At 35.0% G+C, this 84,568-nt stretch carries 77 protein-coding genes and 1 riboswitch (1 of these 78 only partly in view); of the genes, 66 read left to right on the top strand and 11 right to left on the bottom strand.

Features of this window, described 5'->3' with window-relative positions; translation table 11 throughout:
* The 8 genes from lepA to RSC39_RS07415 all read left to right on the top strand — a co-directional run.
* Window positions 1-77 carry the 3' end of a translation elongation factor 4 gene (gene lepA, locus RSC39_RS07380; RefSeq protein ID WP_332536225.1) on the top strand. The gene continues 1,747 nt to the left of window position 1, outside the view, so 77 of the gene's 1,824 nt are visible here — the last part of the coding sequence; its start codon lies off the left edge, out of view; the stop codon is at window positions 75-77.
* A gap of 66 nt (window positions 78-143) precedes the next feature.
* Window positions 144-779, top strand: a complete 636-nt coding sequence (locus RSC39_RS07385) for an SDR family oxidoreductase (protein ID WP_332536227.1) — start codon at window positions 144-146, stop codon at window positions 777-779.
* 172 nt (window positions 780-951) lie between these two features.
* Entirely contained in the window at window positions 952-2,421 is a 1,470-nt protein-coding gene (locus RSC39_RS07390; protein ID WP_021037160.1) for an APC family permease, read from the top strand.
* Window positions 2,422-2,664: 243 nt separating this feature from the next.
* The gene (gyrA, locus tag RSC39_RS07395) at window positions 2,665-5,154 is read left to right on the top strand and encodes a DNA gyrase subunit A (RefSeq protein WP_332536336.1); all 2,490 of its coding nucleotides are present in this window, start codon (window positions 2,665-2,667) and stop codon (window positions 5,152-5,154) included.
* Window positions 5,155-5,234: 80 nt separating this feature from the next.
* On the top strand, window positions 5,235-6,320 hold the full coding sequence (locus tag RSC39_RS07400; protein WP_332536230.1) for an FAD:protein FMN transferase: 1,086 nt from the start codon (window positions 5,235-5,237) through the stop codon (window positions 6,318-6,320).
* Window positions 6,321-6,439: 119 nt separating this feature from the next.
* Window positions 6,440-7,186, top strand: a complete 747-nt coding sequence (locus RSC39_RS07405; protein WP_063281781.1) for a sortase — start codon at window positions 6,440-6,442, stop codon at window positions 7,184-7,186.
* 225 nt (window positions 7,187-7,411) lie between these two features.
* Window positions 7,412-10,165 (top strand): phosphatidylglycerol lysyltransferase domain-containing protein, encoded by a 2,754-nt coding sequence (locus tag RSC39_RS07410; RefSeq protein WP_332536233.1) that lies wholly within the window; start codon window positions 7,412-7,414, stop codon window positions 10,163-10,165.
* On the top strand, window positions 10,152-10,781 hold the full coding sequence (locus RSC39_RS07415) for a DUF998 domain-containing protein (protein WP_332536235.1): 630 nt from the start codon (window positions 10,152-10,154) through the stop codon (window positions 10,779-10,781). Before RSC39_RS07410 ends, RSC39_RS07415 begins: the two co-directional genes overlap by 14 nt.
* On the opposite strand, the gene RSC39_RS07420 is transcribed toward RSC39_RS07415, so the two are convergent.
* Window positions 10,726-11,502, bottom strand: a complete 777-nt coding sequence (locus tag RSC39_RS07420; RefSeq protein WP_063281778.1) for a rhomboid-like protein — start codon at window positions 11,500-11,502, stop codon at window positions 10,726-10,728. The two genes, RSC39_RS07415 and RSC39_RS07420, sit on opposite strands and share 56 nt — an antisense overlap.
* A gap of 149 nt (window positions 11,503-11,651) precedes the next feature.
* Between RSC39_RS07420 and pcrA the strand changes: the two genes are divergently transcribed.
* From pcrA to RSC39_RS07450, 6 genes are all read left to right on the top strand, one after another.
* A complete protein-coding gene (gene pcrA / locus RSC39_RS07425; protein WP_332536238.1) occupies window positions 11,652-13,928 on the top strand; it encodes a DNA helicase PcrA in 2,277 nt (758 codons plus the stop codon).
* A gap of 24 nt (window positions 13,929-13,952) precedes the next feature.
* A complete protein-coding gene (locus tag RSC39_RS07430; RefSeq protein WP_332536240.1) occupies window positions 13,953-14,420 on the top strand; it encodes an 8-oxo-dGTP diphosphatase in 468 nt (155 codons plus the stop codon).
* A 47-nt stretch (window positions 14,421-14,467) separates the two neighbouring features.
* Window positions 14,468-15,040 (top strand): DNA-3-methyladenine glycosylase I, encoded by a 573-nt coding sequence (locus tag RSC39_RS07435; protein WP_332536242.1) that lies wholly within the window; start codon window positions 14,468-14,470, stop codon window positions 15,038-15,040.
* 80 nt (window positions 15,041-15,120) lie between these two features.
* Complete coding sequence (locus tag RSC39_RS07440) at window positions 15,121-15,570, top strand: glyoxalase/bleomycin resistance/extradiol dioxygenase family protein (protein ID WP_015082395.1); 450 nt, start codon at window positions 15,121-15,123, stop codon at window positions 15,568-15,570.
* Window positions 15,571-15,745: 175 nt separating this feature from the next.
* A complete protein-coding gene (locus RSC39_RS07445; RefSeq protein ID WP_063281775.1) occupies window positions 15,746-17,254 on the top strand; it encodes a flavocytochrome c in 1,509 nt (502 codons plus the stop codon).
* A 132-nt stretch (window positions 17,255-17,386) separates the two neighbouring features.
* Window positions 17,387-18,325 (top strand): phosphotransferase, encoded by a 939-nt coding sequence (locus RSC39_RS07450; protein ID WP_332536244.1) that lies wholly within the window; start codon window positions 17,387-17,389, stop codon window positions 18,323-18,325.
* A gap of 119 nt (window positions 18,326-18,444) precedes the next feature.
* Here the strand turns inward: RSC39_RS07450 and RSC39_RS07455 are convergent, their stop codons facing one another.
* The 3 genes from RSC39_RS07455 to RSC39_RS07465 all read right to left on the bottom strand — a co-directional run bounded on the left by RSC39_RS07455 (window position 18,445) and on the right by RSC39_RS07465 (window position 20,041).
* A complete protein-coding gene (locus RSC39_RS07455) occupies window positions 18,445-18,969 on the bottom strand; it encodes a DUF3324 domain-containing protein (protein ID WP_332536338.1) in 525 nt (174 codons plus the stop codon).
* Window positions 18,970-19,014: 45 nt separating this feature from the next.
* On the bottom strand, window positions 19,015-19,455 hold the full coding sequence (locus tag RSC39_RS07460) for a DUF916 domain-containing protein (RefSeq protein ID WP_332536246.1): 441 nt from the start codon (window positions 19,453-19,455) through the stop codon (window positions 19,015-19,017).
* Window positions 19,456-19,516: 61 nt separating this feature from the next.
* A complete protein-coding gene (locus RSC39_RS07465) occupies window positions 19,517-20,041 on the bottom strand; it encodes a WxL domain-containing protein (RefSeq protein WP_332536248.1) in 525 nt (174 codons plus the stop codon).
* Window positions 20,042-20,292: 251 nt separating this feature from the next.
* Between RSC39_RS07465 and RSC39_RS07470 the strand changes: the two genes are divergently transcribed.
* From RSC39_RS07470 to RSC39_RS07580, 23 genes are all read left to right on the top strand, one after another.
* The gene (locus tag RSC39_RS07470; RefSeq protein WP_332536250.1) at window positions 20,293-22,707 is read left to right on the top strand and encodes a hypothetical protein; all 2,415 of its coding nucleotides are present in this window, start codon (window positions 20,293-20,295) and stop codon (window positions 22,705-22,707) included.
* Between the two features lie 197 nt (window positions 22,708-22,904).
* The gene (locus tag RSC39_RS07475) at window positions 22,905-23,573 is read left to right on the top strand and encodes a hypothetical protein (protein WP_063281771.1); all 669 of its coding nucleotides are present in this window, start codon (window positions 22,905-22,907) and stop codon (window positions 23,571-23,573) included.
* A 151-nt stretch (window positions 23,574-23,724) separates the two neighbouring features.
* Complete coding sequence (gene truB / locus RSC39_RS07480; RefSeq protein WP_332536340.1) at window positions 23,725-24,705, top strand: tRNA pseudouridine(55) synthase TruB; 981 nt, start codon at window positions 23,725-23,727, stop codon at window positions 24,703-24,705.
* 31 nt (window positions 24,706-24,736) lie between these two features.
* A complete protein-coding gene (locus RSC39_RS07485; RefSeq protein WP_332536253.1) occupies window positions 24,737-25,639 on the top strand; it encodes a bifunctional riboflavin kinase/FAD synthetase in 903 nt (300 codons plus the stop codon).
* Between the two features lie 85 nt (window positions 25,640-25,724).
* The gene (locus tag RSC39_RS07490; protein WP_332536255.1) at window positions 25,725-26,696 is read left to right on the top strand and encodes an L-lactate dehydrogenase; all 972 of its coding nucleotides are present in this window, start codon (window positions 25,725-25,727) and stop codon (window positions 26,694-26,696) included.
* A 149-nt stretch (window positions 26,697-26,845) separates the two neighbouring features.
* Entirely contained in the window at window positions 26,846-27,907 is a 1,062-nt protein-coding gene (locus RSC39_RS07495) for a MupG family TIM beta-alpha barrel fold protein (protein WP_332536257.1), read from the top strand.
* Window positions 27,900-28,793, top strand: coding sequence for an N-acetylmuramic acid 6-phosphate etherase (murQ, locus tag RSC39_RS07500; RefSeq protein ID WP_332536259.1), 894 nt, complete (start codon window positions 27,900-27,902; stop codon window positions 28,791-28,793). Before RSC39_RS07495 ends, murQ begins: the two co-directional genes overlap by 8 nt.
* A 35-nt stretch (window positions 28,794-28,828) precedes the next feature.
* The gene (locus RSC39_RS07505) at window positions 28,829-30,781 is read left to right on the top strand and encodes a glucose PTS transporter subunit IIA (RefSeq protein WP_052206558.1); all 1,953 of its coding nucleotides are present in this window, start codon (window positions 28,829-28,831) and stop codon (window positions 30,779-30,781) included.
* 61 nt (window positions 30,782-30,842) lie between these two features.
* Window positions 30,843-31,694: a MurR/RpiR family transcriptional regulator gene (locus RSC39_RS07510; protein ID WP_011676245.1), complete on the top strand. Its 852-nt coding sequence runs from the start codon at window positions 30,843-30,845 to the stop codon at window positions 31,692-31,694.
* A gap of 132 nt (window positions 31,695-31,826) precedes the next feature.
* Complete coding sequence (gene tpiA / locus RSC39_RS07515; RefSeq protein ID WP_011676246.1) at window positions 31,827-32,585, top strand: triose-phosphate isomerase; 759 nt, start codon at window positions 31,827-31,829, stop codon at window positions 32,583-32,585.
* 165 nt (window positions 32,586-32,750) lie between these two features.
* Complete coding sequence (locus RSC39_RS07520; RefSeq protein WP_332536264.1) at window positions 32,751-33,668, top strand: linear amide C-N hydrolase; 918 nt, start codon at window positions 32,751-32,753, stop codon at window positions 33,666-33,668.
* A 45-nt stretch (window positions 33,669-33,713) separates the two neighbouring features.
* Window positions 33,714-34,301 (top strand): hypothetical protein, encoded by a 588-nt coding sequence (locus RSC39_RS07525; RefSeq protein ID WP_332536266.1) that lies wholly within the window; start codon window positions 33,714-33,716, stop codon window positions 34,299-34,301.
* A 339-nt stretch (window positions 34,302-34,640) separates the two neighbouring features.
* Window positions 34,641-35,960, top strand: coding sequence for a DUF3440 domain-containing protein (locus RSC39_RS07530; protein ID WP_332536268.1), 1,320 nt, complete (start codon window positions 34,641-34,643; stop codon window positions 35,958-35,960).
* Window positions 35,942-36,469: a ParB/RepB/Spo0J family partition protein gene (locus RSC39_RS07535; protein WP_011835278.1), complete on the top strand. Its 528-nt coding sequence runs from the start codon at window positions 35,942-35,944 to the stop codon at window positions 36,467-36,469. The genes RSC39_RS07530 and RSC39_RS07535 overlap by 19 nt, the downstream gene beginning before the upstream one ends.
* Window positions 36,470-36,658: 189 nt before the next feature.
* The gene (gene hemW / locus RSC39_RS07540) at window positions 36,659-37,798 is read left to right on the top strand and encodes a radical SAM family heme chaperone HemW (RefSeq protein WP_332536271.1); all 1,140 of its coding nucleotides are present in this window, start codon (window positions 36,659-36,661) and stop codon (window positions 37,796-37,798) included.
* A gap of 46 nt (window positions 37,799-37,844) precedes the next feature.
* The gene (locus tag RSC39_RS07545) at window positions 37,845-38,660 is read left to right on the top strand and encodes a glycoside hydrolase family 25 protein (protein WP_332536273.1); all 816 of its coding nucleotides are present in this window, start codon (window positions 37,845-37,847) and stop codon (window positions 38,658-38,660) included.
* Between the two features lie 102 nt (window positions 38,661-38,762).
* Window positions 38,763-39,203, top strand: a complete 441-nt coding sequence (locus tag RSC39_RS07550) for a dCMP deaminase family protein (RefSeq protein ID WP_063281761.1) — start codon at window positions 38,763-38,765, stop codon at window positions 39,201-39,203.
* A 101-nt stretch (window positions 39,204-39,304) separates the two neighbouring features.
* On the top strand, window positions 39,305-40,033 hold the full coding sequence (locus tag RSC39_RS07555) for an acyl-[acyl-carrier-protein] thioesterase (RefSeq protein WP_332536276.1): 729 nt from the start codon (window positions 39,305-39,307) through the stop codon (window positions 40,031-40,033).
* Window positions 40,034-40,084: 51 nt separating this feature from the next.
* Window positions 40,085-40,858 carry a TIGR01457 family HAD-type hydrolase gene (locus tag RSC39_RS07560; protein WP_332536278.1) on the top strand — a complete coding sequence of 258 codons (774 nt, stop codon included), beginning with the start codon at window positions 40,085-40,087 and terminating at the stop codon, window positions 40,856-40,858.
* 140 nt (window positions 40,859-40,998) lie between these two features.
* Window positions 40,999-41,616: a TIGR01906 family membrane protein gene (locus RSC39_RS07565; RefSeq protein ID WP_332536280.1), complete on the top strand. Its 618-nt coding sequence runs from the start codon at window positions 40,999-41,001 to the stop codon at window positions 41,614-41,616.
* Window positions 41,617-41,878: 262 nt separating this feature from the next.
* Window positions 41,879-42,868, top strand: a complete 990-nt coding sequence (guaC, locus tag RSC39_RS07570; RefSeq protein ID WP_011676256.1) for a GMP reductase — start codon at window positions 41,879-41,881, stop codon at window positions 42,866-42,868.
* A 62-nt stretch (window positions 42,869-42,930) separates the two neighbouring features.
* A riboswitch (purine riboswitch) is annotated at window positions 42,931-43,028 on the top strand.
* A 111-nt stretch (window positions 43,029-43,139) separates the two neighbouring features.
* On the top strand, window positions 43,140-43,733 hold the full coding sequence (locus tag RSC39_RS07575; protein ID WP_332536282.1) for a xanthine phosphoribosyltransferase: 594 nt from the start codon (window positions 43,140-43,142) through the stop codon (window positions 43,731-43,733).
* A 58-nt stretch (window positions 43,734-43,791) separates the two neighbouring features.
* Window positions 43,792-45,096, top strand: coding sequence for a nucleobase:cation symporter-2 family protein (locus tag RSC39_RS07580; RefSeq protein ID WP_014572577.1), 1,305 nt, complete (start codon window positions 43,792-43,794; stop codon window positions 45,094-45,096).
* A gap of 31 nt (window positions 45,097-45,127) precedes the next feature.
* Here RSC39_RS07580 and RSC39_RS07585 read toward each other — a convergent pair whose 3' ends face one another.
* The 3 genes from RSC39_RS07585 to RSC39_RS07595 all read right to left on the bottom strand — a co-directional run bounded on the left by RSC39_RS07585 (window position 45,128) and on the right by RSC39_RS07595 (window position 46,200).
* Window positions 45,128-45,319, bottom strand: coding sequence for a hypothetical protein (locus RSC39_RS07585; protein ID WP_332536285.1), 192 nt, complete (start codon window positions 45,317-45,319; stop codon window positions 45,128-45,130).
* An 89-nt stretch (window positions 45,320-45,408) separates the two neighbouring features.
* Complete coding sequence (locus tag RSC39_RS07590; protein ID WP_332536287.1) at window positions 45,409-45,537, bottom strand: hypothetical protein; 129 nt, start codon at window positions 45,535-45,537, stop codon at window positions 45,409-45,411.
* A gap of 153 nt (window positions 45,538-45,690) precedes the next feature.
* Entirely contained in the window at window positions 45,691-46,200 is a 510-nt protein-coding gene (locus RSC39_RS07595) for a tRNA (cytidine(34)-2'-O)-methyltransferase (protein WP_063281755.1), read from the bottom strand.
* Between the two features lie 430 nt (window positions 46,201-46,630).
* On the opposite strand from RSC39_RS07595, the gene RSC39_RS07600 reads away from it, so the two are divergent.
* The 18 genes from RSC39_RS07600 to RSC39_RS07685 all read left to right on the top strand — a co-directional run bounded on the left by RSC39_RS07600 (window position 46,631) and on the right by RSC39_RS07685 (window position 62,978).
* Window positions 46,631-47,137: a dihydrofolate reductase gene (locus RSC39_RS07600; RefSeq protein ID WP_332536290.1), complete on the top strand. Its 507-nt coding sequence runs from the start codon at window positions 46,631-46,633 to the stop codon at window positions 47,135-47,137.
* Window positions 47,134-47,304, top strand: coding sequence for a hypothetical protein (locus tag RSC39_RS07605; RefSeq protein WP_003132101.1), 171 nt, complete (start codon window positions 47,134-47,136; stop codon window positions 47,302-47,304). Before RSC39_RS07600 ends, RSC39_RS07605 begins: the two co-directional genes overlap by 4 nt.
* Window positions 47,305-47,385: 81 nt before the next feature.
* A complete protein-coding gene (gene clpX / locus RSC39_RS07610) occupies window positions 47,386-48,621 on the top strand; it encodes an ATP-dependent Clp protease ATP-binding subunit ClpX (RefSeq protein WP_332536292.1) in 1,236 nt (411 codons plus the stop codon).
* A complete protein-coding gene (gene yihA, locus RSC39_RS07615; protein WP_011676272.1) occupies window positions 48,618-49,205 on the top strand; it encodes a ribosome biogenesis GTP-binding protein YihA/YsxC in 588 nt (195 codons plus the stop codon). Before clpX ends, yihA begins: the two co-directional genes overlap by 4 nt.
* A gap of 53 nt (window positions 49,206-49,258) precedes the next feature.
* Window positions 49,259-49,609, top strand: a complete 351-nt coding sequence (gene folB / locus RSC39_RS07620) for a dihydroneopterin aldolase (RefSeq protein WP_011835211.1) — start codon at window positions 49,259-49,261, stop codon at window positions 49,607-49,609.
* A 79-nt stretch (window positions 49,610-49,688) separates the two neighbouring features.
* Window positions 49,689-50,738 carry a GTP cyclohydrolase I FolE gene (folE, locus tag RSC39_RS07625; RefSeq protein WP_021212585.1) on the top strand — a complete coding sequence of 350 codons (1,050 nt, stop codon included), beginning with the start codon at window positions 49,689-49,691 and terminating at the stop codon, window positions 50,736-50,738.
* The gene (gene folP / locus RSC39_RS07630; RefSeq protein ID WP_332536296.1) at window positions 50,735-51,808 is read left to right on the top strand and encodes a dihydropteroate synthase; all 1,074 of its coding nucleotides are present in this window, start codon (window positions 50,735-50,737) and stop codon (window positions 51,806-51,808) included. Before folE ends, folP begins: the two co-directional genes overlap by 4 nt.
* 2 nt (window positions 51,809-51,810) lie before the next feature.
* Window positions 51,811-52,311: an NUDIX domain-containing protein gene (locus RSC39_RS07635; protein WP_332536298.1), complete on the top strand. Its 501-nt coding sequence runs from the start codon at window positions 51,811-51,813 to the stop codon at window positions 52,309-52,311.
* A 15-nt stretch (window positions 52,312-52,326) separates the two neighbouring features.
* Window positions 52,327-53,610: a folylpolyglutamate synthase/dihydrofolate synthase family protein gene (locus RSC39_RS07640; protein WP_332536300.1), complete on the top strand. Its 1,284-nt coding sequence runs from the start codon at window positions 52,327-52,329 to the stop codon at window positions 53,608-53,610.
* 128 nt (window positions 53,611-53,738) lie between these two features.
* Complete coding sequence (locus tag RSC39_RS07645; RefSeq protein ID WP_011676278.1) at window positions 53,739-54,377, top strand: deoxynucleoside kinase; 639 nt, start codon at window positions 53,739-53,741, stop codon at window positions 54,375-54,377.
* 180 nt (window positions 54,378-54,557) lie between these two features.
* Entirely contained in the window at window positions 54,558-55,844 is a 1,287-nt protein-coding gene (locus tag RSC39_RS07650) for a homoserine dehydrogenase (protein ID WP_021037197.1), read from the top strand.
* A 4-nt stretch (window positions 55,845-55,848) separates the two neighbouring features.
* Window positions 55,849-56,739, top strand: a complete 891-nt coding sequence (thrB, locus tag RSC39_RS07655) for a homoserine kinase (protein WP_063281748.1) — start codon at window positions 55,849-55,851, stop codon at window positions 56,737-56,739.
* A gap of 253 nt (window positions 56,740-56,992) precedes the next feature.
* Window positions 56,993-57,592, top strand: a complete 600-nt coding sequence (niaX, locus tag RSC39_RS07660) for a niacin ECF transporter S component NiaX (RefSeq protein ID WP_332536304.1) — start codon at window positions 56,993-56,995, stop codon at window positions 57,590-57,592.
* A 42-nt stretch (window positions 57,593-57,634) separates the two neighbouring features.
* On the top strand, window positions 57,635-58,534 hold the full coding sequence (gene murB, locus RSC39_RS07665) for a UDP-N-acetylmuramate dehydrogenase (RefSeq protein WP_332536306.1): 900 nt from the start codon (window positions 57,635-57,637) through the stop codon (window positions 58,532-58,534).
* Between the two features lie 461 nt (window positions 58,535-58,995).
* Window positions 58,996-60,276, top strand: coding sequence for an ABC transporter ATP-binding protein (locus RSC39_RS07670; protein WP_011835201.1), 1,281 nt, complete (start codon window positions 58,996-58,998; stop codon window positions 60,274-60,276).
* Window positions 60,273-61,061: an ABC transporter permease gene (locus RSC39_RS07675; RefSeq protein ID WP_011835200.1), complete on the top strand. Its 789-nt coding sequence runs from the start codon at window positions 60,273-60,275 to the stop codon at window positions 61,059-61,061. The genes RSC39_RS07670 and RSC39_RS07675 overlap by 4 nt, the downstream gene beginning before the upstream one ends.
* A 1-nt stretch (window position 61,062) precedes the next feature.
* Window positions 61,063-61,863, top strand: a complete 801-nt coding sequence (locus RSC39_RS07680) for an ABC transporter permease (protein WP_046782020.1) — start codon at window positions 61,063-61,065, stop codon at window positions 61,861-61,863.
* Between the two features lie 47 nt (window positions 61,864-61,910).
* Entirely contained in the window at window positions 61,911-62,978 is a 1,068-nt protein-coding gene (locus tag RSC39_RS07685; RefSeq protein ID WP_011835198.1) for an ABC transporter substrate-binding protein, read from the top strand.
* Window positions 62,979-63,291: 313 nt separating this feature from the next.
* Here the strand turns inward: RSC39_RS07685 and RSC39_RS07690 are convergent, their stop codons facing one another.
* Entirely contained in the window at window positions 63,292-64,191 is a 900-nt protein-coding gene (locus RSC39_RS07690) for an AraC family transcriptional regulator (RefSeq protein WP_332536310.1), read from the bottom strand.
* Entirely contained in the window at window positions 64,191-65,387 is a 1,197-nt protein-coding gene (locus RSC39_RS07695; RefSeq protein WP_332536312.1) for an MFS transporter, read from the bottom strand. The genes RSC39_RS07690 and RSC39_RS07695 overlap by 1 nt, the downstream gene beginning before the upstream one ends.
* A 296-nt stretch (window positions 65,388-65,683) precedes the next feature.
* Here RSC39_RS07695 and RSC39_RS07700 point away from each other — a divergent pair, with 296 nt between their 5' ends.
* The 3 genes from RSC39_RS07700 (at window position 65,684) to RSC39_RS07710 (ending at window position 72,704) form a co-directional block, all read left to right on the top strand.
* Window positions 65,684-66,865: a cellulase family glycosylhydrolase gene (locus RSC39_RS07700; protein WP_332536314.1), complete on the top strand. Its 1,182-nt coding sequence runs from the start codon at window positions 65,684-65,686 to the stop codon at window positions 66,863-66,865.
* A gap of 32 nt (window positions 66,866-66,897) precedes the next feature.
* Entirely contained in the window at window positions 66,898-68,556 is a 1,659-nt protein-coding gene (locus RSC39_RS07705; protein WP_332536316.1) for a family 43 glycosylhydrolase, read from the top strand.
* A gap of 1,622 nt (window positions 68,557-70,178) precedes the next feature.
* On the top strand, window positions 70,179-72,704 hold the full coding sequence (locus RSC39_RS07710; protein WP_332536318.1) for an HAD-IC family P-type ATPase: 2,526 nt from the start codon (window positions 70,179-70,181) through the stop codon (window positions 72,702-72,704).
* A gap of 84 nt (window positions 72,705-72,788) precedes the next feature.
* On the opposite strand, the gene RSC39_RS07715 is transcribed toward RSC39_RS07710, so the two are convergent.
* A complete protein-coding gene (locus tag RSC39_RS07715) occupies window positions 72,789-73,493 on the bottom strand; it encodes an N-acetylmannosamine-6-phosphate 2-epimerase (protein ID WP_332536320.1) in 705 nt (234 codons plus the stop codon).
* 137 nt (window positions 73,494-73,630) lie between these two features.
* Between RSC39_RS07715 and RSC39_RS07720 the strand changes: the two genes are divergently transcribed.
* The 7 genes from RSC39_RS07720 to alsS all read left to right on the top strand — a co-directional run bounded on the left by RSC39_RS07720 (window position 73,631) and on the right by alsS (window position 82,500).
* Window positions 73,631-74,452 (top strand): MurR/RpiR family transcriptional regulator, encoded by an 822-nt coding sequence (locus RSC39_RS07720; RefSeq protein ID WP_332536322.1) that lies wholly within the window; start codon window positions 73,631-73,633, stop codon window positions 74,450-74,452.
* A gap of 62 nt (window positions 74,453-74,514) precedes the next feature.
* Window positions 74,515-75,885, top strand: coding sequence for a 23S rRNA (uracil(1939)-C(5))-methyltransferase RlmD (gene rlmD, locus RSC39_RS07725; protein ID WP_332536324.1), 1,371 nt, complete (start codon window positions 74,515-74,517; stop codon window positions 75,883-75,885).
* Between the two features lie 44 nt (window positions 75,886-75,929).
* Entirely contained in the window at window positions 75,930-77,537 is a 1,608-nt protein-coding gene (locus RSC39_RS07730) for an NAD(P)/FAD-dependent oxidoreductase (RefSeq protein WP_063281719.1), read from the top strand.
* A 1-nt stretch (window position 77,538) separates the two neighbouring features.
* Window positions 77,539-78,159: a class I SAM-dependent methyltransferase gene (locus RSC39_RS07735; RefSeq protein ID WP_332536327.1), complete on the top strand. Its 621-nt coding sequence runs from the start codon at window positions 77,539-77,541 to the stop codon at window positions 78,157-78,159.
* Between the two features lie 65 nt (window positions 78,160-78,224).
* A complete protein-coding gene (locus tag RSC39_RS07740; RefSeq protein WP_011676167.1) occupies window positions 78,225-79,397 on the top strand; it encodes an AI-2E family transporter in 1,173 nt (390 codons plus the stop codon).
* A gap of 27 nt (window positions 79,398-79,424) precedes the next feature.
* Entirely contained in the window at window positions 79,425-80,681 is a 1,257-nt protein-coding gene (locus RSC39_RS07745; RefSeq protein ID WP_332536329.1) for a tetratricopeptide repeat protein, read from the top strand.
* A gap of 154 nt (window positions 80,682-80,835) precedes the next feature.
* Window positions 80,836-82,500: an acetolactate synthase AlsS gene (gene alsS, locus RSC39_RS07750; RefSeq protein ID WP_011835185.1), complete on the top strand. Its 1,665-nt coding sequence runs from the start codon at window positions 80,836-80,838 to the stop codon at window positions 82,498-82,500.
* A 107-nt stretch (window positions 82,501-82,607) separates the two neighbouring features.
* Here alsS and RSC39_RS07755 read toward each other — a convergent pair whose 3' ends face one another.
* Entirely contained in the window at window positions 82,608-83,753 is a 1,146-nt protein-coding gene (locus tag RSC39_RS07755; RefSeq protein WP_332536332.1) for an MFS transporter, read from the bottom strand.
* 107 nt (window positions 83,754-83,860) lie between these two features.
* Here RSC39_RS07755 and RSC39_RS07760 point away from each other — a divergent pair, with 107 nt between their 5' ends.
* Window positions 83,861-84,259: a helix-turn-helix domain-containing protein gene (locus RSC39_RS07760; protein ID WP_332536334.1), complete on the top strand. Its 399-nt coding sequence runs from the start codon at window positions 83,861-83,863 to the stop codon at window positions 84,257-84,259.
* The last annotated feature ends 309 nt before the right edge of the window (window positions 84,260-84,568 follow it).

Raw genomic sequence — 84,568 nt, forward strand, 5'->3', positions numbered from 1 at the left:
AACGGATGAAAGCCATTGGTTCAGTAGAAGTCCCTCAAGAAGCCTTCCTCTCAGTTCTCTCAATGGACGAAGAATAAAACATCTTAAAATCACCTTCAAGGTGGTTTTTTGTTACAATAAAAGAAGTAGAAAAGAGGTAGAAAATGAAAATATTTATCGTTGGAAGTACAGGACGTGTAGGTAAAAGCTTGATTAAATCCCTCTCAACAACGGACCATCAAATCTATGCTGGGGCAAGAAAAATTGAGCAAGTTCCTGAATATGATAATGTAAATGCAGTTCATTTTGATGTTGACTGGACTCCAGAAGAAATGGCCAAGCAATTACAAGGAATGGACCTTGTAATTAATGTTTCAGGTTCAGGTGGAAAAAGTTTATTGAAGGTTGACTTATATGGGGCTGTAAAATTGATGCAGGCAACTGAAAAAGCAGGAGTCAAACGATTTATCTTATTGAGTACCATCTTCTCTCTTCAACCAGAAAAATGGATTGGTGCTGGTTTTGATGCTTTGAAAGATTACTATATTGCTAAACATTTTGCCGATTTATACCTTACTAAAGAAACGACTCTGGACTATACTATTATCCAACCTGGAGCTTTGACAGAAGAAGAAGGAACTGGCTTAATTGATATCAACGACGGTGTTTCTGCAAGCAATACGATCGAAGACGTGGCAGATACTATCAAGGAATTAGTAACGACCGATCGTTCAATTGGACAAGTAATTTCGATGCACAATGGGAAAACACCGATCAGAAAAGCACTTGATAGTCTTTAAAATTGAGCTAATATTCAAAAGATACTTAAATATTTAAGTATCTTTTTTGATTACAGTAAAAAATTGACAGAAGGGTCTGTAATATTTTATAATTTTAATGACGCTAAAAAGAAAGCGCTAAACAATAAATTGTCAATGTCCGCGATTTATTCAAAAAAATTTAAGGAGTTTTATGGACACAAAAAAAATTAGATGGTTTACCGTCGCATTTATTGCCTTCAACATGGTTTGGGGTATGGGAAATGTTGTCAACAACTTTGCCCAACAAGGAATTACGGTTGTTACTTCATGGCTTTTGATTTTAGCTTTGTATTTTATTCCCTATGCATTGATTGTTGGTCAACTGGGTTCAACTTTCAAAGATAGTAAGGGCGGCGTAAGTTCTTGGGTTGAAAATACCAGTACAAAACGCTTAGCTTACTATGCTGCGTGGACTTATTGGGTGGTTCATATTCCTTATTTGGCTCAAAAACCCCAAGCAATTTTGATTGCTTTTGGCTGGGTTGGTCAAGGAAATGGGAATCTGGTCAGTCAAATGTCGATGACCGCTGTTGCTCTTATTTCATTAGCAATTTTCTTAGCTTTCTTATGGCTATCGACAAAAGGGTTAAATACTCTGAAAGTTATTGGTGGACTTGCGGGAACAGCAATGTTTGTTATGAGTTTACTTTTCATTGTCATGGCGATTGGAGCACCTTTTATCGCGAAAGATTTCCATATTGCAACGCCTGACATGGGAAATATTAAAACTTATATTCCTAAATTTGACTTTAGTTATTTCACAACTATTTCAATGCTAGTCTTTGCTGTCGGTGGTGCTGAAAAAATTTCTCCCTATGTTAACCAAACCAAAAATCCAGCAAAAGAATTTCCAAGAGGAATGTTTTTACTTGCTGGAATGGTTGGTATCTGTGCCGTTTTAGGTTCAATTGCTATGGGAATGATTTTCTCAAGTGGTAATTTACCAAATGACTTGATGGCTAATGGGGCTTACGCTGCATTCCAAATCTTGGGTCAACACTTTGGTGTCGGAAACTTTTTAATGATTGTCTACGCTTTAACTAATGGTGTCGGACAAATCGCTGCCTTGGCTTTCTCTATTGATGCGCCATTACGTATTTTACTTGCAGATGCTGACCCAGAATATGTTCCAGCATGGTTGCGTAAAAAGACAAACAAAGGAACCCTTAAAAATGGTTATACATTAACAGGAATTCTTGTAAGTATCATTATTCTTTTACCATTACTTGGAATCGGTGATATGAATGAATTGGTTAAATGGTTGACTAACTTGAACTCAGTCGTGATGCCAATGCGCTATCTTTGGGTCTTCTTTGCCTTTATTATGTTAAATCGGGCAGTTAAACACTTCCAATCTGAATATAAATTTATCAAACAAAAACGTCTAGCTATGATTGCTGGCGCTTGGTGTTTCCTCTTTACACTCATTGCTTGTGTTCTAGGAATGGTTCCAAAATTAGACTATGCTGCTAATCCATCTGCATGGTGGTTCCAACTCGCATCAAATATTTTGACACCAATTGTTTTAATCTTACTTGGAATGCTCTTACCTTTCATTGCTCGTCGTGAACAAAGAAAAGCAACAAGTCTTGATTTGGATACAATAGTTACACCAGATTAATTAAAAAATTCCCTGATTTTCAGGGTCTTTTTTTAATTAATTTCAGATTAGAGATAAAGAAGATGTATTCTTAAAAATATCTCAGAATATATTTCAAAAACTGGATTCTATCTATGAGAAAAGCTGACTTTTTGTGCGAATTTTGGTATAATATAGATAATCTGTTTGTCAATTGGGGCAAACTCTTCCGAAAGCAAGAAAGGAAAGTAAAATTTCATTTTAATGAGATTTTACAAGGCAAACATGCAAGACAAAAATGTTATCAATGTCAATTTAGTTGAGGAGATGAAGACGTCATTTCGTGACTATGCAATGTCAGTTATCGTTGCACGGGCACTTCCTGATGTACGTGATGGATTAAAACCCGTTCACCGTCGTATTCTCTACGGAATGAATGAACTGGGGAATACTCCAGATAAACCTCATAAAAAATCGGCTCGTATTGTCGGTGAAGTTATGGGTAAATATCACCCACATGGAGACAGTTCAATCTATGAAGCAATGGTACGTATGGCTCAATGGTGGTCTTATCGTCATATGCTTGCTGACGGACACGGTAACTTTGGTTCAATGGACGGCGACGGTGCCGCAGCGATGCGTTATACCGAAGCTCGTTTAAGTAAAATTGCCATGGAAATGTTGCGTGATATCAATAAAAATACCGTTGATTTCATGGACAATTTCGATGGGACTGAACGTGAACCACTCGTTTTACCTGCTCGTTTCCCAAACCTTTTAGTTAATGGAACCACAGGGATTGCCGTTGGGATGGCAACAAACATTCCACCGCATAATCTGGGTGAAACGATTGATGCAGTAGATATGCTTATGGAAAACCCAGAAGCTTCCGTTACTGATTTGATGTCTGTCATTCCTGGTCCTGACTTCCCAACAGGGGCTTTGGTTATGGGGAAATCCGGCATTCGTCGTGCTTACGAAACTGGTAAAGGTTCAATTACATTACGTGCAAAAACCCACATTGAAGAAATGGCTGGTGGAAAAGAACGCATTGTTGTGACTGAATTACCATACATGGTTAACAAGGCGCGCTTGGTTGAACATATTGTTCGTTTGAACCATGAAAAACGTATTGAGGGCTTGACTGCGGTTCGTGATGAATCAAACCGTGAAGGAATTCGTGTGGTTATTGAAGTGCGTCGTGACTTATCAGCACACGTTATCCTAAATAATCTTTTCAAACTGACAAGTTTGCAAACTTCATTTGGTTTCAACATGTTGGCTATCGAAAAAGGAATTCCTAAAATTCTTTCTTTGAAAGAAATTTTAGTTGATTATATTGAACATCAAATAGAAGTTGTCGAACGTCGTACAGCCTTTGATAAAGCACGTGCAGAAGCACGGGCACATATCTTAGAAGGTTTACGTATCGCTCTTGATAATATTGACCGTATCATCACAATTATCCGTGAATCACAAACTGATGCTATTGCTCAAAAAACAATGATGGATGAATTCCTCTTGTCTGAGAAACAATCACAAGCCATTCTTGATATGCGTTTGCGTCGTTTGACAGGTTTGGAACGTGACAAAATTGAAGCTGAATATCAAGATTTAGTTGCTTTGATTGCTGACTTGACGGATATTTTAGCAAAACCTGAACGAGTTAAGAAAATTATTCGTGAAGAACTAGAAGAAGTTAAACGTAAATTTGCTGATAAACGTCGAACAGAATTGTTAGTTGGTGAAGTTCTTACTCTTGAAGATGAAGATTTGATTGAGGAAGAAGATGTATTGATTACTTTATCAAATAAAGGATATATCAAACGTTTGGCTAACGATGAATTCCGTGCTCAAAATCGCGGGGGACGTGGTGTTCAAGGAATGGGAATGTCTGATGATGACTTCGTTCAACATTTGGTATCTACATCAACACATGACCATTTACTCTTCTTTACAAATCTTGGACGTGTCTACCGAATGAAAGGATATGAAATTCCTGAATATGGTCGGACAGCTAAGGGCTTACCAATTGTCAATCTCTTAAAACTTGATGATGGTGAAAAAATTGCAACAATCATCAATGTTGATCGTGACCAAGCGGCGAAATATCTCTTCTTCACAACACGTAACGGGATTGTTAAGCGGACTTCAACGAGTCAATTTAGCAATATTCGGACAAATGGTTTGAAGGCTTTGAAACTTCGTGAAGGCGATGAATTAATCAATGTTCTTAGAACTTCAAGTGAAGATGAGGTGATTATCGGAACGCACTTAGGTTACTCTGTTCGTTTCAAAGGGGGAATCGTTCGTGATATGGGACGTGCCGCAGCTGGGGTTAAAGGGGTTAACCTCCGAGAAGGCGACTATGTTGTCGGAACTTCAAGAATTGATAATAGTCAAGAAGTCCTTGTTATCTCAGAAAATGGTCTTGGTAAACGAACTCAAGCTTCGGAATATCCAACAAAAGGTCGTGGTGGTAAAGGGATGAAAGTCATGAATGTCACAGAAAGAACTGGTAAATTAGCTGGTTTAACTGCTGTCAATGGTGACGAAGACTTGATGGTTATTACAGATACAGGGGTTATTATCCGTACAAATGTGGCTAATATTTCTCAAACTGGTCGTGCAGCCCAAGGGGTTAAAGTCATGCGACTTGATGATGAAGCACAAATTGTAACCTTTGCACTTGTAGATCCAGTAATCGAAGAGGAAGAAACTGACTCGCTAGAAGTTACTGACGAAGCTCTTTCTACTGACACAAATGAAGAATAAATAAATGAAAGTCTGCCAGTTACTGACAGACTTTCTGATTAAATAAATGGTGCTGACTAGTCTGTCAGTAAAAATTGAACATGAAAAAAATAATAATTTGGGTTGCAGCTGCATTGAGTTTACTAAGTCTAAGCGCTTGTAGCAATGGAAAATCGAGTCAAAAAGATAATCGTGATTTATTAAAAACACCAATCAATAAAGATGTGACAACCATGGGAACTTACATTAAAGTCACTGTTTATGACAAGGATAAAGAAGCAGCAGTTGATAAAACCTTAAAACTTCCTGTCGAATATAATAAATTAACTACTGTTAATCAATCGGGTTCACAAATTGATGATATTAATCAAAATGCGGGAATCAAACCTGTCAAAGTAGACGCAAGTGTCTATGAATTGGTTAAAGCTGGTTACAATTATTCAGCTAAAGATTTAGGTTATGATATTACCATTGGTTCACTGACAAGTCTGTGGAATATTGGGATGGATAATGCTAGAAAGCCTGCTCAATCAGAAATTAACCAAGTTTTGCCCTTGATTAATTATCATGATATAAAATTTAATGATAAAAATCAGACGATTTATCTGACCAAAAAAGGCGTTCGCTTAGACTTAGGTTCAATTGTCAAAGGATTTGTTGCCATGAAAATGGTAGATTCACTCAAAAAAGATGGGGTGACCACAGGAATCGTGAATCTTGGCTCTAGTTCAATTTATGTGATTGGTCATTCACCGCGTGGTGCTGACAGTCCTTGGACGATTGGTATCAAGAATCCAAATGACCCGACCGGAACGCAAATGGGGATTATTGAAGCTTCAAATGAACATGTCAATACTTCAGGTATCTATGAGCGTTATTTAGAAGTTGATGGTCATAAATATAGTCACATTTTAAATCCTAAAACAGGTTACCCATTTGAAAATGATATTGCAAGCATTACCTTATTAATTTCTGGCAAAGATAAGACAAATGGTGACGGTTTATCAACCATGATTTATGCTATGGGGACTAAAAAAGGCTATGAATATGTTGAAAAATTAAAAAATGTAGAGGCCGTATTTGTTGATAAAAACAACAAAGTCTATATCACTCCGGGATTAAAAGATAAATTTCAACTTTCAGAAAAGACTTCTTTTAAAATCGGAAATATTACAAACTTAAAATAATTGTTTAAATCTTGCTATATGAAAGATTTTTTTGTAAATTAATTAAAACTTTTGACTCAGAAGTTGAAGCATGGTACAATAAATAGAAAGTATACATAAAATATATAAAGGTGGTCGAAATGAAAGAGCGCACTAAAAATAAAAAAAGAAAATATAACTGGCTTTTGAATACATTCATTGTTCTTTTATTCATAATAGGATTGATACTAATCTTCAATAAGCCTATTCGTAATATGTTGATTGCAACAAATAGTAATCGCTATCAACTTCATAATGTTTCACAAGCAAAAATAGAAAAGAATAAAAAAGCCGATGTCAGTTTTGATTTTGCCGCCGTAAAGTCAGTAGATTTTCAATCAGTTCTTTCTAATCAATTTGACAGTCAGCCTTTACCTGTAATTGGTGGTATTGCTATTCCCGCATTGAATATTAATCTTCCTATCTTTAGAGGTGTCGGAAATGCTTCACTCTTATATGGAGCCGGAACAATGAAGGCTGACCAGGTGATGGGAGAGGGGAACTATAGTTTGGCTGGTCATAATATGACAGGTTTCACTTCAGATTTATCAATTTTATTTACTCCATTGGAGAAAGCCAAGGCAGGGATGATAATCTATGTTACTGATAAAGATAATATCTATCAGTACAAAATTGATAAGATTGATGTTGTTACTCCAGATCATATTGAAGTAATTAATGATACCCCAGGTAAAAAAGAAATTACTTTAGTGACTTGTGCGGATGCTGAAGCGACACATCGAATTATTGTTCACGGAACCTTTGTTGATAAGACGTCTTACAAAAAAGCGACTGATACCATGAAAAATGCTTTTGAGAAAAAATATAATCAAGTCAAGAATTTTTAATTTAAAAAATATATCAAAAATTTTGTGTAATTCACGAAATTTTTTTCTTTAGAAAGGATGTAACTTTTTAAAAATAAATAAAATTGAAACCTGAGAAACACTATATTATAGAGTATTACAACTCATATAGTTCAAAAAAAGAATGAGTGAAATTTTAATAAAAAAATGTTATGATAACGACATATATCAATTATAGTTAAAGGATAACTAAAGCAGAAAGAAGTTATGAAAAACAAAAAAATAAAAAGCTCGAGGAACAAAAAAACAAAAAAAGTTAAAGCCTGGCAAGAAACTGCCGCCAAGCTTTTGGCGATTCTATTACAATTCGCCTCAATTTATGCTCTAATTGTTGGATTAGTAGGCTGGCTAATGCCTCCTGTTCAAAAATTTATTTCAGGATTTTTATATCTCTTTGCGCTTCCGACTGATTTCAGTATTTTTAATGCCATTGTCCTTTTTATTCTTGCCAGTTCAATTCGCCATCGCAGAAGATTGGCTCTTTGGATAGAGGTAATTTATTTTCAGTTTGCCTTTGTTATTTTAGGAATAATTTTCTTGGCATCTTATTTTTTAGGACTAGTTAGCAAAGAGACTTTAGAGGCAGCTAATTTTTCAATCTTGTCCCTCTCATTGGTCATCCTAGGGGTTCTTGTTTCTTTAGGAACAGTAATAGTAATGATTCTTTCTAGAAATGCTTTTCCTACAAAAATTGTTAATGGAACATGGTGGAAAGCACTGATTATCGCAACGGGAGGATTTGTCAGCTCAATTATTGGTGGAGTAGTGGTTTCATACTTGACCTATCATGGTTCAGTCACACTAGGGCAAAGAATCTTTTATGTATTTAAAGAATCGGTCAGTGATTTTCGTTACCTACTTCCCTTTGGACAAAACATTTTTAATTACAGCTCAGGTAATAATATTTGGGTGAGTAGCACAATCTCAGTCATTATGTTACTTGGTTTCATAAGCGCTTTTTTGATGTTTACTCGCTCTACTCAAAGAGAACTTTCAGCAAATGCTAAACAAGAATTAGCAGTTCGTCAGTTAATCTTAGACTATGGAGATGAAGATTCTCTTGCTTATTTTGCGACTCGTAGAGATAAAAAAGCGATATTTTCTAAAAATAAAAAGGCAGCCATTACTTATCATCTTTTTGGAGATGTCTTGCTTGCAAGCGGTGACCCTATCGGAGATGAAAAATCTTGGAAGAGTGCAGGAGAAGCCTTCTTAAGTCTTGCACGGGCGCATGGATGGACTCCGGGTGTCGTTGGTTCATCGGAAAAAGGAAGCAAAATCTATTATCAGTTAGGCTTAAATGCAACAGTTTTTGGTGATGAGGCTGTGGTTCTTGTGCCAGAGTTTTCTATTGAAAATGCGGCGATGCACGATGTTGCGCAAGTCATGCGTCGGGCAGAACGTGAAAATTACCAAGTGAAGATTCGCCGTCAAGCTGACATCCCTTCTGATGAGTTAATTGAACTCACTAGATTGACAGAGGAATGGAGAAATGGTGATGAGCGGGGATACTCAATGACTTCAAGTCGATTTGGCGACCCAACTGACCAACAAATGATGATTGTGACCGCAAGTGATGCTGAGGGAAATTATCAAGGAATTCTCTCATTTGCTCCAGTTGGTTCAGACAAACTTTCACTGGATACCATGCGTCGCTCGCCGAATGCAATGAATGGTGTAGTAACTTTTATGATTACAAGCCTGATTGAGGCTGGAAAAGAAGAAGGACTGACTGAAATTAGTTTGAACTTTGCAGCTGCCCGCCAATTTTTCATAAATGGAGAGACTTTACAAGCTAATGCTTTGGATAAAGCTGCTCGAAAAGTAATGAAATTTTTCTCACGCTGGTATCAACTAGAGTCTCTTTATCGTTCAAATGATATCTATCTGCCAGAATGGCGTACACGATATATCTGTTATGATAATGGTGGTTCGTTAACCTCAGTTCTTTTTGCGATTGGACAAGCAGAAGGATTCGTTCCGACAAATATTTCATCAAAAATTAAAAGATTTTTCTTCCATGATTATGAGAATAGCATTGAAAATCATTGGTGGGAAAAGACATCTTTTATCAAAAATGTTCATCAGATTGAAGAGAAAAAACGGTTGGAATTGTCAAATGAAAATAATCATGATGATACTTATCTACAAAAACATAATGATTTAAAACAACTTGGGATTGCGCCATACAGCCTTCCAGATACAGATTTTGAGTCAGTTAAAAATCTCCGAATGAATTATGAAAACACTGACGAGTTTGATGAAGAGGAACATTCGATACAAGGAAGACTCGTCAGCTCGCGTGGACGTGGCGCAATATTCTTTGCTGATTTATCAGATAATCAATCAAAGATTCAATTGGTCATAAAACGTGACGTCATCAATGAATATTCTGAATCAGAAAATCGTTTGGAAAATTTTGCAACCTGGAAAAAAGATGTGACTGTCGGTGACAGAGTACTAGTTAAAGGAGTTCTCATGCGGACACAGACTGGAGAATTGAGTTTGCGGGTAAATTCATGGAAGATGCTTTCTAAAACTCTAGTAGAGCTGACAGAAGAGAGAAAAGTAAGTCAAACTACCTTTATTGAACAGACAGAGAAATTTTCTAAGATAAGAGAATCATTGATATTAAATGGTTTCATCGAAGTCGCAAAACAGGAGTATTTAGCTCTGTCAGTGGGCTATGATAAAGTTTTTTCTATACATGATTTGAAAATTAATCTTCTTTGGGCTTACCGATCAGCGGACGATGTCAGAGAATTTCTCAGTAAAGTGATAGATGAGGACTCCTCAGTAAACTTATCAGAGATTTTTCCAGATCCAGAAATGAATAAAGAAGGAACTCCAGAACTTAAAAGAGCACTCTCCTTTGGGTTACCTGCATTTACAATGGCAGAAATCTTTATAAGTGAAGAAACAAGTAACTTAGGAGTAAATAATAAAAATGAGAAAAAGTAATTATTTAGTAGCATTAGCAACCTGTGCAGCCTTACTATACAATGCTTGGATTCTTGCTTTTTGGTTAAATCCAAGTGTTGTCAATTCAAGCCTTTTAAGTGGGCTTTCAGCGCTTAATCAACCTTATCATCAACTTTTTACATTGACAGATATACTCTCAGGCAGTTTTTGTTTTTTACTTGCTTTGGGAATTTTTATGACAGATAAAAAAGAAGACAAGCGTCTTCTTATGATTCTTACTTCGATTGCTGGATTTGGTATAACAGCCGCCTTGGCAGCACTTTTTCCATACGCAGATCTTACTCACAGTGAAGGAATTCCTAACCCATTGAGGGAACCCAAATTATTTATCCATGATGGTTTGAGTGTCCTAGCCTTGCTTTTCATTCTTTTGGGGGTAGTAATCTCCCTTTTGGTTTATCGTAATTTCTTTTTATTAATTCTGGTCATTACTTTTGTAATAACCACTTTACTATCTTTCGTTGCAGGAGCTATTCCACAATTGGTTGGACCGCTTGGTCAGCAAATTAATGCTCTGCTTGGTGGGATTTGGCTTGTTTTTATAAGTTGGCGACTTCTGAACGACAGTTCTCAAGCAACTCATGTGGAGAACTGACCTTTCTAACAGGAGATAATTTAAGTAAAAGGCTTGCCGAAATAAAACCAATTAAAGTGGCAAATAAATGTCCCATGTCCCAAATACTATGTTCAATAAGGACAGGTAATAAGATAAATAAGCCCAAAGCAATAATACTAATCGTGAAAAACCATTTTTTCATTAAAAGGATTGCCGCAGTACAACCGGCAACCATTATATAAGAAACACCAACATCAGTTGCCTTGGCTAAGGAACTTGGAGCATGTCCACTATTGATAGCCCAAAGTTCAATAAAAATTGTTGCGATACTTGCCAAGATATGACCGGATAAAGTAATAACAATAATCCGAGGTGAACCATATTTACGCTCTGCCCAAGCAATAATTGTCCAAAAAATAGCGACATAGATGATAAGACCAGCACCATTATCAGCCACCCAAAAGGCACTGTCAAAAAATACAGAGATTGGACGGTCGGAGACTCGAGCAATACTTGTAGAAGCATGATTAGTTAAAATATTAATCAAATGTTGGGGTGTTGTCCCTTGTACGAGAGTAAAAGCACAAAAAATAGCAGTGTAGGTAAAAGTTGCAGGAGCTGATTGTAGCCATTTTGAAAGAAAAAGCGTGTAAGGAGATAATTTACGAACAAGGTCGTGGATTTTACGAGAAAAATGAGCAAAAAATTTCAAAAGATACCAAATGCAGCACAACATTAGTACAGCCGATAGAAATATCATTTATTTTTTTCCTTTTCCTTTTATTATATCACTAAAGCTTAGAGCTAGGGTACAAGCTTATTTGTGAAATAAAGGAGTGCCAAAAGAACTGCATGATGTGTTTGACTTATGCTATAATTAATAGTGATTGTGACAGCTAGGAGAATAAAATGAATCCATTATTACAGGGAATGAACGAAAAACAAGCACAAGCGGTCCAAACGACAGAAGGACCTTTATTAATTATGGCTGGAGCTGGTTCAGGGAAGACTCGTGTCTTAACTCACCGGATTGCTTATTTAATTGATGAAAAAATGGTTAATCCTTGGAACATACTAGCGATTACCTTTACAAATAAAGCAGCAAAAGAAATGCGGGAGCGTGCATTATCACTTACTCCTAGAGCACAAGATACATTAATTGCAACTTTTCACTCAATGTGTGTCCGAATTTTAAGGCGTGATGCTGACCATATTGGCTATAATCGTAATTTTACAATTATTGACCCAGGTGATCAAAAATCATTGATGAAACGGATTTTGAAAGAAGCTAATTTGGATCCTAAAAAATGGGAACCTAAAGGTCTTTTAAATGCAATTTCAAATGCTAAAAATGACTTACTAGATGAAACAGCTTATGAAGCACAAATTACTGCTAGACACCCTTATGAAATGGTTGTTGCGCGTGTTTATAAGATTTACCAAAAGGAATTGCGCAAAGCAGAATCAATGGATTTTGATGATTTAATCATGCAAACCTTACGTCTTTTTGATGAAAATCCTGATGTTTTAGCCTATTATCAAGGGAAATTTCAATATATCCATGTTGATGAATATCAAGATACCAACCATGCTCAATATCAATTAGTCAAACTATTGGCTAGTCGTTTTCAAAATATTTGTGTTGTTGGGGACGCTGACCAATCGATTTATGGTTGGCGTGGAGCTGATATGCAAAATATTTTAGATTTTGAGAAAGATTATCCAAAAGCTAAAGTCGTCCTATTGGAAGAAAACTATCGTTCGACTAAAACCATACTTGATGCAGCTAATAATGTTATCAAAAATAACTTGAAAAGACGTCCTAAAGAACTATGGACTCAGAATGATGAAGGAGATAAGATTATTTATTTCCGAGCAGGAAATGAGCAAGAAGAAGCAAATAAAGTTTCTGAAATCATTAGTTCAGGAGTTCGTTCAGGTCGTTCATATGCTGATTATGCGGTTCTCTATCGAACCAATGCTCAATCTCGGACGATTGAAGATTCGTTTGTGAAATCAAATATTCCTTATACGATGGTTGCAGGAACAAAATTTTATTCTCGTAAAGAAATTCGAGATGTGATTGCTTATTTAAATGTAGTAGCCAATCCAGCGGATAATATGAGTTTTGAACGGATTGTCAATGAACCTAAAAGAGGAGTTGGTCCAGGGGCTTTAGAAAAATTACGTCGCTTTGCAGAAAGTCGTAATCTTTCTTTAGCAGATTCAAGCTTTGATATTATGCTTTCTGATATTCGAGGAAAAGCGGCTGGCGAGATTTATAATTTAGCAATGGCCTTTGATTTGTTGAGAACACATAGCGAAAGTTCAACAATCACAGAATTGGTTGAAGAAATGTTAGAGCGTACGGGTTATCTTAAGGCCTTGCAGCTAATGCCAAGTATTGAAAATCAGGCTCGGATTGAAAATATTGAAGAATTCTTATCTGTAACCAAGGGTTTTGACGAGAAATCAGAAGTTCCTTTGGATGAAGAAACTGGTGAGCCTATCATTGAAACAGGTTTGGACAAATTGAGCCGTTTCCTTAATGAAGTCAGCTTGCTTTCTGAAACAGATGCCTACGAGGAAGAATCTGACCAAGTCACAATGATGACTTTGCATGCCGCAAAAGGTTTAGAGTTTCCTATTGTTTTCTTAATCGGGATGGAAGAAAATATTTTTCCATTGTCACGTGTGAATGAAGATATTGATGAGTTGGAAGAAGAACGGCGACTAGCCTATGTTGGTATTACAAGAGCAGAAGAAACGCTTTATCTAATGAATGCCAATCAACGGGTTCTTTATGGGAAAACTAGCTATAATCGCCCTAGTCGTTTTATTTCTGAAATTGATGATGAACTTCTTGATTATGCTGGGATTGCTCGTAAAGCAAATTCAACATATAATGCTTCTTATAAATCTGGTGGTTTTGCAAGTGGAATCTCAATGTCAGATGCACTTCATCAACGTAAGGCAGTGATTAATCCAACTGTTGGTCAATCAATCATTGACAACTCAGAAACCGAAGATTGGCAAATCGGGGACACCGCCATTCATCGTAAATGGGGGGAAGGAATGGTCTTAGGGATTTCAGGTTCTGGTAAAAACATGGAGCTTAAGATTAATTTCCCAGAGGTAGGAATGAAGCGACTGTTAGCAGCAATGGCGCCTATTGAGAAAAAATAAGTAACAAAATTATTGGAGAAACTAATGGCTTATCATGAGTTAGAAAAAGTCGAATTGACAAATATGTGTGCCATTATTGACGAAAAAAATCAAAAAGTTCTAGTTCAAGAACGAAAAAAATCGTGGACAGGGATTGCATTTCCAGGAGGACATGTCGAAAAAGGAGAAGCCCTTATCCCCTCAACAATTCGTGAAATTAAAGAAGAAACTGGTCTGGACATTAGCAATTTAAAACTTTGTGGCATTAAAGATTGGTTCGAGCCCAAAAAGAATCGGCGATATATGGTTTTTCTATATTCAACAACAACTTTTTCAGGAGAAGTGATTAATGAAACTGATGAGGGGAAAGTTTTTTGGCAAAACATAAATCAATTGACCGATTTAAAATTGGCAAGTAGTTTTGCTGAAATGGCAGAGATGATGCTTCGTTCATCTTATTCAGAATTTATCTACGAGATTGACGGAGACACTTGGAAGAAGAAATTTTACTGATTTTTTGCATAACAATAATTATGTAAAAGTGCGGCTGGAGGCTTGCTATGACTGAAAAAACAAGATGTAAATGGTGCTTATCAACGGACAAAATGATTCATTATCATGATACCTATTGGGGAGCACCTTTACATAATGATCAAGAACTTTTCGCAAAGTTAGTGCTTGATTTGAATCAAGCAGGTTTATCGTGGGCAACAATCTTAAATAAACAAGAAAATTTTTATGAGGCTTTTGATAATTTTGAAATTGAAAAAGTGGCGCTCTATGATGAAGTTAAGGAAGAAGAACTTTTACAAAATGCAGGGATAATCAGAAATAAGTTAAAAGTTAAAGCTGCGATTGTCAATGCTCAAAAAGTTTTAGAAATTCAAAAAGAATTTGGCTCATTTGATAAGTACATCTGGTCATTTACAGATGGAAAAGTTTTACAGCATCAAGTTAGTGATGAATCTGAAATACCGGCAACAAATGAACTTTCGGACGCGATGAGTAAAAATATGAAAAAACGCGGTTTTAAATTCACTGGTTCAACTGTGATTTATGCTTTTTTACAAGCGGTGGGTGTAATTAATGATCATGCTGATTACTGTTTTAGACAAGTAGAATTAATGGATTGAAAGCGTTTCTTATGATAGAATGAAGAGAGTTTTAAAGTTGTTAAGTTACATAAATTTTCTTTTTTGAAAAGGAGCTTATTATGGCAAAAATTCATCCTTATCTTACTTTTAATAACACTAAAGAAGCTTTAGATTATTATAAAGCTGTTCTTGGGGCAACTCATATTTCACGAATGCCTGTCGCAGCAGAACAAGCCGAACAATTCGGAGTTCCATTAGAAAAAGCAGCTGATTTAACCATGCATTCCCAGTTTGATATTTTGGGTTCGACAATTATGGCAGCTGATAACTTTATGAAAGTTGACCCACTTGTTTATGATGCTGTATCTATTCTGATTGATTTGGATTCTGAGGATGAAAAAGCTTTAGCAGAAGCCGATGCTTTTTGGGACAAGGCCGTTGAATCAGGAACAGTTACAGTAAATTTGCCTTTCGAGACACAATTTTGGGGTGGAAAAATGGGAGATTTTACTGACAAATATGGTGTGCGTTGGATGTTGCATGCTCAACCCTATTCAAAATTGCCATAAAATTCATAAATAGTAAAAATAAAAATAAAAGTACTGACAGCCGAGACTGGTCAGTATTTTTTTATATGAAAATCAATTTTTTATTTAATGATACCTAAAAATTTTATAGATATTTGGATAGTTGCCAAAAATTTGTTATAATCAATATGTGAATTTTAACACAAAAGGAGTAACTATGAAAATTTGGACAAAACTGGGCTTGCTCTCGCTTGTAGGCCTCACTTTAACAGCTTGTGGAAGCAACACAAAGACGGCTAAAGAACAATCGAGTTCGTCTCAAAAAGTTGAAACTTCTGCTGGTGCAAGTAAATCAAACACTTATGCAGATCCTTCAACATTAAGTGATAAATATGATGTTATTATTGTCGGTTCAGGCGGAGCTGGAATGACAGCAGCAATCGAAGCAAAAGATGCTGGAATGAATCCAGTAATTTTGGAAAAAATGCCGATAGCTGGAGGAAATACTTCAAAAGCCTCAGCTGGTTTGAACGCATCAGAAACATCAGTCGAAAAAGCACAAGGTGTCGCCGATTCAAATGATAAATTTTATGAAGAAACGCTCAAAGGTGGGGGAGGGACCAATGATAAAGCCCTTCTTCGCTATTTTGTTGACCATTCAGCTGGAGCTGTCGATTGGTTAAATACCAATGGAATTGTATTAGATAATTTAACAACTACAGGCGGAATGTCAGTTTCTAGAACTCACCGTCCACATGATGGTTCTGCAGTAGGGGGCTATCTGGTAAAAGGACTCGAAGAAAATATCTCGAAACGAAATATTCCATTATTTGTAAATAGTGATGTCACTAAAATTACTGAAAAAGATGGAAAAGTATCTGGAGTAAAGGTTAAAATCGAAGGGGAAACAAAAAATATTTCTTCTAAGGCGGTAGTAGTCACAACTGGAGGCTTTGGTGCAAACAAAAAAATGATTGCCAAATATCGTCCAGATTTAAAAGATTATGTAACAACAAATGCTGCTGGTTCAACTGGTGACGGAATCACTATGATTTCAGAACTTGGTGGTCAATTAGTTGATATGGATAAAATCCAAATTCACCCAACTGTATTCCAAAAAACAGGTTATCTGGTTTCAGAGTCTATCCGTGGTGAGGGAGCAATTCTTGTAAATCAAAAAGGGAAACGTTTCTTTAATGAAATGGATACCCGTGATAAAGTATCTGCTGCTGAACTCAAACAACCTGGGAAATATTCTTATGTTATTTTCGGTGAAGGAACAAAAGCTAATGTAAAAGCTGTTGAACAATATATGTCTAAAGACATGGTTGTAGAAGGAAATAGTGTAAAAGATCTTGCTGACAAGCTTGATATTGACCAAAAAATACTCACTTCAACAATTGATGGCTGGAACAAAGCAGTTTCAACTAAAAAAGATGAAGAATTTGGTCGTACAACAGGAATGACCAATAATATTTCTGGTAAGTTTTATGCGATAAAAGTAGCGCCGGGTATTCACCATACAATGGCAGGCGTTAAAATTAATACAAATACTCAAGTTCTGAAAAAAGATGGAAGTCCAATCCAAGGCTTATATGCTGCAGGAGAAGTTACTGGTGGCCTCCATGGCGGAAATCGAATTGGTGGAAATGCAGTCGCTGATATTGTAATATTTGGACGTCAAGCAGGGCTTCAATCATCTGCTTACGCGAAAACAATTGACTAATAATAAAGAAAGTTAAAATTAAACTGGAATGAAGTGCTGACAAGTCTGTCAGTACTTTTTTCTAAAATAATACTAATTTTCATTTTTATTGTATACTAATATTAAGTTTGTATAGAAAAGGGCTAGATGATAATGGATAATGATATTCAACTATTGACAGAAGAAGCAAATGAGTTATCTCACATTTTGAATAGAGGAAATATTGTCAGTGCCCAAGTACAAAAAATGGAGCCTTATGAGCAAGGCTTTTCTGGGGCTAGTTTACTTCGACTCAAAGTCCTTTTTGCTGATGGACAGCAAGGGAGTTTTATTGGTAAGAAAGCAGATTTAAAGGAGAGAATGGTGATGCGAACGCTGACAGAACAAGGTCATCATCATACGCCAGCAGCTTATTGCGAGAATTTAACATCAGATGAAGCCCAATGGATGGTTGAAGAAGATTTAGGTAAACAACTTAGTGCACCTTCTAATCGCTTGCAATGGTTGAATAAAGTTGCGGCTGCTCTTGCTGAAATTCATGGAAATAATATGAACCGAGGAAAAGAAATGGCGTGGCTTACGCCTGCTGATGCTGAATATTGGAATAAAATAGTAGGTCAACTATCGGTGGACCATTTTGAAAAAGCAATTTCTGATGATTATAGATTTGCTCAGCAATTTGAAGGCTATTTACCGAAAGTAAAAGAAAAGGCCGCTTTATTTGCGAAGAATATGATAGAAATCTCTAAGGAAGAAGAATGGCTAACCTTGACACATGGCGATTTACAAAATGTTGAGGGAAACCATGTCTATAATATTCAAGGAAATCCTTATATTATTGATTTTGGATTTTCAAGCTATGCTCCTTTTTATATTGACCTTGTAGATTATTTTTCTGCTGATGAGGCTATCTTATATCATAAAGCACTTATAGAAAGAGGGTTTTCTTTGGAATTAAAAGACTTTGAAGAACGTTTTAAGGCAGCAAGTTTATACCCTTGCTTTATTTACATGTTTCCAAGTATGATGGACTGGAAAAGGGGAAATGAAGAAAAGTTGATGAAATTGATTGATAAAATTGTTCATGATTGACGTAAAAAAATGGCTAAGTTCTATCATTAAAAAAACGAGAAATAAACAATCAAATATAAAAATAAAAAAAGACAAAATGTTTAAATTTGTCTTTTTTAAATTGAGAAAACTCGGACATGCTAATTATTTTCATTAGTTTTTTTCTTCCGACGACGGTAGAGATAAAGTAAAATAATAAAAATAGGAATTAAGAGTAAGAACCATAACAACCACCAATCAGAGTCTTTCTTTTGAACAGAATTGTTCGCAATTTCTTTGACTTGTTTATCCCTAACAGTAAATTTCTCAGTAAAATGCCAAGTGTTTTTACCAGATTTGGCTACCAAATCTAAATAGTAATGTCCTGCTTTAAGCTTAGTCTTTGCGGGAACACTGTAATTAAAAGTAGAATGAGGGGCCATATCAAGATTTTCATCAGTAGATTGATATAAAAGTTTATTATTATCTTGCTGATAAACTTTAGTGGATATAGACAGGTGTGGCATTACCCAGCTTGTTGGATTAGCCAGTTTAGCCAAAATTCCTGATTTATTTTTATTGGTAACTCCTGCTGTAACTTCGGTCAATTGTAAATCTAGCTGAGGTGTTGAGCTTGGCTGTGTTCGAATGACCACGGGGATTTCTGCACTATAATGATTAACGATTTTTTGATTTTTATTTTCTTCTTGTTCTACATTATTTGGAACTTTTTAGACATGAATAGCGCCTAAAATGATTCCAGGTGATGAAACGGAAGGTCGGGTCAAATTAAGAAGCACTTCTTTACTTTGATTTCCAGCAATTTCAACTTCTGTAGTCTCAGCATTTAATTGGCTAAGAGTTGTTGAAGTACTAGGGAAAGGAAGAGTAGCTTTAGAAGGTGCCGCATAAGTTATTTGCCCTAAATTATTTGTCAAACCATTATATAAAGAAACTTTGAACTTATTAGTTTGACTTTCGTTATTAGAAATTGTTAAGGAGAGTTGAGCTGTAGAATCAGTTGGAATCAGTAAATCATAAAATGATGCGTCTTTTGTCTGGTACTGATTTTCATTTTTCTTAATTGAAAAATTGGCATCTGCCTGTACAGAGAGCTGGGACGCTAAAAGACTACCGAAAACAAATGATAAAAGGAGGAAGAGTTTTTTCATAAGAGTTCCTTTTGGGAAGATTATTAATAAGAACCCTCACGCTGTGAGGGTTGCCCTTAAATTAGTTGAAGTCACTAGCTTTTGTGACTGTTTTTGAGATTGCCCAATCAACATTTAATGTGATAGATTTACCAGCAGTAGCTTTTGCTTGAGCTTTAGTTAAGGCAATATTTGTAGTATCCTTATCGATATCTAAAGACTGTTGTCCAAAGCTTTCGGCATCAGCCGCTTTAGTGAACACAGCACCACTTAAGCTGGTCAATGTTACACCATTTATTGTTAAGTTAGCTCCAGTATCTTGAGTGCTACCTGAAACTGTCCAACCTGTTGGGTTGGCTCTTGTATCAGTGACGTGTACAGCTTCCTTACCAGTTGTATTAGTACTTTCTTTCAAAAGAACTGAAAGATCACTATCATTATACTGGTATGAACCAAAGTCAAGGCTATCAATGCTATTAAGTGTAACATCACCATCAGTAATTTTTAGAGTTCCTGTAGAAGTAGCGTCATCAGCAAATACAACAGCTGTTGATGAGACTCCTGTTAAAGCAACTAAAGTTAATAAAGCAAGGTTTATTTTTTTCATTTTTTCTCTCCTTAAGTTATTGAATTTTTAAGACTACAATATTGTAACATATCGTAAACAAAAAAACTAAAATTAAAATGATATAATACTTAATGGTTCAAAAAAACATTTAGAGCATTATAGCGCAATACTGTATTCAATATAATACAGTATTGCAATGCAATTTGCTTACAGTCTATTAATTATAAGGGGATAAATTGAAACAAGTTAAGTATTTTTTGTATTCTATATGCGAAGTATTCGTAATTATTATGTTATGTTTATTTTTTGCTAATGGAATTCAAGCAGCCACTAAAGAAATTATTAGACCTTCTGATCAATATCCCTTAGGAGCAGCAACAATGGCTACTTTCTATGCAGGTGAGAATATAGTGATTAATACGAATTACCCGACAAATGGGGAATTTTATGCAGGGCATTTTTATTCAGGAACAAGTTTATCAAGTGATGGAAGAACTGAACTTGGACCTGGAAGTATCAATGATTTAAGTAAATATACAGGGAAGTTGCCCAAAAATCTGGACCCAATGTTTATTTCGGCCACGGCATTTTCCCCTGCTATCACAAAGTCACTTGCTGAAACACAGAGTTTACGAGGAAATCAAAAAGAAACTTATCATTATGTGATGGGGGTTTCAAACGATGATGATTTTACTGATAATCAATTGGATAGTATTTTTAATAACAATGAATACAAGACGGCTTTTAAAAATAAAGCTTACAAAAAGCCAAATGGAGAAATTGCTCATCTTGAAGATATTGACTATTTTAAAGACAATGGTGTGGTTAATCAAAGTACAGGAATACAGAATGTGACCACAGTGAGTGATTATTATAATAATTTAACTGCCAGCACTTATGATTCAGAGGGGAATATCACAGGTTATAAACTAGCCTCATTTAATGAAGCAATAAAATCTGTAGCAGTCAACACTAAAGAAGTCAAAGACCCTATATGGACCTCTCCTAGTGTCATTCAAATCAATATAAGTATGGATGAGAGTAAAACTAATACTGGTGTTGTTGCGATTGATATTGATGGTAAAGCTAATGATGGACTCTTTCAAAACTCAGAGGAAGTGGCAATAAATCTGTTAAACTATGATTCTAGCAAACAAAAAATTCCCTATATCATTTTGAACTACCATAATTTCAAACAATTCAATTTTGAAAACACTTCTATTTTTAGGGTAAGTGCTTATACGAATGAACAAGTAAAACGTGATCAGCCAGATATAAATCAATTCTATTTAAAAGATGACCGTCTAAATTTATCCTCAACAAAGGATAACGAACAAAGATATAATACTGCTTCACATATTATTAATAATTTCAACACAATTACTGGTGGGGAGGACTCAACGATTCAAATCAATAATGATAAAACAGACGATGGTTTTTCATTTTTAGGAACGCTCTTAGCTCCTCACACGAGTATCTCCGTGAATAGTACAACTACGCAGGGATTTGCAGGAAATATTATAACAGGACGTAGCCTGTATCTGTTGAGTGATATTACTGCTGATAATGCTTTTTCGTCAAATTTTAATAATGATGAGGATTTTCCGGGAACGAGTGATTTAGAGCCGGATTCAAACACACCACCAAGAATTTTGTCAATTGATTTACCAGATAAAGTCAGTTTTAGTCCAGAAAATGCTGAAACTCATTATAAATTTGAATTTTCTTTAAATAATAATACGCAGGTAGACCCAGAATCTCAAACAATGCATCGACTAGATGGAAGAAAAGTAAACAATACTTTTAACATCGAGCAACCAGCCAATAGTTCGAGCAATCTGTGGTCTCGTATGAATGACGGACAATGGAAAAAATATGAAAAAGAAGCAATTGTAGCTAATGACCAAGATAGTGCTCAGACTACTCAACTCTCAATTGCTGACGTCACAGAAGATTTAAAAACTGCTGATGGAAAAGATAATTATGATGATCAGACCTTATATGATGGAGGTCAAATTGATGCTTCTTATGATGTGGATGGTCAACAAAAAGCATTCATTGGTCAGCATTTATTACATAGAAATAAATTTTCATTTATTGTTGCAAGAAAAGAAGATGACTTATCAACGATGAGTCAAGAAGAAATTGATAAGAAGTATTCTAATACAATGGCTGTCTATACACTCGAAGTACATGGAGACCTTTTGGTCAATTATCCTAAGATATTTGATTTTGGGACTTATCAATTGGGAACCTCAGGATTAGCAAATAATGAGTTTAGAGTTGCGAAAGGTCAAATTAATGTAGAGAATCCTTATTATTTGGATTGGAAATTACTTGTAAAAAATACCACGACTGAAATTCAAAATAATCCATTATTGTTAGATATGGCAACGGATTTTAATGCTCAATTATATAATCTTGTCAGTAATACAGATGATACTTGGCTACCGGGCGCTTTTGTAAATTTGGGCTCGCTCAAGGCAACAGGAGAACAAACAATGCTAGTACTAAGTACTGAACCTGATAATTCGGTTGATTCCAATTGGAGTGAAGTTCAGCCAACTTCAAGTATGCAGTTTTATAAAACAGATGTGGAGTTAAAGTTCCATACGAATCGTGCGGATGGTTATGTGAAAAGAACGGGAAGTTACAAATTAAATGCTTCTTGGAAATTAACAACCCCCAATACAATAAAACATTAACAGTATACTTTTGGTTTTGAATTATAAATATTTCAAGGTTCGTTTGAGTCGTTCTTACAGACAAACAATAATAAAATTTTAAGAGTATCTATTTTAATTAATCTATATGTTTAGTGATATTTATTGGCTCACACTAATGGGGTATGTTATAATGTAAAATAATCAATGATTTTTTAGTTTTATTAAGGAGGAGATTCATGGCGAAACATTCAAAGGTGAGTTCAAAAAATAACAAAAAAATAATTGCAATTATCAGTTTGTCAGTCATTTTAATTATTGCTTTTGGAGTTATTGCTTATCAAGTTTTTTACCCTCATAAAACCTCTGATAAGGTAACATCCTTTGCACAGACAAGTTCTTCAAAGGAGAGTAAGAGTACAAAAAGTGACTCATCACAAGAGTCGACTTCTAGTTCGTCAACCAGCTCTGCTCCTTCAACTAGCCAGAGTACAAGTACTGCGATGAGTTGGACAGCCTTAACAGATAAACAAAAAGATGCCGTTTATGCTCAATGGATAAATAATGCTCAAGGAAAATTTGATATTTATACGGGAGAAACTTATCGAATTTATTTTGTCAATGCGGGACCAAATGGGGTGTCAACATATGATGATCCGGTAAATGTGATTCAGAATACAGCACGTATCCAAATTAACGCAAATGGAACATATTATTTGCAAGTTCCAGACCCAAGCCAAACAGGCTTAAGAATGGCACAGAATCCTTGGCCGATGGTCAATTGGCAAACTAAAGAAACACTGACAGGTGCACAACTTGCAGCCAAATATGGTTCAGATACTTCACTCAATAGTGGAAGTTCACAAATTAAATCAATAAATGCCACACCAGTTCCAACAGGAAATTGATAAGAAGTAGACTGACTTTTGTCAGTCTTTTTTTGTGAAATTAAAGTACTGACTATTCTGTCAGTACTTTTGTATTGTCAACGATGACTGATAGAGACTGTAAGTGATTTTTTAGTCAAAAAATGCTATAATTTTCAGGATGAATGAAAATTTGAACGGCATTTTAAATGTCTATAAAGAAGCTGGTTGGACATCTTTTGATGTCGTCGCCAAACTTCGTGGTATTTTAAAAACAAAAAAAATTGGACATGGTGGGACTTTAGACCCATCAGTAACCGGTGTTTTACCTATTGCTGTTGGAAAATCAACACGATTATTAGAATACATGGAAGCAGCAGGTAAAATTTACGAAGGTCAAGTGACGATTGGGTTTTCAACTGAAACCGAGGATGCTGATGGTGCAATTGTAAATCAAACGCCAGTAAAAAATAATTTAACTGAGAGTGAAATTGATTCTGCGATGTCGCACTTTGTCGGGAAAATAAAACAGATTCCGCCAATGTATTCGGCAGTAAAAATCAATGGGAAAAAGTTATATGAATATGCTAGAGCGGGTCAGACGATTGAACGCCCAGCAAGAGAGATTACAATAAAATCTTTTGTAAGGACAAGCCCGATTGATTGGAATAAGGAAGAAGGCTTAGTCACTTTTTCTTTTAAAGTTGAGTGTAGTAAAGGGACTTATGTTCGGACTTTAGCGGTTGATTTGGCAGACAGTCTTGGCTATGCAGGACATATGTCAAAATTACAACGGACGGCAAGTAATGGCTTACTGATTAAAGATGCTATTAAATTGTCAAAAATTGAAGAAATAAAAGAATCGGGAAAGCTTTCTACTATATTGTATCCAGCAGAATATGCTGTCAGTGATTTGCCTAGAGTTAATTTAACTACTGTTCAGTTTGAGATGGCGCGTGTTGGCAAGAAATTTGCTCAAAGTGATTGGACAAATGAGGTAGAAACTGCTGACAGTTCTGTCAGTAAGATAACAGAGCAAGAATATTTACTGACAGACTTGTCGTTACTGACAACAGAAAAATTTGCGGCTTTTTATAATGATAAATTAGTTGCTATCTATATGAAACATCCTGAAAAAGAAGGAATCTGGAAACCCAATAAAGTATTGGTCTGATTCTAAGCACATGAAGTTAAAAGTGAGAAAAATGGAAATATTAGAATTTACTGATGAACTAAAATTTGATGAAGAACTCATTCTTGTCCTCGGTTATTTTGACGGCTTACACCGAGGACATCAAAGCCTCTTTGCTGAAGCAAAAAAAATTGCTGCAGTATTAAATTTAAAAATTGCTGTTTTTACATTTCCAGAAAAACCAACGTTAACATTTAATAAATTTGAGCCAGATATGCTTTTAAAATTAACCTCAGATAAAAAAAGGGCAGAACTGTTTGCTGAAAATGGGGTTGATTATCTTGTTTTTAAAGACTTTACCTCTAAGTTTGCTCATCAAACTTCAACAGAATTTGCTAAAAGTGTAGTCAGGAGATTTAATCCTAAAGTCGTTATTACTGGTTTTGATTATACAACGGGTTCTGATATGAAGAATCTAGAGTCAACAGAAGACTATCGGGTTGTTATTATACCAGAAAAAGCTGATGAGCAAGGGAAAATTTCTTCAACTCGGATTAGAAAAGCAGTTGAAGCAGGAGATATTGCTCAAGCTAATCAACTACTAGGCTATTCTTATGAAACCACTGGGCTTGTCGTACATGGTTTTGCCAGAGGAAGACAGTTAGGCTATCCAACAGCAAACTTGGTCATTAAAGATTATGTTCATCTACCTGCAGTGGGAGTTTATACCTGTGATGTACTCTTTGCGGGTGAACGTCATCGAGGCTTTGCTTCAATTGGCTATAATGACACCTTTAATGGCACTGAAAAAACGGTAGAAGTTCATATCTTTGATTTTAATGGAGAAATCTATGGTGAAAATTTGACCGTGTTATGGTTAGATAAAATTCGCGATATGATAAAATTTGAAGGTATTGATCAATTGATTGACCAGATGAAAGAAGATGAACAAATCGCTCGAGATTTTAAAGCGTAAGAAACTAGGAAAAGAGATTTGGAAAGGGAGCCAAAAAACGTTGTGAGTCAATAGTTAATTCACTTGTTTTTTTGTGAAAAAAGAGATGAAAATTAATAATAAAAAAGTTGTAATTGTGGGAGCTGGAGCAGTAGGGAGTACTTATGCTCATAATTTGGTCGTTGATGATTTAGCAGATGAAATCGCCATTATCAATACTAATAAAAGTAAGGCTTCTGCCAATAGTTTGGACTTGCTTCATGCTCTGCCTTATTTAAACTCAGCTCCTAAAAATATCTATGCAGCAGACTACGCTGATGTTGCTGACGCCGATATCGTTGTTTTATCCGCTAATGCTCCGTCAGCTACCTTTGGTAAACATCCAGACCGTCTTCAATTACTAGAAAATAATGTTGAGATGATTCGCGATATTACGCGAAAAACAATGGACGCTGGCTTTGACGGCATTTTCTTAGTAGCTTCAAACCCTGTAGACGTACTTGCTCAAGTAGTTGCTGAAGTTTCTGGCTTACCTAAACACCGAATTATTGGAACAGGAACCTTGCTTGAAACAAGTCGAATGCGACAAATTGTAGCTGAAAAACTTCAAATTAACCCTAAAAGTATTCATGGTTATGTTTTAGCTGAACATGGGAAATCTAGTTTTGCCGCTTGGTCCAATGTTACTGTTGGTGCAATTCCATTAACAACTTGGCTTGAAAAATATCCGAATCCAGATTTTCCGACATTTGATGAAATTGATCAAGAAATTCGCGAAGTAGGTTTAGATATTTTCATGCAAAAAGGAAATACCTCATACGGAATCGCTGCTTCATTAGCACGTTTAACAAGAGCAATTTTCCGAAATGAGAGCGTCATTTTACCTGTTTCGGCTCATTTGACAGGTCAGTACGGACAAGCTGAACTATATACAGGTAGTCCAGCAATAATCGACCGGACAGGTGTTCGAGCCGTTTTAGAATTGGAATTAACAGCAGAAGAGCAAGTTAAATTTGAACATTCTGCAGCACTCTTAAAAGAGAACTTTGAATCCATCAAGGAAAAATGCACATTATAAAAAAAGGGATAGATAATTATCCCTTTTTTTATTTAATTCAACGAAATAATATTTCTTAAATAAAAAAATAAAATTAATGCTTGAAATAATAATTCATTTACGATATAATGAATACGTTATCAAGAAATGATATTTCGAAAGGATAAAAAATGTACGGTTTTTCAATTTTCATGAATAAGGACTTAGATGAAAAGACTTATTCATATATTGACAAAATGGCAAATCAAGGTTTTAAAGGGATTTTTACGTCTATGCACATTCCGGAAGAAGAAGTGAGCCTTTATAAAAAAAGGCTGATGGATTTAGGGAAGAGAGCAAAAGAGAATCATTTAAAACTCATGGTTGATATCTCAGGAAATGCTCTAGAGAAAGCTGGCTTTTCTATTAATCGCCTTAAAGAGCTTAAAGATTTAGGTGTAACTGGTCTTAGGATGGATTATCATATTAGCAATGAAACAATTGCTAAAGTGAGTCAGGAACTGACAGTAAGTCTAAACGCTAGTACGATTACACCAAAAGACATTGATGAGTTAAAAGAACATAAAGCAAACTTTAGCAAACTTGAAGCATGGCATAATTACTATCCAAGACCTGAAACAGGACTTTCTCGAGAAGGTTTTCTTAAAAAGAATGAGTTTCTGAAAAACCATTCTTTTCAAGTGATGGCATTTATTCCAGGCGATGATTCTTTACGGCATCCTCTTTATCAAGGCTTACCAACTCTTGAAGAGCACAGATTCAAACACCCTCTGGCTTGTTTACTAGATATGGAATCAATGAATGTTGAACATATTTACGTCGGTGATGGAGGTTTGAAAGAGTATTCCCTTAAACAAATTAAAGGTTATTTTCAAGAAAATGTATTGTCATTGAGAGCTAGTCAAACAACAACTTTCTTTAGCTATGTCTTAGGGCAACATGAGAATAGGCAAGATGATGCCAGAGATGTAATTAGAAGCGCTCAAGCGCGCTTCAAGGAAATTCCGGAAATTATCCCAGAAAACACAATTGAGCGAAGCAGAGGCTCAATCACTATTGATAATTGTGACTATGGCCGTTATATGGGTGAAATTCAAATTGTCAAAAATGATTTAGTAGCAGATGAGAAAGTCAATGTCGTAGGCAAGATAATCGCTGAAGACAGACCACTCATTACTTTCATTGGTTCAGGACAAAAATTTAAAATAGAAAAAGAGAAAAATAATGATTGATTTATCAACACTAACAACAGAACGACGTAATGACGAAACATTTAACCTTGATCAAATGACCGTAAAAGAAGCACTTGTCAAAATGAACAATGAAGATAAGAAAGTAGCTTATGCGGTAGAAGAAGCATTGCCAAGTATTGAACCAGTTATTTCATCAGCAATTGAAGCTTTTAACAAAGGTGGCCGTTTGATTTATATGGGAGCTGGAACAAGTGGTCGTCTGGGGGTTCTTGATGCGGCTGAATGTGTCCCAACCTTTGGGGTGCCGGCAATGCAAGTCATTGGTTTAATCGCTGGAGGAGACAAGGCAATGACAGTCGCAGTTGAAGGAGCTGAGGATAGTTTAGAACTAGGTAGACAAGATTTAATTGACTTAAATTTGTCAGAAAATGATCTTGTTTTGGGAATTGCTGCAAGTGGACGAACACCTTATGTGATTGGTGCTTTAGACTATGCCAAAGAAATTGGAGCTAAAAGAGCCAGCCTTTCTTGTAATCTTAATGCTGAAATTTCAAAACATGCTGAATTTCCGATTGAAGTTGACTGTGGTCCAGAATTTTTAACTGGTTCTACTCGCTTGAAATCAGGGACAGCTCAAAAATTAATTTTGAATATGATTTCAACAATTTCAATGATTGGAATCGGGAAAGTTTATAATAATTTGATGGTTGATGTTAAGCCAACTAACGAAAAATTAGTTGAGCGTAGCAAACGAATCATTATGCAAGCAACAGATTGTTCTTATGAAGAAGCAGAAGAAAAATTCAATGAAGCAAATCAAGATGTCAAACTGGCGATTGTAATGCTTCTCACTGACTGTGCTGCAGAAGAAGGAAAGACAAAACTAGTTAAAGCAAATGGTTTTGTGAAAAATACTCTGAATTAAGAATTCACCCTTTTAAGGTAGAAAAAGGAGCAAAAATGGCGGAAGAAAAAATAGCTCGTATTGCAAGAGAGATTTATGAAAATGTTGGCGGAACACAGAATGTCAAAAAATTGATTCATTGCATGACTCGTGTTCGGATGACCATTATTGACGATTCTAAAGTTAATCTCGCAGGCCTAAAAGCGATTGACGGGGTAATGGGCGTTGTTGAAGATGAAACACTTCAAGTTGTTATAGGACCTGGAACAGTAAATAAAGTTGCACAAGCAATGGTCGACACAGTTGGCGTAAGATTGGGAGAAGCTTTTCCAAATGCAGAAGGTCAGTCAATCGACGATTTAATGGCAAAAACAAAATCGGAAGCTAAAGAAAAGTATAATAAACCCTCAAAATTTAAGGCAGTATTAAATACAATTTCTAAAATATTCGTTCCCTTGATTCCAGCCTTTGTTGGTGCTGGTTTAATTGGAGGATTAGCCTCTGTATTAGGTAACTTGGTCACTGCTGGAACTTTAGATGCAGCAACTTGGGCACAGTTTATTACTGTTCTTAAGATTATTCAATCTGGAATCTTCTCTTATTTGGCTATTTATGTCGGAATAAACTCAGCTCAAGAATTTGGTGCGACTCCAGCTCTTGGTGGGGTCATCGGTGCTGTTTCTCTACTAACAGGTATGAATCCAGAGCTTCCTCTAAAGAATATTTTTAACGGAAGTGCTCTTTCAGCCGGTCAAGGTGGGATTATCGGTGTAATCTTTGCAGTTTGGCTATTATCAATTTTAGAAAAACAATTGCGTAAATTTATTCCTGATTCAATTGATATTATTGTTACACCTACGATTGGTTTATTAGTGATTGGGTTTGCAGAAATCTTTGCTATTATGCCAATAGCAGGCGTCATTTCTTCAAGTTTGGTAGGAGCAATTAATTTTATTCTTCAAGTTGGTGGTGGCGTTTCTGGTTTTGTGCTTGGTGTTCTCTTTTTACCAATGGTTATGTTTGGTTTGCACCAAATTTTGACTCCGATTCATTTAGAAATGATTGCCAAAACTGGTTCAACTCAATTATTGCCAATTCTAGCCATGGCTGGTGCTGGTCAAGTCGGTGCTGCGATTGCACTTTGGCTTCGTTTGAGAAAAGATAAAGAATTTGTTGAACTTGTAAAAGGAGCTTTGCCAGTTGGAATATTAGGTATTGGTGAACCTTTAATTTATGGAATTACGCTTCCTCTTGGTCGTCCCTTTATTACGGCCTGTATTGGTGGAGGGATTGGTGGGGCCATTATTGGTTCTTTAGGTCAAGCAGGTGCCATTGCCATTGGGCCTTCAGGTCTTGCTCTCCTTCCGCTTATTGCCAATGGAAAATGGTGGGTATATCTTCTCGGTCTCTTGGGTGCTTATGTGGGTGGATTTATCGCAACTTATCTCTTTGGGATTCCTAAAGATGCTAAGGAAAAAGCGGATAATTATGGAAAATCCGTACAAATGGAAACTCTCCAACCTACATTACGTGTCGTAACGACGCCAGAATTTTCTAGCTCAGTAATCAGTTCACCACTTGATGGTAATGTAAAAGAACTTTCTTCAATTGAGGATGAAGTTTTCTCAAGCGGAATGTTGGGTAAAGGAGTGGCAATTGAACCAACGAATGGAGAAATTGTGTCTCCAGTTAACGGAGTAGTCTCAACTGTCTTTCCAACTAAACATGCTATAGGTTTGACCAGTGATGAAGGGGTAGAAATATTAATTCATATTGGCATGGATACTGTTGCTTTAAATGGTGAAGGATTTGAAAGTTTTGTTAAGCAAAATGACCGTGTTAGAAAAGGTGATTTATTAGTTCGAGCTGATTTTGAAAAAATAAAAGCAGCAGGCTTGTCTACAATTACACCAGTTGTTATTACTAATTCGGATACTTACAGAGAAATTATCATTACACATGGTGCAACAATAAGTAAAGGTCAAGAAATTTTCACAGTAAAAGCATAAAAGTTAGAGGTTGGTTTATACCAACCTCTTTGTTATAATGAAATAAGAATGGAGAGGATACATGGATACTTTACTTATCATCAGGCAAAATTATTCTAACTTTACAACAGTTGAGAAAAAAATAGCCGACTATATTTTTGAAGTCGGAGAAAAAATGTTAGAAAAAAGTGCGCAAGAGGTAGCGAGTGAAATTGGAAGTTCTTCGGCGGCTTTAGTAAGATTTTCCAGAAAGTTGGGTTATGATGGATTCTCACAACTTAAACAAAAATTGAGTGCCTCCTATGCTGTTCATGAAGATGATGAAGATTATTATAAAGAAGTAAATGACTCTGAAACACCGTCCTCAATCAAGAATAAACTAAAAGTTCGGGTTAATCATATGGTGGAAACGACCAATGCAGCCTTATCAGATGATGAAATCATGGCGGCTGTCGCTTTAATTGATGAAGCAGAAAGTATTTTTGTATTTGGTATTGGAGCATCATCTATGGTTGCTCAGGATATTTTTCAAAAGTTTAGTCGAATTGGAAAGCAAGTTTTCTTTATTCAAGATGCTCATTTATTTGTTTCATCTCTTTCGATTTCGGATAGAAAAACAATTTTTATTGGCATTTCGATGAAGGGAGAAACAAAAGAAGTAATTGAACTGGCACGAGTCGTAAAAGGGATGAAAATTCCAATTATTGCTATCACTTCAAGAGAAGAATCGACACTCGGACAGATGTCAGATTATATCCTTCATTCAGTTTCTGGAGAAGATTATCAAATGCGTACGGCTGCCACCATGAGTTTGATGGCACAACTTTATGTTGTGGACATTCTTTTCTATATGTTTGTATCAGAGCATTTTACCGAGAGCTATGATAAGTTAGAAAAGACACGAGATGCAATTAAATTATTGGAAGAAAAATGATAGAGCCGAAATTTACTGATGATGAGTTGATTTCTGCAATTTTTTTCACAATGTGATAAAATAGACCATGTAAAAGATGGATTAAAAGTCCAAAATTTAAGAGGCTTAAAAGGCCCTATAAGGAGAATTAGAATGTCACGTAAACCAATTATCGCTGGTAACTGGAAAATGAATAAAACTTTGTCAGAAGCACAAGCTTTTGTTGAAGCTGTTAAAAATAACTTGCCTTCATCTGATAATGTTGAATCAGTTATCGGTGCACCTGCTCTTTTCCTCGCTCCTATGGCTTACCTTCGTCAAGGTTCAGAATTGAAACTTGCTGCTGAAAATAGCTACTTCGAAAATGCTGGAGCATTCACTGGTGAAAACAGCCCAGCTGCAATCGTTGACCTTGGTGTTGAATACATCATCATCGGTCACAGCGAACGTCGTGAATATTTCCACGAAACTGACGAAGACATCAACAAAAAAGCAAAAGCAATCTTCGCTGCTGGAGCAACTCCAATCCTTTGTTGTGGTGAAACTTTGGAAACTTTTGAAGCTGGTAAAACAGCTGAATGGGTTTCAGGTCAAATCGAAGCTGGTCTTGCAGGATTGACTGCTGAACAAGTTTCAAACTTGGTTATTGCTTATGAGCCAATCTGGGCAATCGGAACTGGTAAAACTGCGACAAACGAAATTGCTGACGAAACTTGTGGTGTTGTCCGTTCAACAGTTGAAAAACTTTACGGAAAAGAAGTTTCAGAAGCTGTACGTATCCAATACGGTGGATCAGTAAAACCTGAAACAATCGAAGGATTGATGGCTAAAGAAAACATCGACGGTGCCCTCGTTGGTGGAGCTTCACTTGAAGCTGATAGCTTCCTTGCATTGCTTGAAATGTACAAATAATTTTTAAATTATGGGTTGAATGAAAGTACTGACAATTCTGTCAGTACTTTTTTCGAGCTTTTTTGAGCTTTTGTCATAGAATAGAATTTTACAGATATGCTAGTATCTCTATCAGTAAATTTTTTGATAAAATAAATAGATGACATCTATTTAAGGGGAGAAAAAATGTGTACTAGTTTTCAACTAAAATCAAGTGATGGTGGCCTAGTTTTTGCAAGAACAATGGATTGGCACCCATTTAAGGCAGAAGCACTGGTTCTGCCTAAAAATTATGAATGGACAAGTGTTTACAATGGGAAAAAAATGACAAATCCTTATGCAATTCTTGGTGTTGGAAATAGTGAAATGCGTCAACATGCTGATATTTCTGACGGGGTCAATGAATATGGCTTAGCAGCTCAAAAATTAACCTTTTCGAATCAGTCAGATTATGCTAGGGAAGGAGAAGCTGGGAAAATTCAACTCGCTGCTTTTGAATTTTTACTTTGGTTATTAGGAAACTGTCGTTCAATTGAAGAAGTTCGTCAGAAGATTGATACTGTCCAATTAATGACCGATGAAAATTCAACTTTCAAATTTGGCCGAAATGATTTGCATTTTTCGGCAACGGATTCGAGTGGTCAAATGATAAATATCGAACCACATGGTGGACGTCTGATCATTTCAAATAACTCGATAGGTGTGGTCACCAATGCTCCCAAATTTGAAAGAGAAGTTGAAAAATTAACCACTTATATGGATCTGAATATACTGACAGAGCCATCAGTAAAAAATAATAATCCCAATCAAATTTCGACTGGGAGTTTCAATGGGAAGCCAGTATTTCCTGGTGGATTTACACCGACTTCCCGATTTATTCGGGCCGCTATCTATAAAGAAAGAGCCATTTATCCTAAAAATGAACAGCAAAATATTATTGAAGCTTGGCATATTTTAAATGGGGTGACTGTCCCTAAATCAGAGGGCCGCTCAGGGACTTATACTGTCTATCGAAGTGCAGTTGAGGTGACGAGTCGAAGACTTTATTTACAAACTTATGAGGATCTAAGCGTTCAAGTCTATCGTTTCCCAGAAGAACTCTAGTCCTAAAATTTTGCTATAATAAAGCAAGATTAATAGGAGAAATTAATGCATTTTATTGTTATATTAGGGGCGCTCATTTCGTTGTCCTTTACAAGCACTTATCTTGTTGCTAGCATTCGCGGTCGTGTTAAACCCAATAAAATTACCTGGTTAATATGGGGCATTGCTCCACTAATTAGTACAGCTGCATCATTATCAACAGGAGTTTCTTGGGCGAGTTTACCAGTGTTTATGGCCGGTTTTGGGCCAATCTTAGTATTTACGGTTGCTTGTTTTAATAAGGCTGCTTATTGGAAAATGGGAAAATTTGATTATATTTGTGGTTTTGTATCAATTTTAGCTTTAGTTGCTTGGTACATGACCAAGAGCCCAAATGTTGCTATTTTGTTAGCGATTCTCTCAGATGCTTTAGCGGCACTTCCAACTCTGATTAAAGGTTGGAACTTCCCAGAAACCGAAAAGGGATTCTTGTTCTTAGGAAGTCTCTTTTCAGCAAGTACAAGTTTTACAGAAGTTCATCAGTGGAAACTTACAGAAGTTGCTTTTCCGATTTATCTCATTATCCTTAGTTTGACAATGATGTTTCTAATTGAAGGCAGAAGAAATTATTTAAAGCGTAAAAAAGTACTCTAATGAGTACTTTTTTTAGTTGATTTGCCAGTGAAATTAACAAGAAGTGCATAAAATGGATTGATTTGATTGTTATAGATGACATACATAATTATAATTAATTCAGTCATATTTTTTGGTCTTTCTAAGCAGTCAATTAAAGGATTCATCTAAGATAATATGAACATAATAAAATGTAATTAATATGTTTGTTTTGGTATATCCTTGAAAAAAATCAATAGTTTAAGTAGAATGTACTTAGTAGCTGACAGATTTGGATAATTTATAAGAGGAATAAAGAAGTCAATTACTAAATCAGGTGAGTATAATAAATCGTACAAAGTTGTTCAAAGGGGACTTAGAGTGAGAAAATATCAAGAAGAAAATGTATATGAGGCTTTTAATAAGCGATTAGACTACATTTGCAATTATTTTGATCATTTAATTGTTTCCTTTTCGGGAGGGAAGGACTCCGGAGTGATGTTAGAACTCGTTCATCGTTACTACGAAGAAAATGAATTAGAGGCAAAAGAAATTAAAGTTTCTGTTTATTATCTTGATTACGAAGGAAATTATCAAGAAACAAAAGACTACATTGAGCGTTCAATGGAGAAATATCCTAGTTTTGACTATTATCACATCTGTATGCCTGTTTCAGCTTCTTGTGGTATCTCAATGTCTCAATCAACTTGGTTACCTTGGGATCCGGAACATCCAGAACTCTGGTTAAATCCCATTCCTAAAGGAGCAATTCATCTTCAAAATCATAATTTCCCCTTTTTTCAAGTTGGAATGTCAGACTATGATTTTCAAAGTAAGTTTTGCCAGTGGCTTCATCAAGAAACAAAAGCAGAAAGAACCGCTGTTCTTGTTGGAATTAGAGCTCAGGAAAGTTTGAATCGTTTTAATGCCGTGACTCGTGAAGAAACTTTTTCACGATTTGGGATGACCAATTATAGTCATCGTATTTTTCATAATATCTTCAATTTTTATCCAATGTATGATTGGCTATTTGAGGATGTTTGGGTAGCAAATGCAAAATTTGGCTTTGACTATAATCATTTATATGATTTATATTTTCAAGCTGGTGTTCCCTTTAAAAGTATGAGAGTTGCTAATCCATTTCATCAGTGTGGAGTCGCCTCTCTAAAACTTTATCAAGCTTTAGAACCTGAGACTTGGGGGAAATTAATGGGGCGTGTCAATGGAGCAAATTTTGCGGCTCTTTATGGCGGGACGGTCGCTCTTGGTTATCGGGGAGTTACCCTGCCTAAAGGACACACTTGGGAAAGCTATGTCAATTTCCTTCTTAAAACTCTTTCGAAAGAAATGCGGCAAGTTTATCTTAAAAAATTTCAAAGTTCATTGACTTATTGGACCAAAAACGGTGGGGCCCTTCCAGAAAAAGTAGTTCGTGAACTTGAAGAAACAGACTTACAATTTGAAAACCTGGGAAATCCGAAAAATAATCGAAATTATAAACAGAAATATAAGGTTATTCGTTTCAAAAAATACCCCGACGATGTTCCAATCAAAAACTTTAGGCTGGTTCCTTCTTATAAGAGAATGTGTATCACAATTTTAAAAAATGATACTTCTTGCCAGTACATGGGTTTTGGTCAAACTAAAGATGAATTGCAAAAGAAAAAGGAGGCCATGAAAAAATGGGAGAGCTTTTTATAAGCCCAGCTTATCAAGTGCAACGTGTTCCAATTGAGAAAATCAGAGCCAACTCATATAATCCAAACAAGACTGCACCATCAGAGTTCAAACTATTAGAGCGTTCTATCTTAGAAGATGGCTATACGATGCCAATCGTTTGTTATTATGATAAAGAAAAAGATATCTATGAGATAGTGGATGGTTTTCATCGATATCTAGTCATGAAAAATTCGCCAGAAATTGCTCAAAGAGAACAAAATTGCTTACCAGTGTCAATCATTGACCGTCCCTTAGAAGACAGAATTGCGAGTACCATTCGCCACAATCGTGCTAGAGGGACTCATTCTATTGAATTAATGACGCAAATCGTTCAACAATTGGTTGAGGCAGGATTGAGTGACCGTTGGATAATCACAAATATTGGGATGGATAAAGAAGAATTACTAAGATTAAAGCAATTGAGTGGTTTGGCCTCTCTGTTTAAAGGAGGAGATTTTTCAAGATCTTGGGAATGGGATAGCGAAGAATGATTAAATAGAGGAGCGAAAGCTACCCTATTTTTTATTTCTGAAAAATTTTTGAAAAAATATTTCTATTTTAAAATGAAGTAGCTTTTACTAGGTATGATATAATAGGGCAAGTATTTATGTTTTACATTGGAAAAATTATTTTCCATTATATTTCATTGAGTAGGAAAAAACTTTTGAAGGGAAGTATTAATGTTTCAAAAACCGAACTCAGCATATTTTCATATTCCTTTTTGTTCTCATATCTGTTATTATTGCGATTTTGCCAAGGTTTTGATGACAGGACAACCTGTTGATGCCTATATTGAGGCAATCATTGAAGAATTCCAAGGTCTTAAAATAAAAAAATTGAAAACGGTCTATATCGGTGGAGGAACACCGAGTGTTTTATCAGCTCAACAACTTGACCGTTTGTTAACTGCAATAGCTGACCAATTGGATTTAGATTTTTTAGAAGAATTTACTGTAGAGGCAAATCCGGGAGATTTATCAGACGATGTGATTAAAGTTTTAGCTCATTCTGCTGTCAATCGAATTTCGCTTGGTGTTCAAACTTTTAATAATACTTTATTGAAAAAAATTGGGCGAACTCATACTGAAGCTCAAGTCTATGATTCAATTGAACGCTTGAAAATGGCTGGTTTTGAAAATATCACCATCGATTTAATTTATGCACTCCCCGGACAGACGATGGAAATGGTCAAATCAGATGTTGATAAATTTTTGGCTCTTGATCTTCCACATGTTGCTTTATATAGTTTGATTTTAGAAGACCATACCGTTTTTATGAATCGTCAACGCCGTGGCCTTTTACGCTTGCCAAGCGAAGATAAAAATGCAGATATGTATGAATATATCATGGATATCTTAGCTCAACATGGTTACCAGCATTATGAAGTTTCAAATTTTGGTCGCCCAGGTTTTGAAAGTAAGCATAATATAACTTATTGGGATAATGAAGAGTATTATGGAATTGGTGCTGGAGCATCAGGTTATTTAGCTGGTGTTCGATATAAGAATTATGGACCAGTGCATCATTATCTTAAAGCAGCGGCAAATGATAAAAGAGTGAGTGAAGAAGTCTTAAGCAAAAAATCTCAAATTGAAGAAGAGATGTTTCTAGGTCTGCGTAAAAAATCAGGAGTTCTGGTTGAAAAATTTGAAGCAAAATTTAATTGTTCTTTTGATAAACTATATGGAGAACAAATTACAGAGCTCATCAAACAGAAGTTATTATATGATGACCGAGAAAGAATTCATATGACTGACAAAGGGTTTGAACTAGGAAATAATGTCTTTGAAAAATTTTTACTCGATGATGTTAATTTTTAATGCTATAGTGATGAATTTTTGTGAAAAAAATGTTACAATATAATTAATGAAACCTAAAATGAGACGTAAACTTAAAAAAATGGGAGCTTTTATCTTCACAGCAACCATGATTGCAATGATCGCCTTACTTGGTTTAGTACGAATTCGACCGATAGAACCTCCTAAAAAAGCAGCAAATGAAAAGATTGTTGTTAATCATATTTTGGATGAAAAGGTGCTGAATTTGAATAAACCAGTTGTCGACCTTTCGGGTTGGCAACGTCCTGAAGATATTGATTATAATACCTTGAGTCAGCATGTGATTGGTGCGGTTATACGGGTCAATGGTTCTTATGGTCATGCTGATAATTCAGCAAGCAAGGATGGAGAAGATACTGCTTATAAACAGCATATCAAGGCTTTTCAAGAGCGAGGGATTCCAACGGCAGTCTATGCTTTTGTAACTGGTAAAAATACTACAGAAATGAAGAAGCAAGCAAAAGACTTCTATCGTCGTGCAAGTCCCTATAAACCAACTTATTATTGGCTTGATGTTGAAGTTACCAATATGAAAAACATGAATGAAGGAATCGAGGCTTTTCGCGCGGAATTAGAAAAGCAAGGGGCTAAAAATATTGGGATTTATGCACAAGATTGGTTCTTACGGGATAATCAAATAAAAGTTGATAAGTTCAAAGCAATTTGGATTGCTGCTTATGGGCGAAATACAGGCTCATGGGACGCATCACCAGAGACAAGTTTAAGTTACAAAATGCAACAATTTACTGACCAAGGAACAGTGCCTGGTTATTCAGGAAATGTTGATTTAAATATGGTTAATAATCAATCGAATTATAATGAATTATTTAAAAATCAAAAATAATATTTTTCTTCCAAGTGATTTGCTTTCTCTTGGAAGTTTTTTTATCAGGACTGATGCAAATAAATTTGTTATAATGAATCAAATAGTAATTAAGGAGTTGTCATGACTGAAAAATTTATAAGACCAAGCAAGGATGAATACTTCAAAGAAATAGTTCAAGTGGTTGCGAAACGTTCTACTTGTAACCATGCCCAAGTTGGAGCTTTATTAGTGAGTCCAAATGGTCAGCTGCTTTCAACGGGTTATAATGGTGCCGTTTCTGGGATGCCTCATTGTACTGACATTGGATGTACAGAGGATAAATATGGGCATTGTGTTGCCACCGTTCATGCAGAACAAAATGCAATTGCTCAAGCTGCCAAACATGGGGTATCGCCTGAGGGAGCAATTTTATACACCACATTGTTCCCTTGTCTTGCCTGCCTGAAACTCGTCGTAGCTGCTGGGGTGAAAGAAATCAAATATATTGATGAATATCATGCCAAAGACCCTTATGAAGAACTACTGATTGACACGTTAGAAATTGCTTGTAATAAGATTTGATTAGATAAGCTGTTTGAATTAGTAAATCACTGACGAGTAAATGAGCAATTTATGAAAATTGCTCTTTTTTTTGCTAAAATAGAAAGCGAGGTTATCATAAAATGGGTATAAAATATCAACAAAATTATCAAGTTCCTTTCTATGAAAGTGATGCTTTTAAAAAAATGCGAATTTCAAGTCTTTTGGCCGTGGCCTTACAGATTTCAGGTGAGCAGTCGACAACTCTTGGGCGTTCTGATGTTTGGGTTTTTGAAAGATATGGCCTTTTCTGGGCAGTTATTGAATATGAACTAACTATTCACCGTCTACCAGAGTTCAACGAAAAAATTATCATCGAAACAGAAGCAACAAGTTATAATAAATTCTTTTGTTATCGTAATTTCTCATTTTTAAATGAAAAAGGGGAAGTTTTAGTTGAAATTCGTTCAACTTGGGTTTTAATGGACAAAGAAACAAGAAAAATTGACCGTGTGTTGGATGAAATTGTTGACCCTTATGAATCTGAAAAAGTGTCAAAAATTTCCCGTCCTCATAAATTCCTTAAATTAGAGCAATTTGGTGAAACACGACAAATTGTTTATCCTGTTCGATTTTCTGCTTTAGACATGAATGGTCATGTTAATAATGCTAAATATTATGATTGGGCAGCTGATATGATTGACTTTGATTTCCGTAAAGAACATCAACCAAAACATGTCTTCATCAAATACAACCATGAAATTCTTTATGGTGAAGAAATAAAAGCTTTGATGTCTTGGAAAGATGAGGTTAGCCATCATAATTTTAATGACGGAAGCACTCAAATTGAAATTCATTGGGGGAAAATTTAATGACAGTTCTGTCAGTAGATTTTTAATGATAAAAATTAGAAGAGAATAAAAATGACAAATAAAAAATATGGTGGTTACTTGATTGACCTTGATGGAACAATTTACTTAGGAAATAAACGGATTCCTGCCGGTGAAAATTTCATTCACCGTCTGCAAGAAGCCCAAATTCCTTATCTTTTAGTGACTAATAACACCACTAAGACACCGCGCGTGGTTCAAAAACGTTTGAGTCAACACTTTAATATTGAGACTCCATTTGAAACAATTTATACTGCAAGCCTAGCCACTGTTGATTATATGAACGATTTGGGTTTAGAAAAAACAGTCTATATTATTGGTGAAGATGGACTTAAAGAAGCAATTTATGAGGCAGGTTACAAAAAAGACCGTGAAAATCCAGCTTATGTTGTTGTTGCTTTAGATACTGATTTAACTTATGAAATGTTGGTTTTGGCGACGCTTGCCATTCATAAGGGGGCAAAATTTATTGGAACAAATCCAGATTTAAACTTGCCAAATGAACGTGGATTGACTCCCGGTGCTGGAGCATTGATTAAAATGCTTGAAGCGGCAACACGAGTTGAAGCGACAATTATTGGGAAACCTGAAGCAATCATTGCTGACAAAGCCGTTGAAAAACTCGGACTTCCTAAGTCTGACTTGTTGATGGTCGGAGATAATTATCTGACAGATATTCATACAGGAATTAATAATGGTATTGATAGTCTACTTGTGACGACAGGATTTACCAAAGCTGAAGAAGTACCAAACCTTCCAGTTCCACCAACTTATGTGGTGTCTAGTTTGGACGAGTGGGAAGTCTAAACTTTCCATCAACTCTGTCAGTAATTTTATAACTTACAAAATAGTTACTGACCATTTCATCAGCAGTTCTTGCAGGTTTTGGTTTACTGCGGTTCTGCTATATTTTCGTCAGTAACTTATTGAATACTTTAGGAGAAGCTATGCGAGATAAACTCATTTTTGGATTAAGTATTATATGGATTATTGCTTTTTCCATAACTTTAACTATTTTTCTCGCTATTCCCTTGTTTTTTGGCGAAATCTTTTGGTATCGTTTGACTGATTTAGTACAAATGAGTGTTGGAAAAATCTGGCACAATTTCCTTATTTTGATGAATTATTTAATTAATCCTTTAGAGAATAAGTTGTCTATGCCTGATTTCCCCTCGTCAGCAAGTGGACTCCATCATTTTGCGGAAGTAAAAAATTTGTTCATGCTTGTTTTCTTTCTGACAATTATATTAATCCCAGTATTTATCCGATTTATCAAAGAAAATCTTTCTTTAGTTTTTCATAATGCGATTCGAGTTGTCATGATTTTTCCATTGACGATTGGAATCATTGCTTGGCTGATTGGCTTTGACCAGTTTTTTGTAGCTTTTCATGAAGTATTATTTCGTGATAATAGTTGGCTCTTTGACCCGATGACTGATCCAATCATCAGTGTCCTACCTGAACAATTCTTCATGCACACATTTTTGATTTTTCTACTCGTATATGAATTAAGCTTTTTCATAATTTATCGTCGTGGAACTTTCTTTTTCAATAAAAAGCGCTGATAAGTTTGTCAGTGTTTTTTATTGTTTGCTATTTCCGAACGTTACACTCCATTTTTTCATGTAAATAAGGTAAATTACTCATAAATCCGTTTAATTGAGATAAAATGAATAAGGAAGGTTGAGCAAACAGAGATTTTATAATCGCTCAACTAGTGAAACCCGTAGGGTTTGGTCGGTCTTTTCTGTAAATCAAATCATTAATGAGTTCATAGGCTAAGAAATACTCAGAAATAGCCTACTCACACTCCAAGGAGAAATTACAATGAATAACCTAAACTCAGTATTTGACTACGAAGACATTCAACTTATCCCAAATAAATGTGTCATTAACAGTCGCTCAGAAGCAGACACAAGCGTTAAACTAGGCAACTATACTTTTAAATTGCCGGTCGTACCAGCGAATATGCAAACGATTATTGATGATAAAATTGCTGAAATGCTTGCAAAAGAAGGTTATTTCTACATCATGCACCGTTTTGAAGCAGAAAATAGAGCCGCTTTTATCAAGAAGATGCACAAAGATGGTCTGATTGCCTCAATTTCTGTCGGTGTTAAAGCAGACGAACATGCCTTTATTCGTGAAATCTCAGCAGAAGCTCTCATTCCGGAATTTATCACGATTGATATTGCTCATGGTCACGCAGACTCTGTCATCAAAACCATTCAATTAATTAAACGTCTCATGCCCCAAACATTTGTCATTGCAGGGAATGTTGGAACACCAGAAGCTGTTCGTGAGCTCGAAAATGCCGGAGCAGATGCAACTAAAGTTGGGATTGGCCCTGGTAAAGTTTGTATCACGAAAGTTAAAACTGGATTTGGTACAGGTGGTTGGCAGCTTGCTGCGGTAAAATGGTGTGCTAAAGCAGCTAGTAAACCAGTTATTGCAGATGGTGGAATCCGTACACACGGTGACATTGCTAAATCAATCCGCATGGGTGCGACGATGGTCATGGTTGGTTCTCTTTTTGCTGCCCATGAAGAATCTCCAGGGCAAACAGTTGAACGTGACGGACAACTTTTCAAAGAATACTTTGGTTCAGCTTCCGAATATCAAAAAGGTGAACATAAAAATGTGGAAGGCAAGAAAATTCTTCTTCCGCACAAAGGCTCACTAAAAGATACTTTAAAAGAAATGGAAGAAGACCTCCAAAGCTCAATTTCTTATGCTGGTGGTCGTGATTTGTCTGCGCTTACTAAAGTCGATTATGTAGTCGTTAAAAATTCAATTTGGAATGGTGATGCTATTTAGTAAGCATTTTCTTTCCCATTGTTCGGGAATACCAGAACTTATGCTTGAAAAACTTTAGCATTTAGTCTATAATAGAACAATCTTATTTATACCTAGAATATGGCTGGGCGTTTCTACCTCGTACCGTAAATGCGAGACAATAAGGAAATTCGATTTTTCAATAAATTTAATTTCTTTTTTGCATATTTGAAACGTCTTGTTATTTTTTATAACGAGACGTTTTTCTCACCTGTGGGCACAGATGAGAAAAAATTTTTTTAAGGAGAGAATAATGAAGTTATTAGAAGACCGCATTCATACAGACGGTCAAGTATTAGGACAAGATATTCTTAAAGTTGACCGCTTTTTGACACACCAAGTGGATTATCAATTGATGAAGGAAATCGGGAAGCGTTTTGCACAAGTTTATGCAGATGCCGGAGTTACAAAGGTTGTAACGATTGAAGCAAGTGGGATTGCCCCTGCTTTATATGCTGCTGAATCACTCAATGTTCCAATGATTTTTGCTAAAAAAGCTAAAAATGTGACCATGAATGATGATTTATTGATTACAGAAGTTTATTCTTTCACTAAAAAATTAACTTCTACCGTTCAAATTTCAAGTAAATTGATTGAAGAGGGCGATAAAGTCTTGATTATTGATGACTTTTTAGCCAATGGACAAGCAGCACTTGGTTTGGTTCATTTGATGGAACAAGCCAAAGCAGAAGTTGTTGGTCTAGGAATGGTGATTGAAAAATCTTTCCAAGATGGACGTCAAAAACTTCTTGATCAAGGAATGAAACTTACCAGTCTTACCCGGATTGAGAAGTTTGAAGATGGTAAAGTAATCTTCGCCCCAGCGGACGATATCGCTTTCGATTAAAACTAAGCAATAAGCAATTAAAAAGAATAAAAAAAAGAAAAATTTAAGGAAAATCAAAATGCCTCATAAAAATGAACAAAGCCAGGAGCAAAGTAACTCTAAATCTGCTGTCTTGGGACTCCAACATCTGTTGGCCATGTATTCAGGGTCAATTCTTGTCCCAATTATGATTGCTGGAGCTTTAAATTACTCGGCTACGCAATTAACTTATTTAATTTCAGCAGATATTTTCATGTGTGGTTTGGCCACTTTCTTGCAACTACAAATGCGTAAGCATTTTGGGATTGGTTTACCAGTAGTCCTTGGGGTAGCCTTTCAATCTGTTGCTCCTTTGATTATTATTGGACAAAGACATGGTTCAGGAGCTATGTTTGGTTCATTGATGGTTGCCGGAGTTTTCGTTATTTTGATTTCAGGAATTTTCTCTAAAATTCGTAAACTCTTTCCACCAATTGTCACTGGTTCAGTAATTACAACAATCGGTTTAAGTCTTATTCCTGTGGCAATCGGAAATATGGGAAATAACGTTGAGAAGCCAACTATTCAAAGTTTAATTTTAGCTGTTTCTACTATTTTAATAATTTTACTCATTAATATTTTTACTACTGGATTTATTCGTTCTATTGCGATATTGATTGGACTCATTGTTGGGACAATCATAGCAGCAAGTATGGGTTTGGTTGACTTTTCTGTTGTTTCTCAAGCACCATGGGCACACCTTCCTCAACCTTTCTATTTCTCAGCACCGAAATTCTATCTGGCGGATTCCTTAATGATGATAATTATTGCTATTGTTTCATTGGTTGAATCAACTGGTGTTTATTTGGCTCTTGCCGACATCACTGGTGAAAATCTTGATGAAAAACGTTTACGTAATGGTTATCGTGCAGAAGGATTTGCTGTCTTTCTTGGAGGAATTTTCAATACCTTCCCTTACACAGGATTTTCACAAAACGTTGGTTTAGTGCAATTATCAGGAATTAAAACTCGTAAACCAATTTATTTTACTGCAGGATTTTTAATTATTTTAGGACTTATCCCTAAATTTGCCGCTGTTGCACAACTTATTCCTACTCCCGTTCTTGGTGGAGCAATGTTGATTATGTTTGGGATGGTCGCGACACAAGGGATTAGAATGTTAGCGAAAGTTGAATTTGAGGGTAATCAAAATCTTTTGATTGCCGCTGTTGCGATTGCGATGGGTGTCGGCTTTAACTCTACTAACTTGTTCACAGCTCTTCCAAGTTTCATTCAACCTTTTGTTTCTAATGGAATTGTGATGAGTACTGTTTCAGCGATTATCTTGAATTTGGTATTTAATCATGGAAAAAAAGATGAATTAGCTGCTGATGAAGCAAAATAAAAAAACACCATTTGGTGGTTTTTTTGTTATTTCAAATCTCTTTTAAATCGCGTTCAAACTTCTTTTCTGAGTAAACCTCGAGCGAACCGTCAGGCGCAAGGACTAGGTATTCTCCAAGGCTCCCAAAGGCTGGAATACGCACTTGATTGACTACGAGATAAATTATATCCGGATAGGCATTACTCATCTTATTTGGCGAGATATAAAGGTCTAACCAGTCCAAGTGTTTGATCTCATTACCTATAGTATGTTGGTCAGCTGAAAATTTTTGGGTCCTTCCACTAGCTATTAGTTTCTGCTTGCTTGCACTCTTCATAGGAATTGGCCAGACCAGGAAATCTGCCCTTTTTCAAAGGATTCAAGAACCCAAGGTTCATTTTCGGGTTTACTGGTGCTGATTTCCCAAAAATCTATAATTGTATTTCCTAATTTTGCTTTCATATCCTGCTCCTTATTTACCACTGTTCATAAAAAATAAAGCTCAAAATCAAGGGTCTTCGTTTGGCACCATTATAGCACTTCAAACTTCAACATACAATAGAAAAAAGCTCTGCAAATTTGCAAAACTTTTTGTAAATAAATATATAGTTAAAATTATTTTAACTTGTCTTTTTCATAAGTATGGACAAGTTCTAATCCACGGAATTCTTGTTGTTTGAGTGCTTCGTAGACGATCATGCATGCGCAGTTAGAAAGATTTAATGAGCGGACGTGTTCGTCATTCATTGGGATACGGATACATTCGTCACGGTGTTCGTGCATAAATTCTTCTGGTAATCCAGTATCTTCACGGCCAAACAAGAAGTAGTGGTCTTTTTCATCATCAGAATAGTCAATGTCAGAATAAACATGTTCTGCAAATTTACTGACCAAATAAAGTTGACCTCCGTCAGCAATTGAGTCCATAAAGTCTTGTAAATTTTTATGATAGACAATGTTTACTTTATCCCAATAGTCCAGACCAGCTCGTTTGAGATTTTTATCAGAGATTTCAAAACCAAAAGGTTCAATTAAATGTAAAACAGTATTTGTAGCTGCACAGGTACGAGCAATATTTCCTGTATTGAAATGGATACGAGGTTCAAAAAGAGCAATATGATTCATGTGATACACTTTCTTAATAACAAAAATTTTACTGACGGTTATGTCAGAACCCTTTGTACTTTCGTCAATAGGCTATGCGAGAATGTCAGCCAATAAAACAGAATTACGAGAGACATTTTACTTGCAGATATCAAACCGTCAGTAAATTAATTAAAGTAAAAAACAAAAAAACTAGACCCCTCGGAGTCAATCTCAGCAAGAAGTCTAGTTGGGGGACTAATTTGCTTTAATCATAACAGGAAAGATTGAAACAAATTAATATAATTGATATCATACCACTTCTTTTTGCATTTGTAAAGGAAAAACTTAATTTTTTTTATAAAAAACAAAATAATTGATTAAAAGGTGTACGGAGAACTGAACTTGTCAAAGCGAAAATAGCAAAATTTTGCTATAATAGAAAAAGTAAAAATCAATGAGAGGGGTTGCTATGATAATTGGAATATGGGCAGAAGATGAGCAAGGACTTATCGGAGAAGCTGACAAAATGCCTTGGTCTTTACCTGCTGAACAAAAACATTTTAAAGAAACAACCATGAATCAAGTGATTTTGATGGGACGAAAAACATTTGAAGGAATGAACAAACGTGTTTTGCCGGGGAGAATAAGTATTATTTTAACTCGTGACGAAACTTATCAATCTGAAAATGAAAAAGTTCTCATCATGCACAGCCCTAAAGAAGTTCTGGATTGGTATGATAAGCAGGATAAAGACTTGTTTATCACGGGAGGCGCTGAAATATTAGCCCTTTTTGAATCAGAACTTGAATTGCTTTATCGAACAGTTGTTCATGAAAAATTTCAAGGAGATACCTATTTCCCAACTCATTTTGACTTTGGGGAATTCAAAGTGGTTTCGGAAATTTTTCACGATAAAGATGAGCGAAATGCTTATACTTTTACGATTAAAAAATATGAAAAAGTGAAACAACCATGACAAAATCAATTTTTGGGCTTTTCACAGCTCTCCTTTGTTGGATTAGCATTGTCATTGCGATTCAATGCTTTAGAAAAAAACGTTGGGGCTTAGGAGTATTATTTTTACTTAATGCTTTTACTAATCTCGTAAATACTATTCATGCTTTTTCTGGAACTTTGTTTTAAAAGTAGTTAGAAAAAGTATGTGATATAAGTAAGCTAACGACGATCAGTTTTATAGGTTAGCACAATCAGGAAAAAATAACTATGTCAAATACACAAAATCCAAATATTCATTGCTCTTTCTGCGGAAAGAGTCAAGATGATGTAAAAAAGATGATTGCCGGTTCAGATGTTTATATCTGTAACGAATGTATCGAACTTTCAACTCGTATCTTGGAAGAAGAATTAAAAGAAGAACAAGATTCAGAGATACTTGAAGTTAAGACGCCAAAAGAAATGTTTGACCATTTGAATGAATACGTTATTGGTCAAGAAAAGGCCAAACGTGCGCTTGCAGTTGCGGTTTATAATCATTATAAAAGAATTAATTTTACAGCAAGTAAAATTGCTGAAGATATCGAACTACAAAAATCAAATATTCTATTAATCGGACCTACCGGTTCTGGTAAGACTTTTCTCGCTCAAACTTTAGCGAAATCACTCAACGTTCCATTTGCGATTGCAGATGCGACAAGTTTGACTGAAGCTGGTTATGTTGGAGAAGACGTTGAAAATATTCTCTTAAAACTTTTGCAAGCCAGTGACTTTAATATCGAACGTGCCGAACGTGGAATTATTTACATTGATGAAATTGATAAGATTGCTAAAAAATCTGAAAATGTTTCAATCACTCGTGATGTTTCGGGTGAAGGAGTTCAACAAGCCCTTCTGAAAATTATTGAAGGAACAGTTGCCAGTGTTCCACCACAAGGTGGACGTAAACACCCTAATCAAGAAATGATTCAAATAGACACCAAAAATATTTTGTTTATTGTTGGTGGAGCTTTTGATGGAATTGAAGAAATTGTCAAACAACGTTTGGGTGAAAAAATCATTGGTTTTGGTGCCAATAATAAAAAATTGAGCGATGAAGATTCTTATATGCAAGAAATTATCGCTGAGGATATTCAAAAGTTTGGGTTGATTCCTGAATTTATTGGACGTCTTCCGATTGTAGCTGCCTTAGAACGCTTAACTGAAGAAGACTTAATTCAAATTTTGACAGAGCCTAAAAATGCTTTAATTAAACAATATAAACAACTTTTGTTATTTGATAATGTTGAACTTGAATTTAAAGATGGAGCTCTTATGGCTATTGCGAAAAAAGCAATTGAGCGTAAAACAGGAGCGCGTGGGCTTCGTTCAATTATTGAAGAAGTGATGATGGATATTATGTTTGAAGTTCCAAGTCATGAAGAAATTACAAAAGTTATCATTACTGAAGCAGTTGTTGACGGAAAAGCTGAGCCAGAAATGATTCGAGAGGCCGATAAAAAATGACCATTAATACAAATAATCTGACAATAACAATTTCAGCAGCATCAAAAAAACAATATCCTGAAAACGATTGGCCAGAAATTGCCTTAGCAGGTCGTTCAAATGTTGGTAAATCAAGTTTTATTAATACTTTATTGAATCGCAAGAACTTTGCAAGAACTTCTGGTCAGCCAGGGAAGACACAGTTGCTCAATTTTTATAATATTGATGATCAACTTCATTTCGTTGACGTTCCTGGTTATGGTTATGCCCGTGTGTCAAAAAAAGAACGTGAAAAATGGGGCAAGATGATTGAAGAGTATTTGACAACACGTGAAAATTTAAAAGCGGTTGTTAGTCTAGTTGATATTCGTCATGAACCTTCAGAAGATGATTTGATGATGTATGAGTTTTTAAAATACTATCATATTCCAGTGATTTTAGTTGCAACCAAAGCGGATAAAGTTCCACGCGGTAAGTGGAATAAACATGAATCAATTATCAAAAAAGCAATGAAATTTGATAGTACAGATGATTTTATTATCTTTTCTTCAACCGATAAGACAGGAATTGAAGAAGCTTGGACAGCAATTTTGAAATATCTCTGAAAATAGTGCTATGAAGAGATTCATAGCCTTTTCTACACTTAAAAAGAGGAATTATGTACAAAATAAAACTTAATAATATGAAATTTAGAGCGCATATTGGTGTGCTTTCTGAAGAAAAAATTTTGGGTCAGAATCTTGAAATTGATGTAATTGTGGAAACGAATTTTGATTTCTCAGGGAAAGATGAATTAGATGAAACTTTGTCTTATGTAGATTTTTACGAAGCAACCAAAGCAGTTGTAGAGGCTTCGAAAGCCGATTTGATAGAACATGTTGCCTTTGAAATTATTCAGGCAGTAAAAGCAAGTTCAGAAGGGATTTCAGCAGTTGAGGTCCATCTTAGAAAATTAGCTGTTCCGATTGAAGGAATCTTTGATTCTGCTGAAATCGAGATGAGAGGATAAATTTATCTGCTAAGATAAACATTTAACAGACAAAGTAGGAGAACATAATCATAAAAGATTGTGTCTAAATGGAGGACTTATGCAAACAACTTATTTAAGCATGGGAAGTAATATTGGGGACCGTCAGTATTACTTACATGAAGCCATTCGTTTATTGGGAAAACACCCGAAAATTATGATTGAAAAAGTATCAAATTTTTATGAAAGTTCTCCAGTTGGTGGCGTCAAACAAGATGATTTTACAAATTTAGCTTTAAAGGTGGCCACACTACTTGAACCCTTAGAATTATTAGATTTTATTCATGAAGTTGAACTTTCTTTAAATCGTGAGCGAAAAATTCACTGGGGACCAAGAACAATTGATATTGATATTATTTTCTATGGAGATTCAGAAATTCAAGAAGAAAATTTGATTGTTCCACATAAAGAAGCTTTTAATCGTTTATTTGTTTTAAAGCCTATATTTGAGCTTTTAAGCAATGATTTTAAGTATTATGAGCCAATTCGCGAGGCGATTGCTAAACTTTCAGAAAGCGAGCAAGAACTGCATGTGATTGAAGAAGAAAAGTCTCCAAAAAGTCGTATTGAAGAAGCGGTCAAAGAAATTCTTTTTGCAGTGGGTGAGGATCCAAATCGAGAGGGATTGCTAGAAACGCCTGCCAGAGTGGCTAAAATGTATGAAGAAATTCTTTCATCACAACGTTTGACAAACTTTAATGAATACAAACTTTTTGAAATTGATTCTTCTAAGAATGATTCAATTGTACTGATTAAAGATATTCCATTTTATTCAATGTGTGAGCATCACATGCTACCATTCTTTGGAAAGGCTCATGTTGCTTATATTCCTGATGGTGGACGCATCATTGGATTATCGAAAATTCCTCGTTTAGTTAATTATGTTTCTCGTAAACTTTCGGTGCAAGAAAATATTACTCATGATATTGCCGATATTTTGACGGATATTTTAAAACCCAAGGGAGTGGCTGTTCTTGTTGAGGGACGTCACATGTGCGTGGAAATGCGCGGAGTGAAAAAAGTAAATTCGTTGACCAAAACTTCTTATTTCTTAGGTGAATTTAAAGAAAACAGCGAAAAAAGAATGGAATTTTTAGAAAGTCTTTTATGAAAATCTTAGAACTTAATCAAGAATCTTTTTCTTTAAAAAATATTGTGATAAAATTTGAAGAATTAAGTAATGATGAATTGACAGGCTTACAAAAAAAGCTTTATAGGATTGGAAGTCTTGCAAAACTGAGCGAATATAGTCTTCTAGCTGTTTTAACTATTGATGAGTTGGCAAAACTACTTAATCATTTGGAAAATATTGAAGTAAAAAATGAGCTTGAATTGATTTATAAACGGCATCAAATCAGTTGGTCAGGAAAAAATTTCAATTTTGATTTGACTAGAAAATCAATCGTTTACTCAATTGTTAATGTTACTCCCGATTCCTTTTATGATGGCAATCCAGATAATTTAAACATTTCCCATATTCTTAAAAGAGTAGAGTCCGATTTAGAAAATGGAGCATCTGTCCTCGAGTTAGGTGGAAAATCATCTCGTCCTGGTTATGCGGACATTAGTCCAGAGGAAGAATGGAGCAGATTAAAAGAACCCATTTCTCAAATTAGAAAGTATTTTCCAAAAGCTGTCTTAGCCGTGGATACGGATGAAGCTTATGTTATGGAAAGGGTGTTAGAGGCTGGTGTTGATATTATTAATGATATCGATGGTTTTGACACAGCAGATAAGCTAAAAGTGATTGAAAAGTACCAGCCAGCAGTGGTTGCCATGAATAATGGTCGGGCAGGTTTTAAGTATGCTGACAATGTTTATGAAGAACTTCCTTTATTTTTTAAAGATAAAAAAATCGAACTGACTCAGCTTGGACTGAATCCTGAAAAAATTTCTATTGACCCCGGAGTTGGTTTTTTCAATGGAGATTCAGGCTCTGATAGTCTTCAACGTGTTAAAACAACGGAACTTTTGAGCAGACTTGGTCTGCCGGTCATGATTGCGATTTCTCGCAAGTCATTTATGGGAAGACTCTTCAATGCTCAAGGAGAAGAGCGACTTTTTTCAAGTTTGATGTTAGAGGGACAAATGGTTGCTGACGGTGGACGTATCCTTAGAGTTCATGATGTGAAAGAAACGAAACGTTTGCTTGACGCAATTGAAATTTATAAGGAATTTTAATCATGAATGAGGATTTGATTTCTCAAATAAAAGAAGTGGTAACTGCTGAAAATCAGGAAAAATTGGTAAAAATTATTCAATTACTGGAAAGTTCAAATTATGAGTTACGTGGTAAAATTAACCCAGAGTTGCAACTTTCAGCCAGTGCTCTAGTTTTCAAAGAAGATAAATTGTTTTTTATTGAGCATCCTTATCAAAAGGAGCTCTTACTTCCTGCTGGGCATGTTGAATTGAAAGAAAGCCCGTTGGACACTGCGATTCGCGAGTTTCATGAAGAAACAGGTTTTTTTGCAAAAAAAATGGGTAAGCTAGTAGATGTTAATTTGATTGATATTCCATTTAATGAAATAAAAAATGAAAAAAAACATCGGCACATTGATTTTCGCTACCTCTTGGAGTTGGAAGAACAAGAAGCTGAGCTTGCTGAGCTACCTTTTTTTCTCCTTGAACTAGAAGAAGCACCAGAAGAGTTTAAAAAGTATTATCGTTATAAGAACATATAATAGAAAAGGTCAAAAATGTCTATTGAACAAGCATTAGAATGGATACATTCACGATTAAAATTTAATATTCGCCCAGGGCTAAATCGAGTTTCAGCACTTTTAGAATTATTAGGGAATCCTGAGGAATCTTTATCAATGATTCACATTGCTGGAACAAATGGGAAAGGATCAACTGTTGCCTTTACGCGTTCTATTTTTATGCAAGCTGGCTTAAAAGTTGCTTCTTTTACGAGTCCTTTTATTACGACTTTTGGTGAACGAATGTCTATAGATGCTCAACCAATTCCTGATGAAAAGTTAATTTATTATGTAAAGATGATTCAACCTTTAGTTGAGCAGCTTGATAATGATGCTGAGTTGACTGGAATTACTGAATTTGAAATTATTACCGCGATGGCTTTTAAATATTTTGCTGATGAAAAGGTTGATTTGGCGGTAATCGAGGTTGGCTTGGGTGGACTGCTTGATTCGACAAATGTCATTAGACCCGTTGTTTCTGGGATCACAACAATTGGCTTAGACCATATTGATATCTTGGGTTCAACGATTGAAGAAATCGCAGCTCAAAAAGCAGGTATTATTAAAGCTGGAATACCTGTTGTGGTTGGAAACATTGAATTAAAAGCCTTGCGAGTTATTTGGGAAGTTGCCAGAAAAAATACTGCGCGTATTTATCAGTATCCTTATGATTACCGCACCGAGTTAAAAGAGCATGAACATTTTGATTTCTTTGCAGGTCAAGAGGCAATTCTGGATTTGGAAAAATCTTTGATTGGCTTGCATCAAGTAGAAAACGCTGGAATGGCCATTGAATTGGCGCTCGTCTATGCGAATAAAGTTGGAATTAACTTGAATGAAGAGATTATTCGTGCGGGAATTCGTGAAGCTTTTTGGCCTGCTCGAATGGAAAAATTAGGCGAAAATCCTTTAATTTTACTTGATGGGGCTCATAATGTTCATGCCATGAATCGGTTGCTTGAGAACTTGGCAAAGGAATTTCCTGATAAAAAAATTACAATTATTTTTTCAGCTATTACCACAAAAGATATTAGGCAGATGATAAAAATGCTTCAAACGGTAAAAAATTCTCGCTTAATTTTGACAACTTTTGATTATCCTAAAGCTTTAGACTTGAAAGATTTTCGGTATTTAGAGGATGAAGGGGTTGAATTAGCACCAAGTTGGGAATTAGCGATTGTTCGTGCACAAAAAGCTTTAAATGAAGATGAGCTCTTATTAATCACTGGTTCACTCTATTTTTCATCACAAGTTCGTGAATTTTTGAAAAAAGAAAAGTAGTAAATAGAAGTAGTTTTCATTTTTGAAATTCATTAAATAGTTGTAAATCTTAAAAATTCGGCTATAATAAAATAGATTTAATAAATTCATTCTTTATTTGGGAGAATGACGAGGAGGAAAAGACAATTTTGATCGTATTAGCAGGTACTATTGGTGCAGGGAAATCAAGCCTAGCAAAGGCTTTAGGGGAACATTTGAAGACAGATGTTTTTTATGAAGCGGTGGATAATAATCCTGTCCTTGATCTTTATTATCAAGATCCTCAAAAATATGCTTTTTTATTGCAAATCTATTTTTTGAATAAACGTTTTGAATCAATTAAGATGGCTTATCGTCAGGATAACAATGTACTCGACCGTTCAATTTTTGAAGATGAACTTTTCTTAACTTTGAATTATAAAAATGGGAATGTGACGAAAACTGAATTGGAAATTTATCAAGATTTGTTAGCAAACATGCTCGAGGAACTTGATGGAATGCCAAAAAAACGTCCAGATTTATTGGTTTATATTGATGTTTCTTTTGAAACAATGCTTTCAAGAATTGCTCAACGGGGACGTTCGTTTGAACAAATTGAGAATCAAGAAGGTTTAAAAGACTACTATGCGCAAGTTCATGATGAATATCCTGATTGGTATAAAAATTATGATATTTCACCAAAATTGAGAATTGATGGAGATTCTATTGATTTTGTCAATAATCCTGAACATTTAGATGAAGTTTTGGGACAAATTGATGATGAATTAAAGAAACTTGATTTACTTTAAGCATAAATTTCTGTTTTGTAATTTACTGATTAATCTGTCAGTAAAATAGAAGCATTTAGATTTACTGACCATTCTGTCAGTAAATTTTTTTCTATAAAAATGGTATAATATTAAGAAATTATTCAAAAGTTATTTTTTGAATTATCTTAACATTTTATTTTAGATTTTAAAGGAGAACTGATGGCAGTAAATATAGCAATTTTGGGGTTTGGGACAGTTGGCACAGGGCTTCCAACTTTACTTTCAGAGAATAAAGAGAAATTAGCAAAAATATTGGATGAAGAAATCGTCATTTCAAAAGTTTTGATGAGAGATAATAAGGCAATTGAAAAGGCCAGAAGTCAAGGCTTTAATTATGATTTTGTCTTAAATTTGGACGATATTTTAGCTGATTCAGAAATTTCAATTGTCGTTGAGCTGATGGGACGAATTGAACCTGCTAAGACCTACATTACTCAAGCGATAGAAGCAGGTAAAAACGTCGTCACGGCTAACAAAGACTTGCTGGCTGTTCATGGGGTGGAACTTCGGAGTTTAGCTCAAAAACATCATGTAGCCCTTTATTATGAAGCGGCGGTCGCTGGGGGAATTCCTATTTTAAGAACTTTGGCCAATTCATTTTCATCTGATAAAATTACACATCTATTGGGAATTCTTAATGGAACAAGTAATTTTATGATGACGAAAATGAGTGAAGAAGGCTGGACTTATGATGAATCCTTGGCTAAAGCTCAAGAACTTGGTTATGCTGAATCCGACCCAACAAATGATGTAGACGGAATTGACGCCAGTTATAAATTAGCTATTTTAAGTGAATTTGCATTTGGAATGACGCTTGCGCCAGATGAAATTGCTAAATCTGGTCTGAGAAGCATTCAAAAAACTGATGTCGAGATTGCACAACAATTTGGTTATGTTTTAAAGCTGACTGGTGAAATTAACGAAGTTGATTCAGGAATTTTTGCCGAAGTTAGTCCAACTTTTCTGCCTAAATCACATCCACTCGCCAGTGTAAATGGGGTCATGAATGCTGTATTCATTGAATCAGAGGGCATTGGAGATTCAATGTTTTATGGTGCAGGAGCGGGTCAAAAACCCACTGCTACGAGTGTTTTAGCTGATATTGTCCGAATTGTTAAACGTGTCAAAGATGGGACAATCGGAAAATCATTTAATGAATATGCACGTTCTACAAGTCTAGCTAATCCCCATGATATTGAAAATAAATATTATTTTTCAGTTGAGACACCTGATTCAACAGGACAACTTTTACGCTTGGTTGAGCTATTTACAAGTGAAAATGTTTCTTTTGAACAAGTTTTGCAACAAAAAGGAAATGGCAAGCGGGCGGTTGTTGTGATTATTAGTCATAAAATTAATCGTGTTCAACTTTCGGCCATTCAAGATAAATTGAATCAAGAAAAAGATTTTAAATTACTTAATCGTTTCAAAGTATTGGGGGACTAATCAAATGAAAATTATTGTGCCAGCAACATCAGCAAATTTGGGCGCCGGTTTTGATTCAATTGGTATTGCCGTCAATTTATATTTGACAGTTGAAGTCCTTGAGGAAAGTCATGATTGGAAAATTGACCATGATTTAGGTGAAAATATTCCAACTGACGAAAGAAATTTATTACTGACCACGCTGTCAGCAGTTTTGGAAGACAAGAATGTCGCTCTGTCAGCAAAATATCATCTAAAAATGACTTCAGAAGTCCCTTTGGCAAGAGGTTTGGGTTCATCAAGTTCAGTCATTATTGCTGGAATTGAGTTGGCCAATCAGTTGGCAAAACTTAATTTGACTTCTGATGAAAAACTTAAGTTAGCTTGTGAAATTGAGGGGCATCCAGATAATGTTGCTCCAGCTCTTTTAGGAAATCTGGTTATTGCAAGTACTGTGGCTGGTAAAACAAATCATATTGTTTCTGATTTTCCTTCATGTGCACTTTTAGCTTTTGTTCCAGATTATGAATTAAAAACGGTCGAAAGTCGTAAGGTCTTACCCAATGAGTTAACTTATAAAGAAGCAGTTGCTGCCAGTTCTATTGCGAATGTACTGACAGCCAGTCTTTTGACAGATAATTTAGAAGTAGCAGGGCAAATGATGGAAGCTGACCGTTTCCATGAAAGCTATCGTGCTTCCTTGATTCCAGAGCTTCAGTTATTGCGAGAAATCGGTCATGAGTTTGGGGCTTACGGAACTTATCTGAGCGGTGCAGGTCCCACAGTGATGCTGCTTGTACCCGATGATAAGTTAACTTTACTGACAGAAAAAATTATGGAGAAAAACCTCACTGGTCATCTTTATCCATTGAAAATTGATAACAAAGGATTACAAGTAGAAGAATCTGTATTTTAATACAGGTTCTTTTTGTTGATTATTTTATAGATAAAATGATATAATCATTAAAGCAAAAAAGAATGTAAAGTAGTTCACTAACTTTCATTTTATTTGTCAGAATAAGGTTTTTGATTGATCATTTTTTTAAAGTTAAAAGTAATGAATTATTAAATTTCTTCTAATGACAAAAAATGTGATTTAAATGAGAAACCACGATTGCCCTACTGTCCGCTTTTTTAAAGCAAGAGTTTATAAAGAAAAGGAAACTCAAATGACTCAAACAAAAAAGGCAAAAGTCAGAAATCTGATTATTGCTGCGATGCTTACTGCACTTGGAATTTTAATTCCAATGATGATGCCGGTTAAACTCATTATTGGCCCAGCCTCATTCACGCTTGCTGCACATGTTCCGGTAATGGCTGCCATGTTTTTCAGTCCACTTATGACTGCTTTTGTTGCTCTGGGAACAACTCTCGGATTCATGATTAGTATTCCGGTGCCAACAATTTGGTTGCGCGCGCTGATGCACCTTCCTGTAATGACTGTTGGTGCCTATGTCTTGAAAAAACATCCAGAATTTGTTCATCAAAAAGTAAAAATCCAAATCTTTAATTTTATTCTCGGTATTTTTCATGCTGGTTTGGAAACTTTAGTTGTTTATGCTTTTTATTCTCTAGGATTTGCGAATATTGAGCAAGGTGCTTTATTGAACTTCCTCTTATTGATTGCTCTTGGAGGACTTGTCCATAGCATGGTTGACTTCAACTTAGCGCTTGGTTTGGGTAATGTTTTGAGTAAAGCCTTTCCTATTGACATCTTTGATAAAGCTAAAAATCTTGTGAATAAAAAGAAAGTTAAAGCCGAAATTTAAGACAAAATTGTCATCTTTAATAGAAAATGATAAAATAAGGTTATGATAAAAGAAACTGATCTTGAAAATATCCCAGATTTACTGATTAAATTTAATGAACCCCTATCAAATTATACTTACACAAAAGTAGGAGGACCAGCTGATATTCTGGCTTTTCCGGCTACAATAGAAGCACTGACAGAACTGTCAGCAAAAGCGAAAGCAACTGATACACCGGTTACAGTTCTTGGAAATGCCTCAAATTTGATTGTTCGTGATGGTGGAATTCGTGGACTCGTTATTTTACTTGAAAAACTTGATTCAGTAAAAGTGGCTGGTTATACCATTGAAGCGCAAGCAGGAGCGAAATTAAAAGAAGTCACTCAAGTGGCCCAAGCCAATTCACTGACAGGTTTTGAATTTGCTTGTGGGATTCCTGGCTCAATTGGTGGAGCGGTATTCATGAATGCTGGAGCTTATGGTGGTGAAATTTCCCAAGTATTGGTCAGCTGTAAAGTGATGGACGCTGAGGGAAATGTTTCGGTTTTAAGTGCAAGTGAAATGCAATTTGGTTATCGTCATTCTGTGATTCGCGATAAAAATTTAATTGTTCTGTCAGCAAAATTTGAACTCCAAGCAGGAGACCCAACACAAATTCAAAATGAAATGGATCGTCTTAATTTCTTGCGTGAAAGTAAGCAACCTTTAGAATATCCGAGCTGTGGCTCAGTTTTTAAACGTCCAGTTGGTCACTTTGCAGGACAATTAATTCAAGAAGCTAAACTTCAAGGTCGGCGTATTGGCGGTGTCGAAGTCAGTAAAAAACATGCCGGTTTTATGGTTAATGTTGCTGATGGAAATGCGACGGATTATGAAAAACTGATTGCTCTGGTCATTGAAAAAGTTAAAGAAAATTCAGGTGTGACATTAGAGCCTGAGGTCAGAATTATTGGTGAAAAATAAGACAGGATTTTCCTGTCTTTTTCAAATTTCAACTTGATAAATCATCAAATTTAAGCTATAATTAATGATGTTCTGTGCATATACAGAAGATTTGACCGCTCAAGATTACGGATACTTTATCAGTAATCAATTTATGTTTTAATAAATAATTTGAGCTAAGGCCAGACGGACAGCCGGGTCAAAAGCCGAAATTGGCGACTTTCGTTGCCTTATTGATTAACTCGTTCATGAGTTATGGGGAGATATAAAAAGCCCCACCCAAGAAAAACACGCTTTGGCGCATCAATAAGAGTATTAAAAGTTCTTCTGCTGTATAGACTCTGCACAAGATTTTTCTGTTTGTCCTTTTGGAATCAGAAGACTTAAATTGATGATGAAACCAAGCGTTGGCTTGGTTTTTTATATTATTTTCAAATAATTTTATGGCTTAACACATCTTTATATTCAAAGGAATTATTAAAATGTCAAAAACAATTATCGAATTTAAAAACGTCAGTAAAACCTATGCGGATACTGATACAACTGTCCTTAAAGATATTTCATTTGAACTTGAAGAAGGAAAATTCTACACGCTTTTAGGCGCCTCAGGTTCGGGAAAATCAACAATTTTAAATATTATTGCCGGACTTCTTGACGCAACTGATGGTGATGTTATTCTTGATGATAAAAGAATTAACGACCTACCAGCTAATAAGCGCAATGTACACACTATCTTTCAATCATATGCCCTTTTTCCAAATATGAACGTTTTTGATAACGTCGCTTTTGCTCTTAAAATCAAAGGAGTAGATAAAAAGGAAATTGCTAAGCGTGTCTCAGAAAGTCTAAAACTTGTCCGCTTAGATGGCTTTGAAAAGCGTTCAATTACGAAATTATCAGGCGGTCAAAAACAGAGGGTTGCTATTGCACGCGCCATTATCGACCGTCCAAAAGTTCTCTTACTTGATGAATCTCTATCAGCCCTTGATATGAAACTTAGAAAGGACATGCAATATGAATTAAGAGAACTTCAACAAAGTCTTGGAATTACATTTATCTTTGTTACCCATGACCAAGAAGAAGCACTGGCCATGTCTGATTGGGTTTTCATCATGAATGAGGGTGAAATCGTTCAATCAGGCACGCCAACAGATATATATGATGAACCAATCAATCATTTTGTCGCTGATTTCATTGGCGAATCAAACATTCTGAACGGAAAAATGATTGAAGATTACCTTGTAGAATTCAATGGTCAAAAATTTGAAGCCGTCGATGGTGGGATGCGTAAAAATGAACCGATTGAGGTGGTCATTCGTCCAGAAGATATCTGGTTTACTCTTCCTAACGAAGGAAAATTTAATGTCAAAGTGGATACTCAGCTCTTTCGTGGTGTTCACTACGAAATTGTAGCTTATGATGAATTTAACAATGAATGGCTTATCCATTCGACCCACAAAGCTATCGTTGGAGAAACGGTTGGACTTGATTTTGACCCAGAAGCTATTCATATCATGCGTCTCAATGAAAGTGAAGAAGAATTTGATGCTCGGATTGAAGAATATGTTGAAGAAGAAGAAACCGTCGGTTTAGCTAAAGCTGTTGAAGAAGAAAATGCTGAAGAGGAAGCGGCCATTCAAGAAGCAGTCAAAGAAGCCCTTGAAAATACAATGGAGCTGACAGAACTTGCTGAAACTGTTAATGAAATTTTGCAAAAGCAAGAAAATGAAACAGAAAATAGTGAAAGTGGGGATCATAAGTGACCAAAAGAATTTATTCCGTTCCCTATTTTCTCTGGATTGTCTTCTTTGTTATTGTTCCTTTGGCCATGCTTTTGTGGCAATCATTTTTTGATTTAAACGGTCATTTTACCCTTAACAATTACATCCTCTATTTCTCTAGTGGAACTTATCTATTGATGACGTGGAATTCTATTCTCTACGCACTGATTATTACTGTGGCAACCCTTGTCATTTCCTACCCTGTGGCCTATGTTTTGACCAAACTAAAAATGAAACAATTTTGGCTCATGCTTATTATTTTACCGACCTGGGTCAACCTTTTACTCAAAGCTTATGCTTTTATCGGAATTTTTGGTAAATATGGTTCGGTCAATAACTTCTTACAGTTTTTGGGGATTGGACGGACACAGATTTTATTTACTGACCTAAGCTTTATTTTGGTCGCATCATATATCTCAATCCCCTTTATGGTTTTACCAATTTTTAATGCTTTAAATGACTTAGATGATAATTTGGTAAATGCAAGTAGAGATTTAGGTGCTTCAGCTTTCCAAACTTTTACCCAAGTCATCTGGCCTCTTTCACTAAACGGTGTCAGAGCAGGAGTGCAAGCTGTCTTTATCCCAAGCTTGTCACTCTTCATGCTGACCCGTTTAATCGGTGGAAATAAAGTCATAACGCTTGGTACGGCTGTTGAAGAACATTTCTTAACTACCCAAAACTGGGGAATGGGTTCAACTATTGCCGTTGTATTGGTTGTAGCCATGTTGATTGTCATGAGAATGACCAAAGAAAGGAGAGATTAAATTGCAAAAGAAAAATTCACTTGGGAAAGTTTACCTCACCTTTGTCCTCATTCTTTTATATGCTCCTATTTTTTACCTTATCTTTTACTCATTTAATGCTGGAAGTGACATGAGTAAATTCACAGGCTTTACATTAGATAATTTCAAAACATTATTTGCTGACAGCCGTTTAATTTTGATTGTTGTTCAGACTTTCTTTCTAGCTTTTTTAAGTTCACTCATTGCTACAATCATTGGGACAATCGGTGCCATAAATCTTGTTAAATTAAAAAGAAGACGACGTGAAACTTTACTGGGTTTAAATAATGTCTTGATGGTTTCTCCTGATGTAGTCATTGGTGCTTCCTTCTTGATTTTGTTTACAATTGTTGGAATGAAACTTGGCTTTATCTCCGTCTTACTCAGCCATATTGCCTTCTCCATACCTATTGTTGTGCTAATGGTCATGCCCCTTTATCAAGAAATGGACAGCTCACTAATTGATGCTGCCAATGACTTAGGAGCAAATTCAAGCCAAATCATGCGTGAAATCATTTTACCTTATCTGACACCAGGAATTATTGCTGGTTTCTTTATGGCTTTTACCTATTCTTTAGATGATTTTGCCGTCACTTTCTTTGTTACAGGAAATGATTTTACAACACTGTCAGTAGAAATTTATTCCAGAGCCCGTGCCGGAATTTCTTTAGAAATTAATGCTCTCTCTACCCTTGTATTTCTCTTTTCAATTCTATTGGTTGTAGGGTATTATTATATTATGAAAGATTCAGAAACCGTCGGAAAATCTTCAAATCTGACCTAAATAGTTCTTATTGATACTTTGTAGTTCAAAGTATAGAAAGGAGAAACTTGAAAAAATTATTATACTTTTTTGTTGGAATTCTAGTCATTACTGCTTCACTAGGACTGATTACCAATAGAATGAAAGCTGCTGACGGAGTCAAAACTCAGAATAATAGCTTGACAATTTTCAATTGGGGTGAATATATCGATCCAGACTTGATTAGTAAATTTCAAAAAGAAACAGGTTATAAAGTTAACTATATGACTTTTGATTCCAATGAAGCCATGTATTCAAAAGTCAAACAAGGAGGAACAGCTTACGACCTAATTGTTCCTTCTGATTACATGATTGAAAAAATGGCCAAAGAAAATCTGCTCCTTAAGCTAGACCACAGCAAAATTAAAGGTTTAAAAGACGATGACCCTAAACTACTTAATCCAGCTTTCGACCAAGGAAATCAATATTCTGTTCCATACTTTTGGGGAACATTAGGCATAGTTTATAACTCAAAAACAGTAAAAACTCCTCCAAAAACGTGGAATGATATCTGGTCACCAACTTACAAAAACTCGATTTTACTGACAGACAGTGTGCGTGACGTCATGGCAATGGTTCTTAGTAAACATGGCTATTCATTAAATACAACCAACCAAAAAGAGTTAGACATAGCCTATCAAGACCTCCTTAAGCTTACGCCAAATGTAAAAGCAATTCTGGGCGATGAAATCATGAATTACATGATTAATAATGAGACACCTTTAGCCGTTGTTTATAGCGGACAAGCAGCAGAGATGACCTCTGAAAATAAAAATTTGAAATATGTCATCCCTGAACGTACAAATATTTGGTATGATAATTTAGCCATTCCGAAAACAGCAAAAAACGTCAAAGCAGCTTACGCTTTTATTAATTTCATGCAGGAACCCAAAAATGCAGCTCAAAATGCAGAGTGGATTGGTTATGCAACTCCGAACTTGAAAGCAAAAGCTCTCTTACCCAAAGAAATTCGTGATAATAAATCATTTTACCCAGATGAAGCAACTATCAAAGATGATGAAGCTTACAAAAACCTCAATCCATATTGGACTGGAATTTATAATGATTTGTATTTAGAATTTAAGATGAATAAATAATTGGAGAGCGTTGTCCTAATTTGAATGTGTCTGCAGAACTAGTAGAACCACTAAAATTATCAAGTCTATAATCCAGTTAAGTGCAAAATTAAAAATAAATCCTACAGAAAAGTCTACAAAGTTAATTTGTAGACTTTTTCTTTTTTCAATCAATTTTTTCATTTTAAAACTGTTTATTTCGTGTTTTAAATTTTCTATCATACTTTTTATAATAGAAAAAATGTTTTATATTATAAAAAGAACCTAAAATTGTAGACATAAAAAGTCTATATTCTGAGGGTCTAATTAGTTTGTTTTTTAATTATTTATCTATCTATCGACCATTCTTTTGGAAATGAATGCGATACTCCTTTGGCGACAAATTACTCCATTGTTTAAATTGTCGAGAAAAATGAGACAGATTCTGATATCCAATAGTTTCAGCAATTTCGCTAATTGGAAGATTTGGTTGATGAAGAAGAAATTTTGACTCGTTGTAACGAAGTTGATTTAGATAATTTTTAGGACTGATTGAGTAAACTTTTCTAAAGACTTTCAACATGGTACTTTCACTTATATTTAAAGAATATGCTATCTCATGCATTGAGAGGAGTGGTTGGTTTTCTTTGATAGGTTGCTTAGTAAAGGTTCGAAAATTTTGTTGTATTGTATCTGCGATTGATTTTGCTAAAATTAGCGATGAATTATCTGATAATGTAGCTATATTTTGCTCTAGTAAGGTGTAATCATATAAACTAAGCATTAATTCAATCAAAAGTTTTTCTGTCATTAATTTCTCCCTAAGAGAAAAAGTACTTGTTTCAATGAGAGTAATATACTTTTGGAGAACTGATTTTATTTTTGGAAAAGCATCATTATTTTTATTTAATTTTACTGAGCAAAGCATTAATATATTTAATTGAATCTCAGGATCATCAATATCAAAATGGACACAAAAATAATGCATACCAGTAGGCGAAATACAAGAGTTTTCATGTGGCATTCCGGGTGGGATGAGTATGATATCATCTTGATAACAATTAAATGAACACCCATCAAATTTAGTCTGTTGAACACCATCAAGTATAATCATAATCTCGAAAGCAAAATGGGCCTCACGTTCATTTTTCCAGCCTAACGGAACGCTTTGTTGATGCCCTCCAAAAAATTTCATATTCATATTTATTTCGGGTAAGCTGATAATATTTTTTAGCCATTCAGGTTCTTTATTCATTATTGTTCACGACCTTTATTTTTAGAGGTCAGAGCTGAGAATGTGAAAATCAAAGCTATTACGACAAAAATGAAAGCTGCATATTTTATTTGTGATAAAGCGTCAGAAGCACCAAATACTTTTCCTAAAAAACTGATTATAAAAGGCGAAAAGAAGGAGCCTAAGTTACAAGCAATCATAGCTAGTGAAATAACAATATTTTTGGCGGAAGATGTCACACTAGATAAAATTAGACCGTATACATAAGGAATAACTATCATGGAAATGGAGACAAAAACCAAGCCAATAAAGAACACAAGCATATTTGGAGCCGCAAGTAGTATTAAATACCCTATGAATCCTAAAACGCATGCTAAAACAGGTGTGAAATTTTTAAATAACTTATGAATTTGTCCATAAAAGATGAAGCTGATACTTCCTAAAATACCGGCTACTGCTAAAGCAAGAGACAGAAGTTCAGAGTGAGCCAAGCCTAATTGTTGAATTGCAAGTGCTGATGAAGTTAGCATGACGATTACAGACACGAAGAAGAAAAATAACGTGAAAATACCTAAAAGAACAGCAGGGGATAATTTTTTATTTACATGTGCGACGGTATCGTTTTTAACTTCAACACTCGTTTCTTTCTCAATTCTTTTTGTGTATCCTAGCGAAAAAATAATAATCATAGGAATTATTGCTAAATAAACTAAGAAACTACTATGCCAATTAACTGATAATAATAGACCTGCCATAAAAGTTGCGACACTGTTTCCTAAGGCAGCAGTAGCTGATTGTAATCCAATTAAATTTTGTTGCTCATCTCCTTCAAAACAATCTCCGATTAAAGAAATCGTTAATGAATTGTATAACCCAGTACCGGCCCCGAATAAAAAACGTCCTAATAAAATTAAATAAAAATTGGAAGTAAAAGCAGGTAATAGTCCGCCCAAAAGAGCTATGGTCAATCCTATAAGAACTGTATTACGTTTTCCGATGTATTTAATGATTCCAGAGCTTAGAATTATGAATAACATAATGGAGAAAGAGGGGATTGTTAACAGTGATTGAATTTCGGTTGTACTTCGATTGGCAAAGGAATCAATCATCGCTGGTACAGCAGCAGCAACAGCACCTGCTGTTTGGATTGTTAAGGATATACATAAAATAGCAACTTTTAGTCGAACATTCTGGAAAGAAGTTGATGATTTTAACATGGGTGAAACCTCCTAGATAATAAAAATATTTTTTGTTGCAGTGATGTGATACTCAGGACAGTTTAAACTTTTTCAAAAAAAAATGCAAGCGTTTTTTATTCTAAAGATAACGGTTGCATTTTATAAAAATTACCAGTATTAATCTGCTTATTTACTAATATACAAGGAAAAATGCCCAACAAAATAAGTGATTATGTTAGCTTTTTTTCCGATTATTGGTAAAAAATATCTGATTTTTGATATATAATTAATTATAGAAATTAGGTATTCTTATAGCATTGAGAAAGGTGAATAAAATGACAGAAAAAATTAAAGGAATTAATTTAGGTGGATGGCTTGTTTTAGAAAAATGGATGTCTCTTAAACTTTTTGAAGATGTAGCCGCAGAAGATGAATATTATTTGGCACATGACTTATCTGAGAGTGAATATAAGGCACGAATCAAAGTTCATCGCTCAGAGTTTATAACAGAAACCGATTTTTTACGTATTTCCTCAGCCGGATTTAATTTAATACGAATTCCAGTTCCTTATTTTATTTTCGGAGATCGCTTACCATTTATCGGTTGTATTGAGGAATTAGACCGAGCGTTTAACTGGGCAGAAGCCTATGGGGTACGTATTTTATTAGATTTACATACAGCGCCTTTCAGTCAAAATGCATTTGATAATGGTGGATTATCCGGAGTTTGTAGATGGGCACAAATGCCAAAAGAAGTTGAATTTGAATTAACAGTATTAACAAGATTAGCAGAACGCTATAAAAATCATGCTGCTTTATGGGGAATTGAAGTCATTAATGAGCCAATTACTGAACGTATTTGGAAAACGATGAATCCTCAAAAACGATATATTCCTCGAGATTTAAAACTGGCTGCTGACAGTGCACCTATATCGTTAGAGTTTCTAAAAGAATTTTATAAAGAAGCATATTTCCGCTTAAGAAACATACTTCCAGAAGAGACGGTTATTTCATTTCATGATGGTTTTGAACTACATTCTTGGAAGGAATTTTTTAAAGAAAATGACTTTAAAAATGTCATGTTAGATACCCACCAATATGTGATGATTGCAGAATTAAAAGGAACACCGCAAAGTTTAGAAGCTTATAAAGTGTATCTAGATGGTTTAGGAAAGCAAATTGCCGAGGTACAAAAATATGTTCCTGTTTTTGTAGGGGAATGGTCACTTTTTAATTCATATACTGCTGGAGTTGATACAAAAGGAGGAATCAATCCTACTCAAGAAGAATTTTTAGATAAAAAAATAATGTCAAAAAATGAATTAGCGATGGCTTATTTAGAACTATGGAATGCTTCAGTGAAAGCTTGGAACCAAGGTGAAGGTCATATTTATTGGACTTATAAATTAAATATTGATACTGTAAATGAACCAGCGTGGTATGGTTGGGATTCATGGGATATGAGCCGTTGCTTAATTAATCAGTGGGTTGATCCAATGAATGATATAAAATATTAGAAATCGAAATAATTAAGAAAGGTTTTCTTTAAATGGTGAAGATAAAAAATCCAATTATTCCTGGAATGGCTCCAGATCCATCTATTATTCGAGTTGAGAATACATATTATTTAGCTACTTCAACGTTTCATTGGATGCCAGGCATTCAATTGTATAAATCTACAGACTTAGTCAACTGGACACTTATTGATAATGTATTAAAAAAAGACAAAATCAATTTACAAGGAACAAATACACCTGGTGGAATTTGGGCTCCTCATTTATCATATGATACAAAAACTAAAAAATATTGGTTAGCCTATTCCCACATGGTAAATATGGCTGGTAGAGAATTTAGTTCAAATTCTTATATGATGTGGTCTGAAGATATTAGTGGCCCCTGGTCGGAACCAATTTATTTAACATCAATTGGTTTTGACCCCTCTTTATTCCATGATGAAGATGGTAAGCACTATGCTGCAATATTAGAATGGGAGAGCAGGGAAGGTTACCAAGCTCCAGGACACATTGTCATTGTAGAAATTTCCTTGGAAAATGGAGAAGTTTTAGGTCAGTGGAAAAGAGTAACCCAAGGTTTTACTACTCGGGGATGTGCCGAAGCACCACAAATTTATAAACATGCGGGCTACTATTATTTATTACTGGCCTCAGGTGGGACAGGTTATGCGCATGGAGTCGAAATCGGTCGTTCAAAAAGTATAATGGGTCCTTATGAGCCACATCCGACGGGAGAACCAATCATTACTTCGTCACCTCGGCATCTCTTTTCTTTAGGAGATCCTGATGCAGGACATTTTGAGATGTATAATCCAAATTCTTTAATCCAAAAAGCTGGACATGGCTCCCTAGTAGATACACCAACTGGTGAATGGTATATTACTCATCTTATGTCACGACCGTTGCCAAGAACACTTTTAAATCCATTGGGACGAGAAACTTCAATACAAAAAATGCGTTGGAATGATGATAATTGGCTAGAAATGGAAGATGGTTCAAATCTAGCAAAAATTGAAGTAGAAGGTATTTCTGGTATAGAAGATTTGAAGTTATTAAATCATGATGTACAAGAGTATTTTGAAGCCCCAAAGTACAGTAATCAGTTTATGACACCGTATCAAGCACAAACTATTGAATGGGTTAATACTACAGAACGACCGGGCTTTTTAAGAATTTATGGTGGAGACTCATTTTTTTCACAAGTAAATCCATCAATAATGGCGACTAGAGCAACATCATTTTTGTATGAAATTGATACAAAAGTAATTTTTGAGCCTAATCATTATTCAGAAACGGCAGGTGTCGGACTCTACTATGATTCAAATAATTGGGTTTATCTCCATATTACCTATTCAGAAATTACGAAAGGCCCCGTATTATCGGTTTTACAGGCAAAATTAGGTGAGAGAAAAGAAATTTTTCAACCAATCATCGAAGTACCTAGTGGAACTGTAGAATTAAAAATAATTTATAATATGGGCTTTGCTGAAATGTATTATCGATTAGTGGACCAAGAGGAATGGCAACTTGTTATGGAAAAGATTGATGTAACCTATTTATCTGATGAAGGTGTAAACGGAGAATCGGGTGAAATTGGTGGTTTCACGGGATTGTTCAACTTTATTGGCTCAGTAGATGCACATCAACATGATTCATTTGCTGATTTTCAATTCTATAAAGTGGTAAATTTCTAATAAAGATTAAATATAGTTTATTTGCTTGCCATTAGGTAAAGTGAAGCCTATCTATAGTGACAATATATCTGGAAGTTACGGTCAATGAAAAAATATTTAAAAATATTCATTATCTAATTACCAACCGATTATGTGGAAATAAAGTTCTTTTTTGAAAAAGAACTTTTTTCTATGAAAGAATAATCTAAGGGAAATATGATTTATGTCAGAATCGGACATGTGACCTTGAAACTAGAGAGTTTACATTCGTAAAATAAAAAGGAAAATGGGCGAAATACTTATCGTTTTTGTCCAGTAAAGATATTTGAAGAATTAAGTCAATGTTAAAGTAAAAAAATAGTAAATATAATTGGTTAATAAGTTTGACTTTGGGCGTATATCAATAATAATTACTTTATCTTATAAAAATAAGATTTATAATATATAGAAATGCAAGCTATATAATTTAAAGTTGAAAAATAGCTAAAATAATGTATAATAAAAGGTACATGAAATATTGTAATTAGATTATAATCAAGAAAAATCATGGATTTAGTTGATTATGTAGTTGGTATCATTGACTTTGTAAATATCAAACGATACTTTTTAGCGTTATTATGTAGAATAGGATGCAAAAGACTCCGAAAAATTAAGGTTTTCTCGAAAGCTCTGTTATGTTCTTGATATAAAAATACTTATAAATGCCTATATTTGGCTAAATTTTAAATATTTTGTTTCTTAAAATAATATATTTAAGTAAGTATAAGTTACTATTTAATAATACAAGCGACACAAAAGGACTGCTTTTAATGAAAAAAAGATGCAAAAGACTCCGAAAAACCTTAATTTTCTTGAAAAACATTTTATTAATAAGTCCTTTGGCTAATTGAGTTTACAAGTATTTATTTGAAAATTATATAATTATCTGGAGTTTCAAAATTTGTTCTTTATGTAATTTCAAAAAATTTATTTAACTTATTAAAAAAACAAGATAGAATTATATGAAATTTAAAGCCCTTGTTTTTTACGTAACTGTAATGTATAATAGTATCTGTAACTTATTCAAAAAGATAAAAGTACGAAAAATTAGCATTTTTCTGAAACTTAATGTATTCATTATGTAAAAAAGCCATAATCCATAGAGTATAGCCGTTGTGAGAAGAGAAAGTAAAAGATTAGGTCATTAGTTCATGAATAGAACGAACAGTTATAACTGTTCGTTTTTTTTAATATGATTTATTTTTTTAAAATCAGTATCATCTTTTTTTCAATGAGAATTTCAGAAAAACGTTAAAGATATTGCGGAGGCTGATAACTCTATTAATAATGAATTAATTTCTAAAATAGTTTTGTATTATCCTAGTTTAAAATTAGTATTTTATATTAGTGTTTATGAAATCAATAAAAGCAAAAAAGTAACACTCGTAATAACAAAAAAATATATATGCGTTTGTAAAACAATCAAGATGAACAAAAAGTAATGATGCGGATGTTTGGAATTATCTGCATCAAGAGAATATAACATGAATTTAAATTTTATACTTTCAAAAATGTAAGAATAATCATAAATATTTTAGGTATGATAGTAGTATAGATGGTGAGATGTTATATTATATATATTAGTCTAGGAGGAAAAAGGGATAATGGATAAAGTAAATATGACCAAAGGACTAACAAATACTGAAGTAGAAGAACAAAAAAAACTTGGAAACGTGAACGTAACGACAATTAAGGTCGGTAATTCAAATAAAGATATTATTATAAAAAATTCAATGACCATCTTTAATTTACTCAATATCATCTTGGCAGTTGTGCTATTTGTTATTGGTTCTTATAAAAATATGTTATTTATTTTTTCAATTATCTCGAATACCTCTATCGGAATATATCAAGAAATCAAGGCCAAGCGAATTATTGAAAAGCTTTCTTTTCTCAAACAAGAAAAAGTAGAAGTAATTAGAGAAGGTGAAAAAGCAAGTGTTCATAAAGAGGAACTAGTTTTAAATGATATAATTTGTTTGAAAAAGGGAGACCAGGTTCCAGTTGATGCGATAAGTTTAGAAAATGGAATGGATGTAGATGAATCCATGATTACCGGAGAGTCTGATTTTATTGAAAAGCAGACTGGTGACTTTATCTACTCTGGAAGTTTGGTTATGCAAGGAACAGCAAAAGCACAGGTTCAGGCTGTTGGGAACCATACCTTTATAAGTAAATTGGCCAAAGAAGCTTCTGTTTTAAAGAAAGCAAAGTCAAAAATTCAACAACAAATTGATAAAATCCTAAAAATAATCGTTATTGGTATTATTCCAATTTCTATCTTAGTGCTTTTGAACCAATTTGTATTTTCATCTTTAGATTTGTCTGTGATTCCACAAAGAAAGACAGCAATCATTGGTACAGCAGCAACAATTACTAGTTTGATACCTGAGGGGTTAGTTCTTTTAACTTCAGTTGCATTAGCTTTGGGTGTCATCAAGCTCTCAAGAATGAATGTTTTGACCCAAGAGTTATCAGCAATTGAAACATTAGCAAGAGTTGATGTTCTTTGTTTAGATAAAACAGGGACCATTACCGAAGGGCAGATGAATGTTGAGCAAGTCCTCTATTATGCAGAAGAAAAACCAGAAGTTGATAAAATCATGTCATTTATCATTGCCTTGGATGAAGAACAGAATGCATCAATGGAGGCGCTCAAAAAATACTTTGACACGAGTCAAAAAAGTAACTTTGAATTAGAAACTTATCATCCTTTCAGCTCAGAAACTAAGTATCAATCGATTGAATTAAAAGGAGGAAGTACTTATAATCTTGGTGCTTTTGATTTAGTAGCAAAAGAACTTACAACTAAACAAAATGCTGATATTGAAAAAGCACTAGATGAAGGATACCGGATACTTGCTTTATCACAGAGTAAACCAAACGAGAAAGATAGTCTGGTTTGCTTGATTTTGTTAAAAGATAGACCTAAAAAAGAAGCAAAACGAATTCTAGAATATTTTGAAAAACAAGGGACTAAAATAAAAATTATTTCAGGAGACCACCCTAAAACTGTTTCACTCATTGCAAAAGAAGTAGGTTTAGAAGCTGATTATGTTGGCTTATCAGAACTTCCTGATGATGAAAAGGAATTTAAAAAAATTGTTGAGGAAAAAACAATCTTTGGTCGGATAACACCAGAAAGAAAAAGAGATATTATCGCTTCACTTCAAAGTAATGGACATACAGTTGGGATGATTGGAGATGGAATCAATGATATTTTGGCTCTTAAAAAATCAGATTGTCCGATTGCTTTAGGAAGTGGAAATGAAGCAACAAAATCAGTGGCTCAATTTATTCTTTTAAAAAATGATTTCTCTGTCTTGCCTGACATTTTAAAAGAAGGAAGAAAGGTAATCAATAATATTACTCGAGTGGCAAGTATGAATCTTTTACGAGTAATCTATACTTTTACTCTGACCGTTCTTCTATTGATTACACATCATTTATTTCCTTTAGAGTCAATAAATTTGATGATGATGGGGATTTTCACTGTTGGAATTCCTAGTGCCCTACTTGTACTAGAGAAAGATGAGAAGCGAAACGAAGAAGATATTCTTCAAAAAATTAGAAATAATGCGTTGCCGACTGGGATAATTATTGGAGTAGCTATCTTTGCTATGCTAGCCTTAGCCTATAAATTTCCAATCTACACAAGCTTCACAAATGGACACGTCGTAACTCATTACAAAGAGTTCATCAGTGATGTGACTTTAATTATCGGAAGTGTTCAACTCTTCTCTCTTTATCTCTTATGTAGACCCTTAAGTCGATTCAGAGCAATAGTTATTACCGGAATGACGGCACTGTTTTATGGAACTTACTTCATTGAACCTGTCACCAAATTCTTAGGAATTGCTCCCTTCACAAGCTTCAGATTTCTTATCCCGACAAGTATATGTATCTTGCTGATTTTGATTATTAGAGCATTCTTTTCAAAAGAAGTAAAAATGAAAAGTAAAAAGCTTATCTTACTCATTTCTTGCTTGCTCTTAGTTTCAGGGTTCTCTTTTACAAAGTTAAGACAGTATAGCGTGAGAGCAATGACTGATAGTCCTCAATACAAAAAAATATTAGTAAATAATTGGGAAAAGTCACAGCTCAATAAAGAAAATACAAACGAGAAATAAAAGCAAAAACATTATCAGTTAGATAATGTTTTTTTATTTACTCTAATTTTATATTCTTGCTTTAATGATTTTATAGATAAGTGATTATAGTTTTTCAACTGATTCAACTGCTTGAACAAAACGAGTCGCGATTTCAAGTGGTCTAGTAATTGCACCACCGATAACCATTCCGTCTACTCCAATTTTTTGGACATACTGTGCCTGTTCGGGACTGTGAATCCTTCCTTCAGCGATAACGGGAATTTTTTCCTCAACTAACTTTTCAAGTAATTCAAAGTCAGGTCCATCTTGTTTTTTACTTTCTTCTGTATAACCACTGAGAGTAGTTCCAACAAAGTCTACTCCAGCAGAATAAGCATTTTTACACTCTTTAAAATTTGAGCAGTCAGCCATTAAAAGTTGAGTCGGATATTTTTCTTTGATTTTTTTGATAAATTGATTAATAGTTAGCCCATCATGACGTTCTCTCAGAGTACAATCTAAGGCTATTACCTCACAAGAAGTAGCAACTAATTCATCAATCTCTTTCATAGTCGCTGTAATGAAGGGCTTTTGAGGCAAATAATCTTTTTTAATAATACCTATGATGGGTAAACTTACCGCTTTTTGAATTTCTTTTATATCTCTGACCGAGTTTGCCCTGATAGCGACAGCTCCAGCTTGTTCAGCAGCTTTTGCCATTAAAGGCATAACTCCTCCATTTTCAGAATATAATGGTTCACCGGGTAAGGCTTGACAAGATGCGATTATTCCGCCCTTTATTTTTTCTAAAAATTGTTCTTTATTCATTCTCCATTTACCCTCCATAAAATGTATTTTTGGATAATTACTCCACAATTAATATAGCATACGCTTACATTTTTGTCAATTATGATAAAATAAATTTATGATACAAGAAATTATGAGTTAATTACCAAAGGAAAATTATGAAAATTGAAACAGTCATTAAAGAAAAATATGAATCACTTACTAAATCAGAAAAGAAGATTGCAAATTATGTATTAGCTTCAAAGGAGCGTATTGTTTATGGAACAATGAATGATATCAAAAAAGCAATCAAGGTTGGTGATGCAACCATAGTAAGATTTTGTCAAAAATTGGGTTATTCAGGATTTTCAGATCTTAAAATAGAAGTTGCTAAGGAAAGTTATTCTCAAAAGTCTTCTAATAGAACAAATCTGACCTTATTTTTTGATGAGAATGAAAATAGTATTATTGAGATTCTTCATGAAACAAAATCAAAATTAGATTTAGAACAATTTGAAAAAAGTTCAAAATTAATTTCTGAAGCTTCGGCTATTTATATTTTTGGGGTAGGTTTAAGCGGCAATACTGCGAAAGATTTAGAAGCGATGTTTCTTCGTATTGGAGTTCCAGTTAAAGCAATTAGTGACTCTCATTTTCAATTGCAAACAGCTGCCCTATTAAAGAAGACAGATTTAATCATTGGCATTTCATTATCCGGTAAGACATTAGAATTATTTGAATCCATTAAGATTGCCAAAGAACAAAAAGCTCAGATTATTTCAATTACTAGCTCAGACTATTCACCACTTGCCCAACTTTCTGATATTAATTTGCAAACAGTGAGTGAGGAGTTTTTTGATGGTGGCTCACTCGCTGGAAAAATTTCACAATTATATATTTGTGAAATTTTGGTTAAAAATCACGAGCGACTTTACAAAGATAAAGCAATTCAGAGTAGAGAAGCGATTATCAGAGCAGTTATGGATAAGACAGTTGAGTAACTTCTTTATTATTCAGCTTTTAGTGATGTTTGTTGAGCCTTATTGAAATACTATGTTATAATATGGACATGACAAATTTCAAGAAAAACGATATATTTGAAGCAGAAGTCCTTGATTTGACGCATGAAGGGCAAGGAGTGGTTAAAGTTGATTCTTACCCATTTTTTGTAGACAATGCCTTACCTGGTGAACGGATAAAAATGCGCGTTCTTAAAGTTGGAAAATCATTTGGTTTTGGACGTGTGGATGAATTTATAAGCCAAAGTGATCATCGCACGACTCAGTTAAACCTTGATTATTTAAGAACTGGGATTGCTGACTTTGGTCATCTAAGTTACAATGAACAAGTAAAATTTAAACAAAAGCAAGTCGTTGATATTTTAAGAAAAACGGCTGGGAAGGAAGATTTCCCTATTTCTCCAGTCATTGAATCTATTAAAACGATAAAATATCGAAATAAGGCACAGATTCCTGTTCAAATGGTTAATGGGATTTTAACTACTGGATTTTATAGAAAAAATTCTCACTCATTAATTCCAGTCGAAGATTTTTATATTCAACATCCTGAAATTGATGCAGTTGTCCTTTTTTTGCGTGATGAGTTTCGGAAAATTAATTTACAAGCTTACGATGAAAAAACGCGCAAAGGTTGGCTACGAAATATTGTGGTTAGAAGAGGTTTTCATACAAGTGAAATGATGGTTAGCCTTGTTGTAACCAGTAAAAAACTCCCAGAAAATGTTGATTTGGTAATTGACAAATTAGTGGAGCATTTTACTAATATTAAATCTGTTCAACTCAATATTAATACTGGAACTGGCTCATTTATTTTAGGTAAAGAGTTCGTTTTATTGTTTGGAAAAAATTTTATTACAGATTTGATGTTGGACAAAACTTATCAAATTTCTGCACCGGCTTTTTATCAAGTCAACACTCCACAAGCTGAAAAACTTTATGAAACAGCCTTTGAATTCGCAGAATTAAAACCAGGAGATATTGTTATCGATGCTTATTCTGGTATTGGAACAATCGGAATCAGCATGGCTGATCGAGTCGCTGAGGTTTATGGGATGGAAGTTGTTCCGGCTGCTGTTGAAAATGCAAAACGTAATGCTCAATTAAATGAACTTGAGAACACACATTATGAAGTAGGAACAGCAGAAAAAATTATGCCCAAGTGGCTTGATGAAGGAATAAAACCTGATGTTATTTTTGTTGACCCACCAAGAAAAGGGCTCGATGAAACTTTTATTAAATCAGCAACAGCAACTAATCCTCGGAGAATCGTTTATATTTCATGTAATCCTGCAACCTTTGCTCGAGATGTTGTACGTTTTGAAAACGAAGGCTATATTTTAGATAAAGTTCAACCAGTTGATTTATTCCCACAAACGCATCATATTGAACTTGTTGCTCGTTTTAATAAAAAATAAAAGAGGATAGTATTTTAGAAAATCCTAACCATAGAAAGAAAATCATGATTCGCATAACACAAATCAAAATTTCAATTGACGAACCTGTCAGTAAAGTTAAAAGTCTTGTTTTAAAAAAATTAAGGCTTCAAGAAGCTGACCTGCTCGATTATCGAATTTATAAAGAATCAATTGATGCAAGACACAGAGGCGAAATTGATTTTATCTATACTGTTGACATTAAACTTAAAGATGAATCCAAAATACTGTCTAAAAAAATTAAAAATGTTTCGTTAGCACCAGAACTAGACTATGTTAATCCGCAACTTGGAACTAAAAAAATGGTCAACCGCCCAGTCGTCATTGGATTTGGCCCTGCTGGAATGTTTGCTGCTTTACTTTTGGCTCAAAATGGTTATCGTCCAATTGTTTTAGAACGTGGTCAAGCAGTTGATGAACGTGTAAAATCAATTGACAAGTTTTGGCTTGAGGGGAAACTTAATCCAAAATCGAATGTTCAATTTGGTGAAGGTGGAGCAGGGACTTTTTCTGATGGAAAATTAACCAGTCGTGTTCGTGATTTACGCGGACGCAAGGTTTTAGAAGAGTTTGTTGAAGCTGGTGCCCCAGAAGATATTCTTTATAAGGCACATCCTCATGTCGGGACAGATTTATTACGTGATATCGTTAAAAATATCCGAAAACAAATTATCGAGTTGGGCGGAGAAGTCTATTTTGATGCTCAAGTTGAAGAATTTTTAATTGAAGATGAACAATTACAAGCAGTAAAACTTGCTGACGGAAAAATCGTTAAAACAAATCATGCAATTTTAGCCATTGGTCATTCAGCTCGTGATACTTTTTCAGAACTTTATGATAAAGGGGTAACAATTACCGCTAAACCCTTTGCTGTTGGAGTTAGAATTGAACATCCTCAGTCATTGATTAACAAAGCTCAATATAAAGAATTTGCTGATCATCCACGTTTAGGTGCGGCAGAATATCGTTTAACTCACAAGTCATCATCAGGTCGAGGCGTTTATACTTTCTGTATGTGTCCGGGAGGACTCGTTGTTCCGGCTGCCTCAGAAGAAGGTGGACTTGTCACAAACGGAATGTCTGAACATGCCAGAGACCAAAAAAATGCAAATTCCGGACTTTTAGTCCAAGTCTTCCCTGAAGATTTCCCAAGTAATCATCCTCTTGCTGGAGTTGAATTTCAAAAAGAATTAGAACATAAAGCTTTTGAATTAGGCGGTTCTAATTATCAGGCTCCTGCACAACTTGTTGGAGATTTCCTTGACGGAAAAGCTTCCAAAGCAATGGGTTCGGTTGAACCAAGTTATGCTCTAGGAGTAAAACCAACAAATCTTGAATCATTATTCCCAGACTATGTTACACAATCTATGCGAGAAGCGATTGTTGGTTTAGATAAAAAAATGCACGGTTTTGCACTTTCTGATGCAGTGATGACTGGTGTTGAATCTCGTTCATCTTCGCCCGTCAGAATTAATCGTGATGAAGAAAATTTTCAATCAGTTTCAACTAAAGGAATCTATCCTTCAGGAGAAGGAGCAGGCTTTGCCGGTGGAATTGTTTCGGCTGGGATTGATGGTTTAAAATGTGCTGAAGCACTAATTTCTGAGTTTGCAAAACCACTGACGGAGGCCTAAAATGGTTCCTAAATTTCATGATTACGAAAGAGAATCAGAAAATTTTTATGACCGTATCGCTAGCCAGTTTGACCATAGTTTTGATGGGTTTTTGGCCAGCTTTTTTAAAAGATTTATCCTTAAAAATCTAAAATTTGAACAAAATTCTAAGATTTTGGATGTCGGTTGTGCTAACGGAAAGCTTCTGGCGATGTTAAATGACAAAAAGAAAATTGTCGGTAGTGGCTTGGATATTTCGTCAGAAATGATTAAAGTTGCCAAAGATCAGTACCCATATTTTACTTTTGAACAAGGTTCTGCTCAAGAAATTCCTTTTGATAACGAGAGCTTTGATTTGATTATTTGTTCGGCTAGCTTCCATCATTTCCCAAAACCTGAGCGTTTTTTGATAGAAGCTGAATGCCTGCTCAGACCCAATGGAAGATTAGTGATTGCAGAAATTCACATTCCATTTATCACAAAAATTTATAATTGGTGGATTAACCGTTTCTCGACAGAAGGAGACGTGAAAGTCTATCAGCCAAAAGAACTGACAGAACTTTTCAATCAAAATGGTTGGAAAATTAATAAAAAAAAGATTTTTTTACAGATTCAATATTATGAACTTGAAAAAAATTACTGACAGGCTCCTCTTGGAACTTATTGACAAGTCTGTCAGTAATTCTAAAATAAGAATTAGGAAAAATTATGGAACAAGAACAACACCGCAGTTTTAAAGCCTCTTGGTTTTTCAAGTGGTTCATTAATAATAAAGTCGTTGCAAGTTTAGCGATTGTCCTTCTCTTTTTATTGAATATTTTATTACTCAATAAAGTTGGATTCATTTTTAAACCTGTCGGAGAATTTATTACTGTCATTTCTCTGCCAGTTATTTTAGCAGCAGTATTTTACTATTTACTTAACCCGATAGTTGATTTTTTGGAAAAAAGACGAGTTCCGCGTGTGCTGACAATTATTGTCCTTTTCTTAATTATCGCAGCTTTGATTGCTTGGGGCTTAATTGTTGCTATTCCAAATGTCATCAGTGGAGTAGACAATTTCGCGTCATCGGTCCCTCATTATGTTAACACTGCCCAAAAAGAGATTAATGCTTTAGCAAAAAATCCACACTTTGAGCAATTCCGACCACAAGTTGACCAATTTGCCAAATCAATTGGGAATCAATTGATTGATTGGTCAAAAACTTTCTCTGTTAATGCCGTAACGACTCTTTCACATCTCATCAGTAAAACTACAAGTATTTTGATTTCTTTAATTGTCTTCCCATTTGTTCTTTTTTACTTGTTAAGAGATGGTCAAAGATTAAATGGCTTTGTCACTCATTTATTGCCCAATGATTGGCGTAAAGAAACATCAAAAGTCTTGCATGAAATTAATAGTCAACTTTCAAATTATGTGCGTGGTCAAGTCTTAGTTGCCATTGCTGTTGCCATTATGTTCATGATCGGGTTACCAATTATTGGATTGCGCTATGCAGTAGCCTTGGCAATTACAGCAGGTTTCTTGAACTTAGTTCCATTTTTAGGCTCATTTTTAGCCGCTATTCCAATGGTAATCGTTGGTTTGGCGATTGGTGGACCTTTGATGCTTGTAAAAGTAATCATTGTTCTTATCATTGAGCAAACTCTTGAAGGGCGCTTTATTTCTCCTTTGGTCCTTGGAAAACAAATGTCAATCCATCCGATTACGATTTTATTTGTTTTACTGACAGCTGGTCAAATCTTAGGAGTTTGGGGAGTTCTACTTGCGATTCCATTTTATGCAACACTCAAAGTGATTATTGTTCACGTTTATGAATGGTATCGTGAAATTTCAGTCCTTTATCGTGAAGAAACAGCTACAGAAGAAGCTAAAGAGTAATTAATAGAATAAAAAATAAGGAGAAAAATGTCATATTCAGAAGATACAATTGACTTTTTACATCAGGGAGACCTGATTGGAATGCAAAATTCACTTGCAAAAGCATTAAAAAATGATAATAATGAAATGTTGGCCGACCTTGCCGAATATCTGCAAATGATGGGTTTTATTGATGAAAGTCAAAAAATTTATGACCAAATCATGTCTGAACACCCAGAGTCAACCGATTATCTGATTAATTTAGCAGAGATAGCTGAAGATAATGGTAATTTAGATGAAGCTCTGAACTATCTTTATCAAATTCCAGTAGACGATGAAAACTATATTGCTGCACTCGTTAAGATTGCGGATTTATATCAGTATGAAGGAGATTTTGAAACAGCAATTTCAAAATTAGAAGAAGCACGAGAATTATCAGATTCTCCACTTATCACCTTTGCTTTGGCTGAATCTTTTTTTGAACAAGGTGATTATTCAGCCGCCATCACCGAATATGCCAAACTTTCAGAACGTAAAATTTTGCATGAAACAAAAATATCTATTTACCAAAGAATTGGTGATTCTTATGCTCAATTAGGTAATTTTGAGAATGCCATTTCATTTCTTGAAAAATCATTTGAATTTGATGAAAAACCTGAAACTTTATATAAAATCGCTCTTCTTTATGGAGAAATTCATAACGAAACAAGAGCTATTGCTAATTTCAAACGATTAGAAAAAATGGATGTTGAATTCTTGAACTATGAGTTAGCTTATGCTCAAACATTGGAAGCCAATCAAGAATTTGAAGCTGCACTAGAAATGGCACAGAAAGGTTTGAATAAAAATCCAAATGCCGTTCCTTTACTTCATTTCGCTTCAAAAATTAGTTTCAAATTAAAAGATAAAGCAGCAGCAGAACGTTACCTCATGGATGCCTTGAACTTACCAGAGTTACATGATGAAACAGTCTTTCTACTTGCTAACTTGTACTTTAATGAAGAAGATTTTGAAGCGGTCATTAATCTTGAAGAACTTTTAGAAGATGAACATTTATTAGCTAAATGGCTTTTTGCAGGAGCACATAAAGCTTTAGAAAATGATTCTGAAGCGGCTGCTTTGTATGAAGAACTCATCCAAACCAATTTGTCAGAGAATCCAGAGTTTTTAGAAGACTATATTGATTTTCTTAAAGAAATTGGTCAAATTTCTAAAACAGAACCAATTATTGAACAATATTTGGAACTTGTTCCAGATGATGAAAATATGAGAAATTTGCTGACAGACTTAAAAAATAATTACTGACAAAGCTGTCAGTAATTATTTTTATTGTAAGCTAGAAAATTCACAAACTTGCGTCAAAATAATTGTAAAAGGGTCTATTATCTGATAAAATGATTGTGAAGTAATCCAAGAGATTATGAAATATGAATTAGAACAAATAGAGGTAAAATAAAAAATGTCTGAGAAACAATTTGGGGCGAACTTGGTTGTCGATAGTTTGATTAACCATAAAGTGAAGTATGTATTTGGGATTCCAGGAGCAAAAATTGACCGGGTTTTTGATTTATTAGAAAATGAAGAAGGCCCTCAAATGGTCGTGACTCGTCATGAGCAAGGAGCTGCTTTCATGGCTCAAGCTGTTGGCCGTTTGACCGGGGAACCTGGTGTAGTAGTTGTTACGAGTGGTCCAGGGGTATCAAACCTTGCAACTCCACTTTTGACTGCAACATCAGAAGGTGACGCTATTTTGGCTATTGGTGGACAAGTTAAACGAAGTGACCGTCTCAAACGTGCACACCAATCAATGGATAATGCTGGAATGATGCAATCAGCAACAAAATATTCAGCCGAAGTACTTGATCCTGATACACTTTCTGAATCAATTGCCAACGCTTATCGTATTGCCAAATCAGGACATCCAGGTGCAACTTTCTTGTCAATTCCACAAGATGTAACGGATGCCGAAGTATCAATCAAAGCCATTCAACCACTTTCAGACCCTAAAATGGGGAATGCCTCTATTGATGACATCAATTACCTAGCGCAAGCCATCAAAAATGCCGTTTTACCAGTAATTTTGGTTGGAGCTGGTGCTTCAGATGTCAAAGTCGCTTCATCATTGCGTAATCTATTGACTCATGTTAATATTCCTGTCGTGGAAACATTCCAAGGCGCTGGAGTTATTTCACATGATTTAGAGCATACTTTTTACGGTCGTATCGGTCTTTTCCGCAACCAACCAGGGGATATGCTTTTGAAACGCTCTGACCTTGTTATTGCTGTTGGTTACGACCCAATTGAATATGAAGCTCGTAACTGGAATGCGGAAATTGACAGTCGAATTATCGTTATTGATAATGCCATTGCTGAAATTGATACTTACTACCAACCAGAACGTGAATTAATTGGGGACATCGCGGCAACATTGGATAATCTTTTACCAGCCGTTCGTGGTTATAAAATTCCAAAAGGAACAAAAGAATATCTTGATGGCCTTCATGAAGTTGCTGAACAACACGAATTCGATACTGAAAACACCGAAGAAGGCAGAATGCACCCACTTGATTTGGTCAGCACTTTCCAAGAAATTGTAAAAGATGATGAAACAGTAACCGTTGACGTAGGTTCACTATACATTTGGATGGCACGTCATTTCAAATCATACGAACCACGTCACCTCCTCTTCTCAAACGGAATGCAAACACTTGGTGTTGCACTCCCTTGGGCAATCACAGCCGCATTGTTGCGCCCAGGTAAGAAAGTTTATTCTCACTCAGGTGATGGAGGTTTCCTTTTCACAGGTCAAGAACTCGAAACCGCCGTTCGTTTAAACCTTCCAATCGTTCAAATCATCTGGAATGATGGTCATTACGACATGGTAAAATTCCAAGAAGAAATGAAATATGGACGTTCAGCAGCCGTTGATTTCGGCTATGTTGACTATGTAAAATATGCTGAAGCAATGGGAGCAACAGGCTACCGTGCCCACAGCAAAGAAGAACTTGCCGAAATTCTAAAATCAATTCCAAATACTACAGGTCCTGTAGTAATTGATGTACCTTTGGACTACTCTGATAATATTAAGTTAGCAGAAAAATTATTGCCAGAAGAGTTTTACTGATAAAAATAACCTGTTTTGTGAAATAACAAAAATAAAAGAAGAAGCCCTTGAACCACTGCGTGTTCAGGGATTTTTTTCATTTATTATTAATCAAAAAACAATTTAATTTAATGGAGTCCTTTAATGAGTAAAATCACGATGGCATAGGAGAAACTTGAAATAATGCCCAATATCCAAAAACCGAGTCCTTGATAAATAAGACCACCGGCTATAGACGCGAGAGTCAGTCCTAGATAAAGAGCAGATGAATTAAAGCTCATCAAAGTTGAGCGATTTTGAGTAGATAAAGTCACAAGATAGGCAGAAATCGCGGTTACCCCCCAGCCCATAGAAAAGGCGAGCAAAATTAGAAATATAATGAGACCTAAAATACTGTTGCTAAACAGTCCTAAAGCCAATGTAAAGCTAAGTGAAGCACAAGCATTGAATAAAATTGACTTTACTCGTCCTAATTTGTTCATAATCAACCCACCAGTTGAAGCAGCAATAAAATTTGCGGTGCCGTAAATTAGAAAAACTAGACCAGCTTTCCCACTACTAAAATGGAAATGCTCTGCTAAAAAACTTCCAAGGAAAGTATAGACTAGGTAAAATCCAAACATCCAAAAGAAATCTAGAAGAAGTGTATGAATCACATTTTTAGCTTTAAAAACATTTCTAAAATTGACCAAATAGCTAATTTTTTGATTTTGAGCAGTAGTATTTGGGATAATGGCTATTATAAGAATGAGCGAGAATACTGTAAGAACGGCCGATGCCCAAAAGGCACTATGCCAATTGCTTAGTTGAGAGAGAAAAGATCCAAGTGGGACACCGACTGCCACAGAAAGTGAAAGACCCGCCATTGAAATTCCCATAATTTTATTCATCAATTGCCCATTAAAATAACTACCAATGAATGCCCAGACATTTGGGAGAAAGAGAGCAGCACCTAGTCCCGCAGCTGCACGATAGATGTAAAAAGTTGCAAGATTTGTAGCAATTGCGCAAAGAAGAGTAGCCCCTAAAAAAAGACTCATGCCTGTGATTAAAAGTTTACGTTTACTGAAACGGTCGCCTAAAGGACCAAACAATGGAGCACCAATCATTTCACAAAGGGCATAAGTTGTGACACCAAGGGCAGTTTGACTAATTGTTGCATGAAAGTCTTGAGCAATTTGTGGGAGTAATGGGCTGATGATAAAACTGTCAGCCCCGACGACAAAGACGCCAAGGAAAAGTCCAGTGACGATAGAAAAATTTTTAATGTTCATAAAGTCAGATTACGCTTTGTTTATTGAACTTTCAAGTGAACTTTTGGGAACTAAGTTACAAAGTTGATACTACTTGTGGGATTTTAGAAAAGTGGTAAAATGAGCTTATGGAACTTGAAACAGAAAATACTTTTATAAAACATAGTCAAATTCATGGAGAATTTTGTCCTTTAGATACAACAATCAAAATTTTGTCGGGTCGTTGGAAAACAATTATTTTAAATCGTTTGATGAAAGAGGAATTGCATTTTAATGAACTTGCAAGACGGATTCCCGATTGTACGAGAAGAATGCTAGCTTTACAACTTCATGAACTAGTTGAGGCACAAATCATTAGAAAAAATATAAACTTTGAATTGTTACCTGTACAGATTTCTTATGAATTAACAAATTTGGGAAAATCACTTTTACCGATTGTTTGGACAATGAACGACTGGGGAATACAATATATTAAAGAAGTGACAGGAATTCCCGATGTGGACCCATCTTGTGAAGGAAAAAAATAAGAATTAAAGTTGAGCAGCAGTTAGTTTTAAGGTTGTTTCTAGTTATAAATATAAAAGAACAAGCAGATTCTCATTTTCAAAGGAAATAAGAGGAAAATATCTTAAATAACGCAAGCATTGTTTGTCATACAATATTTATTGACAAAAATGGGAAGAAAAATGTATAATATATAGTACATGACATTAATGTAACATTTTGATAAATAAAAAAATCTCAATAAGAATTGATAGTTAAACGTTTTGTTGTTTAACTATCAGTGTGTTTATGAAAAATGATAAAAAGACTCCGAAAAATTAAGATTTTTCGGA

Origin of the sequence: Lactococcus sp., assembly GCF_036648155.1 — a bacterium.
In the GTDB taxonomy this organism is placed as follows: domain Bacteria; phylum Bacillota; class Bacilli; order Lactobacillales; family Streptococcaceae; genus Lactococcus; species Lactococcus cremoris.

What these genes read in the sequence shown, in the direction of transcription:
- RSC39_RS07735 (WP_332536327.1), top strand. Translation starts at nt 77,539, where the DNA reads ATGGTTCCTAAATTTCATGATTACGAAAGAGAATCAGAAAATTTTTAT.
- yihA (WP_011676272.1), top strand. Translation starts at nt 48,618, where the DNA reads ATGACCATTAATACAAATAATCTGACAATAACAATTTCAGCAGCATCA.
- RSC39_RS07715 (WP_332536320.1), bottom strand. Translation starts at nt 73,493, where the DNA reads ATGAATAAAGAACAATTTTTAGAAAAAATAAAGGGCGGAATAATCGCA.
- RSC39_RS07415 (WP_332536235.1), top strand. Translation starts at nt 10,152, where the DNA reads ATGAGAAAAAGTAATTATTTAGTAGCATTAGCAACCTGTGCAGCCTTA.
- RSC39_RS07740 (WP_011676167.1), top strand. Translation starts at nt 78,225, where the DNA reads ATGGAACAAGAACAACACCGCAGTTTTAAAGCCTCTTGGTTTTTCAAG.
- RSC39_RS07450 (WP_332536244.1), top strand. Translation starts at nt 17,387, where the DNA reads ATGGATAATGATATTCAACTATTGACAGAAGAAGCAAATGAGTTATCT.
- RSC39_RS07470 (WP_332536250.1), top strand. Translation starts at nt 20,293, where the DNA reads ATGTTATGTTTATTTTTTGCTAATGGAATTCAAGCAGCCACTAAAGAA.
- RSC39_RS07670 (WP_011835201.1), top strand. Translation starts at nt 58,996, where the DNA reads ATGTCAAAAACAATTATCGAATTTAAAAACGTCAGTAAAACCTATGCG.
- RSC39_RS07710 (WP_332536318.1), top strand. Translation starts at nt 70,179, where the DNA reads ATGGATAAAGTAAATATGACCAAAGGACTAACAAATACTGAAGTAGAA.
- RSC39_RS07410 (WP_332536233.1), top strand. Translation starts at nt 7,412, where the DNA reads ATGAAAAACAAAAAAATAAAAAGCTCGAGGAACAAAAAAACAAAAAAA.
- RSC39_RS07430 (WP_332536240.1), top strand. Translation starts at nt 13,953, where the DNA reads ATGGCTTATCATGAGTTAGAAAAAGTCGAATTGACAAATATGTGTGCC.
- RSC39_RS07445 (WP_063281775.1), top strand. Translation starts at nt 15,746, where the DNA reads ATGAAAATTTGGACAAAACTGGGCTTGCTCTCGCTTGTAGGCCTCACT.
- RSC39_RS07720 (WP_332536322.1), top strand. Translation starts at nt 73,631, where the DNA reads ATGAAAATTGAAACAGTCATTAAAGAAAAATATGAATCACTTACTAAA.
- RSC39_RS07420 (WP_063281778.1), bottom strand. Translation starts at nt 11,502, where the DNA reads ATGATATTTCTATCGGCTGTACTAATGTTGTGCTGCATTTGGTATCTT.
- RSC39_RS07400 (WP_332536230.1), top strand. Translation starts at nt 5,235, where the DNA reads ATGAAAAAAATAATAATTTGGGTTGCAGCTGCATTGAGTTTACTAAGT.
- RSC39_RS07490 (WP_332536255.1), top strand. Translation starts at nt 25,725, where the DNA reads ATGAAAATTAATAATAAAAAAGTTGTAATTGTGGGAGCTGGAGCAGTA.
- RSC39_RS07605 (WP_003132101.1), top strand. Translation starts at nt 47,134, where the DNA reads ATGACAAAATCAATTTTTGGGCTTTTCACAGCTCTCCTTTGTTGGATT.
- RSC39_RS07460 (WP_332536246.1), bottom strand. Translation starts at nt 19,455, where the DNA reads ATGAAAAAACTCTTCCTCCTTTTATCATTTGTTTTCGGTAGTCTTTTA.
- RSC39_RS07485 (WP_332536253.1), top strand. Translation starts at nt 24,737, where the DNA reads ATGGAAATATTAGAATTTACTGATGAACTAAAATTTGATGAAGAACTC.
- gyrA (WP_332536336.1), top strand. Translation starts at nt 2,665, where the DNA reads ATGCAAGACAAAAATGTTATCAATGTCAATTTAGTTGAGGAGATGAAG.
- clpX (WP_332536292.1), top strand. Translation starts at nt 47,386, where the DNA reads ATGTCAAATACACAAAATCCAAATATTCATTGCTCTTTCTGCGGAAAG.
- rlmD (WP_332536324.1), top strand. Translation starts at nt 74,515, where the DNA reads ATGGACATGACAAATTTCAAGAAAAACGATATATTTGAAGCAGAAGTC.
- RSC39_RS07635 (WP_332536298.1), top strand. Translation starts at nt 51,811, where the DNA reads ATGAATGAGGATTTGATTTCTCAAATAAAAGAAGTGGTAACTGCTGAA.
- RSC39_RS07640 (WP_332536300.1), top strand. Translation starts at nt 52,327, where the DNA reads ATGTCTATTGAACAAGCATTAGAATGGATACATTCACGATTAAAATTT.
- hemW (WP_332536271.1), top strand. Translation starts at nt 36,659, where the DNA reads ATGTTTCAAAAACCGAACTCAGCATATTTTCATATTCCTTTTTGTTCT.
- RSC39_RS07520 (WP_332536264.1), top strand. Translation starts at nt 32,751, where the DNA reads ATGTGTACTAGTTTTCAACTAAAATCAAGTGATGGTGGCCTAGTTTTT.
- RSC39_RS07760 (WP_332536334.1), top strand. Translation starts at nt 83,861, where the DNA reads ATGGAACTTGAAACAGAAAATACTTTTATAAAACATAGTCAAATTCAT.
- RSC39_RS07435 (WP_332536242.1), top strand. Translation starts at nt 14,468, where the DNA reads ATGACTGAAAAAACAAGATGTAAATGGTGCTTATCAACGGACAAAATG.
- RSC39_RS07545 (WP_332536273.1), top strand. Translation starts at nt 37,845, where the DNA reads ATGAAACCTAAAATGAGACGTAAACTTAAAAAAATGGGAGCTTTTATC.
- RSC39_RS07385 (WP_332536227.1), top strand. Translation starts at nt 144, where the DNA reads ATGAAAATATTTATCGTTGGAAGTACAGGACGTGTAGGTAAAAGCTTG.
- RSC39_RS07705 (WP_332536316.1), top strand. Translation starts at nt 66,898, where the DNA reads ATGGTGAAGATAAAAAATCCAATTATTCCTGGAATGGCTCCAGATCCA.
- alsS (WP_011835185.1), top strand. Translation starts at nt 80,836, where the DNA reads ATGTCTGAGAAACAATTTGGGGCGAACTTGGTTGTCGATAGTTTGATT.
- RSC39_RS07695 (WP_332536312.1), bottom strand. Translation starts at nt 65,387, where the DNA reads ATGTTAAAATCATCAACTTCTTTCCAGAATGTTCGACTAAAAGTTGCT.
- RSC39_RS07580 (WP_014572577.1), top strand. Translation starts at nt 43,792, where the DNA reads ATGCCTCATAAAAATGAACAAAGCCAGGAGCAAAGTAACTCTAAATCT.
- RSC39_RS07465 (WP_332536248.1), bottom strand. Translation starts at nt 20,041, where the DNA reads ATGAAAAAAATAAACCTTGCTTTATTAACTTTAGTTGCTTTAACAGGA.
- RSC39_RS07550 (WP_063281761.1), top strand. Translation starts at nt 38,763, where the DNA reads ATGACTGAAAAATTTATAAGACCAAGCAAGGATGAATACTTCAAAGAA.
- RSC39_RS07535 (WP_011835278.1), top strand. Translation starts at nt 35,942, where the DNA reads ATGGGAGAGCTTTTTATAAGCCCAGCTTATCAAGTGCAACGTGTTCCA.
- murQ (WP_332536259.1), top strand. Translation starts at nt 27,900, where the DNA reads ATGATTGATTTATCAACACTAACAACAGAACGACGTAATGACGAAACA.
- RSC39_RS07505 (WP_052206558.1), top strand. Translation starts at nt 28,829, where the DNA reads ATGGCGGAAGAAAAAATAGCTCGTATTGCAAGAGAGATTTATGAAAAT.
- RSC39_RS07745 (WP_332536329.1), top strand. Translation starts at nt 79,425, where the DNA reads ATGTCATATTCAGAAGATACAATTGACTTTTTACATCAGGGAGACCTG.
- RSC39_RS07730 (WP_063281719.1), top strand. Translation starts at nt 75,930, where the DNA reads ATGATTCGCATAACACAAATCAAAATTTCAATTGACGAACCTGTCAGT.
- RSC39_RS07390 (WP_021037160.1), top strand. Translation starts at nt 952, where the DNA reads ATGGACACAAAAAAAATTAGATGGTTTACCGTCGCATTTATTGCCTTC.
- tpiA (WP_011676246.1), top strand. Translation starts at nt 31,827, where the DNA reads ATGTCACGTAAACCAATTATCGCTGGTAACTGGAAAATGAATAAAACT.
- RSC39_RS07560 (WP_332536278.1), top strand. Translation starts at nt 40,085, where the DNA reads ATGACAAATAAAAAATATGGTGGTTACTTGATTGACCTTGATGGAACA.
- RSC39_RS07440 (WP_015082395.1), top strand. Translation starts at nt 15,121, where the DNA reads ATGGCAAAAATTCATCCTTATCTTACTTTTAATAACACTAAAGAAGCT.
- RSC39_RS07600 (WP_332536290.1), top strand. Translation starts at nt 46,631, where the DNA reads ATGATAATTGGAATATGGGCAGAAGATGAGCAAGGACTTATCGGAGAA.
- folB (WP_011835211.1), top strand. Translation starts at nt 49,259, where the DNA reads ATGTACAAAATAAAACTTAATAATATGAAATTTAGAGCGCATATTGGT.
- RSC39_RS07595 (WP_063281755.1), bottom strand. Translation starts at nt 46,200, where the DNA reads ATGAATCATATTGCTCTTTTTGAACCTCGTATCCATTTCAATACAGGA.
- pcrA (WP_332536238.1), top strand. Translation starts at nt 11,652, where the DNA reads ATGAATCCATTATTACAGGGAATGAACGAAAAACAAGCACAAGCGGTC.
- guaC (WP_011676256.1), top strand. Translation starts at nt 41,879, where the DNA reads ATGAATAACCTAAACTCAGTATTTGACTACGAAGACATTCAACTTATC.
- thrB (WP_063281748.1), top strand. Translation starts at nt 55,849, where the DNA reads ATGAAAATTATTGTGCCAGCAACATCAGCAAATTTGGGCGCCGGTTTT.
- RSC39_RS07575 (WP_332536282.1), top strand. Translation starts at nt 43,140, where the DNA reads ATGAAGTTATTAGAAGACCGCATTCATACAGACGGTCAAGTATTAGGA.
- RSC39_RS07700 (WP_332536314.1), top strand. Translation starts at nt 65,684, where the DNA reads ATGACAGAAAAAATTAAAGGAATTAATTTAGGTGGATGGCTTGTTTTA.
- RSC39_RS07405 (WP_063281781.1), top strand. Translation starts at nt 6,440, where the DNA reads ATGAAAGAGCGCACTAAAAATAAAAAAAGAAAATATAACTGGCTTTTG.
- RSC39_RS07555 (WP_332536276.1), top strand. Translation starts at nt 39,305, where the DNA reads ATGGGTATAAAATATCAACAAAATTATCAAGTTCCTTTCTATGAAAGT.
- folP (WP_332536296.1), top strand. Translation starts at nt 50,735, where the DNA reads ATGAAAATCTTAGAACTTAATCAAGAATCTTTTTCTTTAAAAAATATT.
- RSC39_RS07510 (WP_011676245.1), top strand. Translation starts at nt 30,843, where the DNA reads ATGGATACTTTACTTATCATCAGGCAAAATTATTCTAACTTTACAACA.
- RSC39_RS07565 (WP_332536280.1), top strand. Translation starts at nt 40,999, where the DNA reads ATGCGAGATAAACTCATTTTTGGATTAAGTATTATATGGATTATTGCT.
- niaX (WP_332536304.1), top strand. Translation starts at nt 56,993, where the DNA reads ATGACTCAAACAAAAAAGGCAAAAGTCAGAAATCTGATTATTGCTGCG.
- RSC39_RS07525 (WP_332536266.1), top strand. Translation starts at nt 33,714, where the DNA reads ATGCATTTTATTGTTATATTAGGGGCGCTCATTTCGTTGTCCTTTACA.
- RSC39_RS07690 (WP_332536310.1), bottom strand. Translation starts at nt 64,191, where the DNA reads ATGAATAAAGAACCTGAATGGCTAAAAAATATTATCAGCTTACCCGAA.
- RSC39_RS07495 (WP_332536257.1), top strand. Translation starts at nt 26,846, where the DNA reads ATGTACGGTTTTTCAATTTTCATGAATAAGGACTTAGATGAAAAGACT.
- RSC39_RS07475 (WP_063281771.1), top strand. Translation starts at nt 22,905, where the DNA reads ATGGCGAAACATTCAAAGGTGAGTTCAAAAAATAACAAAAAAATAATT.
- RSC39_RS07755 (WP_332536332.1), bottom strand. Translation starts at nt 83,753, where the DNA reads ATGAACATTAAAAATTTTTCTATCGTCACTGGACTTTTCCTTGGCGTC.
- RSC39_RS07590 (WP_332536287.1), bottom strand. Translation starts at nt 45,537, where the DNA reads ATGAAAGCAAAATTAGGAAATACAATTATAGATTTTTGGGAAATCAGC.
- RSC39_RS07650 (WP_021037197.1), top strand. Translation starts at nt 54,558, where the DNA reads ATGGCAGTAAATATAGCAATTTTGGGGTTTGGGACAGTTGGCACAGGG.
- folE (WP_021212585.1), top strand. Translation starts at nt 49,689, where the DNA reads ATGCAAACAACTTATTTAAGCATGGGAAGTAATATTGGGGACCGTCAG.
- murB (WP_332536306.1), top strand. Translation starts at nt 57,635, where the DNA reads ATGATAAAAGAAACTGATCTTGAAAATATCCCAGATTTACTGATTAAA.